The organism is Pseudomonas sp. DR208 (assembly GCF_019823005.1).
Lineage (GTDB): Bacteria > Pseudomonadota > Gammaproteobacteria > Pseudomonadales > Pseudomonadaceae > Aquipseudomonas > Aquipseudomonas extremorientalis.
Genome location: NZ_CP081944.1, coordinates 508,015 through 623,357, shown reverse-complemented (window position 1 = coordinate 623,357; position 115,343 = coordinate 508,015). Strand labels below are relative to the sequence as shown.

Annotated in this window: 92 protein-coding genes and 2 tRNA genes (2 of these 94 only partly in view); 35 read left to right on the top strand and 59 right to left on the bottom strand. The window is 60.1% G+C overall.

Translation table 11 applies throughout. The features are described from left to right. The 8 genes from hutH to hutC form a co-directional block, all read right to left on the bottom strand. Positions 1-1,255: the 5' portion of a histidine ammonia-lyase gene (hutH, locus tag K5K89_RS02735; protein ID WP_222540814.1), read on the bottom strand. Its footprint begins 257 nt before the window's first position; only the first 1,255 of its 1,512 coding nucleotides appear in the window; it begins with the start codon at positions 1,253-1,255; its stop codon lies beyond the left edge, outside the window. A 136-nt stretch (positions 1,256-1,391) separates the two neighbouring features. After that, the gene (locus K5K89_RS02730) at positions 1,392-2,216 is read right to left on the bottom strand and encodes a glycine betaine/L-proline ABC transporter ATP-binding protein (protein ID WP_071492406.1); all 825 of its coding nucleotides are present in this window, start codon (positions 2,214-2,216) and stop codon (positions 1,392-1,394) included. Beyond that, entirely contained in the window at positions 2,213-3,064 is an 852-nt protein-coding gene (locus K5K89_RS02725) for an ABC transporter permease (RefSeq protein WP_012721776.1), read from the bottom strand. The genes K5K89_RS02730 and K5K89_RS02725 overlap by 4 nt, the downstream gene beginning before the upstream one ends. Before the next feature lie 72 nt (positions 3,065-3,136). Beyond that, on the bottom strand, positions 3,137-4,102 hold the full coding sequence (locus K5K89_RS02720) for an ABC transporter substrate-binding protein (protein WP_071492407.1): 966 nt from the start codon (positions 4,100-4,102) through the stop codon (positions 3,137-3,139). Positions 4,103-4,171: 69 nt separating this feature from the next. Next, on the bottom strand, positions 4,172-5,617 hold the full coding sequence (locus K5K89_RS02715) for a purine-cytosine permease family protein (protein WP_222540813.1): 1,446 nt from the start codon (positions 5,615-5,617) through the stop codon (positions 4,172-4,174). Between the two features lie 42 nt (positions 5,618-5,659). After that, positions 5,660-7,363: a urocanate hydratase gene (gene hutU / locus K5K89_RS02710; RefSeq protein WP_409996301.1), complete on the bottom strand. Its 1,704-nt coding sequence runs from the start codon at positions 7,361-7,363 to the stop codon at positions 5,660-5,662. A gap of 322 nt (positions 7,364-7,685) precedes the next feature. Further along, positions 7,686-8,246: a HutD family protein gene (locus tag K5K89_RS02705; protein WP_071497069.1), complete on the bottom strand. Its 561-nt coding sequence runs from the start codon at positions 8,244-8,246 to the stop codon at positions 7,686-7,688. Continuing rightward, the gene (hutC, locus tag K5K89_RS02700) at positions 8,243-8,953 is read right to left on the bottom strand and encodes a histidine utilization repressor (RefSeq protein WP_173668614.1); all 711 of its coding nucleotides are present in this window, start codon (positions 8,951-8,953) and stop codon (positions 8,243-8,245) included. The genes K5K89_RS02705 and hutC overlap by 4 nt, the downstream gene beginning before the upstream one ends. Positions 8,954-9,100: 147 nt before the next feature. On the opposite strand from hutC, the gene K5K89_RS02695 reads away from it, so the two are divergent. Further along, complete coding sequence (locus tag K5K89_RS02695) at positions 9,101-10,465, top strand: formimidoylglutamate deiminase (RefSeq protein WP_222540812.1); 1,365 nt, start codon at positions 9,101-9,103, stop codon at positions 10,463-10,465. A 114-nt stretch (positions 10,466-10,579) separates the two neighbouring features. On the opposite strand, the gene K5K89_RS02690 is transcribed toward K5K89_RS02695, so the two are convergent. From K5K89_RS02690 to K5K89_RS02665, 6 genes are all read right to left on the bottom strand, one after another. After that, on the bottom strand, positions 10,580-11,149 hold the full coding sequence (locus tag K5K89_RS02690) for a lipocalin family protein (protein ID WP_058423714.1): 570 nt from the start codon (positions 11,147-11,149) through the stop codon (positions 10,580-10,582). Between the two features lie 30 nt (positions 11,150-11,179). Beyond that, on the bottom strand, positions 11,180-11,434 hold the full coding sequence (locus tag K5K89_RS02685; protein ID WP_033897714.1) for a lipoprotein: 255 nt from the start codon (positions 11,432-11,434) through the stop codon (positions 11,180-11,182). Positions 11,435-11,610: 176 nt separating this feature from the next. Continuing rightward, on the bottom strand, positions 11,611-12,621 hold the full coding sequence (locus K5K89_RS02680; RefSeq protein ID WP_003187818.1) for a class 1 fructose-bisphosphatase: 1,011 nt from the start codon (positions 12,619-12,621) through the stop codon (positions 11,611-11,613). Positions 12,622-12,730: 109 nt separating this feature from the next. After that, on the bottom strand, positions 12,731-14,086 hold the full coding sequence (locus K5K89_RS02675) for a DUF3999 domain-containing protein (protein ID WP_222541674.1): 1,356 nt from the start codon (positions 14,084-14,086) through the stop codon (positions 12,731-12,733). Next, on the bottom strand, positions 14,086-17,145 hold the full coding sequence (locus tag K5K89_RS02670) for a DUF2339 domain-containing protein (RefSeq protein ID WP_222540811.1): 3,060 nt from the start codon (positions 17,143-17,145) through the stop codon (positions 14,086-14,088). Before K5K89_RS02670 ends, K5K89_RS02675 begins: the two co-directional genes overlap by 1 nt. A 159-nt stretch (positions 17,146-17,304) precedes the next feature. Next, a complete protein-coding gene (locus tag K5K89_RS02665) occupies positions 17,305-19,755 on the bottom strand; it encodes a glycogen/starch/alpha-glucan phosphorylase (RefSeq protein WP_071492413.1) in 2,451 nt (816 codons plus the stop codon). A 228-nt stretch (positions 19,756-19,983) separates the two neighbouring features. Here K5K89_RS02665 and K5K89_RS02660 point away from each other — a divergent pair, with 228 nt between their 5' ends. After that, positions 19,984-20,418 carry a YkgJ family cysteine cluster protein gene (locus K5K89_RS02660; RefSeq protein ID WP_012721764.1) on the top strand — a complete coding sequence of 145 codons (435 nt, stop codon included), beginning with the start codon at positions 19,984-19,986 and terminating at the stop codon, positions 20,416-20,418. 193 nt (positions 20,419-20,611) lie between these two features. Here the strand turns inward: K5K89_RS02660 and typA are convergent, their stop codons facing one another. Together typA and thiI are read right to left on the bottom strand one after the other, a co-directional pair. Then, positions 20,612-22,432 (bottom strand): translational GTPase TypA, encoded by a 1,821-nt coding sequence (gene typA, locus K5K89_RS02655; protein ID WP_058423717.1) that lies wholly within the window; start codon positions 22,430-22,432, stop codon positions 20,612-20,614. Between the two features lie 139 nt (positions 22,433-22,571). Further along, positions 22,572-24,026, bottom strand: a complete 1,455-nt coding sequence (thiI, locus tag K5K89_RS02650; RefSeq protein WP_071492415.1) for a tRNA uracil 4-sulfurtransferase ThiI — start codon at positions 24,024-24,026, stop codon at positions 22,572-22,574. 334 nt (positions 24,027-24,360) lie between these two features. Between thiI and glnA the strand changes: the two genes are divergently transcribed. From glnA to ntrC, 4 genes are all read left to right on the top strand, one after another. Next, positions 24,361-25,767, top strand: a complete 1,407-nt coding sequence (gene glnA / locus K5K89_RS02645; RefSeq protein WP_017529544.1) for a glutamate--ammonia ligase — start codon at positions 24,361-24,363, stop codon at positions 25,765-25,767. Between the two features lie 190 nt (positions 25,768-25,957). After that, entirely contained in the window at positions 25,958-26,497 is a 540-nt protein-coding gene (locus K5K89_RS02640) for a chorismate mutase (RefSeq protein WP_222540810.1), read from the top strand. Positions 26,498-26,744: 247 nt separating this feature from the next. After that, on the top strand, positions 26,745-27,830 hold the full coding sequence (gene glnL / locus K5K89_RS02635; RefSeq protein ID WP_056860661.1) for a nitrogen regulation protein NR(II): 1,086 nt from the start codon (positions 26,745-26,747) through the stop codon (positions 27,828-27,830). Further along, positions 27,827-29,263 (top strand): nitrogen regulation protein NR(I), encoded by a 1,437-nt coding sequence (gene ntrC, locus K5K89_RS02630; protein ID WP_025859464.1) that lies wholly within the window; start codon positions 27,827-27,829, stop codon positions 29,261-29,263. Before glnL ends, ntrC begins: the two co-directional genes overlap by 4 nt. Positions 29,264-29,735: 472 nt before the next feature. Here the strand turns inward: ntrC and K5K89_RS02625 are convergent, their stop codons facing one another. Further along, positions 29,736-30,176 (bottom strand): hypothetical protein, encoded by a 441-nt coding sequence (locus K5K89_RS02625; protein WP_071492417.1) that lies wholly within the window; start codon positions 30,174-30,176, stop codon positions 29,736-29,738. Between K5K89_RS02625 and K5K89_RS02620 the strand changes: the two genes are divergently transcribed. After that, on the top strand, positions 30,175-30,630 hold the full coding sequence (locus tag K5K89_RS02620) for a tRNA (cytidine(34)-2'-O)-methyltransferase (protein ID WP_003171120.1): 456 nt from the start codon (positions 30,175-30,177) through the stop codon (positions 30,628-30,630). The two genes, K5K89_RS02625 and K5K89_RS02620, sit on opposite strands and share 2 nt — an antisense overlap. A gap of 125 nt (positions 30,631-30,755) precedes the next feature. On the opposite strand, the gene secB is transcribed toward K5K89_RS02620, so the two are convergent. Genes secB through K5K89_RS02605 form a run of 3 tightly spaced genes read right to left on the bottom strand, consistent with a single transcriptional unit; the run spans position 30,756 to position 31,946 of the window. Next, the gene (gene secB / locus K5K89_RS02615) at positions 30,756-31,235 is read right to left on the bottom strand and encodes a protein-export chaperone SecB (protein ID WP_010213875.1); all 480 of its coding nucleotides are present in this window, start codon (positions 31,233-31,235) and stop codon (positions 30,756-30,758) included. Positions 31,236-31,276: 41 nt separating this feature from the next. Further along, positions 31,277-31,531, bottom strand: coding sequence for a glutaredoxin 3 (grxC, locus tag K5K89_RS02610; RefSeq protein ID WP_033896917.1), 255 nt, complete (start codon positions 31,529-31,531; stop codon positions 31,277-31,279). A 1-nt stretch (position 31,532) separates the two neighbouring features. Then, on the bottom strand, positions 31,533-31,946 hold the full coding sequence (locus tag K5K89_RS02605; protein ID WP_010213877.1) for a rhodanese-like domain-containing protein: 414 nt from the start codon (positions 31,944-31,946) through the stop codon (positions 31,533-31,535). A gap of 151 nt (positions 31,947-32,097) precedes the next feature. On the opposite strand from K5K89_RS02605, the gene gpmI reads away from it, so the two are divergent. The 6 genes from gpmI to K5K89_RS02575 all read left to right on the top strand — a co-directional run bounded on the left by gpmI (position 32,098) and on the right by K5K89_RS02575 (position 40,298). Further along, positions 32,098-33,624, top strand: coding sequence for a 2,3-bisphosphoglycerate-independent phosphoglycerate mutase (gene gpmI / locus K5K89_RS02600; RefSeq protein ID WP_071492418.1), 1,527 nt, complete (start codon positions 32,098-32,100; stop codon positions 33,622-33,624). Between the two features lie 257 nt (positions 33,625-33,881). Beyond that, complete coding sequence (locus K5K89_RS02595) at positions 33,882-35,177, top strand: murein hydrolase activator EnvC family protein (RefSeq protein ID WP_222540809.1); 1,296 nt, start codon at positions 33,882-33,884, stop codon at positions 35,175-35,177. Between the two features lie 30 nt (positions 35,178-35,207). Continuing rightward, complete coding sequence (locus K5K89_RS02590) at positions 35,208-36,515, top strand: S41 family peptidase (RefSeq protein WP_071492420.1); 1,308 nt, start codon at positions 35,208-35,210, stop codon at positions 36,513-36,515. Between the two features lies 1 nt (position 36,516). Further along, the gene (locus K5K89_RS02585) at positions 36,517-37,287 is read left to right on the top strand and encodes a divergent polysaccharide deacetylase family protein (RefSeq protein ID WP_071492421.1); all 771 of its coding nucleotides are present in this window, start codon (positions 36,517-36,519) and stop codon (positions 37,285-37,287) included. Between the two features lie 70 nt (positions 37,288-37,357). After that, positions 37,358-38,944, top strand: coding sequence for a trypsin-like serine protease (locus tag K5K89_RS02580; RefSeq protein ID WP_222540808.1), 1,587 nt, complete (start codon positions 37,358-37,360; stop codon positions 38,942-38,944). A 58-nt stretch (positions 38,945-39,002) separates the two neighbouring features. Next, positions 39,003-40,298, top strand: coding sequence for a Vps62-related protein (locus tag K5K89_RS02575; RefSeq protein ID WP_222540807.1), 1,296 nt, complete (start codon positions 39,003-39,005; stop codon positions 40,296-40,298). Here the strand turns inward: K5K89_RS02575 and K5K89_RS02570 are convergent. From K5K89_RS02570 to K5K89_RS02540, 7 genes are all read right to left on the bottom strand, one after another. After that, on the bottom strand, positions 40,251-41,006 hold the full coding sequence (locus tag K5K89_RS02570; RefSeq protein WP_071492424.1) for a substrate-binding periplasmic protein: 756 nt from the start codon (positions 41,004-41,006) through the stop codon (positions 40,251-40,253). The two genes, K5K89_RS02575 and K5K89_RS02570, sit on opposite strands and share 48 nt — an antisense overlap. A 66-nt stretch (positions 41,007-41,072) precedes the next feature. Beyond that, positions 41,073-41,843 (bottom strand): imidazole glycerol phosphate synthase subunit HisF, encoded by a 771-nt coding sequence (gene hisF, locus K5K89_RS02565; protein ID WP_003171107.1) that lies wholly within the window; start codon positions 41,841-41,843, stop codon positions 41,073-41,075. A gap of 9 nt (positions 41,844-41,852) precedes the next feature. Continuing rightward, entirely contained in the window at positions 41,853-42,590 is a 738-nt protein-coding gene (gene hisA / locus K5K89_RS02560; RefSeq protein WP_093121475.1) for a 1-(5-phosphoribosyl)-5-[(5-phosphoribosylamino)methylideneamino]imidazole-4-carboxamide isomerase, read from the bottom strand. A gap of 39 nt (positions 42,591-42,629) precedes the next feature. Then, complete coding sequence (locus K5K89_RS02555) at positions 42,630-42,887, bottom strand: DUF2164 domain-containing protein (protein ID WP_071492426.1); 258 nt, start codon at positions 42,885-42,887, stop codon at positions 42,630-42,632. Further along, a complete protein-coding gene (hisH, locus tag K5K89_RS02550) occupies positions 42,887-43,525 on the bottom strand; it encodes an imidazole glycerol phosphate synthase subunit HisH (RefSeq protein WP_071492427.1) in 639 nt (212 codons plus the stop codon). Before hisH ends, K5K89_RS02555 begins: the two co-directional genes overlap by 1 nt. After that, entirely contained in the window at positions 43,525-44,118 is a 594-nt protein-coding gene (gene hisB / locus K5K89_RS02545) for an imidazoleglycerol-phosphate dehydratase HisB (RefSeq protein ID WP_017849940.1), read from the bottom strand. Before hisB ends, hisH begins: the two co-directional genes overlap by 1 nt. A gap of 250 nt (positions 44,119-44,368) precedes the next feature. Further along, positions 44,369-46,030 carry an OFA family MFS transporter gene (locus K5K89_RS02540; RefSeq protein WP_071492428.1) on the bottom strand — a complete coding sequence of 554 codons (1,662 nt, stop codon included), beginning with the start codon at positions 46,028-46,030 and terminating at the stop codon, positions 44,369-44,371. Positions 46,031-46,355: 325 nt separating this feature from the next. On the opposite strand from K5K89_RS02540, the gene K5K89_RS02535 reads away from it, so the two are divergent. The 4 genes from K5K89_RS02535 (at position 46,356) to K5K89_RS02520 (ending at position 50,078) form a co-directional block, all read left to right on the top strand. Next, on the top strand, positions 46,356-48,566 hold the full coding sequence (locus tag K5K89_RS02535) for an AsmA family protein (RefSeq protein ID WP_222540806.1): 2,211 nt from the start codon (positions 46,356-46,358) through the stop codon (positions 48,564-48,566). Continuing rightward, positions 48,563-49,630 (top strand): A/G-specific adenine glycosylase, encoded by a 1,068-nt coding sequence (mutY, locus tag K5K89_RS02530; protein WP_071492430.1) that lies wholly within the window; start codon positions 48,563-48,565, stop codon positions 49,628-49,630. Before K5K89_RS02535 ends, mutY begins: the two co-directional genes overlap by 4 nt. Continuing rightward, positions 49,627-49,899, top strand: a complete 273-nt coding sequence (locus K5K89_RS02525; protein WP_028615361.1) for an oxidative damage protection protein — start codon at positions 49,627-49,629, stop codon at positions 49,897-49,899. Before mutY ends, K5K89_RS02525 begins: the two co-directional genes overlap by 4 nt. 103 nt (positions 49,900-50,002) lie before the next feature. Next, positions 50,003-50,078, top strand: a tRNA-Phe gene (locus tag K5K89_RS02520). Positions 50,079-50,209: 131 nt separating this feature from the next. Here the strand turns inward: K5K89_RS02520 and K5K89_RS02515 are convergent. Both K5K89_RS02515 and K5K89_RS02510 read right to left on the bottom strand, forming a co-directional pair. Further along, complete coding sequence (locus K5K89_RS02515; RefSeq protein ID WP_222540805.1) at positions 50,210-51,802, bottom strand: ArnT family glycosyltransferase; 1,593 nt, start codon at positions 51,800-51,802, stop codon at positions 50,210-50,212. A gap of 87 nt (positions 51,803-51,889) precedes the next feature. Next, the gene (locus K5K89_RS02510; RefSeq protein ID WP_222540804.1) at positions 51,890-52,855 is read right to left on the bottom strand and encodes an arsenic resistance protein; all 966 of its coding nucleotides are present in this window, start codon (positions 52,853-52,855) and stop codon (positions 51,890-51,892) included. A gap of 178 nt (positions 52,856-53,033) precedes the next feature. Between K5K89_RS02510 and K5K89_RS02505 the strand changes: the two genes are divergently transcribed. Next, the gene (locus K5K89_RS02505; RefSeq protein ID WP_222540803.1) at positions 53,034-54,011 is read left to right on the top strand and encodes an alpha/beta fold hydrolase; all 978 of its coding nucleotides are present in this window, start codon (positions 53,034-53,036) and stop codon (positions 54,009-54,011) included. 12 nt (positions 54,012-54,023) lie between these two features. After that, the gene (locus K5K89_RS02500; RefSeq protein ID WP_071492434.1) at positions 54,024-54,437 is read left to right on the top strand and encodes a hypothetical protein; all 414 of its coding nucleotides are present in this window, start codon (positions 54,024-54,026) and stop codon (positions 54,435-54,437) included. A gap of 42 nt (positions 54,438-54,479) precedes the next feature. Here K5K89_RS02500 and gabP read toward each other — a convergent pair whose 3' ends face one another. Then, entirely contained in the window at positions 54,480-55,871 is a 1,392-nt protein-coding gene (gene gabP, locus K5K89_RS02495) for a GABA permease (RefSeq protein ID WP_071492435.1), read from the bottom strand. Positions 55,872-56,425: 554 nt separating this feature from the next. Here gabP and K5K89_RS02490 point away from each other — a divergent pair. From K5K89_RS02490 to K5K89_RS02470, 5 genes are all read left to right on the top strand, one after another. Then, entirely contained in the window at positions 56,426-57,199 is a 774-nt protein-coding gene (locus K5K89_RS02490) for an ABC transporter ATP-binding protein (RefSeq protein WP_012721734.1), read from the top strand. 13 nt (positions 57,200-57,212) lie between these two features. Further along, positions 57,213-57,965, top strand: a complete 753-nt coding sequence (locus K5K89_RS02485) for an ABC transporter substrate-binding protein (RefSeq protein ID WP_071492436.1) — start codon at positions 57,213-57,215, stop codon at positions 57,963-57,965. Positions 57,966-58,039: 74 nt separating this feature from the next. Further along, the gene (locus tag K5K89_RS02480) at positions 58,040-58,735 is read left to right on the top strand and encodes an ABC transporter permease (RefSeq protein ID WP_222540802.1); all 696 of its coding nucleotides are present in this window, start codon (positions 58,040-58,042) and stop codon (positions 58,733-58,735) included. 38 nt (positions 58,736-58,773) lie between these two features. Then, positions 58,774-59,463: an ABC transporter permease gene (locus K5K89_RS02475; RefSeq protein WP_071492538.1), complete on the top strand. Its 690-nt coding sequence runs from the start codon at positions 58,774-58,776 to the stop codon at positions 59,461-59,463. Beyond that, positions 59,444-60,631 (top strand): methyltransferase, encoded by a 1,188-nt coding sequence (locus K5K89_RS02470; RefSeq protein ID WP_222540801.1) that lies wholly within the window; start codon positions 59,444-59,446, stop codon positions 60,629-60,631. The genes K5K89_RS02475 and K5K89_RS02470 overlap by 20 nt, the downstream gene beginning before the upstream one ends. 241 nt (positions 60,632-60,872) lie before the next feature. Here K5K89_RS02470 and bcsQ (K5K89_RS02465) read toward each other — a convergent pair whose 3' ends face one another. From bcsQ (K5K89_RS02465) to bcsQ (K5K89_RS02420), 10 genes are all read right to left on the bottom strand, one after another. After that, positions 60,873-61,775: a cellulose biosynthesis protein BcsQ gene (gene bcsQ / locus K5K89_RS02465; RefSeq protein WP_071492438.1), complete on the bottom strand. Its 903-nt coding sequence runs from the start codon at positions 61,773-61,775 to the stop codon at positions 60,873-60,875. Positions 61,776-61,952: 177 nt separating this feature from the next. Beyond that, positions 61,953-63,077 carry an alginate O-acetyltransferase AlgX-related protein gene (locus tag K5K89_RS02460; RefSeq protein ID WP_071492439.1) on the bottom strand — a complete coding sequence of 375 codons (1,125 nt, stop codon included), beginning with the start codon at positions 63,075-63,077 and terminating at the stop codon, positions 61,953-61,955. Between the two features lie 12 nt (positions 63,078-63,089). Further along, positions 63,090-64,505, bottom strand: coding sequence for an MBOAT family O-acyltransferase (locus K5K89_RS02455; RefSeq protein WP_222540800.1), 1,416 nt, complete (start codon positions 64,503-64,505; stop codon positions 63,090-63,092). A 17-nt stretch (positions 64,506-64,522) separates the two neighbouring features. Beyond that, the gene (locus tag K5K89_RS02450) at positions 64,523-65,188 is read right to left on the bottom strand and encodes a cell division protein FtsQ (protein WP_222540799.1); all 666 of its coding nucleotides are present in this window, start codon (positions 65,186-65,188) and stop codon (positions 64,523-64,525) included. Then, positions 65,188-65,853, bottom strand: coding sequence for an SGNH/GDSL hydrolase family protein (locus tag K5K89_RS02445; protein ID WP_071492442.1), 666 nt, complete (start codon positions 65,851-65,853; stop codon positions 65,188-65,190). Before K5K89_RS02445 ends, K5K89_RS02450 begins: the two co-directional genes overlap by 1 nt. 17 nt (positions 65,854-65,870) lie before the next feature. Further along, on the bottom strand, positions 65,871-69,698 hold the full coding sequence (locus K5K89_RS02440) for a cellulose biosynthesis protein BcsC (RefSeq protein ID WP_222540798.1): 3,828 nt from the start codon (positions 69,696-69,698) through the stop codon (positions 65,871-65,873). Then, on the bottom strand, positions 69,680-70,876 hold the full coding sequence (gene bcsZ / locus K5K89_RS02435) for a cellulose synthase complex periplasmic endoglucanase BcsZ (RefSeq protein WP_222540797.1): 1,197 nt from the start codon (positions 70,874-70,876) through the stop codon (positions 69,680-69,682). The genes K5K89_RS02440 and bcsZ overlap by 19 nt, the downstream gene beginning before the upstream one ends. Continuing rightward, positions 70,873-73,140, bottom strand: a complete 2,268-nt coding sequence (gene bcsB, locus K5K89_RS02430; protein WP_092246230.1) for a cellulose biosynthesis cyclic di-GMP-binding regulatory protein BcsB — start codon at positions 73,138-73,140, stop codon at positions 70,873-70,875. The genes bcsZ and bcsB overlap by 4 nt, the downstream gene beginning before the upstream one ends. Then, positions 73,137-75,356, bottom strand: coding sequence for a UDP-forming cellulose synthase catalytic subunit (gene bcsA / locus K5K89_RS02425; protein ID WP_071492446.1), 2,220 nt, complete (start codon positions 75,354-75,356; stop codon positions 73,137-73,139). Before bcsA ends, bcsB begins: the two co-directional genes overlap by 4 nt. After that, complete coding sequence (gene bcsQ / locus K5K89_RS02420; protein WP_409996300.1) at positions 75,353-76,387, bottom strand: cellulose biosynthesis protein BcsQ; 1,035 nt, start codon at positions 76,385-76,387, stop codon at positions 75,353-75,355. The genes bcsA and bcsQ (K5K89_RS02420) overlap by 4 nt, the downstream gene beginning before the upstream one ends. 585 nt (positions 76,388-76,972) lie before the next feature. Between bcsQ (K5K89_RS02420) and K5K89_RS02415 the strand changes: the two genes are divergently transcribed. Beyond that, entirely contained in the window at positions 76,973-77,197 is a 225-nt protein-coding gene (locus K5K89_RS02415; protein WP_058426315.1) for a DUF2790 domain-containing protein, read from the top strand. 53 nt (positions 77,198-77,250) lie between these two features. Here the strand turns inward: K5K89_RS02415 and K5K89_RS02410 are convergent, their stop codons facing one another. Continuing rightward, positions 77,251-77,658 carry a hypothetical protein gene (locus tag K5K89_RS02410; protein ID WP_222540796.1) on the bottom strand — a complete coding sequence of 136 codons (408 nt, stop codon included), beginning with the start codon at positions 77,656-77,658 and terminating at the stop codon, positions 77,251-77,253. 184 nt (positions 77,659-77,842) lie between these two features. Between K5K89_RS02410 and K5K89_RS02405 the strand changes: the two genes are divergently transcribed. From K5K89_RS02405 to K5K89_RS02385, 5 genes are all read left to right on the top strand, one after another. Beyond that, positions 77,843-77,918: transfer RNA gene (locus K5K89_RS02405), tRNA-Thr, on the top strand. A gap of 172 nt (positions 77,919-78,090) precedes the next feature. Beyond that, complete coding sequence (locus K5K89_RS02400) at positions 78,091-79,413, top strand: tyrosine-type recombinase/integrase (protein WP_222540795.1); 1,323 nt, start codon at positions 78,091-78,093, stop codon at positions 79,411-79,413. 909 nt (positions 79,414-80,322) lie between these two features. Then, on the top strand, positions 80,323-81,300 hold the full coding sequence (locus K5K89_RS02395) for an integrase domain-containing protein (protein WP_222540794.1): 978 nt from the start codon (positions 80,323-80,325) through the stop codon (positions 81,298-81,300). Positions 81,301-81,741: 441 nt separating this feature from the next. Next, positions 81,742-82,833 (top strand): ATP-binding protein, encoded by a 1,092-nt coding sequence (locus K5K89_RS02390; RefSeq protein ID WP_222540793.1) that lies wholly within the window; start codon positions 81,742-81,744, stop codon positions 82,831-82,833. Beyond that, positions 82,834-83,574 carry a hypothetical protein gene (locus tag K5K89_RS02385; RefSeq protein WP_222540792.1) on the top strand — a complete coding sequence of 247 codons (741 nt, stop codon included), beginning with the start codon at positions 82,834-82,836 and terminating at the stop codon, positions 83,572-83,574. Positions 83,575-83,666: 92 nt separating this feature from the next. Here the strand turns inward: K5K89_RS02385 and K5K89_RS02380 are convergent, their stop codons facing one another. Genes K5K89_RS02380 through K5K89_RS02370 form a run of 3 tightly spaced genes read right to left on the bottom strand, consistent with a single transcriptional unit; the run spans position 83,667 to position 87,032 of the window. Continuing rightward, entirely contained in the window at positions 83,667-85,553 is a 1,887-nt protein-coding gene (locus tag K5K89_RS02380; protein WP_222540791.1) for a hypothetical protein, read from the bottom strand. Then, positions 85,537-86,046 carry an ABC-three component system middle component 2 gene (locus tag K5K89_RS02375; protein ID WP_177009286.1) on the bottom strand — a complete coding sequence of 170 codons (510 nt, stop codon included), beginning with the start codon at positions 86,044-86,046 and terminating at the stop codon, positions 85,537-85,539. The genes K5K89_RS02380 and K5K89_RS02375 overlap by 17 nt, the downstream gene beginning before the upstream one ends. Further along, entirely contained in the window at positions 86,034-87,032 is a 999-nt protein-coding gene (locus tag K5K89_RS02370) for an ABC-three component system protein (protein ID WP_177009287.1), read from the bottom strand. Before K5K89_RS02370 ends, K5K89_RS02375 begins: the two co-directional genes overlap by 13 nt. Positions 87,033-88,196: 1,164 nt before the next feature. Here K5K89_RS02370 and K5K89_RS02365 point away from each other — a divergent pair. Beyond that, positions 88,197-88,481 (top strand): DUF3077 domain-containing protein, encoded by a 285-nt coding sequence (locus tag K5K89_RS02365; protein WP_092248453.1) that lies wholly within the window; start codon positions 88,197-88,199, stop codon positions 88,479-88,481. A gap of 149 nt (positions 88,482-88,630) precedes the next feature. On the opposite strand, the gene pelG is transcribed toward K5K89_RS02365, so the two are convergent. The 9 genes from pelG to K5K89_RS02320 all read right to left on the bottom strand — a co-directional run bounded on the left by pelG (position 88,631) and on the right by K5K89_RS02320 (position 102,747). Beyond that, the gene (gene pelG / locus K5K89_RS02360; protein ID WP_222540790.1) at positions 88,631-90,001 is read right to left on the bottom strand and encodes an exopolysaccharide Pel transporter PelG; all 1,371 of its coding nucleotides are present in this window, start codon (positions 89,999-90,001) and stop codon (positions 88,631-88,633) included. Further along, a complete protein-coding gene (pelF, locus tag K5K89_RS02355) occupies positions 90,002-91,516 on the bottom strand; it encodes a GT4 family glycosyltransferase PelF (RefSeq protein ID WP_222540789.1) in 1,515 nt (504 codons plus the stop codon). Next, complete coding sequence (locus tag K5K89_RS02350) at positions 91,506-92,501, bottom strand: HEAT repeat domain-containing protein (protein WP_071492456.1); 996 nt, start codon at positions 92,499-92,501, stop codon at positions 91,506-91,508. The genes pelF and K5K89_RS02350 overlap by 11 nt, the downstream gene beginning before the upstream one ends. After that, positions 92,479-93,846 carry a PelD GGDEF domain-containing protein gene (locus tag K5K89_RS02345; RefSeq protein WP_071492457.1) on the bottom strand — a complete coding sequence of 456 codons (1,368 nt, stop codon included), beginning with the start codon at positions 93,844-93,846 and terminating at the stop codon, positions 92,479-92,481. The genes K5K89_RS02350 and K5K89_RS02345 overlap by 23 nt, the downstream gene beginning before the upstream one ends. Before the next feature lie 5 nt (positions 93,847-93,851). Then, a complete protein-coding gene (locus K5K89_RS02340) occupies positions 93,852-94,370 on the bottom strand; it encodes a penicillin-binding protein activator LpoB (RefSeq protein WP_071492458.1) in 519 nt (172 codons plus the stop codon). Positions 94,371-94,396: 26 nt separating this feature from the next. Continuing rightward, complete coding sequence (locus K5K89_RS02335) at positions 94,397-97,996, bottom strand: tetratricopeptide repeat protein (RefSeq protein WP_222540788.1); 3,600 nt, start codon at positions 97,994-97,996, stop codon at positions 94,397-94,399. After that, positions 97,974-100,787, bottom strand: a complete 2,814-nt coding sequence (locus K5K89_RS02330; RefSeq protein WP_222540787.1) for a bifunctional glycoside hydrolase 114/ polysaccharide deacetylase family protein — start codon at positions 100,785-100,787, stop codon at positions 97,974-97,976. Before K5K89_RS02330 ends, K5K89_RS02335 begins: the two co-directional genes overlap by 23 nt. 62 nt (positions 100,788-100,849) lie before the next feature. Then, positions 100,850-101,782, bottom strand: coding sequence for an NAD-dependent epimerase/dehydratase family protein (locus K5K89_RS02325; protein ID WP_222540786.1), 933 nt, complete (start codon positions 101,780-101,782; stop codon positions 100,850-100,852). Between the two features lie 470 nt (positions 101,783-102,252). Continuing rightward, on the bottom strand, positions 102,253-102,747 hold the full coding sequence (locus tag K5K89_RS02320; RefSeq protein WP_071492462.1) for a hypothetical protein: 495 nt from the start codon (positions 102,745-102,747) through the stop codon (positions 102,253-102,255). 122 nt (positions 102,748-102,869) lie between these two features. Between K5K89_RS02320 and K5K89_RS02315 the strand changes: the two genes are divergently transcribed. Beyond that, positions 102,870-103,757 carry an AraC family transcriptional regulator gene (locus K5K89_RS02315; RefSeq protein WP_222540785.1) on the top strand — a complete coding sequence of 296 codons (888 nt, stop codon included), beginning with the start codon at positions 102,870-102,872 and terminating at the stop codon, positions 103,755-103,757. A gap of 15 nt (positions 103,758-103,772) precedes the next feature. On the opposite strand, the gene K5K89_RS02310 is transcribed toward K5K89_RS02315, so the two are convergent. The 3 genes from K5K89_RS02310 to K5K89_RS02300 all read right to left on the bottom strand — a co-directional run bounded on the left by K5K89_RS02310 (position 103,773) and on the right by K5K89_RS02300 (position 106,204). Further along, on the bottom strand, positions 103,773-104,474 hold the full coding sequence (locus K5K89_RS02310; RefSeq protein ID WP_092248473.1) for an SDR family NAD(P)-dependent oxidoreductase: 702 nt from the start codon (positions 104,472-104,474) through the stop codon (positions 103,773-103,775). Between the two features lie 20 nt (positions 104,475-104,494). After that, the gene (locus tag K5K89_RS02305) at positions 104,495-104,698 is read right to left on the bottom strand and encodes a tautomerase family protein (RefSeq protein ID WP_222540784.1); all 204 of its coding nucleotides are present in this window, start codon (positions 104,696-104,698) and stop codon (positions 104,495-104,497) included. A gap of 204 nt (positions 104,699-104,902) precedes the next feature. Continuing rightward, positions 104,903-106,204 carry an OprD family porin gene (locus tag K5K89_RS02300; RefSeq protein ID WP_071492465.1) on the bottom strand — a complete coding sequence of 434 codons (1,302 nt, stop codon included), beginning with the start codon at positions 106,202-106,204 and terminating at the stop codon, positions 104,903-104,905. 412 nt (positions 106,205-106,616) lie between these two features. Between K5K89_RS02300 and K5K89_RS02295 the strand changes: the two genes are divergently transcribed. Beyond that, positions 106,617-108,704: a TonB-dependent receptor gene (locus K5K89_RS02295; RefSeq protein ID WP_093513565.1), complete on the top strand. Its 2,088-nt coding sequence runs from the start codon at positions 106,617-106,619 to the stop codon at positions 108,702-108,704. A 64-nt stretch (positions 108,705-108,768) separates the two neighbouring features. Here K5K89_RS02295 and K5K89_RS02290 read toward each other — a convergent pair whose 3' ends face one another. From K5K89_RS02290 to K5K89_RS02280, 3 genes are all read right to left on the bottom strand, one after another. Next, positions 108,769-108,984, bottom strand: coding sequence for a hypothetical protein (locus K5K89_RS02290; RefSeq protein WP_071492466.1), 216 nt, complete (start codon positions 108,982-108,984; stop codon positions 108,769-108,771). 233 nt (positions 108,985-109,217) lie between these two features. Continuing rightward, positions 109,218-110,324, bottom strand: coding sequence for an agmatine deiminase (aguA, locus tag K5K89_RS02285; RefSeq protein ID WP_071492467.1), 1,107 nt, complete (start codon positions 110,322-110,324; stop codon positions 109,218-109,220). 121 nt (positions 110,325-110,445) lie between these two features. Then, positions 110,446-113,346: an aminotransferase gene (locus K5K89_RS02280; RefSeq protein ID WP_222540783.1), complete on the bottom strand. Its 2,901-nt coding sequence runs from the start codon at positions 113,344-113,346 to the stop codon at positions 110,446-110,448. A 152-nt stretch (positions 113,347-113,498) separates the two neighbouring features. Between K5K89_RS02280 and rfbB the strand changes: the two genes are divergently transcribed. Continuing rightward, positions 113,499-114,581 (top strand): dTDP-glucose 4,6-dehydratase, encoded by a 1,083-nt coding sequence (gene rfbB / locus K5K89_RS02275; protein ID WP_222540782.1) that lies wholly within the window; start codon positions 113,499-113,501, stop codon positions 114,579-114,581. Continuing rightward, a protein-coding gene (gene rfbA / locus K5K89_RS02270) for a glucose-1-phosphate thymidylyltransferase RfbA (protein WP_222540781.1) crosses the window boundary here: on the top strand, positions 114,578-115,343 show its 5' portion. The gene runs 110 nt beyond the window's last position; 766 of the gene's 876 nt are visible here — the first part of the coding sequence; its start codon is at positions 114,578-114,580; its stop codon lies off the right edge, out of view. The genes rfbB and rfbA overlap by 4 nt, the downstream gene beginning before the upstream one ends.

The following is a 115,343-nucleotide window of genomic DNA, read 5'->3' as shown; positions in this document are numbered from 1 at the left end:
TCAGGTGGTCTTCCTGCAGGCCCGAGGTGACGAAGTTGTCGAGCACCGCCGGTTGCGCCAGTTGGCGGTTTTGCCCGCACAGGGAGGCGGCGACGTACTGCACGATCATCATCCCGGAGTTGACCCCGGGGTTGCTGACCAGGAACGCCGGCAAGCCGCTGACGTGCGGATTGATCAGGCGGTCCAGGCGACGTTCGGCCACCGAACCGATTTCGGCCATGGCGATCGCCAGCATGTCCGCCGCCAGCGCCACGGACTGGCCGTGCGGGTTGGCCTGGGACACCACGCGGTAGTGTTCCGGCGTGCCGAGCACCAGCGGGTTATCGGTGGCGCTGTTGAGTTCGGTCTCGATCTGACGGGTGGCGTGCTCCACCTGGTCGCGGGCCGCGCCGTGGATCTGCGGGATCGAACGAATGCTCAGGGCGTCCTGGGTACGGATACCTTTGCTGCTGGCGATCACTTCACTGCCATCGAGCAAGGCGCGCAGATGGGTCCCCACGTGCTGCATGCCCGGGTGCGGCTTGAGCGCGATGATTTCTTCATCGAAGGCATCGATCTGCCCACGCTGGGCTTCGAAACTCATGGCGCCGATCACGTCAGCCCATTGCAGCAAGTGATGGGCGTCAGCCAGGGCCAGGCAGCTCAGGCCGGTCATGCACGGCGTGCCGTTGACCAGGCACAGGCCGTCCTTGGCGCCGAGCACCACCGGCTGCAGACCTTCCGCGCTCAATGCCTCTTGAGCCGGAACGACCCGACCTTGGTAACTCACGTTACCCACGCCCAGCAAAGCCACACCAACATGGGCCATATGGGTCAGGTAACCCACCGAGCCCTGGGATGGCACTTGCGGCGTGATGCCGTGGTTGAGCAGCGCCAGCAGCGAATGCACCACCTGCGGATGCAGGCCGGATTTGCCGTGGCTGTAGTTGATGATGGCGGCGCAGATGATCGCGCGGGTCTGCTCGTCGCTCAGCACCGGGCCGACGCCACAGGCGTGGCTGAGCAAGGTGTTGCGCGACAGTTGGCTGAGTTGCTCGCCCTTGAGCGACACATTGCACAGCGCGCCCAGGCCGGTGTTCACCCCATAGGCGCGCTCACCGCTGGTGACGATGCGCTGCACAATGGCCTGGGCATTGTCGATGCGCGCCCAGGCCTGGCCCGAGAGTTCGAGCACGGCGCCGTGGCGGGCGACGGCGACCACGTCCTGCCAGCGCAGCGGGGTGTCGGCGATGGTGATTTTTGTTGCCTGGGGCATGTTCATACTCTCTTCAATTCTTGTGCAGCCTTACCGGCCTTATCGGGGGCAAGCCCCCTCCCACATTTGGAATGCATTCCCCTGTGGGAGGGGGCTTGCCCCCGATGAGGCCATCAGCCTCACCAACACATCCAGATCAGACCACCGCCGCCCGCCGCTGGACAAACCGATCCACATACTCATCCGCCGGCGAATGCAGGATCTCCCGAGGCGTGCCGACCTGGATCAGCTTGCCGTCCTTGAGGATCGCAATGCGGTTGCCAATACGCACGGCCTCGTCGAGGTCGTGGGTGATGAACACGATGGTCTTGTGCAGGGTCTTTTGCAGTTCCAGCAACTGGTCCTGCATCTCGGCGCGGATCAGCGGGTCGAGTGCGCTGAAGGCTTCGTCCATCAGGATGATGTCGGTGTCTGCCGCCAAGGCGCGGGCCAGGCCGACACGCTGGCGCATGCCGCCGGAGAGCTGGTGCGGGTATTTGTTTTCGTAGCCCTTGAGGCCCACGGTTTCGATCCACTGCAAGGCGCGCTCGGCGCAGACCTGCTTGGTTTCGCCACGCACCTTCAGGCCATAGGCGACGTTGTCGAGCACGCTCTTGTGGGGCAGCAGGCCGAAGCTCTGGAACACCATGCTGATCTTGTGCCGACGGAATTGGCGCAGGGCTTCCATGTCCAGTTGCAGGATGTCTTCGCCGTCCACCAGGATCGCGCCGCTGGTGGGGTCGATCAGGCGGTTGAAGTGACGCACCAGTGTGGACTTGCCGGAACCCGACAGCCCCATGATCACAAAGATCTCACCGGTGCCGATGCTCAGGGACAGGTCGTTCACACCGACCACGCAGCCGGTCTCGGCCAGCACCTGGTCCTTGGTCTTGCCCTGGCCGATCAACGACAGCGCATCCTTGGAACGCGCGCCGAAGATCTTGAAGACGTTTTTGACTTCGATTTTGCTGACAATAGTCATTTGCTCGCCTCATGCCGTGGACGACCATAGGCCTGGGTAATGCGGTCGATGACCACTGCGAGAATCACGATCGCCAGGCCGGCCTCAAGGCCACGCCCGACGTTGAGGGTCTGGATGCCGACGAGCACGTCTTCACCCAAGCCACGGGCGCCGATCATCGAGGCGATCACCACCATCGACAGCGCCATCATGGTGGTCTGGTTGATACCGGCCATGATGCTCGGCAATGCCAGCGGCAGTTGCACACCGAACAGTTGCTGCCAGCGGTTGGCACCGAAGGCGTTGATGGCTTCCATGACTTCACCGTCGACCTGGCGAATGCCCAGGTCGGTGAGGCGAATCAGCGGTGGCGCGGCGTAAATCACCGTGGCGAAAATCGCCGGGACCTTGCCCAGGCCGAACAGCATCAGCACCGGGATCAGGTACACGAAGCTCGGCATGGTCTGCATGATGTCGAGCAGCGGCATCAATACCGAACGCAGGCGATTGCTGCGCGCCGACAGGATGCCCAGCGGAATGCCGATCAGCACCGAGATCACCGTAGCGACCATCATCAGGGCCAGGGTCTGCATCAGCTTGTCCCACAGGCCAACCGCGCCCACCAGGAACAGCAGGCCGACGATCACCGCCGTGGTCACCACCTTGCGGGTCGCGTGCCAGGCGACGGCGCCGACGATGGCCAGCATCAGCCACCAGGGCGCTGCGCGCAGCAAGCCTTCCAGGTTGACGATGGCCCACAGCAGGGTGTCGGAGATGTGCCGGAACACATCGCCGTAGTTGGTGACCAGTGAGTCCACCCAACCGTTGACCCAGTCGGCGATGGAAAACGTAAAACTCTCAGGAAACATATCGTGCTCTCGATCCAGTGGGTTGTGGCCAGGCGCCCGGCTGGCCCTTCAGGGTAGCCGGGCACGCTTGACCTACAAGGCCGCGTCGATTTTCTTGGCTGCGTCGTCGCTCACCCAGGCGTGCCAGACTTCAGGATGTTCCTTGAGGAAAATTTTCGCCAGTTTTGGCGACTCAATTCGCTCCTTGGCCATGCGGCCCAGGTTCTGGTTCAGCAGGTCGATGGGCAGGTTGACCTTTTCCAGCACGGCCACCAATTCAGGGGCTTGCTCGTGGAAGGTCTTGGACAAGCCGACCTTGATGCTCACGCTTTTATCCACGCCGGGTTTTTCTTCCAGCTTGACCAGGTCGACCTGGCCCATCAGCGGCGTGGGCGACCAGTAGTAGAACAGGATCGGCTCGCCACGCTTGTAGCTCGACAGCACCGCCGCATCCAGCGCCGGGCCGGTGCCTGGGCGGAAGTTGGTGTAGGTGCTTTCCAGCCCATAGCTTTTCAGCATCTCGCTGTTGTCCAGCTCGCAGGTCCAGCCGGCCGGGCAGTTGTAGAAACGACCCTTGGAGGGCTCTTCCTGGTCCTTGAACACCGAGGCGTACTTGGCGAGGTCAGCGATGTTTTTCAGGTCCGGGGCCTTGGGTTCCAGCTTGCGCTTGGCGTCGCCTTCGATCACATAGCGCGGCACGTACCAGCCTTCGATAGCGCCCACTACAGGGGCACCGACGCCGACGACTTTGCCGGCCTTCTCGGCCTTGTTCCAGACCTCGCTGCGGCCGACCCACTCTTCGGCAAACACCTGGATGTCATTGCTGCTCAGGGCGTTTTCCATGGTGATGGAGTTGCCCGGCAGGCTGTCGGTTTTGCAGTCGTAGCCTTTTTCCAGCACGGTTTGCAGGATGTCGGTGAGCAACATGCCGCTCTCCCAGTTCAGCCCGGCGAATTTCACCGGTTTGCCGGATTCGCACCAACCGGCTGCCTGGGCGCCAGCGCTGGCCAGCAAGCCCGCAGAGAGCAAGGTAGCCATCAGGGTCTTATGCATTTTCATTGTTGTGACGCTCCCAATCTTGAAATGGATTACGGCAGTCAGTAGGCATCCTGCCCTGTCCACGTCCCATCAGGCCTGTGCAGCCAGCCCGTTTGTTGTGGGTATAGCGCCCTGCTCTGTTGGCAGGATCAGTTGATCGGGCACGGTGCCGTGCCATTTTTTCGCACACACGTAATACAGCGCTGCGGGCAGTACCAGGCCGATGATCCAGGAGATATCCACATCACCCAGCGCGGCCACCAAGGGACCTGTGTAGAACTTGGTGGAGATGAACGGCAACTGCACCAGCACGCCGAACACGTAGACGCTGATTCCTAGCAGGTTCCAGCGGCCATAGCGACCGTTCGGGTCGGCCAGCGCCGGTACGTCATAGCGCTCGCGGGTGATGCAGTAGTAGTCCACCAGGTTGATCGCGCTCCAGGGCGTGAAGAACGCCAGCAGGAACAGGATGAAGGACTTGAACGCCCCCAGGAACGAGTGCTGGCCGAGCAATGCGATCAGGGTCGCCGTGCCGACAATCGCCAGCACGAACATCAGGCGCTGCAGACGCGTGACCTCCAGGCGACCACGAAAGCCGCTGATGATGGTCGCGATGCACATGAAGCTGCCGTAGGAGTTCAGCGTCGAGATGGTGACCTTGCCGAACGCGATACTGAAGTACAGCAACGCAGCGGTAGCACCCGTGCCACTCAAGCCCACGATGTACGCCACTTCATGCCCGGCGAACTGACCGTTGGACATGGCCGCGGCAAACACGCCCAGCACCATGGCCACCTGCGCGCCCACCACCGAACCGGCGCCGGCGGCGAAAAAGGTTTTCACCGATGACGTCTTGCTTGGCAGGTAACGCGAGTAGTCCGCCACGTACGGGCCGAAGGCAATCTGCCAGGAGGCCGCGAGCGATACCGCCAGCAGGAAACTGCTCCAGCTGAAGTGGCGGATTTGCAGGAGTGCGCCCACATCGGTCTGGCTCACCAGCCGGCTGAACAGGTAGACAAAGGCGACCACGCCAATGACGCTGGCGACGCGGCCAATGAAATGGATCACCCGGTAGCCGAGCACCGTGACCAACACGATCACGCTGGCGAAAATCAGGATGCCCACGCTGTCGCTGACCCCGAACAACTGGCCCAGCGCCTGCCCCGAAAGCACGGTGCCAGTGGCGGTGAAACCCAGGTACATCAGGCACACCAGTACGATCGGAATCGCCGCGCCATACACACCGAACTGCACCCGGCTGGAGATCATCTGTGGCAGGCCCAGCTTGGGCCCTTGCGCCGCATGCAACGCCATGACCCCACCGCCGATCAGTTGGCCGATCAACAGACCGATCAACGACCAGAACACATCACCGCCCAGCACCACGGCCAGGGCTCCGGTGACAATCGCGGTGATCTGCAGGTTGGCGCCCATCCACAGGGTGAACTGGCTGAACAGACGACCGTGTCTTTCCGCTTCCGGGATGTAGTCGATCGAACGCCTTTCGATCAACGGGGTGGTGTCATTTGCAGCCATGTCGGTTCAACCTCTGATGGATTGTTTCAGGGTGGTGCTGGCTTACTTGATCATCGGCAGGTTCAAGCCCTGCTCCTTGGCGCAATCGATCGCGATCTGGTAACCGGCGTCTGCGTGGCGCATCACCCCGGTGGCTGGGTCGTTGTGCAGCACACGGGCGATCCGCTCAGCCGCTTCATCGGTACCGTCGCAGACGATGACCATGCCGGAGTGCTGGGAGAAGCCCATGCCCACACCACCACCGTGGTGCAGCGACACCCAGGTCGCGCCGCTCGCGGTGTTGAGCAGAGCGTTGAGCAGCGGCCAGTCGGATACGGCGTCGGAGCCGTCCTGCATGGCTTCGGTTTCGCGGTTCGGGCTTGCGACCGAGCCGGAATCGAGGTGGTCACGGCCGATCACCACCGGTGCCGACAACTCGCCGCTGCGCACCATTTCGTTGAACGCCAGGCCGAGCTTGGCGCGCTGGCCCAGGCCAACCCAGCAGATACGTGCCGGCAGGCCCTGGAAGCTGATGCGTTCGCGGGCCATGTCCAGCCAGTTGTGCAGGTGCGCGTCGTCCGGGATCAGCTCTTTGACTTTGGCGTCGGTCTTGTAGATGTCCTGCGGGTCACCGGACAGCGCCGCCCAGCGGAACGGGCCGATGCCACGGCAGAACAGCGGGCGGATATAGGCCGGGACGAAACCCGGGAAATCGAAGGCGTTTTCCACGCCCTCTTCCTGGGCCATCTGGCGGATGTTGTTGCCGTAGTCGAAAGTCGGGATGCCTTGCTTCTGGAATTCCAGCATGGCTTTGACGTGCACGGCCATCGACTGCTTGGCGGCCTTGATCACGGCGGCGGGCTCGGTCTTGGCGCGGGCGCGGTATTCGTCCCAGGTCCAGCCAGCGGGCAGGTAACCGTTGAGAGGGTCGTGGGCGCTGGTCTGGTCGGTGACCATGTCCGGGCGCACGCCACGCTTGACCAGTTCCGGCAGGATTTCGGCGGCGTTGCCCAGCAGGGCGATGGAGATAGCCTTGCCTTCCTTGGTGTATTTGGCGATGCGTGCCAGGGCGTCGTCGAGGTCGGTGGCCTGTTCGTCGACATAACGGCTGTTCAGGCGGAAATCGATGCTGACCTGCTGGCACTCGATGTTCAGCGAGCAGGCGCCAGCCAAAGTGGCCGCCAGCGGCTGGGCGCCGCCCATGCCGCCGAGGCCGGCAGTCAGTACCCAACGGCCTTTGAGGTCACTGTTGTAATGCTGGCGACCGGCTTCGACGAAGGTTTCGTAGGTGCCCTGGACGATGCCCTGGCTGCCGATGTAGATCCAGCTGCCGGCGGTCATCTGGCCGTACATGGCCAGGCCCTTGGCATCCAGTTCGTTGAAGTGCTCCCAGCTGGCCCAGTGCGGCACCAGATTGGAGTTGGCGATCAGTACACGCGGTGCGTTGCTGTGGGTCTTGAACACGCCGACCGGCTTGCCGGATTGCACCAACAGGGTTTCGTCGTCATTCAGGTGGGTGAGGCTCTCGACGATCTGGTCGTAGCACTCCCAGTTGCGTGCTGCGCGGCCAATACCGCCGTACACCACCAGTTCTTTCGGGTTCTCGGCCACTTGTGGGTCGAGGTTGTTCATCAGCATGCGCAGCGGCGCTTCAGTCAGCCAGCTTTTGGCGGTGAGCTTGTTACCGTGGGCGGCACGGATTTCGACGTCACGGTATTTTGTAGGCCTGGCTATAGAAAAATCGGTCACGACTGGACTCCTCGGCATGATGCGCGAACATGGATGGTGCGAAGGAGAGTCTTACGCACACATCTTTACTTGTACATACAAGCATATGCAATCAAGCGGCCAACTTTTTCGGCGAGGCGTTTGGTTTTTTTTGGAATGCGCGTGTGAGCCTTGAAAATCAAGGTGTCGAGGCGTGATGAAATTTCTTACGGGAGGCGTTAGTGGTTCGGCGGGGTTATCGCGAAAGCATGGTTTTGCGCCACGCTGGGGCATTCGGTAACAAAGTGGTGCGCGCCCAGGAAACAGCTATCAAGAACAGCGGGAAACAAATGTGGGAGGGGCTTGCCCCCTCCCACTTTTTTTAACCGCGTCGGGTCAGTTCGATAATGCAACTGCGGCCGCTGACGGTAAGGTCCAGCAGGCCGGTGTTACCGTCGATTTGCAGGCAGTCGTGATGGCCAAGCTTGTGGTCCAGCACCTTCACTTCATCAGCAACGCTGAACACCAGCACGGTCTGCGCAGTACTGAAGAACCGCTGCACACCGTCCACCCATTGCAGCCTCGCGTGGTAACGCTGTGGCGAGTAGATCAGGTTGAAGTCGCGGATCGGCCCGGTGATCAACCGGCATGCCACCTGGCTGTCACCCTTGAACGCAAAGGGTTGCAGCGGTAACAACCCGCGCTGCTCTTCGCCATCCACCGTCAGCACCATGCCGGCGCCCTGGATCACGGTGATGACACGCTGGTAACCGGCAAAGGTGGAAAAGCCACCCGATTCGGCGATATCCGCAATCGACAGGCGCCAGCCAAAGCCATCGAGGCCTGCGCCGGCGTCGCGGGTGATTTCTTCGGTGCTGCCACCGCCGTTTTTCCACGGCATGCGTACGTACTCGGCGGCGCGCCAGACTTTTACGCTACTCATTTGCTGAAGCGTCCTTCCAGGCTGTGACGGGAACCGGGGTGGATCAAACGCGCAGCAGTCACCGGCTGGCGCCCCGACCAGGTGCGTCGTCGGATCAACAGGCACGGCTCACTGGGTTCGATCTGCAGCAGTTTGCATTCGGCCGCATCGGCGAGGATGGCTTCGACCACATGCTCGCCTTCGGTCAGCGGTGCCACTTGGTTCAGGTAGGCGTAAGGCGTCTGCTGGGTGAAATCCTGTTGCAGGTATTCCGGCGCGACCAGGGCATTGACGAAACGGTCTTCGATTTGCACGGGAATATCGTTTTCGAAGTGCACGATCAGCGAGTGGAACACCCGCCCGCCTTCGCGCATTTCCAGGGCGACAGCGCGCTCGGAACCGGCGGCCTCTTCACCCAGGGTGATGACCTGGCAGGTATGCCGGTGACCGCGGGAGGCGATCTCATCGGCGATGTTGTGCACCTCGAACAGCGCCGACTGGCTCTTGGGCTCGGCGACGAACGTGCCGACGCCTTGCATGCGCACCAGCAACCCTTCGGCGGTGAGTTCGCGCAGGGCGCGGTTGATGGTCATGCGGCTGAAACCCAGCTGGCTGACCAACTCGCTCTCCGATGGCACGCGGTAATGGGGCGGCCAGTTGCCGTTGAGGATCTGCTGGCTGATCATCTGTTTGACGCGGGCATACAAGGGCGCCGGACTTTCGTCCATGTGGGCAGCCAGCGAAGAGTTGGCGGGCGGAGTCGGCACGGGGAATCCTTGCAGGGGAAAAAGATGCATAGATTGCCGGAGTTTACCGAGCAGGCAAACGTCTGTATATGTATATACAAATAAACACACGACCGGGGTGCCTTGATCATGTCCGCTTTCTTCGCCGAACGCGCGCTGCTGCCTGATGGATGGGCCAATGATGTACGTCTTGAAGTCAGCGCCGATGGCCTGCTGACCAACGTTGAGGCCAATGCCAGCGCAGAGGGGGCCGAACGGCTGAGAGGGCCGGTCTTGGCGGGTATGCCGAACTTGCATTCTCACGCATTCCAGCGTGCCATGGCCGGCTTGGCCGAGGTGGCCGGCAACCCGAATGACAGTTTCTGGACCTGGCGCGACCTGATGTACCGCATGGTCGGCAAGATCAACCCGGACCAACTCCAGGTCATCGCGCGCCAGCTGTATATCGAGATGCTCAAGGCCGGCTATACCTCGGTGGCCGAGTTTCACTACGTACACCATGACGTCAGCGGCCAGCCCTATGCCGATCGCACACAATTGTCGCGGCAGATCAGCCAGGCGGCGGCCAGCAGCGGGATTGGCCTGACGTTGTTGCCGGTGCTCTACACCCACTCTGGGTTTGGCGGCCAGGCGCCCAATGAAGGCCAGCGGCGCTTTATCAACAGCACTGAAAATTATCTGGAGCTGCAAGCGCGTCTGCAGCCAATTCTGGCCGCGCAACCCGCACAGCAACTGGGCCTGTGTTTTCACTCGCTACGCGCCGTTACACCGCAACAAATCAACGAAGTGCTGGCTGCCAGCGACAAGGCGTGCCCGGTGCATATCCACATTGCCGAGCAGCAGAAGGAAGTCGATGACTGCCTGGCCTGGAGCGGCAAACGCCCGCTGCAATGGCTGTATGACAATGTCGACGTCGATGAACGCTGGTGCCTGGTGCACGCCACCCATGCCGATACCGATGAGGTGATGCGCATGGCCAAGAGCCGGGCGATTGCCGGTTTGTGCCTGACCACCGAGGCCAACCTGGGTGATGGGATTTTCCCGGCGGTGGACTTTCTCGCCCAGGGCGGACGCCTGGGCATCGGCTCCGACAGCCATGTGTCACTGAGCGTGGTGGAAGAATTGCGCTGGCTGGAATACGGCCAGCGCCTGCGTGATCAACGGCGTAACCGCTTGTATCGCAGTGACCAGCCGATGGTTGGGCGCACGCTGTTCGATGCCGCGCTGGACGGTGGTGCCCAGGCGCTGGGGCAGCCAATTGGCCGATTGGAAGTGGGCAAGCGTGCGGATTGGATTGTGCTGGATGGTAATGATCCGTACCTGGCCACGGCGACCGAGGACGGGATTCTGAATCGCTGGTTGTTTGCCGGCGGTGATCGGCAGGTGCGGGATGTGCTGGTGAATGGAAAGTGGGTGGTGCGTGATGGGCGACATGCCGGCGAGGAAGACAGTAGCCTCGCATTCACGCAGGTTCTAAGGGACTTACTCGGTTAAAACGTGTGGGAGGGGGCTTGCCCCCGATTGCAGAGTGTCAGCCAGCAAATCAGATACTGACACACCGCTATCGGGGGCAAGCCCCCTCCCACATTGGATTGAGGAGTTCTCAGATTATTGCGAAGTCTTCGCCATCTGCTTGTCCGACGTACGCCAGATCAACCGCGTGGTGTCATACCCCTGCTGTCGCGCCCTGCTCAGCAGGTCTTCGCGGGTGTCCGCATTGACCGTTGGCGTGCGCGACAGGATCCACATGTAGCGCCGGCTCGGGCTGCCGACAATGGCGGTCTTGTAGTCATCGCTGACATACAGCACCCAGTAATCGCCCTTGGCGACGCCCGGCAGCAGCGAGGTGAACCAGTTGTTGAATTCCACCCAGAGCTTGTCGGTCTTGCCCGGCACTTGCGGGGTGGCGGTACCCTTGGCTTCCTCCCACTTCCATTCAGTCGTCAGGCAGCGGTTGAACACCGACATGTCGCCGTCCGGCAACAGGGTGTAGCGGGCTTCGGACTGCGCACAGTTGCGCTGGAAGTACATCGGCAATCGGGCCAACTCATACCAGGTGCCCTGGTAACGCTTGAGGTTGACGTTGCTCGCTGTCTTGGGTTGCAGATCATCGCCAGAATGGCTGGCACAGCCCGCCAAAAACAGGCTGGCACAAAGGAACAAAACAAAACGCATCATTCTTCTTCTCCCGCAGGCTTGCGCCCCGGTTTACTTCAGGCCTTGCCCGGAAAACATCAGAACCTTGTCACCGGCATATTGAACGCTGATAAAGCTGTTTTTATCGCCCCAGGTGCAACTGGACATGCCCAGTGCGCCGGAACAATCGGTCGGCTTGCCCAGCAACGACTCCACCTCAGCCTTGGCCATGCCAGCCGACAATTTTTGATAGTTTTCTTGGTTGACCTTGCTGCAAGCGGCCAACAGCACGCAAAAAGCCAGCAAAGCGAGACGGCGTAACGACATGGAAACACTCCTGGAGGGACGAAGCAGCGTGGGTATCTGCCAGAAGCTTAGAAGGGAAAAGAGGTGTCTGGTTCCCGATGAGCGAAAACAAAAAAGCCCCGAAAACGCTGAAACGTTTCGGGGCTTCTTCAACGGTGAACCGGCTCACAACAACACCAGTCACTTGTCGCCGCAGCTTACTTCTTGTGGTAAGCCGTCACGCGCTCGACTTCTTCCTTCGACCCCAGGAACACCGCCACACGCTGGTGCAGGCCTTCCGGCTGAATGTCGAGGATGCGCTGATGGCCGTCGGTGGACGCGCCGCCCGCCTGTTCAACCAGGAACGACATCGGGTTGGCTTCGTACATCAGGCGCAGTTTGCCCGGTTTGGACGGCTCGCGGCTGTCGCGTGGGTACATGAACAGGCCACCACGGGTCAGGATACGGTGCACGTCGGCGACCATCGCGGCCACCCAACGCATGTTGAAGTTTTTCTTCAACGGGCCTTCCTCACCTTCCATCAACTCGTTGACGTAGCGCTTCACCGGCTCTTCCCAGTGGCGCTGGTTGGACATGTTGATCGCAAATTCCTGGGTCGACGCAGGAATGGAGATGTCTTCGTGGGTCAGTACGAAGCTGCCCATTTCACGGTCCAGGGTGAAGCCCTTGACGCCATCACCCAGGGTCAGCACCAGCATGGTCTGCGGGCCGTAGATCGCGTAGCCGGCAGCGACCTGCTCGGTGCCTGGCTGCAGGAAGGCTTTTTCGTTCAGCGCTTCGTTCTGGCTCAGGTATTCATTCGGGCAACGCAGTACCGAGAAGATGGTGCCGACCGGTGCGTTGATATCGATGTTGGACGAACCGTCCAGTGGGTCGAACACCAACAGGTACGCGCCTTTCGGGTATTTGCCGGGGATCTGGTAGGCATTGTCCATTTCTTCGGACGCCATGCCGGCCAGGTGACCGCCCCATTCGTTGGCTTCGAGCAAGATTTCGTTGGACAGGACGTCGAGCTTCTTCTGCACTTCGCCCTGCACGTTTTCAGTGCCCATGCTGCCCAGGACACCACCCAGTGCGCCTTTGGAAACGGCGTGGCTGATTTCCTTGCAAGCACGCGCCACCACTTCGATAAGGAAGCGCAGATCGGCAGGCGTGTTGTTGCTGCGGGTCTGCTCGATCAAATAGCGACTCAAGGTAACGCGGGACATGTAAGGCTCCGGAGAATGGGGGGCTTGAAAACCCGCGCAGTTTAACGCGAGTCGGGGCGTATTTCCTCCTATCAGAGGATTTAAACCCAATAGAGTTCATGGACTTTATTTAACGTGCCGCCGGCGGCTTGCGCAGCAAACTGTAGGCCATGGCGCCCAGTGCCGCCACGCCGAGCAGCAGTACGGCCCAGAGCCCGAGCTTTTTCCAGTTCGTCCCGGGATCGGCAGCGGCTACCATCGCTACCGGTGTGACCGCGACTTCCCCTGCGACCTTGGCCTGCCCCAGCGTCTTGAAGCGCTCGGGTTTGTAGTCCGGGATCAAGGTCGACAGCGGCAAGCTCGCGGCCTTGGCGGACGCATTGCCCAGCGCCAGCGTAAACGGTGGCTCCCCCCGCGCCAGGAACACCAACTGCGTGGCACGCACTGCAAAGCGCAGCGCCGGCGCCTCGACGCCCAGGCCACCACCGCGCTCATCTACCTGCAATTTGAGCTCGGCCACCGTTTGCCCCGGCAATTGCAGTTCATCCTGCACCACGTCCTGGCCATTCTGGGTCAGGCGATACAACAGACCATTGCTCAACGGCTGCCAGGCCTGCTTGCTGTCCCTTCGACCGGATAACGTCACGGGCGCCAGCGTGTTGGGTTGCTTCAACGCGACGCGCAAGCGTTCGATGCTCACCCCCGCCGGCAACTGCCAACTGTATTCCCCGGGGCCAAGCCGCGTACCCGAGAGCGGCTGCGACCATACCAACGGCAGCGGCACGCTGCTGCGGGTAGCGCTCACCAGTTTGGCCGAGGTCAGCAGCGGCGCCGCCTGGCCCTGCCAGACCAGACGCAGGTAGCGCGCCGATTGCCCGGGCAAGTTCACGTCATGTTGCTCGACCCGTTCGTCGGCAAACGACAAGCGCGCCACCTGCCCATCGCCCCAGGCGTCCCAGTGCTGCAAGTCATCACTGGCCTCGATGCTGAAACGCTGGAAGCCCTCCTGTTCGCGGCTCCAGTCCAGGGTCAATTGCTGCAAGGGCGCCTTGATCGCGCTGGCGTCCAACACCCAGCCGCGCAGTACTTGCTTGCCGGGTTTGGGTGCAGTGGATGGGGTGATTTCCACCAAGGTGCCTGTGGTAGAGGCCTTCATCACCACGTCGGGCAACGCTGTTTGAGTGTCGGCGGCGTACAGCGGGAACCACTTCACGTCAGTGACGTTGCGACTCTCGGAGCGTTGCGCGGACTGGCGAGACAGCGCATAGGCCTGGGGTTCACCGGCGGCGTTAAACACTCGCACATCGCTGAGATCGGCCTGGCGTGCATTCAGTTGAACCGCCAACGGCAGGTCCAGGCGATACCAGGGGCCAGTGCCGCTCACGGCGAGCGGCACCTGGGTGGCGAAATCAGCCGGCCGCTCTTGAGCAAACGCCACCGAGCACAGCATCCATATCGTTAACCCACTCAGACTCAGCTTGCCTATCAAGAAGACGCTCCCTCAGTTTCAATACGTTTGGGCGGCAGCGGTGCAAAATAGCCCACCACCAGCAACAACCCGCCCACGCCGATAAACGACACGATCCGCGCCAGGCCGCCACGGTTACTCAATTCGACGAAGAACAGCTTGGCCACCACCACCGCAATCAGCGCCGCGCCGATCAGCCACACTTCACGACGATGGCGCAGGTGGCCGCCGATCATCAGGCCGAGGGCGATCAGGGTCCAGACAATCGACAGGCCGGCCTGTACCAGCATCGACTCCAGCAACGCATACCATTGAAACGGCACGTCGCCCCAATGGTGGGCCGTGCGCATCACCAGCGCGGTAAAGAAGGCGAACAGCGAAAGCCCCGCGACACCTTGGGCGATCGACTCGACACGCGGCCCCCGCTGCGGCGCGGCGCTGCGCGACCACAGGTAAATGCCCAGCAACGCGAACAGCAGGCCCAGGTCCAGCGGATTGAGCATGGGCAGATAGGGCAGCGGCTTGGCAGTGCCGTCACTGAAGATGTTCGCCAGCCAGAACCAACCGAGCATCAGCACCGCCAGCGGCAATGCGGCGAGCACGCGGTATTCCCTTGGGTACGCGGAAACAGGCCACGGCCAGCTGCGCGGCGCGGCGGCCAGCACCAGGTACAGGCTTGGCAGGATCGCCCAGCCCAGCCAGCGCCAGGCGTTGTATTCGCTCGAGAGCATCAGCAAGCCGTAGCGCAGTTCCAGCGCCAGTACGCCGATCAGCATCCAGCAGCCCAGTACATGAGCCGCACTTAAGACCTTTCCAGGCACCAGTGCCGCCAAACGTCGCAGCGAGATGAAATGCACCCCGAACACCGCCAGCCAGGCCAGCCAGCCGAACTGCGCGGCTGGGTGGTAATACTCGGTCCATGCGTCCCACAACACCAGGCCCGCCGCAGGCATCAGCAACGTGCTGGCGAGACCCAACGCCACCCAGCGCAAACGCAGCGCCAGTAACGTCCAGATCAGCCCGCTCAGCGCAGCCGCCAGCAGCAACAGTGCAGCGTGCAAAGGTGCAGGCGCCAAGCGCCACACTTCAATGATCACCGCCAGCGCCCACCACGCCACACCCCAGGCCAGCAGAGCTGAGGACAAACGGCCACGGGGCAAGCGCCAGGCGCCGGGCATTGCCGCCAAGGCAATGATCATCGGCGTCCAGGCATTGCTCACGGGGTCGAGGGCAAACAGCGCGCCCGAAAGGACTTGCACAGCAATGCCACAGCGCACTACCACCGGCGAGCCGATACGCTGGCCCACCCATAGGGTCGCAAGGCCCGCAACTGCCCAACTGACGATGCTGCCTTGGGTTGAAAACAACAGCGGCGCCAGCAGGTAGGCGCAACCCAGGCCGAGTATGGCGAGCCCTGGAGCGCCGAGACGCTCCCAACGCCGGCTCTCCTCCGGCGCGGCTTTGTGTAGTTGGTAAAAACTGAACAACAGTGCGGCGCCCAGCAACAACGCCCCTAATGGAGGGCCCAGCAGCAAGGTGTCCTGGCCATCGCGCAGTTCGCTGAGGAAGGCGAGCAACGAACCCAGTTGCAACAGCAAGGCGAACGCCCGCGCCACGGGGCGATGCTGGCGTAGGCCGAGCCAGAAGATCCCGGCGCCTTCGACAGCCCACGCCGCAGCGGTCCAGCGTGCATCGAGGCCCAAGGGAATGGCCAGGCTGGCGAAGATCACCCCCAGGGCCAGACAGGTTTCCGTCAGGAGCCCGGCGCGCCCACCACTGAATACACGGGCCAAGACCATGTAAATAATGCCCAGGCCCAGCGCACTGAACGCAGCGGCGAACTCAAGGTGTTGCACCAGCGCGAACTGCAAGCCAAAGCCCACCAGCGGCGGGCCGAACAACAAGGTGCCGTCGACATAGTCGCCCTTGCGCAATTGCGTACCCAGGCTGTCGCCCTCGCCCATCTCCAGCAACTTGCGCCAGGCATACAACAGGCCGATTGCCAGGTACATCGCGAAAAACAGGAGCAGGAACGGCTCGGTGCTCCACAACAGCTCCGGCGTGTAGGAACGCATACCCCAGGCGAAACCGATCCCGAAGGTGCCCACAAAGCCGATCACATTCAGCAGGCGCCAGGCCTTGAACCAGGCAATCGCGAGAATGCCGGCATTGAGCAACGCAAAGTAACTGAACAACGCCACATGGCTTCCGGCGCCGGTCGATACCAGGATCGGTGCCGCAAAACCGCCCAAAGCCGCCGCACAGGCGAGGCCGAGGGCATCCTGGGTGATCGCCAGGATCGCTGAAAATACCGTGACGGCGACCAGCAACCCCATTGCCGCGCCGGGATCGATCAGCAGATGCACACGCATCGCCGCAAACACCGTGAGGTACAACACCGCAATGCCCGCGCCCTGCAGCATCAACCCGTAGTTGCTGTTGCGCAGCCGCAGCCACCAGCCCAGGCCCAGCAGGCCCACCGCAGCCGCAGCCACACCGGCATAACGCAGCTCGATCGGCACCACCATGCCTTCGGTGGCGTAGCGCAGCAGGAACGCCAGGCCGAGAAAGAGCAGCACCACCCCGACGCGCAGCACCGTGTTGCCGCCAAACAGCCAATTGCGTGCACCGTTGAGGGCACGCTCGATAAGGTTGGGGCCACGCGGGATGGCAGGTTCTTTAGGGGACGACGACGCAGCCGGTGCCCACACATCATCCGGCAGCGGCTGGCTCGCTTCGGCGACCATGGTCACAGGTGTCAGCTCGGCAGGCAGCTCCCAGACCAGCTCAGGCGTTTGGGCGACGGGGGTGGGTTCTGCAACGGCGGGCTCGACAAACACGCTGCTGGTTGCAGGCGCAGGCACTTCCAGTTGCCGCAGGCGCTCACCCAGCGCTATCAGCGACTTCTGCGTGGTTTCCAACTGACGCGCCTGTTGGTCCACCTGGGAGGACAGCTTCGCCAGGCGGATCGCCTGGCCAATGCCCAGCCCCAACAGCGCACCGATGCCCGCATCGCTGAACGACTCATCGAGCGTCCAGCCGAGCACCAGGCCAATCAGCATGAAAATCCATTGCATGGTCGATATTCCCTAGGCAAACCGGCGCCCAGTATATCGATGCAGAACCAATGTGGGAGGGAGCTTGCGCCCGATAGCGGTGCACCAGTCGACATATCTGCAAACTGACAGGCTGCTATCGGGGGCAAGCCCCCTCCCACATTTTTGGATCAGCGATGTTTAGTCGAGGGCTTTCCAGATCTCGGTCGCGTACTCCCTGATCGTCCGGTCCGAGCTGAACCAGCCCATGCGCGCCGTATTCAGCACCGCCGAACGCCACCACGCCTTGGAATCATGCCAATGCGCCTCGACCCGCGCCTGGGCGTCCCAGTACGAATCGAAGTCGGCGCACACCAGGAATCGATCGTAGTCGATCAACCCATCGATCAACCCCACGTAGCGGCCCGGATCATCCGGCGAGAACACCCCGCCGCGGATCGCTTGCAGCACATCGTTCAACCGATGGGAGGCGGCGATGTCCGGCCCGGCGTTGAACTCCCCGGCGTGTTTGCGGGCTTCCACTTGCTGCGCGCTGAGGCCAAAGATAAACATGTGCTCGGCCCCCACGCGCTCATGCATTTCAACGTTGGCGCCGTCCATGGTGCCGATGGTCAGCGCACCATTGAGGCCGAACTTCATGTTGCTGGTGCCCGAGGCTTCGAAGCCGGCGGTAGAGATCTGCTCCGACAAGTCCGCCGCCGGAATGATGCTTTCCGCCAGGCTGACGTTGTAGTTAGGCAGGAACACCACCTTGAGCAGGCCGCGCACGGTCGGGTCGTTGTTGACGGTGCGCGCGATGTCGTTGGTCAGCTTGATGATTAACTTGGCCTGGTGGTAACTGGCCGCCGCCTTGCCCGCGAAGATCTTCACGCGCGGCACCCAGTCGGTGCCCGGTTCGGCACGGATCGCCTGATACAGCGCCACGGTGTGCAGCAGGTTGAGCAGTTGGCGCTTGTACTCGTGGATACGCTTGACCTGCACGTCGAACATCGCCGCCGGGTTCACTGCAATGCCCAGGCGCTCGTGGATGATGTCGGCCAGTGCACGCTTACTGTGTAAACGTTGCTCGGCAAACGTCTTGCGGAATGTCTGTTTCTCGGCAAAGGGTTCAAGCTCCAGCAGTCGCTCTTCGGGCTTGTCGAGAATGTCCGGACCGAGCGCCTCCACCAGCATGGACGTGAGCTTGGGGTTGGCCTGGTACAACCAGCGACGGAAGGTAATGCCGTTGGTCTTGTTGTTGATGCGCTCCGGGTACAGCTTGTGCAGTTCGGAGAACACGGTGCTGCGCATCAGTTGTGTGTGCAGGCCGGACACGCCGTTGACGCTGTGGGAACCGAGGAATGCCAGGTTGCCCATGCGCACACGGCGGCCGTTGTCTTCTTCGATCAGTGAGACGGCGCGCAGCACATCGAAATCGTGGATACCTTTGGCGCGCAGCGAATCGATGTGCTGGGCGTTGATCAGGTAGATGATCTGCATGTGCCGGGGCAGCATGCGTTCCATCAGGCCCACAGGCCAGGTTTCCAAGGCTTCGGGCAACAGCGTGTGGTTGGTGTAGGAAAGGGTTTCAACGGTGACGTCCCAAGCTGCTTCCCACGGAATATCGTGCAAATCCACCAACTGCCGCATCAACTCGGCCACGGCAATGGACGGGTGCGTGTCGTTGAGCTGGATCGCCGCGTGTTCGCCCAGGCTCAGCACCGAGCCGTGCATGTTCTTGTGACGGCGCAGCAGGTCCTGCAATGAAGCGGAGACAAAGAAGTATTCCTGACGCAGGCGCAGTTCCTGCCCCGCTTCGGTGCTGTCGGCTGGGTAAAGTACGCGGGAGATGCTTTCAGCCCGGGCCACTTCGGCAACAGCGCCCAAGTGGTCACCGGCGTTGAAGCGCTCCAGGTGCAAGTCTTCCACCGCACGGGCACGCCACAGGCGCAGGGTGTTGACGCTGGCGCCACGCCAGCCGACCACCGGAGTGTCGTAGGCCACGGCCCGGACGGTTTCGTTGGGCGACCACACCTGAATCATCTTGCCGGAGGCATCCGCCAGGGTTTCGACGCTGCCGCCAAAGCCGATCGGGTAAATCACTTCGGCCCGCTCGAACTCCCACGGGTTGCCGAAATCCAGCCAACGCTCGGTCTGCTCCTGCTGCCAGCCATCGACAATCGCCTGGCGGAATAAGCCGTGCTCATAACGAATGCCATAACCATGGCCGGCAATGCCCAGGGTCGACATGCTTTCCATGAAGCACGCCGCCAGGCGGCCCAAGCCACCGTTGCCGAGCGCCGCGTCAGGCTCCAGCAGGCGAATGCGCTCCAGGTCGACGCCCAGCTCGGACAACGCTTCGCGCGCAATCTCCAGCACGCCAAGGTTGCTCAGGCTGTCGTAGAGCAGGCGGCCGATGAGGAATTCCAGGGAAAGGTAATAAACGCGTTTCTGGCCTTTGCGGTAGATACGCCGCGTATGGTCCATCCAGTGGTCGACCATCTGGTCGCGGGCGGCCAGGGCAATGGCTTCGAACCAGTCGTGGTCGAAGGCGTGATCCGGGTCCTTGCCCACCGCGTAGGTGAGTTTGGTCAAGACGGCATCGCGGAATGCGGCTACCTCTGCTTCTCGTGCAAGTGGTTCCTGAGACATCAATTGCGACCTCGGGCGAGATAGAAGGAGTTGCTAGAGCCTAGACGGTCTGACAGGCGGTAGACGCGCTGGTTCGGCAGTTTTTTAACGCATTCACCGTTGTGTGAATTAGATGCAGGGGTCGTGCCCGATCTGCCTTTGAGCTGAAACCCAGAAAATATTGTTCAAAAAATCACCAATCCCGGTATGATCGCGCGCCCGGATACAGCCCCACCTTTTGGAACCCTGATGAAGCCTCAATTGATCGCCGCCGCGGAACTCGACCGTCTTGAAACGTGGCAGAAATATTCCGCGCATATGTGCGGTGGTTGCGTGTCCAGCTGCTGCACGCTGCCGGTCGAAGTGAAGATCAAGGACCTGATCCGCATTGGCATCGTCGATGAATTCGAGCGTGGCGACCCGCCGAAGAACATCGCCAAGCGCTTGCAGAAGGAAGGCATCGTCGAGCGCTTCAATTCCAAATCCGAGATTTTTACCCTGCAGCGCATGAGCAACAACGATTGCCTGTACCTGGATCGTAAGACGCGCTTCTGCACTATTTATGACAAGCGCCCGGATACCTGCCGCAACCACCCGAAGATCGGGCCGCGTCCGGGATATTGCGCGTACAAGCCGAAGGAAGTGGTGCGCGAGACCACGTTCAAGACCCTCGACAAGTTCTGATCAGGGTTTTGCGGGGCTTTCAAGGGCCCTATCGGGGGCAAGCCCCCTCCCACACTTGAAAGTGTTCACAGTTCAAAATGTGGGAGGGGGCTTGCCCCCGATAGGGTCGGCACAGTCACCACAAAACCTGCAGGCATAAAAAAACGCCCCCGGCCTTTCGACCGGGGGCGTTTTTCATTCAGCCTGAGTTAACTCAGTTCTTGGCTTTCTTGGCAGCGCGGGTACGCTCGCCTTCGTCCAGGATCTTCTTACGCAGGCGGATCGACTTAGGCGTGACTTCACACAGCTCGTCGTCCTGGATGAATTCCAGGGCCTGTTCCAGGGTGAAGCGAACAGGTGGAACCAGGGCGATGGTTTCGTCTTTACCCGAAGCACGCATGTTGTCGAGCTTCTTGCCTTTGGTTGGGTTGACGCCCATGTCGTTGTCACGGCTGTTCAGACCGACGATCTGACCGTTGTAGATCTCTTGACCGTGTTCAACGAACAGCTTGCCACGCGCCTGGAGGGTTTCCAGGGAGTAGGTCAGTGCCTTGCCGGTTTCTACCGAGACCAGAACACCGTTCTGACGGCCGGACATGTCGCCGGACTTCATGGTGTCGTAGCGATCGAAGATCGAGGTCAGGATGCCAGCACCGTTGGTCAGGGTCAGGAACTGGTTACGGAAACCGATCAGACCGCGAGCAGGGATGTTGTATTCCAGACGCACACGGCCTTTGCCATCCGGCACCATGTTGGTCAGGTCGCCTTTACGCAGGCCCATCTCTTCCATGACCTTGCCCTGGGATTCTTCAGGGGTGTCGATGGTGACGTTTTCGAACGGTTCCTGCTTCACGCCGTCAACTTGACGGATGATCACTTCAGGACGACCAACGCCCATTTCGAAGCCTTCGCGACGCATGGTTTCGATCAGTACCGAGAGGTGCAGCTCACCACGGCCGGAAACCTTGAACTTGTCAGCCGAGTCGCCTTCTTCAACGCGCAGGGCAACGTTGTACAGCAGCTCTTTGTCCAGACGCTCCTTGATGTTACGGGAGGTCACGAACTTGCCTTCTTTACCGCAGAAAGGCGAGTCGTTTACCTGGAAGGTCATGGAAACGGTTGGCTCGTCAACGGTCAGAGGCTTCATCGCTTCTACCGCGTCCGGGTGGCACAGGGTATCGGAGATGAACAGCGAGTCCATACCGCTGATGCACACGATGTCGCCAGCTGCAGCTTCTTCAACGTCGATGCGGTGCAGGCCGTGGTGGCCCATCAGCTTCAGGATACGACCGTTGCGCTTCTTGCCGTCGGCGCCGATAGCGACAACCGGGGTGTTCGGCTTGACGCGACCACGGGCGATACGGCCAACGCCGATAACACCCAGGAAGCTGTTGTAGTCCAGTGCCGAGATCTGCATCTGGAACGGACCGTCACGGTCAACAGCCGGCGCAGGTACGTTGTCGACGATCGACTGGTACAGCGGGGTCATGTCTTCAGCCATGTCGGTGTGGTCCAGACCGGCAATACCGTTCAGGGCCGAGGCGTAGACGACTTTGAAGTCCAGCTGTTCTTCGGTGGCACCCAGGTTGTCGAACAGGTCGAAGATCTGGTCCAGAACCCAGTCCGGACGCGCGCCTGGACGGTCAACCTTGTTGATGCACACGATCGGACGCAGGCCGGCTTCGAAGGCCTTCTTGGTCACGAAACGGGTTTGCGGCATAGGGCCGTCTTGAGCGTCAACCAGCAGCAGAACGGAGTCCACCATCGACATTACGCGTTCTACTTCGCCGCCGAAGTCGGCGTGGCCCGGGGTGTCCACGATGTTGATGTGGTAGCCGTTCCAGTTGATGGCGGTGTTTTTCGCCAGGATGGTAATACCGCGCTCTTTTTCCTGGTCGTTGGAGTCCATCACGCGCTCGTCGTTGAGCTCGTTGCGCTCCAGGGTGCCGGACTGACGCAGGAGTTTGTCTACCAGGGTGGTTTTACCATGGTCAACGTGAGCAATGATGGCGATGTTACGTAGATTTTCGATCACTTGTGTATCTCGATCAGAGGATTCGGTGTGCTGACAGGTCGTGGCAGCGATTAACAGTAGAGTCAGGCCTTGCCGTTACAGCTTGACGGCAGAGTCGGGGGGCCGGTGACGCAGGCCACAGGCAAACAGCCCCGGGCTCTTAGCTCGGTCGATAAACGCGCACATTGGCATGCCCCTCACTGAGCAAATGGTGGGCATGCAGGCGACTCATCACGCCTTTGTCGCAATACAGCAGGTACTGACGGCTGTTATCCAGTTCCTTGAAACGCGCGTTCAATGCATAGAACGGCAGCGTTTGTACGTCGATGCCGGCGATTTCCAGCGGCTCATCCTCAGCGGCATCCGGGTGACGGATGTCGATGACGATCTGGCCGGCCAGGGCTTCGCTGACTTCTTCGATCTTGATGTCCTGGCCCAGCTCGTCGATGACGCGATCGATCGGGACCAGTTTGGCGTTCTCGAGCGCACGCTCCAGAATCGCCATGTCGAATTCTTTCTCTTCATGTTCCACGCGGTGACGCTTGGCGTGGGTCTTGGGGTTCACCGAGATGACCCCGCAGTACTCGGGCATGTGCTTGGCAAAATCGGCGGTGCCGATCTGCTCTGCCAGGTCGATGATGTCCTGCTTGTGGCTGGCGATCAGTGGGCGCAGTACCAGCTTCTCGGTAACACAATCGATGATCGACAGGTTCGGCAGCGTCTGGCTCGATACCTGGGAGATCGCTTCACCGGTGACCAACGCGTCGATTTGCAACTGGTCGGCGATCCGCGAGGCCGCGCGCAACATCATACGCTTCAATACCACGCCCATATGACTGTTATCGACTTTGCCGAGAATTTCGCCCAGCACTTCCTCGAACGGTACGCTCACAAATAGCACGCGTTGGGAGCTGCCGTACTTCTTCCAGATAAAGTGCGCAACTTCCATCACGCCCAATTCGTGTGCACGCCCGCCCAGATTAAAGAAGCAGAAATGGCTCATCAGGCCGCGACGCATGATCTGGTAGGCCGCCACCGTGGAATCGAAACCGCCGGACATCAGTACCAGGGTCTGTTCCAGAGCGCCCAGCGGGTAGCCGCCGATGCTGTTGTGCTGGCTGTGGATCACAAACAACCGTTGGTCGCGAATTTCCATGCGCACTTCAATTTGCGGTGCTTTCAGGGAAATTCCGGCAGCGCCGCACTCGCGACGCAGCTTGCTGCCGACATATTTCTCGACGTCCATGGAGCTGAAGCTGTGCTTGCCGGCACGCTTGCAGCGCACCGAAAAGATCTTGCCGGTAAGCGAGTCGCCGTAGTGCTGTTTGCACTTCTCGGTGATGTCGTCGAAGTCGCCCAGCGGGTACTCATCCACCTGCAGGAAGTGCGCGATGCCCGGCATGCAGCTCAGGCGCTCGGTCATGTCCTTCAAGGCTTTGGGCTCGGTGACACGGGTTTCCAGCTCGAGATTGTCCCACACGCCGTTCACCACCACAGCCGGGTCCAGATCGCGGAGCACGGCACGGATGTTCTTGGCCAACTGACGGATGAAACGCGTCCGTACCGGTCGGCTTTTGATGGTGATCTCGGGGAAGACTTTAACGATTAATTTCATGGAAACAGCGCGCGCCGGGCCTGCTGAAAAAGGGGGGCGCGGATTATAGCGGAAATCGCTCAAGGTTTAACCAGTTAATATGCACAGCAGGCGCAACGCACTAAATAGGTGCGCTTGCGCGCCTTTGCGCTACATTGAGGTGCGCTATTTTCGGGCTTTTGTCGTAATGCACCGTTATAGGGGCGTTTTTGGAACAGAAAACCCATGTTGGCGCACTGGCATGCAATTTGCTCTCTTGTGAGGCAGGTTGCCATGGCGGAGTATCCGCGCCGGCATCACCCACATTCTAAGGGCTAACTCCACTACCCCAGCCCGAAGCCACCCGGAGGACACTATGTCGAAGTCGGTTCAACTCATCAAAGATCATGACGTTAAATGGATTGATCTGCGCTTCACGGACACCAAAGGCACTCAGCACCACGTGACCATGCCGGCTCGCGACGCGCTGGATGATGCTTTCTTCGAAGAAGGCAAAATGTTCGACGGTTCCTCCATCGCTGGCTGGAAAGGCATCGAAGCTTCCGACATGATCCTGATGCCGGACGACAGCACTGCCGTTCTCGACCCGTTCACCGAAGACCCAACCCTGATCATCGTCTGTGACGTGATCGAGCCTTCGACCATGCAAGGCTACGACCGCGACCCACGTGCGATCGCCAAGCGTGCCGAGGAATACCTGAAGTCCACCGGTATCGGCGACACCGTATTCGTAGGCCCGGAGCCAGAATTCTTCATCTTTGATTCGGTCAAGTTCAAGTCCGACATTTCCGGCTCCATGTTCAAGATCTTCTCCGAACAAGGCTCCTGGATGTCCGACCAGGATGTAGAAGGCGGCAACAAAGGCCACCGTCCAGGCGTCAAGGGAGGCTACTTCCCGGTTCCGCCATTCGACCACGACCACGAAATCCGTACCTCCATGTGCAACGCCATGGAAGAAATGGGCCTGGTCATCGAAGTGCACCACCACGAAGTGGCCACTGCCGGCCAGAACGAAATCGGTGTGAAGTTCAACACCCTGGTCGCCAAGGCTGACGAAGTACAGACCCTGAAGTACTGCGTACACAACGTGGCTGATGCCTACGGCCGTACCGCGACCTTCATGCCTAAGCCACTGTACGGCGATAACGGTTCGGGTATGCACGTTCACCTGTCCATCGCCAAAGAAGGCAAGAACACCTTCGCTGGCGAAGGTTACGCCGGCCTGTCCGACACTGCCCTGTACTTCATCGGCGGTATCATCAAGCACGGTAAGGCCCTGAACGGCTTCACCAACCCGTCGACCAACTCCTACAAGCGTCTGGTCCCAGGTTTCGAAGCTCCGGTAATGCTGGCCTACTCCGCTCGCAACCGTTCCGCCTCGATCCGTATTCCTTACGTGTCCAGCCCACGTGCTCGCCGTATCGAAGCGCGCTTCCCGGATCCGGCAGCCAACCCATACCTGGCCTTCGCGGCGCTGGTCATGGCCGGTCTGGACGGTATCCAGAACAAGATCCACCCTGGCGACGCCGCCGACAAAAACTTGTACGACCTGCCGCCTGAAGAGGCCAAAGAGATCCCACAAGTGTGCGGCAGCCTGAAAGAAGCCCTGGAAGAGCTGGACAAGGGCCGTGCGTTCCTGACCAAAGGTGGCGTATTCAGCGACGACTTCATCGATGCCTACATCGAGCTGAAAAGCGAAGAAGAAATCAAGGTTCGCACCTTCGTACACCCACTGGAATACGAGCTGTACTACAGCTGCTGATCCGGTAGCGCTGCTTAACGTGGCGTGACGAAAAAGACCTCCTTCGGGAGGTCTTTTTTTTGCCTGGGGTTTAGCTGGCCGGCGGATTCTCGCGTAACTATAAGGTAGCCTCTGACTGACGCTGCTGTAGACCTGCAAACCCAATCAAAAAGGTGGGAAGGGGCTTGCCCCTCCCACAAGGAGATCTTCATTGAAACATAGACTTGTGTTCGCCCTGTTGTTCGCAAGTGCCAGTGCCAGTGCCGCGCCGCCCTCCCTGGAGCCGCTGCTCAACAGCATCGCCGAACGCCTGGAGATCGCCGACCAGGTCGCCCTGAGCAAATGGGACAGCAAAAAGCCGGTAGAAGATAAAAAGCGCGAACAAGAGGTGATCGCCAGCGTCGTCGCCCAGGCGCCAAGCTACAAGCTGGCCCCGGCCGCCGCCGAACAGTTCTTTTCGGCGCAGATCGAGGCGAACAAGCTGGTGCAGTACACCCACCTCTCCGACTGGCAGTTCCAGGGCAAGGCGCCCGACGACCCGCGTCCGGACCTGGTGAAGCAAATCCGCCCGCAGCTGGACGAGTTGCAAAAGCGTCTGTTGCAGCAACTTTCCGACTTCACCCCGCAGCGCACTGACCCGCAGTGTCCGCAGTGGTTGGCCGAGGCCGTGCATGAGCCGCTGAACGATCCGTTGCGTCAACTGGCAATGATCCGCGCCACCGCCGAGTTGTGTATCACCCCCGCCTCTTGATTTTTGCCTTTCTGAACACACCCCAGCAAATCGCACTATATTGGTGCGATAGGCTGCACCCTTCCCACTTGCCCAGCCCATTTTGGTTCGAAACTTCCCGTGCAAGCTGGCAGAACGCCACAGTTTCGCGCCTGAAACACCCATTTCAGGGCTTTCACGCTTCTTTTCGGAGCCTTGGTTTGGTTTTTGCATTTTCCATGTATCAGCGTGTGCCTCAAGCCCGCGCCTTGCTCCAAAAGAGGTCCTGATGACCATCAGCGATGCACTGCACCGTTTGCTACTCGACAACCTGACCACCGCGACCATCCTGCTCAATGACGACTTGCGTCTTGAGTACATGAATCCGGCGGCGGAGATGCTCCTGGCCATCAGCGGCCAGCGCAGCCATGGGCAGTTCATCAGCGAATTGTTCACCGAGTCGGCCGAAGCCCTGAGTTCGTTGCGCCAGGCGGTGGAGCAGGCACACCCGTTCACCAAACGTGAAGCGATGCTCACCGCCCTCACCGGCCAGACGCTGACCGTCGACTATGCCGTGACCCCCATCCTGAGCAACGGCGCGACGTTGCTGCTGCTGGAAGTACACCCGCGCGATCGCCTGCTGCGCATCACCAAGGAGGAAGCGCAGCTGTCCAAGCAGGAAACCAGCAAGATGCTGGTGCGCGGCCTGGCCCATGAGATCAAGAACCCACTGGGCGGCATTCGCGGTGCGGCGCAGTTGCTGGCCCGTGAGCTGCCGGAGGAACACCTCAAGGACTACACCAACGTCATCATCGAGGAGGCCGATCGCCTGCGTAACCTGGTGGACCGCATGCTCGGCTCCAACAAGTTGCCGTCACTGGCGATGACCAATGTGCACGAAGTGCTCGAGCGCGTCTGCCAGTTGGTGGAAGCCGAAAGCCAGGGCTGCATCACCTTGGTGCGTGACTACGATCCGAGCATTCCTGACGTTCTGATCGACCGCGAACAGATGATCCAGGCAGTGCTCAACATCGTGCGCAATGCCATGCAGGCCATCAGCAGTCAGAATGAGCTGCGCCTGGGTCGCATCAGCCTGCGCACCCGCGCCCTGCGCCAGTTCACCATCGGCCACGTGCGCCATCGCCTGGTGACCAAGGTCGAAATCATCGACAACGGCCCGGGCATTCCTGCGGAACTCCAGGAAACCATTTTCTTTCCCATGGTCAGCGGCCGCCCGGACGGTACCGGGCTGGGCCTGGCCATCACCCAGAACATCATCAGCCAGCACCAGGGTCTGATCGAATGTGAAAGCCATCCCGGCCACACCACGTTCTCGATCTTTCTGCCTCTGGAACAAGGAGCCCCATCGACATGAGCCGTAGTGAAACTGTCTGGATCGTCGATGACGACCGTTCTATCCGCTGGGTCCTCGAGAAAGCCTTGCAACAGGAAGGCATGACCACCCAGAGCTTCGACAGCGCCGACGGGGTGATGAGCCGCCTGGCGCGCCAGCAGCCCGATGTGATCATCTCCGACATCCGCATGCCCGGCGCCAGTGGCCTGGACTTGCTGGCGCGGATTCGCGAGCAGCACCCGCGCCTGCCAGTGATCATCATGACCGCGCACTCAGACCTGGACAGCGCTGTCGCGTCCTACCAGGGCGGTGCCTTTGAGTACCTGCCCAAGCCGTTCGACGTGGACGAGGCGGTGGCACTGGTCAAGCGCGCCAATCAGCACGCCCAGGAACAGCAGAACCAGGAAGCCCCACCGGCCCTGACCCGCACCCCGGAAATCATCGGCGAAGCGCCGGCGATGCAGGAAGTGTTTCGCGCCATCGGGCGCTTGAGCCACTCCAACATCACCGTGCTGATCAACGGCGAATCCGGCACCGGTAAAGAGCTTGTCGCTCATGCACTGCACCGCCACAGCCCACGGGCCGCCTCGCCGTTCATCGCGCTGAACATGGCGGCGATTCCCAAGGACTTGATGGAATCCGAGCTGTTCGGCCATGAAAAAGGCGCGTTCACCGGCGCGGCCAACCTGCGGCGCGGGCGTTTTGAACAGGCTGACGGCGGTACCTTGTTCCTCGATGAAATCGGCGACATGCCGGCCGATACCCAGACCCGCCTGCTGCGGGTACTGGCTGACGGTGAGTTCTATCGCGTTGGTGGGCACACGCCGGTCAAGGTCGACGTACGCATCATTGCGGCAACCCACCAGAACCTGGAAACCCTGGTACACGCCGGCAAATTCCGTGAGGACTTGTTCCATCGCCTCAACGTGATCCGTATCCACATTCCACGCATGTCGGACCGTCGCGAAGACATCCCGACCCTCGCCCGTCACTTCCTCAGCCGCGCCGCCCAGGAACTGGCCGTCGAGCCGAAGCTGCTGAAAAGCGAGACCGAGGAGTACCTGAAGAACCTGCCGTGGCCGGGCAACGTGCGCCAGCTGGAGAACACCTGCCGCTGGATCACCGTGATGGCGTCCGGGCGCGAAGTGCATATCAGCGACCTGCCACCGGAGCTGCTGAGCCTGCCGCAAGACTCTGCGCCAGTAACCAACTGGGAACAGGCGCTGCGCCAGTGGGCCGACCAGGCCCTGGCACGCGGCCAGTCGAGCCTGCTGGACAGCGCCGTGCCGGCGTTTGAGCGGATCATGATCGAGACCGCCTTGAAACACACCGCCGGTCGCCGTCGCGATGCCGCCGTGTTGCTGGGCTGGGGCCGCAATACCCTGACGCGCAAGATCAAGGAACTGGGGATGAAGGTCGACGGGGGGGATGATGACGAGGGGGATGAAGCCTGAATCTCGGATCCACTCAAGACCCAATGTGGGAGAGGGCTTGCCCCCTCCCACATTTGGACCTCTACAAGGCTCCAGCACCGTGCACCGCTTCAATGCACCATGAACCGGCATCGGGCATGGATCTGGTAGCGAAAGCCAGAGCCTCACTCAATAAAACCCGCGAACCGAAAACACCAAAGCCCCGTATTCCGGGGCTTTGCGCTTTCTTGAGAAATTTTTTGGCCCACATTGCGAATTTTGGCACGCGCCCTGCAACAACCCTGTTACTACCCAGTTTCGGGGACCTTGGTACAGGCAGGCCGAGAATCCCCTCTTTACACCCGGGGTGCTTGATGCGAATCGCGTCGCGCTCCACACCGCTTTGGGGAACCTCGGTACAGGCAGGCCGGGGATTCCCTCTTTAACACCGAAGCTTTGCAAGCTTCACCCCGTTTTGGGAGCCCTGGTACAGGCAGGCCGGGAACTCCCTCTTTTATTCCTCCTGGAGATGGATCTCCAGCCGCCAACGGCCATCGGCCTTCTCGCCCTTCCACTCCCCACGCAACGGTCGCGCCGCCACCAGGTTCAGCAGCAGGCCGCCATCGGTCTTGCGTACGCGCCAGTTCACGTCCTTGTCATTGACCTTGAGCCGTCCACTCGCGGCCTTGCCCTGGGCGTCGAACAACAGCGCCACAGTGCCGTCGACGTGCTCGCCGTGCAACTTGGGTTCGCCGTTGAACCACACCACCACGCCGTCCCTCGCGGTCTCGACCTGTTGCAGTTCGACCGGCTCCGGGGTGGTCAGGCGACCGATCATCAGGCCGACCATCATGCCGACAATCGCCAAAGAGCCCATGACCCTCGGCATAAGCTTCGGCCTCGGGTCCTCTTCGAGGGTAGAATGCAGCGCATCTTTGCCTTCGGAGCCGTGCATGTTTCACGTCATCCTTTTTCAACCAGAAATTCCGCCGAATACCGGCAACGTTATCAGGCTGTGCGCCAACAGTGGCTGCCACCTGCATTTGATCGAACCGCTGGGCTTCGACATGGACGACAAGCGCCTGCGCCGTGCCGGGCTGGATTACCACGAGTACGCCACGCTCAAACGCCACGCCGACCTGGCCAGTTGCCTGGAAAGCCTGGGCCACCCACGGCTGTTCGCGTTCACCACCAAGGGGTCGCGGCCGTTCCATGATGCCAGCTTTGCCGAGGGCGATGCGTTCCTGTTCGGCCCGGAAAGCCGGGGCCTGCCGGCCGAGGTGCTCGACGCCCTGCCCGACGGCCATCGCCTGCGTTTGCCGATGCGCGAGGGCTGCCGCAGCCTGAACCTGTCCAACACCGTGGCCGTCGCCGTCTACGAAGGCTGGCGCCAGCTCGGCTTCAAATAACACACATAACAAATGTGGGAGGGGGCTTGCCCCCGATGACGGAGTGTCAGTCGACATCTATGTGACTGATCCACCGCTATCGGGGCAAGCCCCCTCCCACATGGGGTCCTGCACCGGGTTCGAGATTACTGAACCGTCGACGAACCTTCCTGTTGCATGCGCTGCAGCTCTTGCGCGTACAGGGCATCGAAGTTCACCGGAGCCAGCATCAGCGCAGGGAACGAGCCACGGGTGACCAGGCTGTCCAGGGTCTCACGGGCATACGGGAACAGGATGTTCGGGCAGAACGCGCCCAGGGTGTGGCTCATGGACGCTTCGTCCAGGCCCTGGATCAGGAAGATACCGGCCTGTTGCACTTCAGCGATGAAGGCCACTTCTTCGCCATTCTTGACGGTTACGGACAGGGTCAGCACGACTTCGTGGAAGTCGCCTTCCAGTGCCTTCTGGCGGGTGTTCAGGTCCAGCGCAACGCTTGGGGTCCATTCCTGACGGAAGATGGCCGGGCTTTTCGGCGCTTCGAACGACAGGTCACGCACGTAGATGCGCTGCAGCGAGAACTGTGGCGCTTGGGCTTCTGCAGCTTCGGTGTTCTGTTGGTCAGTCATCGCAGATCCTTGTGATCTTGAGGTCTTTTAGGGTTTAGGAGTCAGACGAGCAGCAGCGCATCCAGTTTACCGGCGCGCTCCAGGGCGAACAGGTCGTCGCAGCCACCGATGTGCCTGGCGCCGATCCAGATCTGCGGCACGGACGTGCGCCCCGCCTTCTGGGCCATTTCGGCGCGCACTTGCGGTTTGCCGTCGACCTTGATTTCTTCGAAGGCAACACCCTTCTTCTCAAGCAGGGCCTTGGCCCGCATGCAGTAAGGGCACCAATCGCTGGAATACACGACAACCTGGCTCATATCACTTCACCAGCGGCAGGTTATCGGCGCGCCAGCTGCTGATGCCACCGGACAATTTGGCGGCGGTGAAACCGGTCTTGAGCATTTCGCGGGCGTGGGTGCCGGCGTGCTGGCCTTGGGCGTCGACCAGGATGATGGTCTTGGCCTTGTGCTTTTCCAGCTCGGCCAGGCGCGCGATCAGCTTGTCCTGAGGAATGTTCAGGGCGCCGACGATGTGACCGGTGGCGAAATCCTTGGCCGGACGAATGTCCACGACAACGGCCTCATCCTTGTTGACCAGCGCGGTCAGCTCCGCCGTGCTCAGGCTGCGGCCACCGCGGCTCAATTCATGAGCGATCAGCAGCGCCAGCAGGATGACGAAGGCACCCACGAGCAGGTAGTGGGCAGTGGCAAATGCAATCAGGTGATCAACCATCAAGGAGGTTCCAGGGCGTTAAAATGGCGGTAAGTATACACAGCCGCCAGGGGGGGCCAACCCCCGTAAAGCGGTGACGTGGTCGGAACTTCGCTTTAAACTGCCACTCCCTTTTCAATTGTCTTCCTTTATTACCGCCGCGAGAGGATCTATGACTACTACGCCTAAACCTTTGGTCCTGATAATTCTCGATGGCTTCGGACACAGTGAAAGCCACCACGACAACGCGGTATACGCGGCCAACAAGCCTGTCCTCGACCGCCTGACCGCCACCGTACCCAACGGCCTCATCTCCGGCTCGGGCATGGACGTGGGCCTGCCGGACGGCCAGATGGGCAACTCGGAAGTCGGCCACATGAACCTCGGCGCCGGACGAGTGGTGTATCAAGACTTCACACGCGTGACCAAAGCGATCCGCGATGGCGAGTTCTTCGAGAACCCGACGATTTGCGCGGCGGTAGATAAAGCAGTGGCTGCCGGCAAGGCCGTGCACTTCATGGGCCTGCTGTCCGATGGCGGCGTCCACAGCCACCAGGACCACCTGGTCGCCATGGCCGAACTGGCCTTCAAGCGCGGCGCCGACAAGATCTACCTGCATGCCTTCCTCGACGGCCGCGACACCCCGCCGAAAAGCGCGCAATCGTCCATCGAACTGCTCGACACCACCTTCGCCGCCCTGGGCAAGGGCCGCATCGCCAGCCTGGTGGGCCGTTACTTCGCCATGGACCGTGACAACCGCTGGGACCGCGTCTCCCAGGCTTACAACCTGATCGTCGACGGCCAGGCCGAATTCAACGCCGCCACCGCCCAGGAAGGCCTGGAAGCCGCCTACGCCCGTGGCGAAAGCGACGAGTTCGTCAAAGCCACCACCATCGGCGAGCCAGTGAAGGTCGAAGACGGCGACGCCGTGGTGTTCATGAACTTCCGCGCCGACCGCGCCCGTGAGCTCAGCCGTGTGTTTGTCGAAGACGGCTTCAAGGAATTCGAGCGCGCCCGCCAGCCAAAAGTGCAGTACGTGGGCCTGACCCAATACGCCGCCAGCATCCCGGCCCCCGCCGCCTTTGCCCCGGGCAGCCTGGACAACGTGCTGGGCGATTACCTGGCAAAAAATGGCAAGACCCAGCTACGCATTGCCGAAACCGAAAAATACGCCCACGTAACCTTCTTCTTCTCCGGTGGTCGCGAAGAGCCGTTCCCGGGTGAAGAGCGCATCCTGATCCCATCACCAAAGGTCGCCACCTACGACCTGCAGCCGGAGATGAGCGCGCCGGAAGTCACCGACAAGATCGTCGACGCCATTGACCACCAGCGTTACGACGTGATCGTAGTCAACTACGCCAACGGCGACATGGTGGGCCACAGCGGCAACCTGGAAGCTGCGACCAAGGCCGTGGAATGCCTGGACCTGTGCGTCGGCCGTATCGTCGACGCCCTGGAAAAAGTGGGCGGCGAAGCGCTGATCACGGCCGATCACGGCAACTGCGAGCAGATGTCCGACGAATCCACCGGCCAGGCCCACACTGCTCACACGACCGAACCGGTGCCGTTCATCTACGTCGGCAAGCGTGATTTCAAGGTGCGTAGCGGTGGCGTGCTGGCGGATGTGGCGCCGACCATGTTGATGCTGATGGGGCTGGAGAAGCCGGTGGAGATGACCGGGACTTCGATTCTGATTTGATTTCAACCACACCGCGCAACAGTGTGGGAGGGGGCTTGCCCCCGATAGCAGTGGATCAGCCAGCACCTATTGAGCTGACACACTGCAATCGGGGGGCAAGCCCCCTTCCACATTGTTTTCCGCTGTTTGGAACATGTCTTTTTGCCATACCACTGCCACTCGGCACCTATCTTGCGCTACAGCCCGAATTGGGCGTTTTTTTTGCCGCGCTTGGCGGGCATACTAGGCCGTCCATTTCCCTGGTGTCGCCCGCCTCTATGCTTCGCGCCTTGATTACCCTTGCTCTTGTCTGCCTGCTCCAACCGGCGTTTGCCGACGAGCGCGCACAAACCCAACAACAGTTGGACGCTACGCGTCAGGACATTACCGAGCTGAAGAAACTGCTCGGCAAGCTCCAGGAAGAGAAATCCGGAGTGCAGAAAGACCTGCGCGGTACGGAAACCGAGATGGGCAAGCTGGAGAAGCAGGTCCAGGAGCTACAAAAAGAATTAAAGAAGAGCGAGTCGGAACTGGAGCGACTCGACGCTGAGAAAAAAAAACTCCAGAGCGCACGCGTTGAACAGCAACGCCTGATCGCGATCCAGGCCCGTGCCGCCTACCAGAACGGCCGCCAGGAATACCTCAAGCTGCTGCTCAACCAGCAGAACCCCGAGAAATTCGCGCGCACCCTCACCTACTACGACTACCTGAGCAAGGCCCGGCTGGAGCAACTTAAAAGCTTCAACGAAACCCTGCGCCAGTTGGTCAACGTCGAACAGGAGATCGCCAACCAGCAGTCGCAGCTGGAAGACCAGAAAAGCGCCCTCAACGACCAGCGCGACGAGCTGGACAAGGTTCGCAAGGAGCGCCAACTGGCCCTGGCCAAGCTCAATGAGGATGTGAAGGCCCGCGACGCCAAGCTCCAGGCCCGCGAGCAGGACCAGGCCGACTTGGCCAAAGTGCTTAAAACCATCGAGGAAACCCTGGCACGCCAGGCACGCGAGGCCGAAGAAGCGCGGCAGAAAGCGCTGATCGCCCAGCAGGAAGCCGAAAAAAAGCGCCAGCGTGAGGCCGAGCTGGCCGCCACTACGGATGCGCCGGCACCGCGTAAACCGGCGCATTCAGCGCCTGGCCCGCTGGTTTCCAGCGCCGGCGAGTCGTTCGGTGGGCCTTTTGCTTCGGCCCGCGGCAAACTTCCATGGCCAGTTGATGGTCGATTACTGGCACGCTTCGGGGAAACCCGTGGCGATGACACCCGCGCCAAGTGGGATGGGGTGATGATCAGCGCCTCCGCCGGCAGCCAGGTCCACGCCGTTCATGGCGGGCGCGTGGTGTTTGCCGATTGGCTGCGGGGCGCCGGTTTGCTGGTGATTCTCGACCACGGCAATGGCTATTTGAGCCTTTACGGCCACAATCAGACATTACTCAAGTCGGCAGGTGATGTTGTAAAAGCCGGTGAATCCATCTCCACTGTGGGTAACAGTGGTGGCCAGGACACTCCGGCGCTGTACTTCGCTATTCGTCAGCAGGGTCGCCCGAGCGATCCCGCACAATGGTGCCGCTCCCAAGGATAGGGGCGCATCTACATTAGGAGTTCGTTCGACATGCTGCATTTGTCCCGCCTCACTTCGCTGGCCCTGACGATCGCCCTGGTGATCGGCGCGCCCCTGGCTTTCGCCGACCAGGCTGCCCCGGCCAGCACGGCCGCGACCACCAAGGCGCCGCTGCCGCTGGACGAGCTGCGCACCTTTGCCGAGGTCATGGACCGGATCAAGGCCGCTTATGTCGAACCTGTAGACGACAAGACCCTGCTGGAAAATGCCATCAAGGGCATGCTCAGCAACCTCGACCCGCACTCCGCCTACCTGGGACCGGAAGATTTTGCCGAGCTGCAGGAAAGCACCAGCGGCGAATTCGGCGGCCTGGGCATCGAAGTCGGCTCCGAAGACGGCAACATCAAGGTGGTCTCGCCGATCGACGACACCCCGGCGTCCAAGGCCGGCATCCAGGCCGGCGACTTCATCGTCAAGATCAACGGCCAGCCGACCCGTGGCCAGACCATGACTGAAGCCGTCGACAAGATGCGCGGCAAGATCGGCCAGAAAATCACCCTGACCCTGGTACGCGACGGCGGCAACCCGTTCGACGTGACGCTGACCCGGGCGACCATTGTGGTCAAGAGCGTGAAGAGCCAGCTGCTGGAGTCGGGCTACGGCTACATCCGCATCACCCAATTCCAGGTCAAGACCGGCGACGAAGTGGCCAAGGCCCTGGCCAAGCTGCGCAAGGACAACGGCAAGAAGCTCAGCGGTATCGTGCTCGACCTGCGCAACAACCCGGGCGGCGTGCTGCAGTCGGCAGTGGAAGTGGTCGACCACTTCATCACCAAGGGCCTGATCGTGTACACCAAGGGCCGCATTGCCAACTCCGAACTGCGCTTCTCGGCAACGGGCAACGACCTCAGCGAAAACGTCCCGTTGGCCGTGCTGATCAACGGCGGCAGCGCCTCGGCGTCGGAGATCGTCGCCGGCGCCCTGCAAGACCAGAAGCGCGGCGTGCTGATGGGTACCACCAGTTTCGGCAAAGGCTCGGTGCAAACCGTGTTGCCGCTGAACAACGAACGTGCGCTGAAGATCACCACGGCGCTGTACTACACGCCAAATGGTCGCTCGATCCAGGCCCAGGGCATCGTGCCGGACATCGAGGTGCGCAAAGCCAAGATCACCAACGAGATCGACAGCGAGTACTACAAAGAAGCGGACCTGCAAGGCCACCTGGGCAATGGCAACGGCGGCGCCGACCAGCCCACCGGCAGCGGCAAGAAAGCCAAGCCGATGCCACAGGACGATGACTACCAACTGGCCCAGGCGCTGAGCCTGCTCAAGGGCTTGAGCATTACGCGCAGCCGTTGATATGCGTTTTGCCCTGATCATCGCCGTGCTGTGCAGCCTGGCCGGAGTCGCCCATGCGACCCCGGCCAACGAGCCCAACAAAGCCTACCTGACCCTTATCATCGACGACCTCGGGCAAAATCTGCCCAGGGATCGTCGCGTGCTGGCCCTGCCCGGGCCGGTGACCACGGCGATCATGCCCGACACGCCCCACGCCGCCGAATTCGCCCGCGAAGCCCACAAGGCCGGCAAGATCGTGATCCTGCACATGCCCATGGACCCGGCCACCGGCCCGTTCGCCTGGCACCCGGAGCTGCCCATCGAGGAACTCGGCAGGCGCCTGGACGCTGCCTTCAAGGCAGTGCCCTACACCGCGGGCATCAACAACCACATGGGCAGCCGCATGACCGCGCAGCCCGAGGCCATGGCCTGGTTGATGGGCGAGCTGCAACGGCGCAACAAATTCTTTGTCGACAGCCGCACCAGCGCCAAGACAGTCGCCGCCGCCGAGGCGCAGAAGATCGGCCTGGCCAGCGTCTCGCGGGACGTGTTCCTGGACGACGAACGCACCGAAGCGGCAATCACCACACAGTTGCAGACCGCAATCAAACTGGCGCACAAACAGGGTTCGGCGGTGATGATCGGCCATCCTTATCCACAGACCCTGGCGGTGCTGGAGCGCGAGCTGCCCAAGCTCAAGGCCCAGGGCGTGGAGTGGATCGATATCAAGTTGATGATCAGCGTGCGCAGTAACCAGGCAATGGCCGGCCATGGCAAGAATGGCAAGTACTAGATAGCTACCGTACTGCCCAGCTGACATTCCTGAATAGTCGAGCCTTGCGCTCACTCTTTCAGGACATGCCATGAACACGCTCCACCACTTGATTTCGGGGCTGCTGCTCTGCAGCCTTTCCAACCTGCTTATCGCGGCACCAAGGGACTATGGTGAAGGCCTTGCCAACGCCAGCCCGCCCAGAATGCTCGCCAATGCGCAGCATCAGCACGCCCATTGGACTGGCGTCGGTCGCATCCGCAATGAAGCCCAGGCCCTCTGCACCGCCTCCCTACTGGACACCCGCGACGACGCAGGCAAGTCCGGCCCGGCCTATGTGCTCACCAGCAGCCACTGCCTTCATCGCCATAACGGCGGGGTACAAAAAGACCTGGATATCAAAGGCAACATCAGCTTCAACTACTTCGACGACACGCTGGAGAGCCTCAAGACCTTTCCGTTGAAAACCCTGAAATGGAGCAGTAGCCAGGGAGTGGACCTGGCGATCGTCGAGCTGAAAGCTTCGCTTGCCGATTTGCTGAAGGCAGGCATCGCCCCTTTGAAACTGGCCGAAGCGGTCCCCGCCGACGGGGTCGATATCCTCGCGCTGGCTGCACCGGAATGGGACACCCTGCATCTCTCCGCCTGCGCGCAGCAAGCCTCGCGCGAACTGGTGGAACAGCCGTTCGTGTGGCGGGTGACCATGAAAAACCAATGCCAGGGTATCGGCCGCGGCGGCTTCGGCGGGCCACTGCTGGAGCGGGCGACTAATACGCTCTTCGGCATTCTTAGCACCAGCACCTCAGGCCAGACCGAAGAACGCAAATGCCAAAGGGACGCGCCCTGCGAGGTCAACAACGGTATGCCCACCTGGCACCCCGAAACGAACTACGGCAGCCCGGTGACGTTCCTCAACCGGTGCTTTGTCGAAGGCGTTCTGAAAGCCGACAGTGAACACTGCGAACTCTTCCCGACCACCACCATTTCCTTTCAGCACCCGGACCCCATCCAGCAATACTTCGTCAAGCGACCCGACGGCACACACAAGGATATCGTGCCGCGCTGGAACCTTTCCTTCACGACCAACACTGCGCTCTATCGCTACAAAACCACTCGGCGCGCCATTGATTGCGAAAAACCGGAGCTTTACAGCACCCCGATCAAGGCGCAGGACGCGTACGTGAATGACGCCATCGGACCGGAAACCGGTATGCACATGCTGTGTATCGTCGGCTTGGATTCCGAGGAACAACAGGCGACCAACGGCATGATGAAAAATGCCCTGACCTTGGCGGTGGAACTGGCCGAACCCGGGCCGGCACGCACGCCGAACTTGAGCATCAGCCTGGATAAACAGGGGCTGGCGGCCTACACCGTGATCTGGAAGCTCGCGCCGCCATTCATGCATCGCTACTCCTACAAGTTCGGCCCGGTCACCACGACCGACTGCCTCAGGCCAGTCGATTACCTGGCCTTTCCGCCCCCTCCCGTGGAGGAGGAGGAGGAGGACGAACCTATCGAGATATTTTCCACGCTCAATGACTCCCCCAGCACGCGAACAGAGCAGTACGCACGGCTGATCACCGTTCGGGACAAACCCTACAAGATCTGCACCTACGCCTACGACCAGGCTGACCAACCCTCAACACTGCGCGTGGACTTGCTCAAGCCCCGCTGACCGGTCCGGCTCGACCACATCGAGAGACAGAACCATTCCATCCACAAGGAGTACCCCCATGGAACCCATCCAAGTCAAAGACCTGCTGATCAACTTCACCTCGGAGTTCACCCCACTCTGGAACGACCAAGGCTCGGGAGCCAAAAAGTCGGCTAGCCTTTGGCGCCCGAGCACCAGTGCCGATCACTTGATCTCGTTCTCCTCATTGGGAGACGTCGCTCACCCGAGCCATGACAATTTGAATCATCGCAAGACCGTGGTTGTTGTCAGCGAAGCCAACAAAACCAACGGCACCGCACTTCGCCAACCGAAAGACTTCATAGAAGTCTGGAACAGTCGCGGCACAGGCGCCAACGCTGATATTTCGATCTGGCAGCCGGTCCCGCCTGATGGCTATGTGGCCCTGGGTACCGTATGCGGCGTGGGCTATCAACGGCCTTCGCTGCACACCGTGCGCTGTGTGCGGGCTGACCTGACCGTGCCGGCTTACGTTGCCGATCAGATCTGGAATGACAAAGGCAGCCGCGGCCAAATCGACTTCAGTGCCTGGGACGTCATGCCGCCGACCGCTCATCCGGGCGAGGCTTACCTGGCACCAGGGACATTTTTCGGGGTGCGGGGCTATGCAAAGCCGGAAGCGCCCGGGTTAGCGCATGCCTTGCATATCCCCCTGACCGAGGTGGCAGGGCGCGAGCTCCCGGCCCCGCCCGCACCGTCTGCGGACGGGCAACCTTCAACCCTGGACGCCGAAGAGTCCTTGCATGTCTGCCAACTCCCCTGGTTTCTAGTCTCCGACCCGGAGCTGCCAGCCGACGAGCAACCCTCGCGGTCCCCCTTCTACAGGCTGCAAAGACGCGACAAGTACGTACTGGTCGATGTGGCGCGCAACCCAACGACCACCAGCCAGACCTTCAAATGGACGATTACCAAAGGCTCGCCCGGTTTCGCAGCCAACTTTCTCAAGTGGGCCACGGGTGTCGACATGACCGAGGCATGGACAGGCCATTCTCTCAGAACCAACCCGAAAAGCTCGGTAAGGCTGGGCAGTGCATTCACTCACTCGAGCGTTTCGTCCAAAGGCTGGACCGCCCCGCAAACCACCGACATCGCTGCATATGTCCCGGCCCACAAGACCGTGGCAGCCTATGTGGTCGAAAGCGAGTACACATTGCTGCGCAGGGATGCCAGCCCCCTGGCAACATCAGTGACCTACACCAATACCGAGCAGGTGTATTTCAGTGAGGCAAATACCACCGATTCCGTAGAGGCCGAGCGCCCGCAGCCCGTTCCCGCAAAGGAGCCGCCACTAGAGGTAACGCCCCATGATGTCAGCCACGACCCCCTCGTCTCGTAACTGATCCAACGCCGCTTGAAGCCTGCTCACTACTTCATCCGGCACCTGCTTGTTGAGCGCCAGGTACAGTTCGGCGCTGTTGAAACGCAGGATTGTCTTGAGCCCGGAGACCCCGATCTGGCGCGCCAGATAACGCCCGGCGGGGTCGCCGGTGGCCCACAGGTCGATCTGGCCATCCAGCAGCTTTTGCGCGTTGTCCTGGTCGCGCAGCACGACGACCGGGTTGAGTCCCTGCTTCTCCAGGGTCTCGGCGATGGCATCGCCCTTGTAGGCACCGATCCTGTAGCGGCGCGCGTGCTCCAGGTCGTTCAGCTGGATCTTGCTGTCGGCCTTGGCCAGCAGCACCCAATCGTCCGGACCGATGGGGCCGACCCATTTGAACAGCGCCTCACGGTCCGGCAGGCGCGCCATCACGAACACGCCGTAGCCTGGCTTCTCCAGGGCGAGCTTGTAGATGCGCTCCCAGGGGAAACGCAGGGTGAGATTGTAGGAAATGCCCGCACGCTTGAAGGTTTCGCGCACGATGTCCACGGCGATGCCTTCGATGTTCTCGTCCTTGGCGAAGTTCTTGCCGTTTTTCGCCATGTTGTAGGGCGGGAAGTTTTCCGTCAGCAACACCAGGGAGGCGTCGGACGGTTCCTCGGCGCTGGCCGGAACGGTCAACAGGAGGGACGTACTGGCAAGGGCGAGCAGCAGGTGCTTGAACATGAAAGTTACCGGAATCCATGGCAAGCGCAGAGAGTGCCTCTGGCCTGCCATGGTGTCCAGCAGCGTTTAGCGAACGACGATACCGCGCGCCGCCATGTAGGCCTTGGCCTCGGGAACGGTGTATTCGCCAAAGTGGAAAATACTCGCCGCCAGTACCGCGCTGGCGTGGCCTTCGATCACGCCGTCGGCCAGGTGCTGCAGGTTGCCGACGCCGCCGGAAGCGATCACCGGGATGCCCAACGCATCGCTGATGGCCCGGGTCACGCCCAGGTCGAAGCCGTTTTTCATGCCGTCCTGGTCCATGCTGGTCAGCAGGATTTCACCGGCACCCAGGCCTTCCATCTTCATCGCCCACTCCACCGCGTCCAGACCGGTCGGCTTGCGACCGCCGTGGGTGAAGATCTCCCAGCGCGGGGTTTCGCCCGGGCCGGAGACTTTCTTGGCGTCGATGGCGACCACGATACATTGCGAGCCGAAGTGCTGTGCGGCCTCGCCCACGAACTCCGGGTTGAACACCGCCGCCGTGTTGATCGAGACCTTGTCCGCGCCGGCGTTGAGCAGGTTGCGGATGTCTTGCACAGTGCGCACGCCACCGCCCACGGTCAGCGGGATGAAGACCTGGCTGGCCATGCGCTCGACGGTATGCAACGTGGTATCGCGGCCGTCGACACTGGCGGTGATGTCGAGAAAGGTAATCTCGTCGGCACCTTGCTCATCGTAGCGACGGGCAATTTCCACCGGGTCACCGGCGTCGCGGATGTTCTCGAACTTGACGCCCTTGACCACGCGACCGTTGTCGACGTCCAGGCAAGGGATGATGCGTTTGGCCAGCGCCATGGTCAGTCCTCAGCCGTTGTAGGCATCGCAGTAAGCCTGGGCTTCAGCGACGTCCAGGGTCCCTTCGTAGATCGCACGGCCGGTGATGGCGCCGATGATGCCGGGCGCCTTGGCGTCCAGCAGCGACTTGATGTCGCCCAGGTTGTGGATGCCGCCGGAAGCGATCACCGGGATCTTCGTGGCGGCCGCCAGCGCAGCGGTGAATGGCACGTTGCAGCCCTGCATCATGCCGTCTTTGGCGATGTCGGTATAAACGATGGCGGAGACGCCGTCGGCTTCGAACTGCCTGGCCAGGTCTATCACCTGCACCGTGCTGATTTCAGCCCAGCCGTCGGTGGCGACGAAACCGTCCTTGGCGTCCAGGCCCACGATCAGTTTGCCCGGGAACGCGCGGCAGGCTTCGGCGACGAACGCCGGGTCTTTCACCGCCTTGGTCCCGATGATCACGTAGCTCACGCCGGCCTTGACGTAGTGCTCGATGGTTTCCAGGGAGCGGATACCGCCACCGATCTGGATCGGCAGGTTCGGGTAACGCTTGGCAATGGCGGTGACCACTTCACCGTTCACCGGCTGGCCTTCGAAGGCGCCGTTCAAGTCCACCAGATGCAGACGACGGCAGCCCCCTTCCACCCATTTGGCGGCCATGCTCACCGGGTCATCGGAGAACACGGTGGAGTCTTCCATGCGGCCTTGGCGCAGACGTACGCAGGCACCGTCCTTGAGATCGATAGCGGGGATAATCAGCATCTGGCAAACCTTATTCGATATTCAGCAATGCTTGGGAAATCAGGGTTTCTCAAGCGACCACAGGTCGCTTTCGATGCTTTCGAACCTTTCTTTAAGGAGCGTCTGCGCGTCGAAAATCGCCCTGTTGTAATAGTGCGGAGCCACTTCGGTGGTGAACAGTTCGAGGATCTCGGCGACCTCGAACGACCCCAGCTTGAGCTCGAAGCGATCTTCCATGAAACGCTTGATCTTGAGGGTAGCCTCACTCTCCTGTTCAGGCGTGAGGTTCAAGACCGGCTGCTTCGGCTTCCTGGCCATTACCAGCGCCCGTCCCAGGCGGCGAAGTTCTGCAGCAATTGCAGGCCATGGGTATGGCTCTTCTCCGGGTGGAACTGCACGGCAAACCGCGAGCCTTCGGCCAGCGCAGCGGCGAAGTCGACGCCGTAGTGCCCGCCACCCACCACCTGGCCTGGCTTACCGGCAGCAATGTAGTAGCTGTGCACGAAGTAGAAGCGCGCCATGTCCGGAATGTCGTGCCACAGCGGGTGATCCACCGCCTGGCTGACTTCGTTCCAGCCCATGTGCGGGACTTTCAGGTGAGCGCCGTCTTCATGCAGGTCTTTGCCGAAGAACTTCACTTGCCCAGGGAACAGGCCGATGCAGTCGACGCCCTCATTCTCTTCACTGCGGTCGAGCAAGGCTTGCATGCCCACGCAGATGCCGAGGAAGGGACGGTCCTGGCTGACTTCGCGCACCAGGCTGTCAAAGCCCAGGCGGCGAATCTCGGCCATGCAATCGCGAATCGCGCCGACGCCGGGAAACACCACGCGATCGGCTTCGCGAATCACGTTGGCATCGCTGGTGATCAGTACCTTGCCGGCCCCTACGTGCTCGAGGGCCTTGGCCACCGAGTGCAGGTTACCCATGCCGTAATCGATAACCGCGACCGTCTGCATTACAGGACGCCCTTGGTCGATGGCATTTGCCCGGCCATGCGCTCATCCAGCTCCACAGCCATGCGCAGGGCGCGGCCGAAAGCCTTGAACACGGTTTCGATCTGGTGGTGGGTGTTGGTGCCGCGCAGGTTGTCGATGTGCAGGCTGACAAGCGCGTGGTTGACGAACCCCTGGAAGAACTCCTGGAACAGGTCGACGTCGAAGCCGCCCACGGTGGCGCGGGTGTAGGGCACGTGCATCTGCAGGCCTGGACGGCCGGAGAAGTCGATGACCACACGCGACAGCGCTTCGTCCAGCGGGACATAGGCATGGCCGTAGCGACGGATGCCTTTCTTGTCGCCGATGGCCTTGGCAAACGCCTGGCCGAGGGTGATACCGACGTCTTCCACCGTGTGGTGGTCGTCGATATGCAGGTCGCCCTTGCTGACGATATCCAGGTCGATCAGCCCGTGACGGGCGATCTGGTCCAGCATGTGCTCAAGAAAAGGTACACCGATATCAAATCGGGCCTTTCCGGTGCCATCCAGGTTGATCGAGGCTTTGATCTGGGTTTCCAGAGTGTCGCGCTCGACGGACGCCTTACGTTCGGCCATCACCAGCTCCGCAAAATCATTGGGCGAAAAAGGCAGCCATTATAGGGGCGCGGGCGCCAAACAGAAACATCGGAGGGGATAAGACTGATGGAGTGTCGGGGATAGACATGTGCATACATGTGAGAACCAGCTTTTGTGGAGCTGGCTTGCCTGCGATGCAGGCACCTCGGCGTTTCAGTTGCACCGAGGTGATGCCATCGCGGGCAAGCCCGGCTCCCACAGGAACCGCGCCCACAAAATTTTTGCGGTGTTAGTGGAACAGGACTGCGGTCTTCTGCAGGGTCACCCACACACCCCACGCCAACGGAATACCCACCACCAGCCAGGCAGCGATCGCCAATGGCACGGTGCCCGGGGCTGCTTTCCACTCCAGGGAAGTGGTGGCATCCGCGCCTTTGTCATGGCCCAGCGCCTGTTCGGCGGCCAGTTCGGCGTCGGTCATGAAGTACTTGTCCGCCACCGGGCGGACCAGCAGGTTGCAGATGAAGCCCAGCACCAGCAGGCCAGCGAGGATGTACAAGGTGATGTCATAGGCAGCAGCGCGTTCAACGCCGATGCTCAGTTGATACTCGCGCAGGTAGTTCACCAACACCGGGCCCAACACGCCAGCCGCCGCCCAGGCGGTCAACAGGCGACCGTGGATCGCGCCGACCATTTGCGTACCGAACAGGTCGGCCAGGTAGGCCGGGACGGTCGCAAAACCACCGCCATACATCGACAGGATGATGCAGAACGCCGCCACGAACAGCGCCACGTTGCCCAGGTGCCCCAGGTTCGGGATCAGCGCGTACAGGGCAAAGCCCAGGGCGAAGAACACGAAGTAGGTGTTTTTACGGCCCAGGTAGTCGGAGAACGACGCCCAGAAGAACCGGCCACCGATGTTGAACAGGCTCAACAGGCCAGTGAAGCCCGCCGCAATGGCGGCGATGGAGGCCAGTTGACCGGCGTCCAGCTGGCCGAATGGCACATCCACACCCAGCAACTTGCCGCCGAACACTTCCTGCAGCAGGGGCGAAGCCATGCCGAGGATGCCGATACCGGCGGACACGTTCAGGCACAGCACCAGCCATACCAGGCGGAATTGCGGGGTTTTCCACGCCACGTTCACGTGTACGTGACGGTGGGTGATCATTGCATTGCTGGCTTTTTTCGCCGGCGCGGTCCAGCCTTCAGGCTTCCAGCCGGTCGGCGGGACGCGGTAGGACAAGGCGCCACCGATCATGAACACGAAGTAGATCGCGGCCATCACCAGGAAGCTCTGCCACACGCCCACGCTGGTGGGCGTAGCAAAGTGACCCATCAATGCCGCTGCCAACGGGGCACCCACCATCGCGCCACCGCCGAAGCCCATGATCGCCATGCCGGTGGCCATCCCGCGCTTGTCCGGGAACCACTTGATCAGGGTCGACACGGGCGAGATATAGCCCAGGCCCAGGCCGATACCGCCAATGACCCCGGAGCCGATCCACATCAGCCAGATCTGGTGGGTATAGATCCCCAACGCCGAAATCAACAGGCCGCCACACCAGCACAGCGCCGAAACAACGCCCGCCTTGCGTGGCCCGGCATGTTCCAGCCAGCCGCCCCAGATCGCTGCCGAGCAGCCCAGGAAGATGAAGAACAGCGTGTAGATCCAGCCCAGCATGGAGATGGGCCAGTCGCATTGGGACGAAAAGACTTGAGCGATAAAGCTCATGTCCGGCGCGCAGGCGACCGGTTTGGTGATACCCAGCGCTTTGGACAGTGGCAGCCAGAACACCGAGAAGCCGTAGGCCATGCCGATGCACAGGTGGATGGCCAAGGCGGCCGGCGGAACCAGCCAGCGGTTGAAGCCGGGCTTGGCGATAATGCGTTCCTTGGACAGGAACGCAGGCTGCGCGGCAGATGAAGCTGCCGCAGTGCTAGTGCTCATTGGTGTTTCCCCCAGTTGTTAGTATGTGTCCGTCAGGCGCTCTCTCCCTCGGCCTTGCACGCAAAGCGTGGCCGTTTTGTTGAGTGAAGCTCCGTTTTAGGCGCGACGTTAAGTCGCAGAAGGCGGACGAACATGCAGAGATTAGCATCTGTGGATGACAGAAAAACCAAACTGCCATCACCTTTTTCAGGAAATCTGCTTTGTTTGACGTCAAAAACCCGTTTCCCGGCCCCTGGATACAATGTAACGATCGGGGCACTGACGCAGGCCGTCGGGCGTTATACTCTGCGGCTAAATTTTGAAATCGACATACAAGGACTCGCCCATGAAAGCGTTCGGCAAAATCCTGGGTCTGGTACTTCTCGGGCTGTTGCTGATCATTGTGGCCCTGGGCTTCGCCCTGACCCACCTCTTCGATCCCAACGACTATAAAGATGAGATCCGCCAGATTGCCCGCGACAAGGCCCACATCGAGCTGACGCTCAATGGCGATATCGGCTGGAGCCTGTTCCCCTGGCTCGGGCTGGAACTGCACGAAGCCAGCGTGGCGACCCTGACCAACCCGACCAAACCGTTCGCCGACTTGCAGATGCTCGGCCTGTCGGTACGGGTTTTACCGCTGCTGCGTCGTGAAGTGCAGATGAGCGATGTGCGTGTCGAAGGCCTCAACCTGCGCCTGAACCGCGACAAACAAGGCCATGGCGATTGGGAAGACATCGGCAAGAACGCCAATGAGCCGAGCGCCAGCGCACCCGCTGCCGCGGAACAGGCCGCCGAGCCCGAGCCGGAGAAACCCTCGAAACCTATCCGGCTGGACATCGACAGCCTGACCATCAACAACGCCCGCATCGAATACAACGACGAGCAGACCGGCAAGCAGTTCAGCGCCGAAAGCATCCAGCTGAGCGCCGGCGCCGTGCACGAAGGCGCCAGTATTCCGGTGAAGCTCACTGCCTTCTTCGGCACCAACCAGCCGGTGATGCGCGTCAAGACCGAACTCAACGGCAACCTGCGCATCCAGCGCGCCCTCAAGCGTTATCAGCTGGAAGACATGAAGATCACCGGCGAAGCCACGGGCGAACCGCTGCAAGGCAAGACCGTGACCTTCTCCACCCAGGGCCAACTGCTGGTGGACCAGGCGGCCAATATCGCCGAATGGACCAACCTGAAGCTCTCGGCCAACCAGTTGCGCGCCTTGGGCGAGCTTAAGGTCAACGACCTGGACAAGACCCCGCAGCTCAGCGGCGCCCTGTCCATCGCCCAGTTCGACCTGGCCAAGTTCCTCGACAGCGTCGGCCACCCCCTGCCACCGATGGCCGAGGGCAGCCTGAGCAAGGTCGAACTGGTCAGTCGCCTCAAGGGCACCCCGACCAGCCTGGCGCTGGAAGACCTGAACCTGAAACTCGACGGCAGCACCTTCACCGGTCGCCTGGCGGTGGACGATTTCGCCAAACAGTCGCTGCGTGCGCAGCTCAAGGGCGATACATTCAACGCCGACAACTACCTGCCGGCAAAGTCCGAGTCCGCCAAAGGTGCAAGCGCCGCACGCCAGGCCGAGGTGCAGAACAGCGAAGCCGGTGCCATGGCCGCCGGCGGCACCACGCCATTGCCCGACGCCCCGACCAAGGGCGCCTGGAGCACCGACAAGCTGCTGCCATTGACGCGCCTGCGCACGCTGGACGTGGATGCCGACCTCGCCTTCGGTCAACTGACCCTGAGCAAATTGCCGATCCAGAATGCGGCGCTCAAAGCGTCCGGCCTCGACGGCCAACTCAAGCTCGACACCTTGAGCGGCGGTCTCTACAACGGCACCTTCCAGGCCAACGGCAGCCTCGATGTGCGTCAGGATATTCCGGTGCTGGCGTTGCAGAGCCGGATCAAGCAGGTGCCGGTCGAGCGCATCCTGCAGGCCCAGGGGCAGAACCCGCCGGTAAAAGGCCAGATCACCCTGGACAGTAACCTCACAGGCCGCGGCAACAGCCAGAAAGCCCTGATCGACAGCCTCAACGGCACCGCCAGTTTCGTGATCAACAACGGCGTGCTGCTCAACGCCAACCTTGAGCAACAACTGTGCACCGGCATTGCCCTGCTCAACCGCAAGACGCTGAGCAGCACGCCGCCAGGCAAGGACACGCCGTTCCAGGAGCTGAAAGGCAACCTGACCTTGCGTAACGGTGTGGCCAGCAACCCTGACCTGAAAGTGCGCATCCCGGGCCTGACCGTCAACGGTAACGGTGATGTGGACTTGCGCGTGCTGGGCATGGACTACCGCGTCGGCATCATTGTCGAGGGTGACCAGCGTGAAACGCCGGACCCTGCCTGCCAGGTCGGCTCCAACTTCCAGGGCATCGAAGTGCCGCTGCGCTGCCGTGGCCCGCTGGAGCTGGGCGCCAAGGCCTGCCGCCTGGACAAGGACGGCTTGACCCAGGTCGCCATCAAGGCGGCCGGCAACAAGCTCAGCGACAAGCTGGAAGAGAAGCTCGACAAGGTGAACCCGCAGTTGAAAGATGCATTGAAGGGCCTGTTCAAGCGATGAGAAACGAGCAGTTTTCAGAGGCCGTGCTCAATTGGTACGACCGCCACGGTCGCCATGACCTGCCCTGGCAACAGGGCATCACGCCTTATCGGGTGTGGGTCTCGGAGATCATGCTGCAGCAGACCCAGGTCAGCACGGTGCTCAATTACTTCGACCGCTTCATGGCGTCATTGCCAACGGTCGAAGCCTTGGCCGCCGCGCCGGAAGATGAAGTGCTGCACCTGTGGACCGGCCTGGGTTACTACACCCGGGCGCGCAACCTGCAAAAGACCGCGAAGATTGTCGTGGCCGAGTACGGTGGCGAGTTTCCCAGGGATGTCGAAAAGCTCACCGAGCTGCCCGGTATCGGCCTGTCCACCGCCGGCGCGATTGCCAGCCTGAGCATGGGCCTGCGTGCGCCAATCCTCGACGGCAACGTCAAGCGCGTGCTGGCGCGGTTTACCGCACAGGAGGGCTACCCCGGCGAACCCAAGGTGGCCAAGCAGCTGTGGGCCACCGCAGAGCGCTTCACGCCCCAGACCCGCGTCAACGCCTACACCCAGGCGATGATGGACATGGGCGCCACCCTCTGCACCCGCAGCAAGCCCAGCTGCCTGCTGTGCCCGCTGGAAAAACATTGCGAAGCCCACATGCTCGGCCTGGAGACGCGCTATCCGATCCCCAAGCCGCGCAAGACCATCCCGCAAAAGCGCACGCTGATGCCGATGCTGGCGAATGCCGAGGGCGCGATCCTGCTTTACCGTCGTCCTTCCACCGGGCTGTGGGGCGGCCTGTGGAGTTTGCCGGAGCTGGATGACCTGCAAGACCTGGAACATCTGGCCCACCAGCATGCGCTGGAACTGGGCAACCAACAGGCGCTGCCGGGGTTGATCCACACCTTCAGCCACTTCCAGCTCGCCATCGAACCCTGGCTGATCCAGGTCGAGGAAACCGCCCATCACGTGGCCGAGGCCGACTGGCTCTGGTATAACCTCGCCACCCCGCCGCGCCTGGGCCTTGCCGCCCCGGTAAAAAAACTGCTGAAACGCGCGGCCGACGTATTGAATGCAGGAGTGTCGTCATGACCCGCACCATCATGTGCCGCAAGTACAAAGAAGAATTGCCCGGCCTGGAACGCCCTCCGTATCCAGGCGCCAAGGGCCAGGACATTTTCGAACATGTCTCGGCCAAAGCCTGGGGCGACTGGTTGAAACACCAGACCCTGCTGATCAACGAAAAACGCCTGAACATGATGAACGCCGAAGATCGCAAATACCTGGCGGGCGAGATGGACAAGTTCTTTTCCGGCGAGGAATACGCCAAGGCCGACGGCTACGTGCCGCCTGCTCAATAATTGATCAAAAACCGGGGCCGGCACGTAAGCGACGGTAATAATTAAATATTTTTCGAAAACTTGCTTGACGACCCCCTGAAAAACCCGTTTAATGCGCCCCGTTGCCCAGATAGCTCAGTCGGTAGAGCAGGGGATTGAAAATCCCCGTGTCGGCGGTTCGATTCCGTCTCTGGGCACCACTATTCAGTTTCAAGTGGTGCAAACGTCATTTGAAACACACAAAAACCCGCCTAGTGCGGGTTTTTTGTTGTCTGTCGTTTATTGCGTTGTCCAGGGGCGGCCTACGCCACCCCGAAACGAACGACCTCTATTACTTCAACAAGAACACCATCAGCGGATTGTCGTTCAGCCGCCCTTCAAACCTTGGCGTCTGCTTCTCCAGAGGCGTTCCTTGCAGCAACGTGGTTTCCTTGCGCGACACAATTGCCCAGGCGGGTCGAGGCAAAGTTCCCAGTCGCTCAATTTCGCTGCCTTCGATAAAGATCGGCTGCTCATCATGGTCCAGGTTCATCATGTAGCGCACCGCCCAAGTGTCTCGGCCGAGATTGATAAACACCAGCGGTCCCGGTTGCGCGGCACGCAACGCCTCCACCTGGCCGACAAACTTCCGAGTATCGAACTGCATATCCTTGGAGGGCTCCACCACAGTGACCAACACCACCCACTGCGCCATCAACGCGATCAGGCTGAGCCACACCAACCGCCCTCCGCGATGCCAGGCGATCAGCGCCGCCACCTGCAGCACCACCAGCCCGCCAATCAGCAACGGCAGTGAAACAGCCGGCCAGTAACCGTGCTTCTGCCAGCCATGCCGACACACAAAGATCGCAACCACGCACAACGCCGGCAGCGCGACGACAAGCGCTTCGTAGCAGCGGCGCACGCCCGTGAGCCAGCCTTGCGCCTGGAGCAGCCCATAGGCCGCGACAGCCGCGAACATCGGCACCATGGGCAGGATGTAATAAGCGCGCTTGAAGTGCGGTATCGACAGCCCGAGCAAGATCATCAAGCCGCAGGCACCCAGCCGCGCAACCAGTTGCATGTCGCCCTCAAACCGCTCGGGCCAGCGATGACGCAGGGCAATCATCGTGGCCAGCGCCAATGGCACCACCGGGAAATAGCGGTACAGACTCAACTGGAAATAGAAGTAGAACGGCTCGCCAGTTTCATCCAGGCGTCCGCCGACCTGCATCTTGAACACCTCATCGGCAAACGCGTCTCCCCCACTGATGCGCGCCAGCTTCACCAGCAGCCACCAACAGGCTGCCAGCAGCACCACGCCGACGATGCCGTGAATCAGCACCTGTTTCACACGCTCGCCAGGCTTGGCCAGTGCCCAATACACACACACCACACCACAGACTTCGATCAACCCCAATGGCCCGCGTATCGCAAAACCCAGGACAAACAGCGGGAACACCGCAAGCCGCCTCCAGCGTCCGCCGCTGTGCAGCAGGTAGAAACTGCCTACACAGAGCAACGCCACCATCTGGTCCAGGCATACCGAGCGGGACTTTTCGAGCAGTTGGGTGGTGAGCAGCGTCAGCAGCACCGTGAGCAGTGCCCACGGCCGGCTCGCAGGCACCAGCAAGCGATAGACCACCGCGACTACGCCAGCAGAAGCCAGGGCGGTCGGCAGGATATTCGCCAGATGGTTGGGCGCACCGAACAGCCTGGCAAATACATAACTGAAGAAGGTCGCGGTGCCGGGATAATCCGCGTAGGGCAGGCCATAGGTGGTCGGGAAAAAGCTCACGCCATGGCGAAACATCTCTTGCAGGAACAGCGCCCATCGGCCATCAAACCCTTGGGGCTGTTGATCCCAGATGCCCAGGGTGAACAACAATAGAGCGAAGAGGAAAATCCCTGAGGATTCCAGGCGAAAACGGTTGCGGTGATCCATCGGTTGACCTGTCAGGTAAGGGGCGCCGACTTATGGTGCCGACCGCCCTGCTGAATAGCGCCTGAACAGACTGGAAGATTTGTGCGTCTACCGACCTGCGGGCCACACCCACTTCGGGATCAGCCGCACATAAATCAACTCCCCGACCAGTTCGACCAGGGTTTGCAGGATCACCGCCGTCGCCGCCAACCCGCGCACATCCTCGGGAAGGGCCAGCGCCAAGGGCAGCACCACCAACGAATTGCGCGTCGATGCGCTGAATGTTACCGCACGTGCCGTTGCGGCCGGGAGCGCAAACAGCCGCGACGCCAGCGCACCCATCAACGGCGCCAACAGCAGAAAGCCGATATACACCGGAATCACCGGCAACAGCAGGTTGATATCCCGCACCACGGAAGTGATTTGCGAACCGATCACCACAAACAACACCAGCGCCATCGCCGGCACGGGCAGCCACGCCCAGGCGCTGCTCCACGCGTTGACGACAGATGATCGCCGCGCCAGGGAAGTCGTGAGCACTGCCAGAATCATCGGCATCACAATCAACGACAGGAATGCTTCGACAAATGGTCCCACCTCCACCACGACCTCAGACTGCGGCCCCAGCATCAACCCCAAGTACAACGGCAACAGCGCCAACTGCAGCAGCAACAGCACCGGCGTCGCCGCCAGCATCAGCCGCGAATCGCCCTTGCCGATATGCGTAAACACCACCACGTAGTCGATGCAAGGCGTCAGCAACACCAGCAACGCCCCCACCAGCAACGCCGGGCGCCCGACCAGGCTTTGGGTCAGCGCCCACACCAGCAAGGGCACCAGGATGAAGTTGACCAGCAGCAATGCCGACAGGAAGCGCTTGTTACCCAAGCCTTGACGCAGGTCCAGAAACGGTATTTGCAGGAACATCGCGTACATCAGCACGGCGATGGCGGGGGTGACCAGTGCGCTGAGATCGTGGGCGAATGAAAGGGGAAGCAGACCGAAAACGACGGCCAGAAACACAGTGACGAGGTAGATCGGAATCTGGTTGTGTTCGAGGGCATCGCGGGTCATAAGATGGTCTAGTCGAATCGAAAGAGTGCAAGGTTATGCATCTACCGGCTCCAGGTCGAGCGACGCAAGCAGGCGATCCAATCCGTCATTTGATAAACCACCAAATGACAGCGCAAGTGCTGGCAAACTGAGCAATTGTTTCTAAAAAAACAAGAAACCGATCGAGGTCGAGAAACCAATGAATTTGAACGACGCCTCTTTACAATTGCCTCCAGCCCCGTCTGCACGCGATCACAGCGAACCCTTCAAGGAACCCGCCGCCGACGGCCATATCCTGGGCGGCTTCGCTTGGCGCCATATCAGGACCGACCCCGCACGCCCGGTGGTGATCATCAACGCCGCCACCTCCGTACGCTGCCGCCACTACGCTCGCTTCGCCGACTACCTGTTCGCCAACGGCTTCGATGTCCTCACCTACGACTACCGTGGCATCGGCGAATCCCGCAACGGCTCGCTGCGCCACTTCAAGGCCTCGTGGTCGGATTGGGGCGTGCTGGATTTCGAGGCGATGCTCACGCGTGCGCAACGGGAGTTCCCAGGGCAGCCGATTGACGTAGTCGGCCACAGCTTTGGCGGTTGCGCGGCAGGGCTCGCGGCGTCGGGTGCTGCTATTCGACGGATCGTCACGGTGGGCGCACAGTTCGCCTACTGGCGCGATTACGCACCGAGCGGACGCTGGCGCATGTTTGCCAAATGGCATGTGGTAATGCCGCTGCTGACGGCACTGTGCGGATACTTCCCCGGCAAGCGCCTGGGCTGGCTGGAAGATACGCCAGCCGGCGTAGTGCGCGACTGGAGCATGCCGACGCCCCGATATGAAACACGCCCCAGCGGTCGAGCGCTGGGCAACCTGCCCTTCAGCCGCGTGAAGGCGCAGATACTGGCGATCAGCATCACGGATGACCCCTTCGGCACCGTGGCGGCCATCGAGCGGTTGCTGGGTTATTTTGACGGCAGCGAGCGTACGCACCTGCGCATAACGCCGGAAGATATCGGCGAAAACCAGGTCGGGCACTTCGCCTTTTTCCGCAGCGAATATCAGGACCGTTTATGGCCGATTGCATTGGCGTGGCTTCAAAACGGTCAATTGGCCGCAGATACCCTTGGGATTTCCCCCAACCTGCGCTTCAATACTCCCCCCGATCCAGAACCCTAGGACGCCAACCCCATGGCCTCGCCGAACAAGCAGCAAAAACGCGCCCACCGGGCCAAGGCCAAGGCCAAGCAGAACCGCACCCAGCGCGCCGTCGCGACCAAACCGGATGCGTTTGCCGGCGATGACAGCCGCATTGACTTGGAGTCGGTGGATTTGACGGAGATGTTTGTCGAGATGCGCACTGCAGGCGAAACCAGCCAGCAGGCGTTGTGCACGGCATTCCTGGCGCACCCGTTGTTGGCGCTGGTGCTGGAGCAGGAAGGTGAAGAGCAGGCCACCGATTTCATCCTGGCGGCGCTGATCGAGTATCGACAGTGGGCGACGGATACCGATGATGAGGCGGCTGCATTGGCGTGGATCGAGTCGCCGCAGTTCCAGGCCGATTACGTCGCGGCGTCTCAGGCGCTGATCACCCCGGAAGCCTGACGCAAAAACAAAGTGGGAGGGGCTTGCCCCTCCCACATTGGGTCAGTTAAGTACCGCAGCCCCCACTCGCTGCGCCTTGCGGCGACTCGCCACCAGCAGGCCCGCCGCCACTACCAGCAAGCTCAGCACACCGGTCGCAATGATCTCGACCCGATGCGCTTCCTGGAACAGCATGATGGTCAACGTCCCCACGATGAACACCATCACCGCGTAGGTCAGGCCAGGGAACAGCCACATCTTGAAGACAATCTTCTCGCCCGCCGCCGTGCGCTTCTGGCGCATGCGCAGTTGCGATACTGCGATCACCAGGTACACCAGCAGCGCGATGGCGCCGGAGCTGGCCAGCAGGAACTCGAACACCGCCGCCGGGGCCACGTAGTTGGCGAAGACCGCCAGGAACGCCGCACCGGTGGACAACAACACCGCCCAGTAGGGCGTGCCGCTCTTGTTGGTACGCTTGGCCACGGCCGGTGCATCACCGCGACGGCCCAGGGAGAACAGCATGCGCGAAGCGGTATACAGCGCCGAGTTCAAGCAACTGGTCACGGCCACCAGTACCACCAGGTCGACGATCAGCTTGGCATTCGGGATACCCATGCGTTCCAGCACGGTCTGGTAGGAACCCACGGCCGCGAGGGTCGGATCGTTCCAAGGCACCAGGGACACCACGATGAAGATCGACAGCAGGTAGAACAAACCAATCCGCCAGATCACCGAGTTGGTGGCCTTGGTGATTTGCTGGCCTGGGTTCTTCGATTCAGCGGCGGCGATGGTGACGATCTCGGTCCCCATGAACGAGAACATGGTGGTCAGGATCGCAGCCAGTACGGCGCCCATGCCGTTTGGCATAAAGCCCTGGGTATCGAACAGATGGGAAACACCGCTGACCTGGCTGGTCGGCAGGAAACCGAAAATCGCGGCCAGGCCAAGGATCACAAAGCCTACGATCGCCACGACCTTGATCAACGCGAACCAGAACTCGAACTCGCCGTAGTTCTTCACGCTGAACAGGTTGGTCGCCGTCAGCAGCAGGGTGATGATCAGGGTAAAGGCCCAGATAGCCACATCCGGGAACCAGGCATGCAGGATGGTCGCGGCGGCGTTGGCTTCCAACGGAATCACCAAGACCCAGAACCACCAGTACAACCAGCCGATGGTGAAGCCGGCCCAATGGCCAATCGCACGGTCGGCATAAGTGGAGAACGAACCGGTGTCCGGCGACGCCACGGCCATTTCGGCCAGCATGCGCATCACCAATACCACCAGCGTGCCCGCTGCGGCATACGCCAGCAGTACGGCCGGGCCGGCGGCAGCAATCGCGTGGCCGGAGCCTACAAACAGACCGGCACCGATGACGCCGGCAATCGACAGCATGGTGACGTGACGCGGTTTGAGCCCCTGTTCGAGGTCATTGGAGCTTTGCGTACTACTCATTGACACACCTTTGCGAGGAATTGCGAAAACGGTCCACCCGGCCCGGGATCTTTCTCGTGAAAAGAAACCAACAGGGCGTTCTTTATTTTTTACGCAAGATTTGCGCCAAAATGTTACAGAGCCACGATTGACGCGGGCTGTAGGACGATTCAACAACCACCGCAAGTCATTGAGAACAATGGCATTCCGCTATAGCGTTACCGTGCGACTCACATTCAAGACGAATAAACGCACCATAAACACACACAAAAAGTACGTGACGCTCCATAAAAGGGCTGATAAGCACCGTTTGCCCGGTTAACCCTTCCAACACCCGGCCAAAGCTGGCACCATCGCGCCCTTTTTTACGCAAAGCCTGCGGTTTTCCGGGTTCAAACGGTTGTTCGGTTGTTGATGGCGCGACACGCTGCTGTGCCGATGCGACACCCCGCCGCACACCATCGGTTTACCGTCGGCCGCGCTGTTGGCTGCCATCAGGACGCTATGCTAGCTTGGCGCCTCGCCAGGAAGGCGGCCCAACAGCAGGATTGCAACGAACACAATGAGGACCCCACATGGCCGAGGCCACGCCCGCGCTTGAAATCCGCAACTTGCATAAACGCTATGGTGAGCTGGAGGTACTCAAAGGTATCTCGCTGACCGCTCGCGACGGCGATGTGATCTCGATCCTGGGTTCCTCCGGTTCCGGCAAGTCCACCTTCCTGCGCTGCATCAACCTGCTGGAAAACCCGCACCAGGGCCAGATCCTGGTGGCCGGCGAAGAACTCAAGCTCAAGGCCGCGAAAAACGGCGAACTGATGGCCGCCGACGGCAAGCAGATCAACCGCCTGCGCAGCGAAATCGGTTTTGTGTTTCAAAACTTTAACCTGTGGCCGCACATGAGCATCCTCGACAACATCATCGAGGCCCCGCGCCGCGTGCTCGGCCAAAGCAAGGCCGAAGCCATCGAAGTCGCCGAAGCGCTGCTGGACAAGGTCGGCATTGCCGACAAGCGCCACGCCTACCCCGCGCAATTGTCCGGCGGCCAGCAACAACGGGCCGCCATCGCGCGCACCCTGGCGATGCAGCCCAAGGTCATCCTGTTCGACGAGCCCACTTCCGCGCTTGACCCGGAAATGGTTCAGGAAGTACTTAATGTGATCCGCGCGCTGGCCGAAGAAGGCCGCACCATGCTGCTGGTCACCCATGAAATGGGCTTCGCCCGTCAGGTGTCCAGTGAAGTGGTGTTCCTCCACCAGGGCCTGGTCGAAGAGCAAGGATCGCCACAGCAGGTGTTTGAAAACCCGCTTTCGGCGCGCTGCAAACAATTCATGTCCAGCAACCGCTAACGGAGCAACATGCATGCAGAACTATAAAAAATTCCTTCTGGCCGCGGCCGTCTCGATGGCGTTCAGCGCCACGGCCATGGCAGAAACCTTGAAAATGGGGATTGAAGCGGCCTACCCGCCGTTCAACAACAAAGACGCGAGCGGCAACGTGGTCGGCTTCGACAAAGACATCGGCGACGCCCTTTGCGCCAAGATGAAAGTCGAGAAGTGCGAAGTGTATGTGTCCGACTGGGACGGCATCATCCCGGCCCTGAACGCCAAGAAGTTCGACTTCCTGGTGTCCTCGCTGTCGATCACCGACGAGCGCAAGCAGGCCGTCGACTTCACCGACCCGTACTACTCCAACAAGCTGCAATTCATCGCGCCTAAAGCCACCGCCGACTTCAAGACTGACGCGGCGTACCTGAAAGGCAAGGTCATCGGTGCACAACGCGCGACGCTGGCCGGTACCTACCTGGAAGACAAGCTGCCTGAAACCGAAGCCAAGCTGTACGACACCCAGGAAAACGCCTACCTCGACCTGACCTCCGGTCGCCTGGATGGCATCCTCGCCGACAAGTACGTGCAGTACGAATGGCTCAAGAGCAAAGACGGTTCGGCCTACGAGTTCAAGGGCGACCCGGTTGTAGAAAGCGACAAGATCGGTATCGCCGTACGCAAGGGCGACCCACTGCGCGAGCGCCTGAACAAAGCCCTGGCAGAGATCAAGGCAGACGGCACCTACAAGAAGATCAACGACAAGTACTTCCCTTTCAGCATCGAATGATCTGAACGGTATGCCCGACGCGCTCACCTGAGCGCGTCGGCTTTTTGCAATGCCTGCCGCGATATGAAAACACCATGAATTTCGATCTCTACGGATTCGGCCCGGCGCTTGCCGCCGGCGCGCTGATGACCGTCAAACTGGCGCTCACGGCCCTGTGCCTGGGGTTGGTGCTCGGCCTTGCCGGGGCCTTGGCCAAGACTTCGCCGTACAAGCCGCTGCAATGGGTGGGCGGTGCGTATTCGACCATCGTGCGTGGCATTCCCGAATTGCTGTGGGTGCTGCTGATTTACTTCGGCACGGTCAACCTGATGCGTGCCCTCGGTGAGTTCTTCGGCAACCCCGACCTTTCCCTGAGTGCCTTCGCCGCCGGGGTCATTGCCCTGGGCCTGTGCTTTGGCGCCTACGCGACCGAAGTGTTCCGTGGCGCGATCCTCGCCATTCCCAAGGGCCACCGTGAAGCGGGTGTAGCCTTGGGGCTGTCGAAGTTCCGGATCTTCACCCGGCTGATCATGCCGCAGATGTGGCGCATCGCCCTGCCGGGCCTGGGCAACCTGTTCATGATCCTGATGAAGGACACCGCCCTCGTATCGGTGATCGGCCTGGAAGAAATCATGCGCCATGCGCAGATCGGCGTGACTGTCACCAAGCAGCCCTTCACCTTCTTCATGGTCGCCGCCTTCATGTACCTGGGCCTCACCGTGCTGGCCATGACCGGCATGCACTTCCTGGAAAAACGCGCCGCCTGCGGCTTTGCAAGGAGCACCCAATGAGCGGCGACTACAGCTGGCTGGCGCATTTCGACCTGGGCCTGAACTGGGCCGTGATCATCAAGTGGCTGCCCAAGTTGGCCCAGGGCGCCATCATGACCCTGGAGCTGGTGGCCATTGCGGTGATCGCCGGCCTGTTGCTGGCGATCCCGCTGGGCATCGCCCGTTCCTCGCGCCGCTGGTACGTCAGCGCCCTGCCCTACGCCTATATTTTCTTCTTTCGTGGCACGCCGCTCCTGGTGCAGTTGTTCCTGGTGTACTACGGCCTGGCGCAGTTCGATTCAGTGCGCGCGAGCTTCATGTGGCCCTACCTGCGCGATCCGTTCTGGTGCGCCACCGCCACCATGACCCTGCACACCGCCGCCTATATCGCCGAGATCCTGCGCGGCGCCATCCAGGCCATCCCGCCCGGCGAGATCGAAGCGGCGCGAGCCCTGGGCATGTCCAGGCCGAAGACGCTGTTCTACATCATCCTGCCGCGCGCCTCGCGCATCGGCCTGCCGGCGTACAGCAACGAAGTGATCCTGATGCTCAAGGCCAGCGCCCTGGCCAGTACCGTTACCCTGCTGGAATTGACCGGCATGGCACGGACCATCATTGCCCGTACCTACTTGCCGGTAGAGATTTTCTTCGCTGCGGGCCTGTTCTACCTGTTGATGGCCTACGTGCTGGTACGCGCCTTCAAACTGCTGGAACGCTGGCTGCGCGTCGATGCCTGCCAAGGACGTTGAGGCACGCTTCCAGGCGCTGGATGCGTTCCTGATCGAGCACCAAGGGCTGTGGAAACCACGGCCCTTTACTCATCTGCACTTGCCCTGGGAAACCCAGCACCCCGAACTCGCCCAGTGGCTGCGGCAACGCTCGCTGGACGATGCCGAAACCTGTCACAACCACCCCCATGACCTGCCGGCACCGGCGCCTTTTGCGCAGCTCGCCGCGCACGCTCGCGCGCTCAGTGCTGTGGATAAGTTACCGACGCAGCCCCTGGCTCCCGCCCGCCATCGCCTGAATGTCGATGTTCCAGGTCGCAAGTGGGAACAGATTGAAGCCTTCGGCAGTACGCTGCAGTTTGCGCAAGCCCCCACCCACTGGCTGGACTGGTGTTCAGGCAAGGGCCACCTGGGTCGCCGGCTGTTGCAAGCCGATCAGGCCCTGACCTGCCTGGAATACGACCCGGCACTGATCGCGGCAGGCCAGGCCTTGAGCGATCACCATGGCCTGCCCGCCACTCATCGTTTGCAAGACGTGATGGCCGATGTGGCGATCCACGCCGAACACACCCCCGTCGCCCTGCACGCCTGTGGCGACCTGCATGTGCGCCTGCTGCAACTGGCCAGCGCGGTCGGCTGCAAGCAGCTGGCGCTGGCGCCATGCTGCTACAACCGCATCACTGCCGACACCTACCAGCCACTGTCCAACGCAGGCCGTGCTTCAACCCTGCAACTGTCCATCGATGACCTCGGCCTGCCGCTGAGCGAAACCGTCACCGCTGGCAAACGCGTGCGCTTGCAACGCGATACGTCCATGGCACGGCGCCTGGGTTTCGACCAACTGCAACGCGAACTGCGCGGCCTCGACGAATACCTGCCCACACCGTCCCTGCCTGCCCGTTGGCTGGACAAGTCCTTCGCCGATTACTGCCGGGAGCTGGCGAACCTCAAAGGGTTATCCACAGGTGAACAGGATTGGGCGGCACTGGAGGCCCACGGCTGGCGCCGCCTGGCTGAGGTGAGAAACCTGGAATTGGTGCGTGGTCTGTTTCGGCGCCCGCTTGAGGTTTGGCTGGTGCTGGATCGGGCGTTGTTTCTCGGTGAGAACGGCTACAAGGTCGACGTAGGCACCTTCTGCGATCCTGCACTGACGCCGCGCAACTTGATGGTGCTTGCCGAGCGCGATTAGAGGGCAAAATTGTCGCAGCGCAGCCTGTGGATAACTCTGTTGATGGATTCTTTACGGAGCCTGTAGGCATCTGCGCTACAGGCCAAAAGCCGTACTGGTCATTTTTTGTTCACAAAATAAAATGCACGCAAAACAGGCAGTTGCAGCGTGATGAGAAACGCTCCACAAAATGGCTGTTGGGTGACAGGTGCATCCAACCGATTGTGCATAAGCATCTGGGGTCAGGCGTATAACCAGCGCTTTATGCTCGGGTGTTTGGCGCCTTCAACAGTTGGCAAAGATCGTTGATATCGTCACCCGCCAGGCCCTTCTCTGCGCTTTCCACCGGGTCGTCACCAAAAGCCAGCGCTTCATGGATCCGCATGTCGCGATGCACTTGCAGCGCCTCTTTCCCCAGCCTCTGGGTAAAGGCCTCGATCATGTCCAGGCAGAAAGCATTCCTTTCATCCACTTGGTTGATAACCACGTGCACGCGAGGCGCGTGTTCACTTTCAAGGTGCGGGGCAAGCAGTGCATCCAGATGGTCGAGGGTGCCCAGGCATGCAGCGTCTGCCTGCACAATGACCAGCACGACATCGGCGACACTCAGCGCTTGATGGAAGTAGATGTTGTTACCGGCAGGTGTGTCGATGATCACTGTCTGTCGCGCACTCAAGTCGAGGGCTGCCAGGTGTTGAGCCAGCCAGCGCGGCTCCTGCTTGAGCCAGCGCTCCAGGCTTTCCTGCTGTGGGATGTCGATTTCACCAAAGGGGATTACCTGGCAGCCGGCGAAGCTGAGCTGTTGAAGCGGGTTCCATGGCCCATGTTCCAGGCTGGTACGCCCGATGCCCGGCAACGCCGGACTCACGCCGAAGTGAAGATGCAAGGCGTTCTGCGGGTCCAGGTCCAGGGCCACGACGGACTCGCCCTGACGCTGCAGACCACTGCTCAAGGCAGTGGCCAGGGTACTGCGGCCGACGCCGCCATTGATCGACACCAGCGCCACCACTTTTGGCTTGAGGGGCACGGTGTCTGCGTCCTGGCTGACGGCACCATCATCCGCGCGGGGAATACTGCCGAAGAAATGCATCCGCGCCTCCCTGCCGCGCTCATCCTGGCAGATGTCCTTGCCGAGCAAGGCTAAAAGACCATTGGTAATGCTCATAGCTGACCCCTCATCACGGCGAAGCCCAAAGACGTGAAAAGGTCAGCTGATACGACTGCTTACCGCAGGTCTTTTTGTGGTCGCCCTAGTGCAAGCCAGTCTGCTTCAGGCACGCAAAAGTGTCATTATTTTGATGAGGAAGCTGTCTATTTTTTAGACAAACGGCAAATAGTCAAATTACTGACCAACCGTGATCGCATCGTAGGGCGTTTGCAGGTCCCGCTCCGGAATCTCCCAAATCAATAACTTGGGCGGTGTTTGCTTGAAGGCCGGGCTTTCGAAATAGGCCTTGGCCGCCCCCGAGAACTCGCCCCCGTCCTTGCTGAAATTGCCGACCGGCGCATTCAGGGCTTTTTGCAGGAAGCCGACGAAGTTGGAGTTGCGCGAAAACGAGGTGCCGATCAGCGCCACATTGGGCAGGCCAGCGTCGCCAAACAGGTCGTCGGCATTGCTGGTCGCGCCGCCGGTTTCATGGGCGCTGCTGGCCGCGACCCACTCCCCCGGCGGCTGCAACGTGGGCGGCAACCAATCCAGACCGGCCAGGCGCACCAGGTCTCCCGGGCGTACGGCGAGCGGCGCCTGGGTGATATCGAACGTCTGCTCCGGCGTGGCCTTGATGCCCCGCTGCTGGATGCGCTGCGCGAGCGCCTGTGCGCCGGCGTTGGAACCGATTTCGCTCCAGTGGGTATCGGTACGCAGGTAGGCTTCGGCGCCCAGGGGTTTCAAAGTGTCAGTCAGGTCCAGCGCGGAAACGCCGGCAGCTTGCAGCCGTTTGGTCCAGTCCTGAATGCGGCCGTCGAGCACCGCCGGGCGGTACAGGCCACAGCGTTCGGCAGCGGCGATGCGGCTCTTGTCCGGCACCACCACCACTTGCAGGTCGATGCCTTTTTGACCCAGTTGTTTTTGCAGGTCGATCACCGCCTGGGCCTTGGTCTGGGCATTGGCCTCGGCATGCCGGTTGATGCGCAGTTCATCACTGATAAACAGCCAGCCCGGGCAACCTCGCCGTACCCGCGGCCCGGTGTCACCGAACGCCAGCCAGCTGCCGCCGCGCTCCAGGTTGGCGGCCTGGATTGCCATCGGTGCCTTGGCCAGTTCCTTGGCAAAACGGTGGGTCAGGTCGCCGTGCAGCAGCATGTCGCTGTCGACCTTGGCCGGCACATAGCTGATCGGTCCCTTCACCATCAGCCAGGCGCATGACAACAGCCCCGCCGCCAGGAAGGGCACCAGCACCCAGGCCGCCAGGGGGCTGGTGCGAACGGCCAGTTCACTCGGAGGCGTCGGCGCGGTAGGAGCAGGCATGATCGGGCGTCCTTAGAACTGAAAGTACAGAAACGGTACGGCGTCACGGCTGGCGATCAGCGCGAACGACAACACAAACCCGGCCACCGGCCACAGCGAAGCCGCCAGCACAAACCACGGTTGGGTGCCGAAGCGCTGTTCACAACGCACCTGCCAGATTGGCGCGATGATGCAGACCAGGCCCAACAGCGCGGCCATGCCATGGGCCGGGCGCATGGCCACGGCCATCGCGTCACCCAAGGCCATGCCATGCAGGCCGAACTGGCCGGCGTACATGGTCAGTGCCGAGTGGAAGTCCGGCGCACGGAACAAGGTCCAGGCCAGGCACACAAACAGCAAGGTCAGGACGTGCGACAACACCGGCGGAATGCTCGGCATGCTCGATCGCGACCAGGCGCGGTCGACACACAGCGCCACGCCATGGGCCGAACCCCACAACAGGTAGTTCCAGCTGTCGCCGCCGTGCCACAACCCGGCAATCGCCATGGTCAGGAACAGGTTGCGATAGGTGCGCCACACGCCGTCGCGGTTCCCGCCCAGGGCGATGTACAGGTAGTCGCGCAACCAGCTGGACAACGACAAGTGCCAGCGCCGCCAGAAATCCTGGATGCTGCTGGCCAGGTACGGCCGATTGAAGTTTTCCGGGAAGTGGAAGCCCAGCATCAGGCCCAGGCCGATGGCCATGGCGCTGTAGCCGGCGAAGTCGAAGAACAGTTGCAGCGAATACGCCAGGCAACCGATCCAGGCGTCCACCAGGCTCGGGTGTTCCAGGTGGAAGGCGATGTCCACCAGCGGCGACAGGGTGTCGGCCACCAGCACTTTCATGCCCATGCCGATCATGAAGCGCCGCGCGCCCAGGGAGAAATTCGCCCAGTTGAAATACCGCTGGTTCAGCTCGCGGCGAACCCAGTCGTAACGGATAATCGGGCCGGCAATCGAGTGCCCGAACATCGAGATATAGGTGGCGTAGTTGATGAAGCTGCGCTCCACCGGCACCGTATGACGGTGCACATCCACCAGGTAGGAAATCGCCTGCAACACGATGAACGACAAGCCGGCCGGCAAGGCCACACGCTGCCAGTCCAGCGGCATCGCGCCGTACCAGGTGATCACCTCGCTCACCGTGCCGGCGACGATGTTGGCGTACTTGTACCAACACAGCACCGCCGTGTTGAATACGATCAATGCGATCAACAGGCGCACCCGGCCTTTGCCGTCCTCACGGGAGCGGTCCACCAGCAAGCCGCCGACCCATGCCACCACGGTCAACACCATGTGCAGGAACAGGAACAACGGGCTCAACCAGCCGTAGAACAGCCAGCTGCCGATCAGCAGGATGACGTTGCGCCAGCTCGGACGAGCCAGCGCGTAGATCAACAGGAAGGCCGGCAGGAACAACGTGAGGAATTCGAGTGAGGCAAAGACCATGGTGGTGTCGGGCCCGATCAGTTAGCGAGTGCGTCAGAGGCGAACAGCAACTTCGAGCCTTTATCTGAAGGAACGGCCAATACGCTGTAGCGCTCGCCCGCCTTGAGCGTGAACGTCAGCGGCTGACCGACCGGCGCGCCGGCGCATTTGAGCTGCACCGACAGTTCCACCGGGTTGATCATGCGCCGCTGCACCGCACCTTCAGCGACCTTCTTGAACAACTCGGCCTTTTGCGCCACGGCTTCCAGGCTGGCGTCGGCGCAGCTGGCGTCGGCGTTGATGAAGGCCAGGGAGGCCTTGAGCGCATTGAAGTCGTCCGGCACTTCGCGCACCACCAGCTGGCGCGTAGCGCCCTTGGCGTCGACCAATGCGACCACTGTGGCGAACTCACCCGGCGCGACGTTCACCGAGAAATCCGCGTTTTTGCCGCCGCTGCTCAAGACGCCCTTGATCGGCTTGTCGCCGCCGACCACCGGCAGGAACGCCGACACGGCTGTGTCGCCGCTCAGGACCAAGCTGGCCTTGGAACCGTCCGCCACCAGCTTCAATTCGCCCGGGCTGCCGTTGGCAAAACGCAGGAACGCTGCGTCTTGCTCCGGGCCGGTCGGATACAGCGGGATGTCGGCACTGTAGGCGCTGACGCTGGCAAGCAAGGTCGCCAGGCCCAGGGTCATTCGCTTCATTATTTGCTTCCTTTACCGTAGGCCGATGGCGGCAGGTTACCCAAGGCTGTCCCGATCGCCTTGGCCCACTTCTGGTAGCCGTCGATGGTGAAGTGCTGGCCGTCGGTGGTGATCCACTCGCCCGGCTTGGAGAAGGTCAGCGAGTCGATGTAAGTGCACGGCGCCACGTTGCTGGCCAGGAACGACGACATCAGCTTGGTGCGGGTGTCGTCCTTCTTGTACTGCGAACCGACCTTGCCCCATGGCGGGCCGACCCACACGCACTTGGTGCCGGTGGCGGCGATTTCCTTGGTCAGCGAGGTCACGCTTTTCCAGGCCCAGGCTTTGGGGAACACCGGGTTGGTGTAGGAGCCCATGGTGTCGCCGATGATCAACACAACCACGTCGGGCTTGTCCTTGGCGATCAGGTCTTTGATCGGCGTGGTGCTCATGGCGTTCTTGCCATAGATCACAGCCTTGCCGGTGGGCATGCGCTCGCCGCCGCACTCGACTTTTTTCGGCACCACCCAATCCGCCGCGCCGGCACCGCACGCACCGATGGAGTGAACCACCGCGCCTTGCTGGGTGAGGTTGTCTTGCAGCGGGTTGAGCAACGAATCGGGAAAGCTCATATGACTTTCGCCCAATACCAGCATGGTCAGGCCGGCAATCGCAGAAACAGGCATGAATGACTCCGATTTAATCAGTTGGAATAAGGGGAACGGTAAGGGCTGACCGGCAAGGGCATCGGCCCGCTCAGGTCTTCGAACAAGTAGCGCAGGTAAGCATTACCGGCGTACTGGCGGTAGTCCTGGGCGTTGTCGACACCGATCTCGCCACCCAGGTAGAAGCGCGAGCTGAGGCGATATTCGGCGGCGGCATTGAAGCTGTAGCCGATACCGGTTTTATCCGAGCTTTTGTACTCCTGGGTACCCAGGTCTTTGCGGCCCGGGAAAAAGTCCGCGCTATCTTGGCCGATATACTGCACACCCACCGAACTTTTTACCTGGTAGCTGAAGCGATCAAAGCTCTGCGCCCACCGGATCGGCACGCCCAGTGAGAAGAAACGCTGCGGGCTGAAGTAGCCGCCGTTGCCATAGGTGTAGAAGTCCTGGTTCTCCTTGAAGCTCAGCGCCGAGGCACTGACACCCAGGGTCAGCGTGTCCTGCGGGTTATTGCGCAGGTACCAGTAGATGCCGCTGCCCAGCTCCATGCGGGTGTTGTCGTCAACGTGGTTACCCATCAGTTGGTGCAGGGAGCCGTAACCGTAGACGCCCAGCTTCTGGTTGTCGTAGCTCAACTCACCCCGCCCGCCGTTGGCGGTCACACCGCCCCATTTATAGCCATCACCGTCTTTGGAACCGGCGAAAGACGTGACGCTGTCGGTGACCGGGCGCCGCGAGATATTCGCGCCATAACGGAAATTCGAATTGGCCTCAAACGGACGCGACACGCTCACCCCACCGACGATGGTGTTGTAGAGGAAGCCCAGTGGGCTGACGCCGACGTCGGCCTTGAGGCCTTCATCCGGGTTCTCGAAAGCCACGGCCAAGCCCACACCGGTCGCGTTCTGGGTGCGGGGTGAGGTGGCTTTGCCGCCGCCAAAGCGTGATGCAGCGTCATCGCTGACACTGCCGGCACTCAAATGCACCGGCGTCACTCGCAGCGCCACAGTGTTATCGCCGACCGGCATGCGCGCTTCAAACGGCGCTTCGATATCGGTGAGTTTGCTCAAGCCTTTTTCGCCGTTGTTGCTGCGCGCGCTCAAGCCTTGCACCACATAACCGGTACGGTCGCGCAGGATGGTGTCCAGCGCACGACGCGCCGGGCTCAGCTCGGGGCTGTCGATGGAGGCGATTTTCGACGGCGGAACAAACGGATCGCTCAGGTCGTTGGACGTTGCACTCGCAAATGCGTTGGAGGTCACGCTGTTGGTCGGCGCATCGATCGGTGGTGGCACCGCACCGGCGATGGTCAGGTCGGTGACCTGGCGACGCTGGCCGGGCAAGCCCACGAACGGGTTCGACGACTTGGCTTCGGTGCCGGCCTGGGCCACCTGGGTCCTGGCCTTCATCGCGTTCTCGATCACCAGGGCCTTGCGCAGCAGTTCAGCGGCTTCGCTGTTTTTGCCCAGGCCTTGGTAGACACCAGCCGCCGAGGTGAGGATCTCCGGGTTACCCGGCTCCAGCGCCAACGCCTTGTCAGTGGCGCGTTGTGCCAGGTCACGGTCGCGACCTTTCAGGGCGATGTTCGCCAGGCCCAGTTGCAGCCGTGCATTGTCGGGGTTCTGCTGGATCAACGGCGCATACAGCTCCATGGCCTTTTTGCCGTTGCCGCTGTCGGCATACATGCGCGCCAGGGCGCCGACACCCAAGGCATCGTTCGGGCGCTGGGCCAGGGCCGGTGACAGCATGTCGTAGGCGGCCACCAGGTCGTTTTTCTCACGCAGGGCGTCGGCCTGCTTGACCCGGTACAGGTAGATCAAATCATCGTAGCGCTGGCGCCCGGTCTCGGTCAGCGGCTGGCCTTGCACTTCGCGCAGGATCTCACCCGCCGCGCTGTATTTGTTGGCCTTGAGCAGCACGTTGGCGTACAGCAGCTTCTGGTCGACCGTCGGGTTGGGATTGTTCTCCACCACCTTCTGCATCATGTCCAGGCCGTACTGCGCAGCGCCCACTTCCACATAGGCGGCGGCCAGCACGGCCACGCGCTCGGGTTTCTTGCGGGTCAGCGGTTCGGAACGCCCCAGCAACGCCAGGGCTTCCGGGCGCTGGCCACGGCGGGCGGTCTCGATGGCGATGTCGGTCTGCTGGTGCAGCGCGATATCGGTCGCCAGTTCGTTCATGTCGGCGGTGCGCTGCGCCGTGGGGATGCGTCCCAAGGTCGCTTCGGCCTGCTTCCATTCGCTCAATTCCGCCGACAGCAGGGTGCTGGTGTACAGCGCGTCCGGCTGGTTGGGTTGGGTCTTGAGCAAACCGTCAATCAAGGCACGGGCGGCGCGGATCTGGCCGTCACGCAGGTACATGCGTGCCAGGGCAAAGCGCGTCCAGGGGTTTTCCGGGTCAGCGTCGAGCGCCTGGCGGTAAGCGGCTTGCGCACCTTTCAAATCGCCACGTTGCTCGGCCAGCTTGCCGACCTGAGTCGCCCGCAGCGCATTGATTTTCACGCTCGGCGCGAACTTGGCGCGCTGGGCCGGCGACACCGAGTCGATCAGCTTCAAGGCCTCATCCGGCTGGCCCGACTGGGACAACACGTTGATCAATCCGCTCAAGGCATCCGGGTCGCCAGGGTGACGGGCCAGCACCTTGCGGTAGCCGGCTTCGGCTTCCTCGAACTGATTGTCCTGGGCCTGGAAGCCCGCCAATGCGACAGCCGCGCCGGGCTGGCCCGGGTTCAGGCGCTCGGCCTGAGCCACCAGGTCGCGGGCCTGGGCGCTGCGACCGGCGCGCTGAGCGTCACGGCTCTGGCTGATCAGGTTCCAGTAGCGCACATCGTTCAAGGCCGACTGCCAGGCCGCACCACCGGGCAAGCGCGTGGCTTGAACCAGGTAGTTTTCCGCTTCGCCGTAGCGTTCCTGCTGCTGACGCAACACGCCCATGCCGCCGAGGGCATCGACGTCGTTGGATTTTTGCGCAAGGCGCGCTGCCAGCAGGGGCTCGGCGGTTTTCAGGTCGCCATCGTCCAGGGCCTTGAAGGCCTTGGTCATCTGCGGATCACGCTGCCAGGCACCACCGCCTTTGCCTTGGGCGATGCCTTTTTCCATGATGGCGCGGATCTCGGTGTCATCCGGGTGCGCGGTCAGGAATTGCTGGAACAACGCCACCTGGTCCGGCTTCGGCGGGCCGAGCCAAATCAGCGCAAAGCGCCAGGTTTCATCGGCGTTGCCGCCCACGTCGTTGTTCGGTGCCAGCTTGGCCAGCGCCCGGATGCCGTCCGGCCGCGTGGCGGGGTTACGCGCCAGGTGCTTGGCCAGGAACAGCGCAACGATCGGGTCGTTCGGCCGCTCACGGGACAAACGCTGCAAGCCGGCGATGGCTTCGTTGGTGCCCTTGGCGGTGAAACCCAGGGTGTTGTAGTACTCACGGGCGATCAGGCCTTGGGGCTGGCGACCCTGGAAAATCTGGCGGTACAGGGCCACGGCCTTTTCGCGCTCGTCCTCGGGTTCACCCAACTCGCGGGCCTGCTCCAGCAACCTGGCGTTGTCCGGCACCGCCACGGTGATGTCCTGCTCCAGTTGCAACGCCTGGCGCGGCACCGGGCTCAGCGCCTGCAAGCGGGCCAGGTACTTCCGGGCTTCGGCCGGGCGGTTCTGCTGCACCTGGATCAAACCGATGCCGTACAACGCGTCCGGTTGCTCCGGGGCCAGGTTCAAGAGTTTCTGCCAGGTTTCCAGGGCGCGCTCGGGGTTCTTTTTCGACTGCCAGTAGTAGCCCTGCTCGATCAGCAAGGACTGTGGGTCGCTGGTTTCAGCGAGGCTGGCAGTGGAAGCCAGGGCAGCGAGAATCGCAATGGCTAGCGTGTGACGGCGCATGCTGCCTCCCAGGAAAGTTTGACCGTACCGTCTTGTTCAAACCGGTACTTCTGATCGGCGAAGCCCTGGCCGAACAGGCTGAGCATGTAGTCGTAGTAGATCGGCTGCGCACTGTCGGGTGCCGAGGGCGCCAGGGCTTTATTGAGCGCGTCGTCGACCTTGGCTTTTTGCAATTGCGCCAGGGCGGTTTCGCCGCGGGCCTGGAAGAAGGCCAAGGTAGCGGCCGAGAAGCCCATCGGCGTATAGCCGTTGTTTTTCTCGGCTTCGCCGGTCAGTACGTGGATTTTTTCCGGCGGGAAGCCGGTGACCGACGCCGCCGTCGCACGGGAAATACCCCCCAGCGACTTGAGCATCGCCGCTGCCAAAGGATCGCCCTTGGCGGTCATGCCGGCCCACATATACGTGCGGATTGCATCGTAGCTGCCCAGGTCATCGGAGAACGGATCGACCACGAACACCCCGGTGTTGGCGCTGGTGGCGCGGTACCCGACCCAGTTGGCCGCAAGGCCATGGGGGTTGCTGGCGCTGTCGGCAAGCATCCGCGCATTGCTTTCGGCGACTTCGTTCCAGCCGCCGTTCGGCCGTTCTTTCTGGAAGCGACGCAGTTGCGCAAGCACCTGGTAGCTCGGGTTGAAACGCCACAAGCCACCCGGATGCACATAGCCGACAGGCCCCGGCAACAGCATCTTGCCCAGGCCCGGCACACGCACGATCAGGTTGCGTTCGACGTTGGCCAACAACAGCTGTGCGTCGGCGCGGTACTGCGGTGCATTCCACACGCGGGCCGCTTCGAGCAAGGCGTAGGCCATCCACAAGTCCGCGTCGCTGGCGGAGTTCTGGTCGATCACGCCCCAGGTGTTATCGGCTTTTTTACCCCACAACCAACCCGGCAGATTCTGGCCGATGTCGGAGCCCGACATGTTGGCCTTGGTCCAGGTCCACAGCTTGTCGAAGCTCGCACGATCGTTGCCGACCAGGGCGAAGAACATCGCATAGGACTGCCCTTCCGAACTGCTCTCGGTGGGCTTCATGGACGAGTTCAGCACCCGGCCGTCGTCCTGCACGAAGCGCTTGGCGTAGTTCTGCCACAGCGGCCAGTCACAGGTCTGCGCCTGGGCGCCGCCGGCGAACATCATCGCGCCCAGTGTCGCCAGGGCCATACACTTGAGCAGGCTCATGCCAACCGCCGTTTTGCACGTGCGCGCAGCGACAGGTAGACCAGGCTGGTCACCACGGCCAGGCCGAGGAAGGTGATCAACAGCATCCAGCCCAGGTTCTGTGACAGTTGCCACTGCATGAGTTTGAAGTAGTTGAGCTTGCCGACGTAGTACTGCTCGTCACCGACCAGCGAGCTGATGGTTGTGCCCTGCACCACGGCCAGGCTGCCCTGGATCGAGTCTTTGTAGTCGTCACCGCCGATCAGCGCCGAGGTGGCTTCCAGCAGGCCCTGCGGCTGGTTGCTGGCGATCAGCACCACGCTGCGGCCCGATTTGAGCGGCGATTGGAAACCGGCCAGCCAGGTGCTGTTGCTCAGGCCCTTGAACGTAATGCCGGTGTTGGCCGGATGCTGGTTGGCCGCCGGGTCGGGGCTGATCCAGCTGCGCACATAACGCGGCAGGTCGGACAGCAGGAAGTGGTGCTGCTCGCCATCACTGGTCGCCGGCAGGTATTGCTGCCACTGCTTGAGCAACGGCTGGTTGGCGGCGGTGGCAAGTACCAGCAGGTCTTTGTCGGCAACACTCTGCACGTCCTTGGCCTGCACCACTTTGACGGCGGTGGCCGGGTAGCCGGTGGCTTCGCCGAAGCGACCGAGCACGGTCAGGTAGGCGGTCAACTCGTCGGTGCCGTAGTTGTCGGGCATGACCACGGCGGATTCCGACAGGTCGGCCAAACGGGTGAACGGGAAGCCAGAGTCGTTGAACACGCCCAGGTTAGGCATGGCAATGTAGTGCTGGTAGCCGGTGACGTCGAGGGTCGAATCCGGGTCGATGGAACCGCGCATGTTGTCGACGATGATGTCGCGGCATTCGCCTTCCTTGATGTAGTCGTACATGAAGCGCAGCTGCAGCTTGGATTTGGGCGATGCCGAGCTGATCGGCAACAGCGTGGTCACTTCACGCGGCAGGCTTTCGTCTTTCTTCAACTGGTCGAGCAGGGTCTGGCCGCCGCCCAGGTTGGCCACCGACGGCAACGCCACGGACTTCATGAACTGGTCATTCAGGCCGATCAACAGGGAGGAGTTGGTTGACACTTGCTGCGGCGTGTAGCGGTATTTGACCTTGAGCGGCACGCCCTCTTCACGCCAGTTGAACAGGTCCGGCGGCAGGCGCATGTCGACGCTGATGGCGCCCGGGTTGTAGCCCGACACGCTGAGTTTCTGCTGTTCGATCAGCTCGCCCAGGCGTACCGGGCGGTTGCTTGGCAGCCAGTTCGGCGCATCGTACGGGCGGCGCGGTGCCAGGGTGTCGAGCTTGGTGATGACCACGCTGTTACCGGCCAGCACCGGGTTGCCCAGCACCACCGCGTTGGCGGCGCGCTTGAGCTCTTCGCCGTCACGCCCGGTGACGATCAGCAGCTTGCCGTTGGCGTCGTTGGGGTTGGCGATGAGGGTCAGGGTCGGGCCGGTCGGCTTGGCGATGGCCACACCGTGCACGTCCATCGCGTCGGCGGTTTGCACCAGCACGATGGCGTTGCCTTTGGCCGGCAGCTCGCCGAGGGTGGTCGGGAAGGTCGCGCCCCGGTAGCTGGCGAGGCCGCCGATCCACGACGACAAGGCGCCAGCGGCTTCCAGTGCGGCGCTGTCCGGCGCGGTGGCAAACACGAACGGCAGGCTCACCTGGCGAGCGTCGCGCTTATCGAAGAACGGCAGCGGCAGCACCGCCAGGTCGTCTTTGAGCACGATCGGCTCGACCTGCACTTTCAGCTCGCTGCTGTTGCTGATCTTGGCCCACAGGCTGCTGTGCAACGGGTCTTCGCAGGACATGGTGTAGTGGCCGATGAACTGCAGGCTCAGGCGGTTGAACTCGGTGATCAACTTCGGCGGGATCTGCACCAGTTGCTCTTGCGGGGTGCCCGCGCCTTCTTTGGGCAGCGCCAGGCTGGCGGCGACTTCGCCGTTGACCAGCACGTTGATCTGCGACAGGTCCGCCAGCAGCGCCGGCGAGTAGCTGTACTTGAGCAGCAGTTGCGCGCCCTTCACCACTTCATCGGCACGGATATCGAAGTTGACGCTGTCGGACGACTCCACGCCTTGCAGGTTCATGGTGTCGCGACGGCCCAACTGCTTGAGCGTCAGGCTGTAGCCGTTATCGGTGCTTTGTACCGGCACGGTGGCAGCCGCTTGCTCGGCAGCTTGCGCCAGGGTGTTGAGGCCCATCAGCGAGGCGATCATCAGCGCGAGTGCACGGCGCGGATGAGGGCGAGCGAATATCTTCGAGGTCATGGCTTGTCCATCAGCGTATCTAACGGTTTTGTGGGGGTGCGGCTCAAGGCCAGACGCAGTTCGTGCAGGGTGGCGCGGCCGAGGGTGAACAGGCCGCCGATGCCGATGGCGCCGACTTCGCGCAGGGCCGCCAACGGTGTGTCCGGCTGGCCGGCCCCCCAACTCGCGGCCCAGGTATCGGCACGGGAGAAGGTCAGGCGTACCAGTTCGCTTTGCTGGCGCAGGCTGAGGGGTTCGAACTGGGCGCCGATCTGCGCGCCCTTGCTGAACACCACGCGCGCATCGAACAGGCTGTCCTGGCCGTTGCGCGACAGCACCAGTTGCACGCGTTCGCCCCGGGTGATCGAGTGCCCATCGCTGAGCATCAGGCCGAAGCCGTTTTGCGAGAAGTCCTGGGTAGTGCCGTCCAGCACACGGCCGTCGGCACAAATGATGCTCACCGGCAGCTTGGCGCTGACCCGTGGCTCGGAACGTACCTGACGCGCTTCCGAGGCCACGGCCACGGCGGCACTGGTGATGATCAGGTTGTAGAGGGTCCAGGTCAGGTTGATCGCCACCGTCACGGCTGTGGACGCATCGCCCCAGACCAACTGGTGGATACCGAAGCCCAGGCCGACCAGGTTCACCGCCAACAACACCAGGTACGGGCGGGCAAGTTTCCAGTCGAAAAACTGCTTGTCGATGATGCCGCCCTTGTCGGTGACGTTGAAGCCACCCGCCTTGGGGTTGACCAGCGCGACCAGCACCGGCGGCAGGATGTACCAGGCCAGTACGGTCTCGTACACCTCGTTCCAGAACGAGTGACGGAAACGCCCCTGGATCCGTGAGTTGGTCAGGCTGGAGTGCACCAGGTGCGGCAGCACGTAGGCGACGATCATCAGCGCCGAGGCGTGGAAAATCTCGGCGCCGAAAATCAGGTAGGCCAGTGGCGCGGTGAGGAACACCAGGCGCGGCAACCCATAAAAGAAGTGCAGCATGGCGTTGGCGTAGCAGATGCGCTGGCCCCACTTCAGGCCTTTGCCCAGCAGTGGGTTGTCGGTGCGGAAAATCTGCGCCATGCCCCGCGCCCAGCGAATCCGCTGGTTGATGTGGCGCGACAGGCTTTCGGTAGCCAGGCCCGCGGCCTGCGGGATAGCCAGGTAAGCGGTGTTGTAGCCCAGGCGGTTGAGCTTGAGCGCGGTGTGGGCGTCTTCGGTCACCGTCTCGATGGCCACGCCGCCGATTTCCAGCAGCGGCTCACGGCGGATGACGGCGCAGGAGCCGCAGAAGAACGTGGCGTTCCACAAGTCGTTGCCGTCCTGCACCAGGCCGTAGAACAGCTCACCCTCGTTGGGCACGGCGCGAAAGGTATCGAGGTTCTTTTCGAACGGGTCCGGCGAAAAGAAGAAGTGCGGCGTTTGCAGCATCGCCAGCTTCGGGTCCTTGAGGAACCAGCCCAGGCTCACTTGCAGGAAGGAACGCGTCGGCACGTGGTCGGCGTCGAACAGCGCGATGTATTCGCCGTCGGTGACTTTCAACGCTTCGTTGAGGTTACCGGCCTTGGCGTGGAAGTTGTTGTCGCGGCGGATGTAGTTCACCCCGACCTTGCGGCAGAAGTCGCGGAAGTCGTCGCGGCGGCCGTCATCGAGCACGTGGACGCGCAGCTTGTCCTTGGGCCAGTCCATCGCCTGGGCGGCGAAGATGGTCAGTTTTACGATGCTCAGCGCTTCGTTATAGGTGGGGATGAACACGTCGACCGTCGGCCACTCCTCCGGCTCGGTCTTGAGCCATACCGGCGTGCGGCGCAGCGGCCAGGCGGTTTGCACGTAGCCGAAGATCAGTACGACCAGGGCGTAGAACTCGGCCGCGACCAGGCCGTAGCCGAAGAACATGTCGAGCCAGGTTTCAAAGCCGAGGGTGGAGGTGAGGCGCCAGAACATGTAGCGCAACGACGCCACCAGCGACAGCACCACCAGCGCGAGGATCGCCAGGCGCCCCGGGATCTTGCGCAGCACCAGCACCGCGAGGAAGCACACGCCGGCGAACAGGCATTGGCTGTAGAGATCGAGCGGCGCGCTGATAATGCCCAGCAACAGCAGCGCGCCGAGCACGCAACTGGCGACAACCAGCACCGTACGCAGCGCCGCAGGCCACCGATTGAAGCGCGCGATGGCGTCATTGAGGCGCTGTTCGGCGCGCCCTTCGACGAAGGGCGTGGAGGACGTAGTGTCGGTCATGGAAGGTCCGAGTCGATGTGTTCGAGCAAGGTGCGGCACAGGGCGTGGACGTCCTGGCTGCCGATACTGTTGACGGTTGGGTCGAGGGGGTCACGCCCGTAGGCCTGGGCTTCGCTGAACGCGGGGTCACGGTGGACAGTCCCCAACAACGCAGCGCCCAGACGGGTCTTGAACACCTCGGCCATGTCCAGGCTGAAGCGGTGGGCACCGTCCAGCTGGTTGATCACGTAGAAGCGTTGTGGCGGTTTGGCGCGCTTGAGGTGCGGCGCCAGCAGGCTGTCCATCTGGTCGAGTGTGCTGAACGAGGCCACGTCTGGCTGTACCACCACCAGCACAGCGTCGGCGACCGACAGGGCCTGGCTGAGGTAGACGCTGTTGCCGGCGGGGACGTCGATGATCACGGTGTCCTGGCCGCTCAACCTGAGGCCGGACAATCGCTTGCTGAGCCACTCGCTGTCCTGGCCCAGCCAGCGATTGAGGCTGTGCTGTTGCTCGTGGTCAGTGGCACCGAATGCCACCAGCCGGCAACCGGCAAAACCGCGCTCGGGCAGGGCGGCCCAGCTTTCGTTGAGCAGGCTGGTGGCGCCGACGCCGGGCATGTCCAGGCCCAGGCACAGGTGGTGGCGCAGGGCGTTTTGCGGGTCCAGGTCCAGGGCCAGCGCCGGGCGGCCCTGGCGCTGCAGACCGCTGGCAATCGCGGCGGCCAGGGTACTGCGGCCAACGCCACCCTTGACCGAGACCAACACCACGACTTTAGGGCTGGATTGCTCGGAGTACACCTGGCCGTCCCGCCCTTCCACCACTTCGGGCGGCTGCAGGTGGTCGGCTTCACCTTGGCTCAGTTCCTCCAGCAGGCGCAGCAGCGGCGCGGAGGGTGCTTCGATCACAGGTGGAGCGTGAGTGACTGCGGGGGCTTCCAGGACCTCTATTTCGTCCTCGATGAACTCATGGACAAAGTCGATCTCGCGATAGCCGCTCGGGTTGGCACCCAGCTTGTTGAATAGCTTTGAAATATCATCTGCCCGACTCACTCACTGCCCCCCCACCTGATTTGCGCTTTAAAAGGCGATAAAAAGGCCAGCAATGAGCTGACCTCGTATTTTTCTAGTTATGTGGTGTCGGGCGCATTCTGTGATATCACATTGATGGTGTCAGTATTTTGATGATTTTAGTTCAAATTTATCCGACGAACGGCTTAACGCCATTTTTATGACTATTTTGTGCAGAAAAAGCCATTCGTTGTAAGAACATGAACTTGCATCATTATTTCGCAAAAAAAGTTGGCCGAGTGGACAGAAACGGCACAAAACTGACATACGCTTCAACAGATTTTCAATTGCCCTACATTGTCTCGGAAATTTGCCTACAAGGAACCGCGATAAAACTGACGGTTTATATCGCGGCACAGAATACGGAAACCTCACCTGTATTCAAGGGAAAACCGGCTGAGCGGTCGATCCAAATGGTCCATAAAGCCACCGCCCGTGTATCGCTGTGTATGCAGTCACGGCCTCGCTACACAACGAAGCAAAACCCGCGCCGCATGACACAGTGCAGATACCTCCAGGGCGCTCAATAAGCCCACACCCACTTGTTGAACCCGGAGGATACCTACCATGAACTGGAACACCTTGATCGCCGTCAGCCTGCTGGCTTTTGCCGTCAACGCCCACGCCGACGTACAGCCCAAGCTGGATATCCAGCGCGTGCTGACCACTGTCGAAGACACAAACGGAGCGTGTGGGATCGTGAATGCGCACATGACCTACCTGGATTCCCACGGGCAGCAACAGGTATTGGACTACAAGAAGTTCGCAGATAACTGCGCAGAAGGCAGTTGAGGCTTGCGCGAACCGGGCACCTGAGTGCCCGGTTTCGGAGCGTTTCTGAAGGCTTAGCGCACACGACGCTCGGTGAACGCGTAGTCATCCTGGCAATCGCTGGTCGGATCCGACGCCACACTCACGTAATGCACCGTGTCTGCGTCCAGCAGCTTATAGGTGTACACATCCGGCGAACGCACGCCGTCGGTACGCAACTCATTCCTGCCATTGGCCGCCGACCACGAACCCTGCTCGGTCTGGATCACCTTGGTCTGCTGCGCATCGCGGTAGAAGGTAATCACAAAACGACCGTCGGGCTTGAGGGTATTGGTCCACGACAGGAACTGACATTTACCGGCCTCGGTGCGCAGACCTTTCCAGGTGCCCACCAGCGCCGGGTCGTTGGCGGGTTTGTTGGACGAACACGCAGCGAGCGCGGCAGTGAGGAGGATGAGGGACAGCGAGAGAGTCCGTTTCACGTGGGGCTTACTTGGGTTTGGAGAAGATTTTTGCCGGGGTAGACCCAACGGTGGCAAGGGAGAAATCCTACACTCGCCAGCTGGAAAAAGGGGCGAGCGTGGAAAAAGCATGGGTTCTGCAAAAATAGTCAGAATTCAGGGGTTTACAGAACCTTGCCAATCGCTATAATCGTCGCCCTAACACGCCGGTATAGCTCAGTTGGTAGAGCAACTGACTTGTAATCAGTAGGTCCCGGGTTCGACTCCTGGTGCCGGCACCATACAAGGTTCCAGAGAAGGCTTTCAAAATCTCTGGAACCCCCGAAAAACCCGCCTTCTGGCGGGTTTTTTCGTTTTGGCGTTCCATCGGTTTCCGTCAGAAACTGGTGGATTCCAACCGTTTTAAGGGTAGAGTTTGGGATACAGGTCACTTCGATAAAAGGGAGTACCCTTATGTCGCGCACCACAGCTCCGCTCTCCGACGCAGCTTGCCGCTTGGCAAAACCTACAGACCGCGCCTACAAGCTTTTCGACGGCGATGGCCTCTATCTCCTAGTCCAACCCAATGGCCGCAAAGGCTGGCGGCTCCGTTACGTCAAACCTGACGGACGCGAAGGACTGACCTCGTTCGGCAACTACCCCGTCATTGGCCTCGCCGATGCGCGCCGCAAGCGCTTGGAAGTTAAGCGAATGCTGGCGGATGGCATTGACCCCATAGAGACCAAGCACCAAGCCAAGGCGGAAGCCGTGATCAAAGGCAGAACCTTTGAAAGCGTTGCGCTGGACTGGCACACGGAAATGTCGGCCAAGTGGGCACCAGGCCACTCCAAGACTGTAATGAGTCGCCTCAAAACCCACGTGTTCCCGCTGATCGGCGCCCGCGCCATTGTCGACCTCGACACCCATGACCTCATGCAGCCCTTGGAAGCGATCAAGAAGCGCGGAACGATCGACGTTGCTTTAAGGGTACAAAACTACCTGCAGAGCATCATGCGCGAGGCAAAGCGCCTCCGGCTTATCACCATAAACCCTGCTTACGATCTCGAAGGCTCGATCAAAGCCCCACGGGTGGTACATCGCCCCGCTCTACCTTTATCGCGACTGCCGGAACTGCAGGAGCGGATCGACACCTATAAAGGCCGGGCACTTACCCGCCTGACAGTGATGCTGTCGCTGCATGTGTTTGTACGCTCCAGCGAGCTGCGTTTCGCACGCTGGAGCGAGTTCGACCTCAAGCGCGGCACCTGGGAAATCCCAGACACTCGGCCAGCGCTGGAGGGAGTACCCTTTTCCACAAGGGGTACGAAGATGGCCGGGGATATCCATTTAGTACCCTTATCGCCGCAAGCAGTGGCGCTACTCGAAAAAATCCATGCACTCACAGGCAAATTCGCATTGGTCTTCGCAGGGGATGCCAAACCCTGGAAGCCCATGTCCGAAAATACCGTGAACAACGCGCTTCGGACGATGGGATACGACACCAAAACCGATATCTGCGGGCATGGATTTCGTTCGATGGCCTGCAGCGCACTGATCGAGTCAGGATTGTGGTCGGAGACAGCCATTGAACGGCAGATGAGCCACAAGGAGCGCAACAACGTCCGCGCCGCTTACATCCACAAGGCCGAGTTCATCGAGGAGCGCAGGCTGATCATGAACTGGTGGAGCCGGTACCTGGAGACCAACCGGCAGGAGCATGTCACTCCACACGAATTCGCGAACCAGACAGGAGCGAACGTCACTCGCCTAAAAGCAAAACGTGGCGCAACCGAGTAAGCGCTCGGTCCTCATATCTCAGTGATCCGCTTGTCCACGCGGGTCCATCCAAACAGGGCTGCAAAGCCGCCCTGTTTGGATGGACCTCACTTAAAAAATCTAAAGCCCACGCAACTGTCTGTGGAAAACCACAGATTTCCACCGGTGGATAATTTCATCCACAGCCGCAGAACTCCCAAAAATTCGAGCCTTGACCCGAATTATCCACAGGCGTAGAAAGATCGGGCAAAGCGCTGTCGTTGACAGCAACCCCAGGTAGCCAGAACCTTTAAGGCTACGCCACACCGTGGTGGTTCTCCCAAAGTGCGATTAGCGTCCGGCGGCTCGCACGGTCACTCACCGAGTGATGGATGCCTACTTCAGATCATTGCCATTGCGGCAAATACATCCCCTACCAGCTGCCCTGCAGCAACCTATCCGTGTGGCCATTTCCTTGCGCCAACCTGCGCCCGTCTCTTTCTCCCGGAAAGAGACGGGCGCTCCTATCGCTGCTGCAGCCCAACTCGTACAAGGCTTTGCGGCATTCCCCCTCGTGACAATCGGCGTGACAAACACCGAAGTCACCAGCAACAGCGATGCAGATGATGGTGCCGCAGCCCAGGGAATGGACTGCACCTGACTGACAGTCAGGCATGCCCCGGTCATAGCATCACTGCCTTCACCCGACTCAGGTTCTCGCGGCATTGGTCTCGTCAGCCAGTGCAGCCCCCACCCGCCCACTTCCTCGGAAGTGTTCAGGAGGCCAGATCATGAGATGCCCAAGCTCCCGGTCGTAAAGAGCCGCCAGTCCCGCGTCAGTGGACAACCCTCACAGGCCGCAGGGGCCTTGATCCCTGATAACACTCAACATTCTTGGCGGGATGACGTGGGGAAGGTTTCAAAGATTTTGGCTTCGAGAGGAGTTTGATCATGGCATTGGTAGGCAGACGGGATGGGCGAAATTTTGGATATGGCCGGCAGTTGAGCTATGCCGGGACACAAGCATTGCTTGATCTTTTTGGCGGCGGCCATTACGGCACGGTCAAAGCGCACAGTGATCGCTGGCAGGCGTTTGTACGCTGGTGTCGCTCGGAGGATGGTCCTGGGTTTAACGATGCGCGAAAAATTGATCGGCAGACCTTGCTGAACTACGCGATACATCTGCGTCACCGAGTTGAACAAGGCGAGCTCGCCATCGCCACCGCGCAAAACCGACTGTCCAGCGTGAACCGAACGATGGCGGCACTTCGCGGTGATCGGTATGTGAAAGTGCCGAGCCCGAGCAAGGCACTGGGAATGCAGCGCACTACGGTCCGTACAACAGCCCCGCAAGGCCAAGAACGCGAACAAGTAATGCGGATCTTCAACGCGCTTTGCGAGCAGCATCCACGCGCCGCAGCGATTGTGCACCTGGCACGAGCCACTGGGATGCGCTTGCGCGAGGCCATTTTGGCCGACCTTCCGCGCTTAAAACGTGAAGCCGAACAATACGGCAAGATCAACATCCAGGACGGCACCAAAGGTGGCCGCTGCGGTGCAACAGCACCTCGCTGGATCATGGTGGACGAGCATATCCGAGATGCGATCAGGTTCGCAGACTTGGTTTCACCCAATGATAGCCGCAACCTGCTTGCGCCAACCGAAAGCTATCTCGACTTCCAACAGCAAGTCGTCCGCCCCGCAAGAGACATCCTCCATCAGCAATGCCTCAAAGGCTTCCACGAGTTACGGGCAGCGTATGCGTGCGATCGCTATAAACAAATCACACATCACCGGGCACCGATCTCCGGAGGCAGGTGCTACCAGTTCAACCGACAGGTCGATCAAGAGGCTCGAGCACAAATCAGCTACGAACTTGGACACGGACGCATCGACGTGGTATCGGCTTACATCGGTGGCCAAGTATGAGCAAATCATTCAACATCGAAATTTTCCTAACCGGGGTGCTTACCGGATCGAATGCGACTCGCCAGCGCCATGTACGTCAGGCAAAGCTTATCCATGAAGCAATCTCGAAGCGCTGGCATCTTGACAACCCATGGAACTGGAAGCGAAAACATTTGTTGTGGTTTATTGAGCACCACAAAAAAAACAAAGCGGAGGTAACACGATATCGGTATAAGTTAACAATAAACCTGATAGCGAAACGACTTGGAAAAAACTGGTGCTTTTTAACAGAACTATCTCCACCTACGGTCAATGCAGAGCTCCACATTAGAAATATTCAACACGTGAATCGTTAGCACAAACCAAACAACGAGAACCAATTAGAGATAAGCAGAGCGGACTCCAGACACAACCAGTACTCACCTACAAAACTATCGCAAACCTCGAAAAAGGAAGAGCTTGGTGAACCCAATAAAATTCACAAAAATCAGAATCGATAACATTGAGATATTATTTAAAGAAGGTGCGAACTACATAATAGGAAATAGCGACACAGGAAAAACCACGATATTCAACTGCATGAGATATGTCCTTGGCTTAACCAAAGAGCTGAAACACAAAAACATCAATCAAGTTGAGATCTCAATAAGCGTCAAAAATCAAGCCATGACCTTCTCCCGGGAGAATGATAGCCCGGCATTAACCATCTCAACTAATGATAAAGTTGAACGATACAGGGCACTTTCCCCAGAGCTAAATAATTTTTTCAATGCGATCTTAGAGCCAAACTTTCTATACGAAAGCGCCTTAGAGTCATCGTTAAAAATATTAGACTTTTGCTTCCTGCCCGAGGCTTTCCAGATTAACAGAAAAGCCAACTGGGATGCCGTCCGCTTAATTTGTGGATTTAATATTTCAATGCTCGCAAGTGTAGAAAAAGACATCACCACACTTGGCAGTGAAGTTCTAAAAAACAGACAGATAGAAAATGCAGTAAATGCATTTACAAAGAAACTAATTGAAGATAGCAAAAACCAAAACACAAGCGACCTTGAATTAATAATTGGAAATACAAAACAAAACTTCTTCGAAGAGCACAGAAGCAAAGAAGACCTCTTATTCAACGTCACCATGAAACTCGAAGAATTTAAAACAAAATCAAACAGCCAACTAACTAAAAAACTTTCTGAGTTTGAGCACTCCTACTTAAATCTTATGAGTTTGGCGGATATCAACGATCAAGATTTCTCAACAATAGAACAATTAATCATAGAAAGAAAAAGTTCGCATGGAATGGAACGCATATCAAAACTAATACTCAGCCTAGCCATTGCACACGTATCAGGCGACAACCAGAAAACCTATAACCATCCGATGTTTCTAATTAATGACCACACCAGTTCGGGGATTTTTCCAAGCCTTAACCATACAATACGACCTACGATTGCCGAGGCAATATCACGAACTCCAGAACTACAATATATAGAATTCACAAACAATGAAAATATCTCCCTGTCAGACGTAGTTATTGATCTAAACAAGGAGGGCTTTTAAATGCCTTCAATCACATCCAGGATGTCACCAGGAGAAAAGTTCACGTTAGTTATCTCGGTACTAAGTTTCATCGTCGGTTTTTTTGGACTTGCTTTAAGCGAAAGCGTATCAAATCTTTATAGTGATGCTAAAATTTTCGCAACCAAAGATTCCAGCAACTTAAACTCACTAACCGGTCAAGAAGGCTACATAGGAGTCATCACCATTTCCAACCGCGGCATTAGCGCCTCGGAAAAAATGAAACTGGTAATTTCATTTGACTCTACCCCTCCTAAATATGAGGTCACGAGCGATGAAGAAATCAGTAAGTCAGAAACGAACGGAAACGATATAAAAATCTTCTTAGATAGGCTATCGAAGGACGCAAAAATAAAATTTACGATGTACTCCAAACTTCCTATCTCTTACAGAATCCAGTATATCGATAACAAAGGGAAGGGCCCCATCGAACTGGAAGATCACCCCAAACAAGACAATATAAAAGAAATAATACTTCTTCTAGTAACAATAATTTCGATATTGGTCATATTTTACATATTTAGACGACACGCAGAAACTTTAGTAACCGAAAAAATAAATTCGCACTACATCGAATTACAAAGCAAAATTAGTGAGTTGCGCGATGAAATTGGAAATATCGAAATATTGATTAGCGAACCTTCAAATAGTAGCGCACCAATTACTGAAGAGACATCAAAGGGCTTTACTCAACGACTGGCTGATTTTATGTTAAAAACCTAACACCAAAACACATTATAAAAATACTCGGCTGGCAACTAATTTTACCAGTAGTCAGCCGAGATCATTACGATAAAAAATAAGAACTGTACAACTTATGTCTGAGGCAGCATAGGAAATAGCCCATAACGACCGCCACCTGAACTACCATAGAAAACTTCTACTTTAGCAATATCCTCTATACCATATGGAGGATCAATATTTTCCAAAATTATAAATTGGCCCAAATCGCTTATTCTAGAAAGATGCTCGAAGAAATTTGCCTTTACAGATGTCTTAGCCAGTTTAATCTCGTCATCACTTAACTCTCCACGACTTGGGTTCTTCAGAGGATCCCGATAGGTTAACAACGGCGAATCCAGAATCACAAATCCTGGGTGTGGAAGATTATGCTCCCTGCAATACAGTAAAAGCGCAACCTTGAAAGCGGCATGCGTGATTGCACGAACCCCCTTTCCGTTATCCACTCGCAATTTGCCATCAATTATTATTTCGTATTTATCTTTATCGAAGCTAACCAAGTGCTCGCCAGGAAAACCCCACTCTTTCAACACTAGGGAGATAACCTTACAAAACTCATGAACGACATCACCAGGAACCGAAAGATTGGGACGATCCGCTTTAGTAGGCGCTTTAAGTGCTTCAAACTCCTTTATTTTTAGAAGGTAACTACTCTTCTGATCTAACAATGAAACCCCTCTCATAACTTGGTCTTTTTTAGTGAGGATTTCATTAAGTGACAATTGATGCTCGCCCATCTCAGGTAATTGGACGGCTAGAATTCTCTCTATTTCTATAATTCGTTCTTCAACTGTAGGGATACCTTCTTCTATCCTATACAACTCAACACGAAGAGCCCCGATAGTCGACTCGAGTTCAGATTGCAATGTTTTTATTTTCTGAATTTCTATCAATGCCGATTGCTGTTCATTTTTCACTTGCTGCAATTGGGTCTTCATACTTTGCGCTTCGGGAGGAGCACCACAAACAGAACACTCTACTTCCTCTAGCGTCAACAGAAAACTGGCTTCTTCAATAGAAGTCAGCCTAGCTATATCTGAATCATAAATACTGTTCAGCTGATAAAATCTCTGCAGGTGCAGGCGGATATCCTCTGCCCGCTCTGAAGACTGAGATAATGTTTGCGACAGAGTTCTTTTTTCTGAAAGCAACTCTGTTGATAGTGACCTATACGATTGCATCTGAAGCTTGATTTTGTCTAAACTAGCATCAAGCCTGTCTTTCTGAGCATATAAGTCAGAAACATCTGGATAATCAGCATCTAGCCGCGACTCAATATCTTTCAGCAGACTTTGTATTACTTCAATTTTCGTCGACCTCGACGCATTGAATCGTGTCGAATCAAGGACAGGGATAATTGATTTATCATCAGCACCGGTTAATAATGCTCTAAAGACGCTACGCTCCTTCGGCCTTGTTACCGGTCCAAGATCAGTCTCCACAGGTGATCGCTCAGCTTGAATGCTCGTTTCGTCCACTAGGACATATGGCATAAGCTCTCGAAAACTCAAGTTCTCCTTTTCTCCAGATTGGTTTTTTGCCAGCTGTTTACCGGAAAGCTCCAGATACTCCAAAAGAAAACCAGGAAGGCTCTCCTTATTTCTACTTCTCTGAGTAGGTTGGAGAACTTTACAGGTTTCCGGAAGCTGCGAAAAATCATGCAGTCCGTCGAAAAACTTATAAGCACCACCTGATAACGAACGTAGTATTGTGTACTTTCCTACACCACGTAACTCTATTCCCATCAAGATTGTATCGTAATCACTTCTCTCCGGAAGATCAGGTAAGCTATCCCCTCCTCCAAGCATGAAATCTATTGCTTTTAACGCAAACGACTTTCCTGTGTTGGAAGCTCCGTAAACGAGATTCAGGCCTGCTCCAAAACTAAGCCTCACTGGCACAACTTGAACACCGACAAATTCCAGACTTTTGATTATTATTCCTTTATAGTCCATTGTCATCTAACTCCATGAAAAGGTCGCTCTGAAACTCAACTGCCCAATTACCTATCTTTGAATTTATTATATCTCTTAAGTCAACCTTAGATAAGTTCGCCACCGTATCAGCAAGCCATTGCGCCCTATCTTTAAGATTTTTTGAATATTCCGAGGACAGTAACTGCACCAGCGGATAAGCACTCTCTGTAGCTTGGTAACATATCCCGCTAGTCGATGGAACGACTGCGATCAGTCCAAACTTCTGCATTAAATTCAAACCATTTTGAACGAGTTCCCGACGCACTAGGATTTCCCCGCTCCGTTGCGGAAGTTTAGGATGGATACTCGGAGGGCCGCCTACATCAGCACTATGGACAACCAAGTGATCAAACCAAACCAACTCATTTATATCATGAGCAGATGGGTAGGTTGCATTCAAAATAACTAATGATCTAACCCCTGTTTCAATCGGGCTATTAAATAGAGAACGTGCGCCGGAGTCATTCAACTTATCCATTTGAATTTCCCATCATTTACGAAGTGGTGGCAAATACCTTGCTTCACTGGCACTCTCGCGTATTTTGCAGTGGCCCCTGAAGTTTGGGTCGCAGCCGCCTGAGTCATCACAGATTGGATTTTTTCCATTCCACTCTTATGTGGTGACTCAAAAACATCTACGACACCGTGAAAAACGTCCTCTTCAAAACTATCAATAACAGTGGGGTCGGTATTATCTCGATAGTAACGCTTAAATGCGTCCGCATCGAAAAACCGTTCTCGCTGTAGCGTTAGGTTTTTTTGATACTGAGGATAAAGCTCTAAATCTTCATGATTATTGAAAACCACACATTCCTTTTCAGCGTATGCGCCGACAAGCTGCTTTATATACTCAGATTCAGACTCTAAAATAGCTATTGGCACAATTCCTTTAGGTGAACTCCCAGGATCAGCGCCAAAATATTTATAAAGAACTTTTTTTGCTGCCGGATCTGAAAGCATATCCTCTAGTGCTATACGCGTAACATTCGAGTAATTGAACCTCTCCAAAACATCCAGCAAATCATCCGTCAGCGGAATATCTCCATTCTCAATTATCTTATACCGACAGAATTTATCCCATTCATCAATCAGCTTGGACTTCAATTTGCTAGGATTAAATATCAATGTTTCTAAGTTTCTGTTCAAGCCTTTGGGGGCCACGAAGAAATACTTCGTTGGCGGGGTGAAGTCTCCCTGCCATGAGTAATATAAAATTTTTCCAAGTTCGCAAATTGCAGTATCCGTTGGAAGGCGCTTCCCATACTGCTTGCATTGATAGTTTTCCCAGGCTCCTTCATGCTTCTCAGGTGTCAAAAACCCTACAACATCCCTGCCAAGGTCCTTTGCTCCTGAAAACCGACATACTTCCACATAAGTTTCCAACTTATTTGAAACCCAGTCTCTTACAAAGAGCTCTAACTCTGTATCATCCAATGTGAGTACAGCACGAGTATAATTCTCCATTTCTCACACCCAACTTCCAGACTGTCGAATCTATATATACCCCCTCAACATTTCACCAGTCGAGGCCATGTATACAGCGCATTGTTCAAATTTTAGCCAACAAAGGCAAAATGATACTACGGCCGAAGTATTTGTTCCAACGCTCCTTACTCATTGGGAGGGTGAAAGAAATTTCTGACACTCGTAATTTTCGCCCCCACTCAGCGTCTGCCAGACTCTAATCAACCTTAAGGGTAGAATTAGGGATAATGTGTTATGCAAAATTTTTTATCTGTTTGATTTAATTAGACAAAATAAACAGTTCGACTCCTGGTGCCGCACCATATCTCGAAGCCCCACAACGCAGGGCTTTGTGGTTTCTGGGGCCTGGAAAACACTGAAAATCTACACTGCGGTTTTCGGGAAAACGTCCACAAAACGCCCAAACTCAAAAAAACACAGCCCGCATTACCCCCAAACCTCCCTTCTTTTTGTTTGCCCCGTCAGTTAGCTAACGGCCGGCCTTCATCGCAACCTCCAACAAATCCCCTGCCTCACAAAAACCATCTGAACCTATAGTCCCTTCGAAAAGCGATCCTACGGTGGTGACATCCAATCTCCCGCTGTCAGCCAACTGATGGAAACGGACAACCTGTTTAGCTTCATTCGGCGCCCCCCCCACCAACACCACACGGACCCTCTCCCCCCACAGGTCCCCATGCTCAGTAGAAAAAAACAGACCTCCCCTGAGCGCTGAACGCCTTCCTCTGTACCCCCCCCCGATCTCTACGTTTATTCCAAATTATGAACTGGCAATAATTATGACCCAGCCATAAAAACAATAATTTCAGTAGCAACCTACACACCCTAATGAAGGCCTGAAAATCATCCCATCAATATTCCTGATTGCTCCCCACGTCCCACCACGCTACCCTCCGTTCCATCGCTGCCAATTCAGCGATCGGGCCTGAGAACCCCGCAAGATGCAGGCGCACCAAGCGCCCCCAAAACCCGATTTGCAGGCGTTTTTTTTTCGCCCACCATTTCGTGCAATGGCGGCTGTGCGTGGGAGACCTTCGGGTCTGCCGGGTTCCTGTATCTCCGGTTTCTCAGCCTGCGCACAGCTGCCACCCATTCGCCTGAGAACGAACGTGGTAGCTCTCACCAGATATGGGAGTTTTACCAATGACCGCTACAAGTCCGTCTGCGTTAACCACCCTCGGCGTCACCCCCTTCTCCTTTCACTCCGACCAACCTCTGTTCCGCGTCAATAGCGGTGTTTCCCTGCATGAAGCCTTGCACCACGTTTCCGACCTGCTCCATGTCGCCAAGCTGCTCGCAGAAGAGGCGGCGATGACGCGGGAGACGGACCGTTATGCCTGGGCTTCGCATTATTTGCAGGAGATGAGCAAGGCGGTGATTGATGATGTGGTGAAGGTGTTGGAGTCACCCGGCAATAGCGCGCAGTAGACCTCACTGAAAAGGCCTGTCCTCGCCATGGTGCAGTCCAACTTGTGGCGAGGTTCGTTATCGCTCTCTATAAAGCCCCATTCAGCCCCCAACAAAAAAGGCACTTGCCGCGAACGCCAAGTGCCTTTCTCACACCACCTGCAACCCCATCACCGCGCCAACATAAACGTCTCATACTCCAGGTCTTCCAGCGCCGACGACAACCGCGCCAGCCCCAGCAGTACGCACACCAGCAACGACAACGTAAACCCGTAGCCGAAGAAACTGGGCCCCAGGTGCATGCTGAGCAGGGTCAGGGCTGCGTTGAGTACGGCAAACAGTACGCACAGTTCCAGGACCACGCGGCGTTTGTCGAGGTAGAAGAACACGTTGAGCAACGCCATGAAGACCACCTGGATGCTCACGCCGATCAAGTCGATGTAGAACAGTGGCAGGTAGTAGCTGGAGATGCCGATCCATTCCAGCAGGCGCGGGGCGAAGAGGAACAGCAGCACCACGGTCAGGCCTTGGACTTTGCAGATTTCCAGCAGGCCCTGGCGGATGGAGAGGGTCATCTCGGTTTTCAGCGAGCCGATGTGCTGCAAGGTCTCGCCATCGCGGATGGCACGGAACAAGCGGTCGTACCACTCGGCAAAGTCGGTCTCGATACGCACCAGGAACACGGCCATGCCGGGGATGATCGCCAAGTAAGCGATGAAGATCGGCATGTCGTACAGGATCGAGGCGCGCAGCGGGCCTATGACTTCGTTGGAAGTGCCTGGGTTGAACCAGAACAGGATTTTGTCCACCCAGATGCCGAAGTTGTAGAAGAACCCGGTCACCAGCAGGCTGAGGAACACGTTGCGACGATTGAGAAAATCAAACGCAATCATTTTCTCGGCACGGTACTCGCGCAGGATGTCGTACAGGTACAGGAACAACAGGCTGCCGTGCCCGATCAACAGCGCCAGCAACAGGCCGGACATCTTCAGGAAGCTCAGCAGGTAGGCGCACGCGACCATCAGCGAGTAACCCACCACCATCACCAGCAGGATGCGGTTGTATTTCTTCATCCCCGAGAGAAAGATGATCACCAGCCACAGGTTGCACAGCACCACGAAGTTCGACAGCACCAGCACGCGGTAGACCAGCGGTTGATCGAACAGCAGCGCCAGCACGATAACCCCCAGCACCCCGGCACCGACCGTCACCATCAACAATATGCCCAGCAGGTTGGGCAGGATCTGCTCGTAGTTGTGCTCGAACAACTGGTCGGACACGAAGCGGGTGAAGAACAACTGCAGGCCACCGGTCAGGATCAATGAGCTGGCCATCAGGTACGTCACCGTGACCAGAAACTGCCCCACCAATGAGTTGGGCAACAGCAGGCCCAGGCTGATGATGCCCACCAGCATTACGCTGATGATCGACAGCACCCACGGGCCGGAGCTGATCAGGCCTGCATACACATAGGCGTGCAAGGTGGCGGTGTATGAGTCGCGCGAGAGGATCTTGCGCAGTTCGAAGCCAATACCGGCCATTTAACTATTCTCCATGGCGGCCTGGTACAGGTCGCGGTAGCGCTGCAGCATCAGGGCTTCGGTGTAGTAACGGTTGACCCGCAGCAAGCCGGCGGCCTGTGCAGCCTGCCAGCGCTCGGGGCTGCGCAGCAGTTCCAGGATCGCGGCGGACGTCGCCTGTGGGTCGGCAATCGCCACCACCTTGCCCGCCACGCCCAGGTCGCGGTCTTCGGCGCTGCCGCCTTCGATCAGTTCGCGGCATGAGCCGACGTCGCTGCTGACGACCGGCGTACCGGCAGCCCAGGCTTCGAGGATCACCAAGGGTTGTGCTTCGCTGATCGAGGTCAGCACCATCAGGCCAAGCTTGGGCAAGATGTCCTGGATGCGCTGGAAACCCAGGAAGTGCACTTTGCCTTCAAGCCCCAGGCTCGCCATCAGGCTGCGGCATTCGCTCACGTATTCCGGGTCTTCTTCCTCGGGGCCGACAATCCAGCCTTCGGCATGCGGCATGGCGCTGATCACGCCGCGCATGGCACGCAGGAACGTTTTCACGTCCTTGATCGGCACCACGCGCCCGATCAACCCGACCACCGGTGCAATGCCCGGCTCACGGGTTTCCATGGCGCGGGCCCACTGCGACAGGTCGATGCCATTGGCGATCAACGCCGTGCGGCTCGGATCGGCACCGTCCTTGATCTGACGCTGACGGTTGCCGTCATACAAGGCAATGATCTTGTCGGCGCTGTTGTAGGCCAGTTGGCCGATCCGTTCGAAGTAGCGCACCCACAGGGTCCGGATATACCCCGAGCCTCCGTCGAGGCTGCGGTTGAGCGCCTGCCCGGAGGTTTCGGCAATCCAGGTGGCCTGGGCCAGATCGATCTTGCGCTCCTTGGTATAGATACCGTGTTCGCTCAGCAGGTAAGTGCATTTCCAGCGATGCTTGAGGATGCAGCCCAGCAGCCCGGCGTAACCGGTGGAAATCGAGTGCAGCACCCGCGCGGGCGGCATCTTGCGCGAGGCCTCGGCGAGCATCAGCAACGGCGACTGCAACGAACGCAGGGTCCAGAAATAGTTGACGAAAGACGGGTCGGCGCAGTGCTGGCGGTAGCCTTCGCTGAGGGTTTCCCAACTGGCACGGCTGCGCAGTACATCATCCAGGGTCATATGGCCCTCGGCGATGCAATTGAGCAGGCGCTCACCCAGCTCCCGCTCGGGCGGGTCCGGGTGGTGCAAAAAGCGATACAGGTCGGCCAACTGCTGCGGGTCGGCATCGCGCGGCGTGCCACGGGTATCGGCGGGGTGCGTCGCGTCTTCGAGGAACACCTCTTCGATGTGCACCACGTTCACCGGCACTTCATAACGCCGCGAGGTGTACGCCGAGCGCTGACCACCGATGAACATCACCGAAAAAGTCAGCTCCGGCAGGCCGAGGATCATCTGGTGAATCCAGCTCGATACGCCGCCGCGCACGTAAGGCCAGGTGCCTTCCAGCAGCAGGCAGATGTCGGCCTTCGGGGTGGCTTCCTTATGATTCATTCCAGCTCCTCACCAACTCAGCAAAGGGTGGCCGCTGACGGGTTTCTTCCGGCAGCCTGGCGAGCAGCCCGGGGATTTCGTGATAGCGACCCGCTTCAAACGCCAGCTCGGCATGGAAAGGCAGTAACTGAGCCTCACCCAGACCGTTTCGCTCAGCCTCGTGCAAGAGGGCCTCGGCTCGCTCGTTTTCACCGCGCTCCAGGGCAATACGGCCGGCCAGCAGCAACAGCTCACCGCCCTCACCGGCCGCCAGACCTTGCTCGGCATGCTCGCTGGCCTGGTTCAGCACGTGTTCGAGCACACTGCCTTGGGCCAGGCCGAGGTAGGCCAATTCCCAATACCATCGCGCCAGCATGCTGTGCACCGGGCCGGCAGTTCGGGGGCTGACGCCGGCCAACTGTTCCAACGCCATCTGAATGTGCAGGTTGATGTCACTTTCCTGCTTGTCGAGCATCGAGTACGCCAGGAGACGCACGTCATCACTGGGGTCACCCAAGGCCAGCTTGAGGATGGGTACCGCGTCCTTGCCAGGCATGCGGCGAGTCGCCAGCAAAGCGGCCAGACGCTGATCGGGATCGGGCGCGTGGCGCAGCACGTCCTGCAAACCGCCATCGGCGAAAATCGGCGTGCGTGTCTGGGCCTGCGCACGGAACGGCAGGCTTGGGATCCCCACCGATCGCCACGCCTGCTGGTCGCGTTTACGCGGCAGGTACAGCGCCGGGAAGATCGACGCAACCACGCCCAGGGTGCCGATCACCGGCACAAAGAACGCCAGGCTGAAAATGAACAGTGGGCTCCACGGCAAAGGCGCCCGGTAGCGCGCCGGCAACAGCAACCATACGGCGCCGCACAGCATCAGGCAGGCCAAGCCATGGCTGAAGGTGAACACCAGCAGTTGGTGCATCTGCGGCGCATCGAGCCACAGACTGGCCCAACTGCCCGCCTCCAGCAGCACGGCGCCGCTAAACAGCCACTTGCTGATCATTCAGGCCACACTCGTTGTAAAGGAAGTTACGCAGCCCGTTGCGATCACAGCCAGGCTCCAGGTTGAAAGGCATGGCCCGCACACCCAGGCTGTCCAGGTCCGTGTCGATACCAAAGTGCTCGTGCAACAGCATGCCAATCCGCGCCAGGTAGCCTTCGGTACCTTCCGGGCTGGTCAACGGCAACAGCACCAGCAGCAGGCGATGTTCGCGGTTGTTGCGCACCGCCAGGTGCAAGTCCAGGCCACGTTGGCTGCGCTCCATCAGACGCGACAGTTCCTCGTTGGCGCGCGTCATCTCGAACGCGAACAACCCGGCGGGCAATGTGTGCTGTTCCACGTCCACCAACGACCGCTTGAGCTGCAACGAAAACTGCTGGGCGTGCGCATCGGGCAGGCTCAGCACTTGCGGATCGCGGCGCAACAGGTCGGCAATGTGGCCGGCCAGCAGCGACAAGAGGCTCAAGGTGCGGTCCTGGAACGCAAAGAACGGCATTTGCCGAACCGCCAGGATCGCCAGCAAGCGGCCTTCGGCATCGATCAACGGGATGCAGGCCTGCAGCGCGGAAAACTGCGCGGCGTTACCGGCGTCGATCAGTTCCTGGCGTACGCTCACCAGTTCGCCGCGCTCCAGGCATAGCCGGATCAAACCGTCATCGGTTTCCAGCGGCCCCATCACGCCGATCATCGCCAAGGCCTGGGGCAGTAGATTTTTCTCGCTGTCGTCGACGCGGTACAAACCTGCCACGCGCAATGCACCGTATTGGCCGAGCATCGCCACGATCGGCTCAGCCAGCTCGCTCAATGCGTCGCCTTCGACCGGCATGCCGCGCAGTTTTTCACGCAGGCCCAGCAACGAGCTGCGCAGGCTCTGGTCACTGCCGGCCACGCGCTGCTCCAGCAGGTCATGGGACACCCGCAGGATCTGGTGGGCACGGGTGAATTCGTCGAGGCGGTACTGACGGTATTCGTTAGCCATCTGCAGACGCTCCAGGCGGCGCACCCACAGGTCGCGAACCTCACCCACCAGCATCCCGCACACCAGCACACCGACGATGAACGAGGGCTCAAGCTGGGTATAACCTGCATGCCCGGTGTAGCGCAGGGCAAACAGCGCCGCCACCAGCAGCACGGCGCTGAACAGGCCGCGCACAAAACCGTAACGCACACCCAACAGCAGTGGCGCCAGGATTGGCCAGGGGAAACCACCGTGCATTTGCAACGGGTCTTCGGGAGTCAGCCAGAAGCCGAGGCCAATGGCCAAGCCCGTTACCAGGAGTGTTTCCAGCCAAGACACCGGCCCGCTGGCGCGAGGCGCCAGGCTGTAATCCATGTGTGGAGAATTCATTACGTTCACTCGAATCGAAGGGCGCCAACCAGTTTGTCGATTACCGTCTGAGCATTGCCCGCCAGGCTTTCACGGGACCAACCGGCGCGCGCGCCGCTTTTGCTCCAGAGCACACGACCACTGTTGGCGTCCAGCACACGCAGGCTGATGCCTACCGCCGGCTCGCCATCCAGGCCGTTCTTGTACTGCCACTCTTCGACGCTGCCGGCGATGACGTAATCGAGCTTTTGCTCACGTGCCCATTCCAGGGCACCGGTCAGGCGCTCGTTGTCGTCCATCAGCGCCTGCTCACCCTGGGTGCTGGTCGGATAAACACGCGGTTGCAGGCCATGGCTGCTGAGTACGCTGAGCAGGATCTGCTCGCTGCGCTCACCGGCTTGCGGGGTCTGCGAATAGTTGATCATCGGCACGATGCCCCACTGCGCGTTACGCGGCAGGTCAGGGCTGTTTTCACTGGTGAAGCTGGAGCAGCCGGCGACGAACAGCACTGTCAGGGCCAGGCTCAGGTTACGAATTGCTTGCATAGGTTTTTCTCCCGTAGATTCTGTAATCAGCGCCCGAAACGCACGCCGTAGCTCATGCCCAGTGTGCCGCCGGACTTGCCATCCCCGCCTTGTGGCGCAGATTGGTAGCCGAAGGTGAGGGCCAGTTCGTCGTCACCCAGCACTTCGAAACCAATGCCCGTGTTGACGCCGTAGTTGAAGGTTTGGTCGGTCCACTGCCAACCCGCCGTCATGTCCACCAGCCAGGTGTATTGCGGCTTGCTGCGCACCAGCGCACCGGGGATGCCGCGACGCCATGACGTACCGACATAGAGTTGGCCGTAGCGGCTTTGCAGGAGGTCGCCCGACGGGATGGTCTGCAACTCGATCGGGTCACCCGGCTCAGGCGGCGCGACATCAGGCACTCGAATCGGGCCTTTGAAGTCGCTGGAGAGGTAATCCAGGTTGCGATCCTTCACATTGTTCTTCTGGTAATCCACACCACTGCGCACCGTCCAGTTAGGCCCGGCGAATTCCAGCGTGTGGTTAAGCTCCAGCTTCAGCGCATGACCGCTGCCCAACGAGTCGCCGGCACGGGTCGAGAACGAGCGCTGCGCCACTTCCCAGCTCAACTGATCCCGCGCAGTCAGGCCGTGACGGCCGCCGACCCAGGCGCGGTCCTGCTGGCCGAAAGCACGCATCAGGCCGCTGTCGTCGCTCTTGCGATGCCAGTCCAGGCCGGTCTCGATCTGGTGGCTGTTGCCCAACTGCCACAGGCGCGACAGGCCCAGGCCGTTACGGTCGTCGTCCTTGCGTTGGCTGGTGTCGGCGAACAGCTTCCAGCTGCCGTTTTCCACCGCGCGCACCAAGGTCAGGGCCGCGTTGCTCTCGTCGCCGATGCGCGAAGAGATGACGTCGTCGCCTTTATAGTTGCCGTGTTCCATCTCGACATCGGCGTACCAGTTGTCACCCAGGTTGTGGGCGATTTCCAGGCGCGGCGAGTCAAACGACAAGCCACCGAAATCCTGTTTCTGATACGACAGCAATGCGCCTTGCGGGGTGGCTTCGTGGATCTCCACCGCCTGGCGACGCAGTTGCTCGTTCACCGAATCCGGCTGGTCGTCGCCCAGTGCGGACAGGCTGGTGTCCAGTGCCTCGTTGGTACGCCCCAAACGGCTGAGCGCCTGTGCGCGCTGCGCCGGGTTCAGGTCGCTGCTGGCCAACAGGGTTTCGACCTGGGCTTTATTGCGGCTGCGCAAGGCCTCCTGGATCTGCTCGTAACGGTCGACCTTGAGCCCTTGGGTGCGCGCCCAGGCCAGCCAGTCGTCTTTCTGCGCTTGCTGGTTGGTCGCATCCAGGCGGGCCAGCAGGCGTTCGAACCACAGCTGTTTCATCGACGGCGAACCGTCTTTCCACTTCAGCAATTCTTGCTGGGCCTTCTGCGGCGAGTAGCTGCTCGACATCAAGCGCAGCCAGATCGCATAGCGTTGGGACGAGGGTTGCAGGTTGTCGGCCTCGGGGCTGCGCAGCAACTTCAAGCGCAGGCGCTGGGCGGCGTCCTGGTAGCCGGATGTGTCCAGTGCATCGGCATACGCGGCCTGCACCAGCCAGTCGTTCGGGCTGAGCTTGAGGTACATGCGATACCAGGCCAACGCCTCGGCATCGTGCCCCAACAGCTGGCTGGCGCTGGCGAACGGCAGCCAGAGCAGGCGGTCTGCCCGTGCATAGGCACGCCATTTGGCCAGCAGGGGTTTGAGTTTTGCCGTGTCGGCCTGGTCGACATACAGCCAGGTCAAACGCTCGCGGAACAGGTTGTCATCGGGGTAGCGCGACAAGCCCAGCAGATAGAGACGCTCGGCCTCGGAGGGATCGCCCTGCTCCACCGCCAAGGCACCGCGTACCGCCAGGACCTGGGCTTGCTCGTAGGCCTGCGGGTATTGCCTGGCGTCTTCCAGCAGGGTAACGACCTGATCCCACTCGTGCAGCTCCTGGGCCAGTTGCAGCGCCTCGACCAACCGTTGCGGATCCTGGGCGCGGTGCCAGCTGTCGACCATCAACTTCAAGGCACGCTGCGGGTCCCGGGTGCGATACAGGGTGATCAACTGGCTCTCGTCGCCACTGGTCAGCTTGCCGTTGAGGGACAGCAGTTTTTCCAGGGAGACGCGCAAGTCTTCGTCGCGCTCCAGGTCCCAGGCGAGCGCCGCACGGGTACGCCAGTATTCCGGGTCATCGATGGAGGAGTCGTCCGACTTGACCACTTCCCAGGCCGCCGGCTCATCAAACAGCTTCATTTGCGTGCTGGCCCAATCGACCAATTCGGCGGTGGTCAGCGTGTAGCGTTTTGCATAGTCCTTGTAGAGTTTGCCTTTGGCCGCGAACTGCCCGGTGTTTTCCAGGTTGTGCAGCAAGCGTGTCCAGGCCAGGCGATGGGCCGGGTACTTGCGCAGGTAGGTGCGCAGCCATGCCTCGGCTTCAGCCGGTGTACCACGGGACTCATGAGCGTAGATCAACGCATCCAGCTCGATGTCCGTGAGCGCACGCTGATGCATGATGTCGGCGAGCAACGGGATCGAGCGGGCGAAGTCGAATTGCAGGCTGGCAAGGCGCCAGGCGTGCTCGCGGGTTTTCGGGTCCTCCTTGAGTTTGAGCAAGCGAATCCAGTAATCCAGCGCGGCTTCGTTATCACCGCGCCACTCACCGAGCTTGGCCATTTGCCCCAGCAACTCGGTGTCATCCGGGTAATCGATGACCAGCTCCTGACCGGTTTCCCACGCACCCGCCAGATCATTGATAGACAGGCGCACCTGGAATTCTTTGACCAGGATTTTGCGGTTGCCAGGCTCCAGGTCATGCCACTGCCGGAGCACGCGCTGGGCCAGGTCGAACTGCCTGGTCGCAACGGCGATATCCACGCCTTGCTCCAGCCACGCCACGTCGGTCTGCGGGTTCGTCAGCCGGGGCAGCTCGTCAGCCAGCACTTGCGCGGCCTGCTCGTCACGGCCGGCCGAGAGCAGGCTGTTGAACGCAAGTTGCGCGTACTCCCGTCGTTCGGCCGGTAGTTGGGCGTCACGCTCGAGTTGCAGATAGATGTCTGCCGCGTGCGCAGGCTGCTCACCCGCCAAGTACCACTGCGCGGCGAATTTGAGCGCCTCGGTGCGCTGCGCCGGGTCACGCCCTGCGATCTCTTCGAACACACTGGCGGCAAACGCCGGCGCCTGCAGGGTCAACGCCAGCTTCGCCAGGCTTTGCAGTTGGGCCACCGGCAGCTTGCGATGATCGAAGCTTTGCAGACGCTCGACCAACGCATGCTGCGCAATCAGGTCGTTGCCACTGGCTGCGATCAGCGCGTCCAGCTCCAGGCGATAGTAGGCCTGGATCTCCGGCTGCGGCTTGGGCCAGGCGTCCACGTGTTGGCGCGCCTTGGTGTAGTCACCCAGGCGAATCAGCAAGTCGACCAATTGCAAACGCAAATGGTCGTCATCCGGGTGCGCCGTCAGCAACAGCTCGGCATAGTTGGCCGACACGGCGTCGGGTTCGCGCCCGTCGGGCTGGAACACTTCTTCACGCTGGAAGGTTGCCCACAGCAGGCCGCCCACGGCGACAGCGACCACCGCCAGTGCCCATGGGTTGAGCAGGCGGCTGCTTTTAGTTGCAGAGGAGTTGACCATTACTCACCTGCTTCATGGGAAGTTGAAAAGTCCAAAGGCCAGCCGAGGCCTTGCCTGCGAATCGTTGCCCATCGACTTCCACGCGGCAGGCGGTTGCCGAGCGTACGGTGAAGGTCAGGTCGAACTGACCGGCGAAGGAAAAGCTCACGCGCCGATCGTCCAGGTAACGCCAATCGAGCAACGGCACGTTGGCCTCCTCCAGCGCAGGGCGGGGATCTCTGTCCGCACGCAATGCGAGCAATGCCTTGTCGCTGCTCAGGGCCACATAGCGCCCTTGCGGCAAGTCACGTACACCCGCGACACCTTGGGATTTGAGCAAGTCCGGCCAGCCCATTTGTGCATCCAGGCGCACGGTACGCAGAGCGTCCATCCCGCGAATCTGCCAGGCGCCGTCCGCAGTTCGGGCCAGGCTCGACTGGTAAAGACCATGCAGACGGTCGACGTAGTCGCTCATCCATAACGACATCGGCTGTTGCTCGCGCAAGTAGCCGTAGATCTCGTGCATGGCCTTGATCGAGGCTTGCTTGGTGCTGGAATAGAAGTGGTAGTAGAGGTGCAGCCCGCGCAGGCGACGCGGACTGTCGGTCAGTTCGAACGTCTCGATCAACTCACGGAAGCCGTAGTACGGGCCTTTCCACAGGTTGGTGTAGAGGTTTTCGTTGATGATCGGCGCGTAGTACTGCAACCCCCCAGGCGTCGGCCGCAGCAACGGGTTCAACCCGGTCAGGGACGGGTTGGCCTTGGTCATGATGGTTTCGGCGCCGTTGACGTTTTTCAAGCCCGCGTCATAGGCCAGCTTGATGGTGCTGGCGGATGGCAGCGCATCGCCTGGCCAGAACACCATCTTCACCGGCTTCTGTGGCGTAGTCAGGTTCTGATTGATGTAATCGCGCGAGCCAAAAATCTCCCGACGAAAATCGATTTTTTCGTAGCCGGCGATTTTCATGTTCAAACCGTATTCGGGGTTGAAATTTTCGCGCTTCTCGGCCTTATCCGGCTGCATGAAAAACGGGTGGCTGTAGGTGTGCGTGGCCACTTCGACTTTAGGGTTGGCGAAGATCTCGCGGGCAATCGGCTCCAGCTCGCGGGCCAGGAAGGGGAACGCGCCACGCGGCGAGATCTCGCCCTCGATGATCGACACCGACGTCAGGAACGGGTTGGGCTTGATGTAGTCGTCCAGGGTATGACGACCTGCATAGGGAGTGCCGCGCACTTCGGCGCGGGAGGGAAATCCGTCGCCATCGATATGCACGGTCGCGATGCGCCGGCCATTTTCGGTGGTGGTGTCCGGCCGAGGTTGCGCCGGTAGACGCAGACTGGCCTGAAGGAACGCGAAAGGGTCGAGAATCCAGCGGCTACGCTCGTTGTTGATTTCGAGCAGGTAAGGCGCCAGCGCAAGTCCCCCCCATTTACCGACCACCACCGGGTTGAAAACGGCGCCATTGGCACCGCTCAAGGACAACGCCGGGGTTGGGCCGTTGGGCAATACGAAGACCGCTGCCAGGTCACGGGAGCGAGGCACCACCGGTGCCTCGAATGCGCCCAGCAGGGCCTTGTCCTGGTGGGTGATGGTCAACACCTGAGTGGCGGGCGGCGCATCCAGCTTGAGGCCCAGGCGCTTGAGCAACAACTTGTCTTCAACCGGCAGACCACTGAAAAACACCACTGGTACCTGCTCGTCCAGACGGGCATTGATAAAGCGATTGAACGCCGATGCATCCTGCGGCGGGCCGCTGGTCATCCAGGTGACCACGCCCGCGTACAAGCCACTGAAACCGTAGAGCGGCAGGTCACTGTCGGCGGGCAGGTAATCGACTCGGTAACCGAGGTACTCCAACAAACCACCCAGGTTGCTATGGCCAGCGGCATCTTCCAGTGCACCTTCACGCGGGTCGTAGATCATCGCGATACGGCGCGGCTGGACCTCGATGCTGCTGATGCCCAGGGTGTTGAGGTCCGGGGTACTGATGTAGGGAATGAACCCCTCATCGCGCAGACGCTTGGCGAGCGTGCGCGCCTCCTCACGACGCTCGGGTGGCAAGTAGTCGATGGCCACCAGCGGCACGCCCTTGGCGCGCAGCGGTTGCAGGTGGGTTTCGAGCCACTGGCGATCAGACTCGGACACCGGGCGATAGCGTTTGGTGGAAGCATCCCAACCGGCATGGATCGACTCGACCGCCACGGCGGCGGCAACGCCGTCCAGCTCAGGCAACACTTCGAAACCACGGTTGAAGAACAGCTTCAGGTTCGGCTGACGCTTGTGCAGCTCACGCAGCAAGCTGGCCAGGCCGACGCGCTGGTTCTCGCGCGAAGCCTCGGGCATCAGTTGGAAACTGTCGAGGGTGTCGAGGAACAGACCCGCATAGCCTTGCGCTTCCAGAGCCTTGGCACGTCCGAACAGATGCTCGCGCCAGACCGGCGACGTGAGATCCATCACCTGGCTGTTCCAGGCGTGATTGCGCACAGGGGAAACCGCGTTGCTCAACCCGGCTTTCTCGACCTCAGCCTTATTGCCGTCAAACTCACCGATGGACAGGTAGGCAAACGGCTGGCTGCCCAACGCCCGCAAGGTTTTCACATCGCCAGGGGTCATGTGGCCCGGTTCGACCACGGCCCAGTCGAACTGCGCCAGTTCCGGCAGCGGTGGTTGCTCGGCGTACCAGAAAGCCACGCTGTTCGGTTGAGCCAAGGCAGCAGCGTGCACAGTCGGCCCGCCGACGAATAAGGCAAAAGCAGCCAACAGCCGCTCAGCGATCGCGCGGATACGCGTCCTGCGGAAAACGATTTCCATAATTCACTCTTGAAGATGACTGAGCCAATACTGCGTAGACGTCGGGCGAAGTGACCGACGAACTACAAGCTGCGCAACAGCTGCGCCAAACCCTGGCCAATGGAGGTCGGTTGCGGGAGTGCAAAGCGCTCCAACAGACGGGCGTTATTCGCGCGCGAATGACGGATGTCGCCTTGACGTGAAGCTTGGTACGTCACGTTCAATGCAGTACCGGTGGCACGGCCCAGCTCAGCGATCAGGTCGTTGAGACTGGTCGAACGGCTGAGCCCTACGTTGATGGCTTCAGGTGCCGGTTCGCGGGTCTCCACCGCCTGGACGAGGATGCTCACCAGGTCCTGCACGTAGACGAAGTCGCGGGTTTGCTCACCGTCACCAAAGACGGTAATCGGCTTACCTGCCAGCGCACGCTCGGTGAAGATGCTGATCACGCCGGAGTACGGCGAAGACGGATCCTGGCGTGGGCCGAAGATATTGAAAAAGCGGAAGATCACTGGCTCCAGGCCGTGCTCGCGACGGTAGAAGTCCAGGTAGTACTCACTGGCCAACTTGTCGCTGGCATAAGGCGTCAGTGGCGACTTGGGCGTGTCTTCGGCGATGGCCGTGCCTTCGCCGTTGTTGCCGTAGGTGGCCGCGCTGGAGGCAAACACCACACGTGTCACACCGGCCTTGAGCATGCTTTGGCACACGTTGAGAGTGCCGACAAAATTGGCCTGGTGAGTGGCGACAGGATCGTCTACCGAGGCCTGCACCGACGCAACCGCAGCCAGATGCACGACTGCACTGCAATCAACCATGGCTTGCTCGACCACGGCGCTGTCGGCGACATCGCCAATCAGCAGTTCCAGATCAGGATTACCGGCGGGCAGGTTAGCCACCTTACCGGTCGACAAGTTGTCCAATACGCGAATCTTGTAGCCTTTGCCCAGCAACGCATCTACCAGATGTGAACCAATAAAACCTGCACCACCGGTGACCAGAATTCGTCCTACAGCCATGAAGTTTACTTCCTAGAGACTCGAGCGCAGGCACCGACAAACGAGCCTGCTAATTAAAGGTGACAGTGTTTTAGGGCTACCCTGACCAACGTCGCCTGGCCATCCGAGTCCAAGCCGCCTTATCCCTGAATCTTGAAGAACCACAGCATGGGACGAATGCGCGTTACCAATGTCACTTTAATGGCTTAGAGCCATCAACATCGCGGGAATCATGGTGGATCCAAAAGAGACTGTCAACAAATTGTCTAAGATGCCGCCAGACGGCAAACCCGAGTCAAAATTGCCACTTATTTGACGCTACTAATAGGGCGCAGTCTTTTTTTCACCCTTCCAGGTATCACGTCTACTGCACCCATATTCGTGGCCCAGGCTGTGTGGTCGAGACGACTTGCGTGACGATTGCTGGCTCCTACTTCATGGGCGGCTACACGCTGTTGGGCGATTAAAGCTGGCAGTTCCTGCCCGGTTTTTCAGCGTTGGGCAGTGCTGAGGCGCGATTGCCTGCGCAGGTACACCATTTGCGCCGTCACGCCGATCACCAGCGCCAGCGCAATGCCCGCCTGCGCGCCCAGCAGCACCGGCGATTTCAGGTCAGTGACGAAGGGGTGGCCATCGGGAACGCGGCGCAACGTCTCGGACACGGTGGGCACCATCAGGAAAAAAGCCGTCAGGCTCAGCAAGATCGTCTCCACATACACCCGGGCTCGCCCCAGCCAGGCCACGCGCCCTACCCCATAGCCCGCCAACAGCAGCGCAATCGTAATGATGCCGATGGCGTTGCTGACGGGCTGATGCGCGACCAGGAACACGGTGAGGCCACCGATCATCATCGACACGAAATACAACAACCCCGGCACTGACCGAGGCACGATACGGCCATGCCGGATAAACATGTAGGCGGCCAGTGGAATGGCCGGCAGGCTGCCGAGGGTGTGCAGCCAGCCGAGAGCGGAGATTCCGAACATAGTGGGGTTCCCATGTGGTTGGATGATGTGCAAAAACGGTCAGCGCGGGAAAGGCTCATCCCGATGGCGCCGGCGCGCTATGATCTCGGCGGTCAGCTTAGTGAGGGCGGGGTCGAACCGACATGATGAATCCCTTGGAAAACTTGATCATTCATCCGCAATTGCAGCTGGCAGGGCTGGCCAAGGGCGACCTGCTGTCCCAGGTACTGGCGCAGATCCGCCTGACGGGTGATCGGGTTCATTCCTGCACGCTGACGGAGGCACAGCCCCTCACGCTGGATGAAAAAAGCGCGCACATCTGCGTGCTCCAGCACGGCCGGTTGCATCTCTACGTTGCTGATCAGCCTCCCGTAGCGCTGGAGCAAGGCGATGTGATCCTGCTGCCCCACGATCCAACGGGCATCACGCTGACCGCCCTGAATGGGCCGGCAACCGTAGTCATCTGCCGCTTCTGGTTCGACGCGAGCAGTTTCCAGGCCATGCTGTTCGCCCTGCCTCGGCTGATCCACATCCAGCAAGCCGACGCCGCCGCATGGGCGGAAGGCATTCTGCATTTCATGTTGCTCGAAGCCCACGACACGCAACCGGGCGGGGCATTAATGATTTCGCGCCTGATCGACCTGGTGGTGATTCGCATCCTGCGCACCTGGGTGCACCAGGGCGCCGCTTCCGGATGGTTGGGTGGGTTGTCGGACGCGCGTATCGCCCGCGTGCTGAAAGCCATTCACGAAACACCGGGCAGGCAATGGCGCATCGACAACCTGGCTGAGGTGGCGGGCATGTCGCGGTCGAATTTCTGCGAACGGTTCAGCGCCCTGGTCGGTCGCTCGCCGCTTCGGTATCAGAATGAATGGCGGTTGACCCTGGCGAAAACCATGCTGGCCAAACAGGACGGCCGCATCGGAGAAGTGGGTTTTGCAATTGGCTATGAATCCGAAGCGGCGTTCAGTCGCGCCTATAAAGCTTTTTTCGGCCGCTCGCCTCGGGATGACAACGCCCGGCCGGGCTAGGCCGGGACGTGTGTATCAGTGCCCGGCGCTTTGCCCACCGTCGACATGCAGAATCTCGCCGGTCACAAAACCGGCAGTTTCCAGGTAGACAATTGCCTGGGCGATGTCACTCACTTCCCCCATGTGCCCGACCGGGTGCAATTGCCCGAGCGCCGCGTGGGTTTCTTCGCCGTGCATCGGCGTCTTGATGATGCCCGGGCTCACTGCGTTCACACGGATTCCACGCTTGGCGTATTCAATCGCCAACGATTTGGTTGCCGAATTCAAGCCGCCTTTGGTGAGGTTGGCGAGTACCGACGGCACGCCATCAATGGCGTGGTCAGCCAGGCTGGTGGTGACGTTGACGATGTGGCCGGCGTGGTTCTTTTCCATCTCGGCAATCGCGAGTTGAGTGATGTAGAAGAAGCCATGGAGGTTCACCGCAAGCACGTTGGCGTAGTCCGCCTGGGTGTAGGCGGTGAAAGGTTTGGCGATGAAGATGCCAGCGTTGTTGATCAGGCTGTCGATACGCCCGAAGGTGGCCAGGGTGTCGCGGATGATGCGCTGGGCCGTGGCCGGATCGGCGATGTCGCCGGCGACGGTGAGGATGTCGGGGTCGGTGGACGGCTGGATCGAGCGCGAGGTGGCGACCACGCGGTAGTCGAGGGCACGATAGGCCTGGACGACCGCGGCGCCGATACCTTGGGAGGCGCCGGTGATGATGACGACTTTTTTCATGAGGGTGCTCCGGTAGGGATTCAGGCTTGGGATTTGCGGTATTCGGTGGTGGTGATGCCGGCGTAGCCCCAGTTATCGGTGTCGACTTCTTCGATGACAATATGGGTCAGGTCCGGGCGTTTGTGCAGGACGCGTTTGAGGGTTTCGGTAAATTCGGCGATGACCTGGGCTTTTTGCTCGGGGGTAACGCCGTCACGGGTGATGCGCAGGCTGACAAAGGGCATAGCGAGGACTCCAGTGGCCGACCATCGGGGTGATGGGCGAGCCGTGGGGCCAATTTAGGCTTGCGCTGGAAGGGGATAAAGGTGGGCCCGGTTACTTCATTGGTGATCCGATGTAACAAGTCCGCCTTGCATAGACGGGCATAAAAAAACCCCGAACCAGTCGGGGTTTTTTTCGCCTGACACTCAGGCGCGACGCAGGATCAATTAGAAAACGTTGATCGGATAGTCGGCGAACAGACGGATTTCGTTACCGCCTACGTTGTAGTTGCTGGCGTTGTTGGAAACGCGCAACCAGGACGCACGCGCACGCAGGCTCAGGTCTTTGGCCGGGCCGCTCTGGACCACGTACTTGAACTGGTTCCAGATTTCACGCTCGGTGCCGTCGCCGCGGTTGGTACCGTCGTCGATGTTGGTACCCCGTACGTAGGCAACGTTGTAGGTCAGGCCCGGCACGCCGAAGGTGGCGAAATCGATGCCGTAGCCCACTTGCCACGAACGCTCGTCCTTGCCGTTGAAGTCGGACCAGTAGGAGTTGGCCAGCAGGATGGTGTTGCCACCGTCGCCGATGCCGCCAGCATTGCGGTAGCCGCCGTACAGGTAGCCGGTGTCGCCGGTGCTGCGCTGGTGAGCCACGGTGAAGCTGTGCGGGCCAACGGCCCAGGTCGCGCCCAGGCTCCAGATTTTGTTGTCGCGAGCATCTTCACTGCCTTGGTTTTCCAGGGCGAAGCTCTTGTCCAGCTTGGTTTTGTAGCCGTTGAAGTCAAAAGTCAGGGACTGCTTCTCTGGCAGGGCCAGCACGTAGTTGACGTTGACGTATTGCTTCTTCAGCACGTCCTGCATGTCGGAGGCATACAGCGCGGCGGACAGGCTTTCGGTGAATTTGTAGCTACCGCCGATGTAGTCGATGCTTTTCAGGCGACCGCTGTCGGTGCCTTCCATGCTCTTGCGCGCTTCTTTGGTGAAGTGACCCGCGTCCAGTTGCAGACCGGCGATCTCTTTGGAAACGATCGAGGTACCGGTGTAGGTTTCCGACAACAGACGGGAGTTGTCGTACTGCAGCACAGGCACGGCCGGGAACTGATCACCGTACTTGAGCACGGTGTTGGAAACGCGGAACTTGACGGCAGCGCCGCCCTTGGCCAGGTCGTGGGGTGCCGAGCCAGGGTTGTCGGCAGTGCCATTACCCGGTTTGAAGAAGTCGATACCGCCCGCGCCGGCGCGACCTTTGCCACCGTCCAGGCGGATAGCGTATTGGCCGATCACGTCCACACCCACACCGACGGTGCCCTGGGTGAAACCGGACTCCAGCTTGCCGATGAAGCCTTGGCCCCACTCGGCTTTGTCTTGCTTGCCGTTTTTGTAGTCGCGGCTGATGTAGGCGTTACGTGCGGCGATGTTCAGGTGGCTGTCTTCGATAAAACCCTTGGACTGGTCCTGGTCGTTTGCCATTGCTGTCGATGCGCTCAAAATCCCCAGAGCGATCAGACTCATCCGTTGCTTCAACATTTTCTTGTATTCCTTATTCCTGGTTGAGTACGCGCTGTGACACCAGGCTCCGTAATGCTTTTTCTGGTGTCGACTGAATCCGGAAAAAAGAAGGCCCGCGGACGACTGAACATGCCGCGGGCCTTTTTTATTGGATGAGTCATGGCGGTTAGCCACAGGCGTTGGGCGCAATCCTAGTCGCGCCCGGAACTATGTGTCAATTTCGCGAATCGTCTGTATTTAGGCGAAATAATTCTAAGCCAGGGCCTACAGCCACATCGAAAGCGACAAAAAACCGCATCCGAAACGACAAAAAACACATCTCGTAACACATTTCAAAGCCGATACGTTTGGCAATGGATAACGCGCGCAAATGCAAAGCATTATCATTAACGCGCTGTTTTTCTCCCAAACCACTCGGATACATTTCTTAATGCCTGCCCCTCGCCTGACGCCCATCACCCTTGGGCTTTCCGTTCTGCTGTCTGCCGGTTTTGCCTGCGCGGCCACCACGTTGCCCGAAACCTCGATCAGCGCCGAAGCTGACGAAGACGACCCACGCGTCAAGGAAACCAGCACCGCCACCCGCACCGCCACGCCGGTGCGTTATGTGCCCCAGGCCATCGACTCGGTAAAGACCGAAAGCCTGCGCGCCTACGGCACCAATGACCTGGGCCAGGCGTTGAGCGGCATTCCCAACGTCAGCAGCGGCGCCGATACGCGCTTCGACAGCCTACGCATCCGGGGTTTCGACGCGAGCAATGACTTCTACCTGGATGGCATCCGCGATGACAGCCAGTACGTGCGCGACCTGCATAACATCGAGCGCATCGAAGTGCTCAAGGGGCCGGCAGCCGTACTCTACGGGCGAGGCGGTCAGGGAGGGATCGTCAACCGTGTGAGCAAACTGCCTGGCGCCGGCCACAAGTCGAGTATCGAGGCCCAAGGCGGCAGCAACGATTTGCGCAGTCTGTATGCCGACCTCAGCACCGACCCCACCGATGACATCAGCCTGCGCCTGAACATGGGCAACCAGGACAACAACAGCTGGCGCGATGGCGTCAGCGGCAATCGCCAGCTGTTTGCACCGTCCATGAGCTGGCAGCTCACGCCGGACCTGAATTGGCTGGTGCAATACGAATACAGCCGCTACAACCGCACGCCGGACCGTGGCGTTCCCGGGGTCAACGGCCGGCCGGCGGATGTGAGCCGCAGCACCACTTACTTCGACAGCCGCGACTACATCGACGACAAATCCCAGTCCCTGCGCTCCAGGCTGGCCTATGAGCTCAACGACAACTGGCAACTGCGCCAGACCCTGGGCGTATTCAAGCTCGACAGCGATTTCGACAACACCTACCAGACCGCCTACGTGCCTGCGACCAACAGCGTGACACGCCAGCGCTGGCAGCAAGACCTGACCACGCGGAACCTCTTCAACAACGTCGAACTGGAAGGCGGCTTCAGCACCTTCGGCCTGGAGCATCGTTTGCTCACCGGCCTCGAGCTGGGCAGCCAGCGCCGCGATCCCAAGCTCTACACCGCCACCGCCGTCAGCCGTGGTGGCCAGGCCGTGCCGAGCCTGGACCTCAACCAGCCCAACCGCCACCTGAGCCATAACGGGCGGATGAGCGTGTCGAGCAACAACCACACCGAAGTGGAAAGTCGTGCGGTTTATGTACAAGACCAGCTGCGCCTGAATGATCAATGGCAGCTCCTGGCCGGCCTGCGCTACGACCGTTTCGAAGTGGACACCAAGAACAAAATCCTCAACACCCAACAGGCCGTCGACAGCCACAGCACCAGCCCGCGCTTTGGCGTGGTCTGGACGCCGCTGGAACATCACTCGTTCTATGCCTCGTGGAGCAAGACGTTCTCCCCGGCCGGTGGCGGCCTGATCGGCATCACCCCGAATGCCGCCGGCAGCGTCAACGACCTGAGCCCCGAGCTGACCAAACAGAAGGAAATCGGGGTCAAGAGCGATTGGCTCGACGACCGCCTGAGCACCACCCTGGCGGTGTACGAACTGGAGCTCTACAACCGCCGCACCAGCGACCCGCTGGACCGCACCATCACCCTGCTCAGCGGCTTGCAACGCTCACGCGGCGTGGAGCTGACCGCCACCGGCAAGATCGTCGGCAATTGGTACGTTCGCGGGGGAATCGGCCTGCAGGACGCCACGGTCGTGAAGGACAACAACGGCTTTGAAGGCAAGCGCGTCAGTGATGTGGCCAAGCGCAACGGCAGCCTGTTCATCACCTGGAAACCCGAGATGGGCTGGTACGCCGAAACCGGTTTGACGCTGGTGGGGGATCGTTACGCCGACAGTCTCAACACCGTGGTGCTGCCGGGTTATGGCCGTTGGGATGCCTTGGCGGGGTTCCGCCAGAAAGAATGGGACGTGAGGGCGGCGCTGAACAATATCGCGGACAACACCTACTATGCGTCGGCGACCAGCGTGGCGCAGATCCAGCCGGGAGAACCGCGCAGCGTGGTGGTGACTGGGACCTACAGTTTCTGAATCGAATACATCCAAAGGGTGTAGGAAGGGGCTTGCCCCCTCCCACATTTGTGCTCGGTGTTACTCAGTTTTTCAGCAGGTCGCACAACACGTGCACTTCATCCTCGCTGAACAGCCCCGCCGGGTAGCGTTCATTCATCACGCTGCGCAAGTCAGGCTGGCGCCTGATCCGTCGCGAGCCGTTTTCCTTCAACCAGAGCGCCAGTGCGGGAATCGCGTCGCCGCTGACCCGCAAGGGGTGGGCCGCACGCGTGTACATCAGGTTGATATCGGCATTCATTTCAGCGCTCTCTCCTACTGCGTGAGCGGCTAACTTACTCAAGGTTTATGACAGAACTGCGCAGTCATCACCTTGGGCCACTGTGACAGCACCGATACAAGAGCTATGCCAATGTCTCGTGTTTATAGGCATTGGGACACAAAAAAGCCCGCGACCTTGCTGGGCCGCGGGCTTGCTGTGGGCACCGGAACCGGTTGCGCCCGGCTATCGCCTCGATGCTGTTACAACTGCACTCACTCTTTGTGCGGTGCCGGCTGTTGCTGTGTCAGACAGTGGATATTACCGCCACCCAGTAACAGTTCGCGGCCCGGCACCATCACCACTTCGTGCTGCGGGAAAAGGTCCTGCAGGATCGCCTTGGCCTGGCTGTCCAGCGGGTCGTCGAAGCTTGGGGCGATGATGCCACCGTTGACGATCAGGAAGTTCACGTAGGAACCGGCCAAACGCACCGACGGATTCCGCTCCTGGGAGCCGTCAACCGGGTCGACACCGGCGCATTCTTCCTCGGTGGCGTACAGCGGCCCGGGAATCGGCATTTTATGCACTATGAACGAGCGACCCTGGGCGTCGGTGCTGCTTTGCAGCACGTCCATTGCGGCGTGGCAGCGCGCGTAGTTGGGGTCTTGTTCGTCATCGGTCCAGGCCAGCAACACTTCGCCCGGGCGCACGTAACAGCAGAAGTTATCCACATGGCCGTCGGTTTCGTCGTTGAACAGGCCATCGGGCAACCAGATGATCTTATCCACAGCCAGGTTGGCGCTCAGTACCGCTTCGATCTCGGCCCGGCCCAGGTGCGGGTTGCGATTGCGGTTGAGCAGGCATTCTTCGGTGGTGATCAGGGTGCCTTCGCCGTCGACATGGATCGAACCGCCTTCCAGTACAAAACCTTCGGTGCGGTAGCGCGGTGCGCGTTCGATCTCGAGGATCTTGCCGCCAACCTGGGAATCGCGGTTCCACGGCGCATACAGGCCACCGTCAAAACCGCCCCAGGCGTTGAAGTCCCAGTTCACGCCGCGCACTTCGCCGCTGTTGTTGATCACGAAGGTCGGGCCGGTGTCGCGCACCCAGGCGTCATCGCTGGACATCTCCACCACGCGGATATTCGGCACATCCAGGCGTGCGCGGGCGTTTTCGTACTGGCCGGCAGATACGGCAACGGTCACCGGTTCAAAGCGTGCGATCGCCTTGGCCACCGCCACATGGGCAGCCTGCGCCGGCTTGCCGCCCAGGCGCCAGTTGTCCGGGCGCTCGGGCCAGATCATCCAGGTTTGCGTCTGTGGCGCCCATTCGGCAGGCATGTAGAAGCCATCGGCGCGAGGGGTGCTGTGCAGGGTGGTCATGGCGATCAGGACTCCGAATGGGGTAAAGGCCGACTTTATAACGGATAAAAATCGGCTTTAAAAGCGACAAAAGATCATAGCTGATGAGTATGACAGTAGTTAACCGATAACAATCGATTAATCACACCTGCTCATCCAGCACCTTCGACAGCATGTCGACAAAGAAGTCCACGCTGCGCCTCGACGTGACCATCGGCGGCTTGATCTTGAGAATGTTCAGATAGTCGCCGGTAGGCTGCATGAAAATGCCCAACTCCCGCAGGCGATCACACAGCAAAGTGGTTTCTTCGGTGGCGGGCTCCAGGGTTTGCCGGTTACGTACCAATTCCAGGCCGAGGTAAAATCCGGAACCGTGGACGGCGCCAACCAACGGATGGCGCTCGATCAGAGCTTCCAGGCGTGCCTTGAAATGCGCGCCAACCACCTGGGCGTTTTCCCACAGTTTTTCTTCTTCCATCACATCCAACACGGCCATGCCGATGCGGCAACTGACCGGGCTGCCCCCCGACGACGAGAAGAAGTAGCCCTCAGCCTCCAGCGCCTCGGCGATTTCACGCCGGGTGATGACCGCACCCAGGGGCTGGCCGTTGCCCATACCCTTGGCCATGGTGATGATATCGGGCACCACACCTTGCTCTTCAAAGCCCCAGAAGAAATGCCCCATGCGGCCGTAACCCACCTGCACCTCATCGGCGATGCACACGCCGCCCTGGGCACGGACAAGTGCATACACCCGCTGCAAATAGCCCGGCGGCAACGAGATGCCACCGGCATTGCCGTACACCGGCTCACAGATGAAACCGGCCAGTTGGCGTTGGCTCGCGGCGATTTTCGCCAGGTTGTGCTCCACACTTCGTACGTAATCGGGCGCACTGTCCTGCCCGCGGAACTCGCCGCGATAGGTATTCGGTGCGGTCACCGGGTGCACCCAATCCGGGCGGCTGCTCAAGGCCTGGGGGTTGTCGGCAATCGAGGTGGACACCGCATCCGCCGCCACCGACCAGCCGTGGTACGCCTCCAGCACGCTGAGCATGTCGCGCCCGCCGCTGTAGGCCCAGGCCAGGCGTATCGCCAGGTCATTGGCCTCGGTGCCGCTGTTGACCAGGAACACCCGGTCCATGCCCTCTGGTGCCAGCGCGAGCAAGCGCTCGGAAAACTCGGCAATCGCCGCGTAGTGAAACCGCGAGTTGGTGTTGAGCAACGACCACTGCCGCGCCGCCACCGCCGCCATGCGCGGGTGGCCATGGCCAAGCACCGCCACGTTGTTGAGCATGTCCAGGTAGGAACGACCCTGCATGTCGATCAGGTGGTTGCGCCAGCCACGCTCGATGCGCGGCGGATCGACGTAATAGTGCTTTTGCGAACGGGCGAAACTGGCGTCGCGGCGGGCCAGCAGGGCCTCGGGGTCCAGCTCGGGCTCGGCGTCGCAAGCCAGCCCCAGCAGCGCAGCCGGCGATGGGCAAAGCGCTTGCCACGCCGCTGCCCGGGACGGTGCGCAGAATAGCGGTGCGGGCAAGTCAACACGGCAAAGCTGCACTGTCAGCGGGCCCTCGACCTCACCGATCACCTGGCCCTTGAGCACCGCAGCCCCCGGCTGCAGCAGCGGCTTTACACCCCATAGCCGCACGGTCGTTTCGCTGTTATGCACATGAAGTTCATCATTGGCTCCTCGTCGTACCACACCGGCAAACGGCGCTTCGACGGAAGTCCCCGATGGCACGTGCAGCTCAACGTGCAACGCAAACGTCTCCGGCTCGGTCGCACTGTCGGGCCGGGTACGCGACAAACGGTATTGCCCATAGCGGCTCGCCGCCAGCCCATGTACCGCTGCCGCATCCTGCAACAGGCGTTGATCGATACCAGCTTGCTCCCAGTTGCCCGCCTCGAAATGCGGGCTGAGCACACCCAGATCGATCAGCGCAAACTCGCGGCCTACCAACCCCGGCAACAAGGGCGCAAAGCCTTGGCTGACGATAGGTGCGGGTGCCTGGCCAACACAGCTGAGAATCGCCGCCTCCATCAGCTCAAACGGCACCGAGGTCGCTACATGGAAGATTTCCCACTCATGCTCGGCGTTTTTCAGCAGGTAGCTGTTATGCGGATCCAGCCGTTGTTGCTGCTCGCTGCTCAAGACCAGCACCGCCGCCCGGGCGACGATCAGCGGCCATAGCGCCTGTAATTCTGCGGGTTGCAAGGGCGTCACCGCATGACAAGCCTGGATTGCCGGCAAAATCGCAAAGGGATCGCCCTCGGCATGGTGCAGCAGGGCGGCGCAGGTCACCGACAGGTCGGCAATGCGCCAGGTGTGCACCAGATCGCCGAAATCGATCACGCCCTGAAATTGCCAGTGGCGTTGCGCATCACGCTGCCACACCACATTGTCGTCGGTGATATCCATGTGCACGGCTTGCCACGGCAGGTGGTCGGCCAGGGAGCGCATACGGTTGCGGACCTGCTCAGCCACTTGCTCCAGTGCTTCGCGGTGGGGCAAATCTTCCAGGGTGGCCAGCAGATGCTTGATCAATTCCAGGGCATGGCGCGGGTCCCATTGCAACGTACGCTCCAGGCCCGGATGTTCGAACGACGCCAGCGCCTGGCTCATCCGACCGCACAGGTCGCCGAAGCCTGCGATCACCCTGTGCCCCAAATGCACCTGATGGGTCAACGGTTGGCCGTCGATGTAATCCAGCACCCGCACATGCAGGTTTTGGCCGTCGAGGGTCAGGGTCAGCAGTTCTTCACCGGTCAGAGCCTTGATGACCTTGGGTGCGCGCACGGCCTGCAGGGTGTTGAGCGCCGCGTGCTGGGCCTGAAGCTCAACGGCAGCGTAGTCGCCCCGGCAGATTTTCAGAACGAACCGGCCACGGGCACTGTCGACTTTGTAGTTGAGATCCTGCTGGCTGCCCAATGACTGCAAGGTGCCCGTGAGGCCGTAATGCTGCTCGAGCAGTTGTGCCGCCTGATCGGGGCTCACTTGCGGGCAAGGTAGACTGGCGCGATGGATCAGGGTGGCGAGCAGCATGGGGGGTGGCCTCGGTTTTTTAGGGGTGTATATCGCCATTGTTCAGGGGGCTTACGCAACCCCCTGCGCAAACCACGCTTGCACCGCCCGGCGGCACAACTCAAGCTATGCTCCATTCACTTAATGTCCGTCTAAGGAAAAGGCCCTCCGACATGCGCATTCTCATCACCGGTGGCGCCGGTTTTATTGGCTCCGCCTTGATCCGCCACCTGATTCAGCACACCGAGCACGAAGTGCTCAACCTGGACAAACTCACGTATGCCGGCAACCTGGAATCGCTGACCAGCATCGCGTCCAACAGCCGCTACGAGTTCGTCCAGGCCGATATTGTCGACCAGGCCACTGTCAGTGCCGTACTGAAGCGCTTCGAGCCCCAGGCGATCATGCACCTGGCGGCCGAGTCCCATGTAGACCGCTCGATCGATGGCCCGTCGGACTTCATTCAGACCAATATCGTAGGCACCTACAGCTTGCTGGAAGCCACCCGCGCCTATTGGCAGACGCTCGACGAGCCCGCCAAGCGTGCGTTCCGCTTCCATCACATCTCCACCGATGAGGTGTACGGCGACCTGCATGGCGTGGACGACCTGTTCACTGAAACCACACCCTATGCACCCAGCTCACCGTATTCGGCCAGCAAGGCGGCGTCCGATCACCTGGTCCGCGCCTGGCAGCGCACCTACGGCTTGCCGGTGCTGCTGACCAACTGCTCGAACAACTACGGGCCATTCCACTTCCCCGAGAAGCTGATCCCGCTGGTGATACTCAATGCCCTCGCAGGCAAGCCGCTGCCCGTCTACGGTGATGGTTTGCAGGTGCGCGACTGGCTGTTCGTCGAAGACCACGCCCGCGCATTGCTCAAAGTGGTCACCGAAGGTGTGGTCGGCGAGACCTACAACATCGGCGGCCACAATGAGCAGAAGAATATCGACGTGGTGCGCGGCATCTGCGCCCTGCTTGAAGAGTTGGCGCCACAGCGCCCGGCCGGCGTCACGCAATTTGTCGATCTGATCACCTTCGTCAAGGATCGCCCAGGCCACGATCAGCGCTATGCGATCGATGCCAGCAAGATCGAACGCGAACTCGGCTGGGCGCCGGAAGAAACCTTTGAAACTGGACTGCGCAAAACCGTGCAGTGGTACCTCAATAACTTGGAATGGTGCCGCAGGGTCCAGGACGGCAGTTATCAGGGTGAACGTTTGGGCAACACCGACTTTAAGGATCTGATCGCATGATGAAGGGAATCGTATTGGCCGGCGGTTCCGGCACGCGTTTGCACCCCATTACCCTGGGTGTGTCCAAGCAACTGCTGCCGGTCTATGACAAGCCGATGATCTACTACCCGATCTCGGTGCTGATGCTGGCAGGTATCAAGGATATTATGGTGATTTCCACACCAGTGGACTTGCCGCAATATCGCAACCTGCTGGGTGATGGCAGCCAGTTCGGCGTGCGTTTCAGTTATGCAGAGCAGCCGTCTCCCGATGGCCTGGCTCAGGCATTCCTCATTGGTGAGGAGTTTATCGGCGAAGACTCAGTCTGCCTGATTCTGGGCGACAACATCTTCCACGGCCAGCATTTTGGTGACCAATTGCGCACCGCAGCCGAGCGCGCTTCAGGGGCCACGGTATTCGGCTACTGGGTCAAGGACCCGGAGCGTTTCGGCGTGATCGACTTCGACAAAGAGGGCCGCGCCCTGTCCATCGAAGAAAAACCGACCAAGCCAAAATCGTCCTATGCGGTTACCGGCCTGTATTTCTACGATAACGACGTGATCAAGATCGCCAAGGCGGTCAAACCTTCACCTCGTGGGGAGCTGGAGATTACCGACGTCAACAATGCGTACCTTAAGCGTGGCGACCTGCATGTGGAGCGTTTCGGCCGCGGCTTTGCCTGGCTTGACACCGGCACCCACGACAGCCTGCTCGAAGCCTCCACCTATGTGCAGACCATCGAGCATCGCCAAGGCTTGAAGGTAGCCTGCCTAGAAGAAATCG

What these genes read in the sequence shown, in the direction of transcription:
- K5K89_RS02730 (WP_071492406.1), bottom strand. Translation starts at nt 2,216, where the DNA reads ATGACTATTGTCAGCAAAATCGAAGTCAAAAACGTCTTCAAGATCTTC.
- K5K89_RS02725 (WP_012721776.1), bottom strand. Translation starts at nt 3,064, where the DNA reads ATGTTTCCTGAGAGTTTTACGTTTTCCATCGCCGACTGGGTCAACGGT.
- K5K89_RS02720 (WP_071492407.1), bottom strand. Translation starts at nt 4,102, where the DNA reads ATGAAAATGCATAAGACCCTGATGGCTACCTTGCTCTCTGCGGGCTTG.
- K5K89_RS02715 (WP_222540813.1), bottom strand. Translation starts at nt 5,617, where the DNA reads ATGGCTGCAAATGACACCACCCCGTTGATCGAAAGGCGTTCGATCGAC.
- hutU (WP_409996301.1), bottom strand. Translation starts at nt 7,363, where the DNA reads ATGCCGAGGAGTCCAGTCGTGACCGATTTTTCTATAGCCAGGCCTACA.
- K5K89_RS02705 (WP_071497069.1), bottom strand. Translation starts at nt 8,246, where the DNA reads ATGAGTAGCGTAAAAGTCTGGCGCGCCGCCGAGTACGTACGCATGCCG.
- hutC (WP_173668614.1), bottom strand. Translation starts at nt 8,953, where the DNA reads ATGGACGAAAGTCCGGCGCCCTTGTATGCCCGCGTCAAACAGATGATC.
- K5K89_RS02695 (WP_222540812.1), top strand. Translation starts at nt 9,101, where the DNA reads ATGTCCGCTTTCTTCGCCGAACGCGCGCTGCTGCCTGATGGATGGGCC.
- K5K89_RS02690 (WP_058423714.1), bottom strand. Translation starts at nt 11,149, where the DNA reads ATGATGCGTTTTGTTTTGTTCCTTTGTGCCAGCCTGTTTTTGGCGGGC.
- K5K89_RS02685 (WP_033897714.1), bottom strand. Translation starts at nt 11,434, where the DNA reads ATGTCGTTACGCCGTCTCGCTTTGCTGGCTTTTTGCGTGCTGTTGGCC.
- K5K89_RS02680 (WP_003187818.1), bottom strand. Translation starts at nt 12,621, where the DNA reads ATGTCCCGCGTTACCTTGAGTCGCTATTTGATCGAGCAGACCCGCAGC.
- K5K89_RS02670 (WP_222540811.1), bottom strand. Translation starts at nt 17,145, where the DNA reads ATGCAATGGATTTTCATGCTGATTGGCCTGGTGCTCGGCTGGACGCTC.
- K5K89_RS02665 (WP_071492413.1), bottom strand. Translation starts at nt 19,755, where the DNA reads ATGTCTCAGGAACCACTTGCACGAGAAGCAGAGGTAGCCGCATTCCGC.
- K5K89_RS02660 (WP_012721764.1), top strand. Translation starts at nt 19,984, where the DNA reads ATGAAGCCTCAATTGATCGCCGCCGCGGAACTCGACCGTCTTGAAACG.
- thiI (WP_071492415.1), bottom strand. Translation starts at nt 24,026, where the DNA reads ATGAAATTAATCGTTAAAGTCTTCCCCGAGATCACCATCAAAAGCCGA.
- glnA (WP_017529544.1), top strand. Translation starts at nt 24,361, where the DNA reads ATGTCGAAGTCGGTTCAACTCATCAAAGATCATGACGTTAAATGGATT.
- glnL (WP_056860661.1), top strand. Translation starts at nt 26,745, where the DNA reads ATGACCATCAGCGATGCACTGCACCGTTTGCTACTCGACAACCTGACC.
- ntrC (WP_025859464.1), top strand. Translation starts at nt 27,827, where the DNA reads ATGAGCCGTAGTGAAACTGTCTGGATCGTCGATGACGACCGTTCTATC.
- K5K89_RS02620 (WP_003171120.1), top strand. Translation starts at nt 30,175, where the DNA reads ATGTTTCACGTCATCCTTTTTCAACCAGAAATTCCGCCGAATACCGGC.
- K5K89_RS02625 (WP_071492417.1), bottom strand. Translation starts at nt 30,176, where the DNA reads ATGCACGGCTCCGAAGGCAAAGATGCGCTGCATTCTACCCTCGAAGAG.
- secB (WP_010213875.1), bottom strand. Translation starts at nt 31,235, where the DNA reads ATGACTGACCAACAGAACACCGAAGCTGCAGAAGCCCAAGCGCCACAG.
- grxC (WP_033896917.1), bottom strand. Translation starts at nt 31,531, where the DNA reads ATGAGCCAGGTTGTCGTGTATTCCAGCGATTGGTGCCCTTACTGCATG.
- K5K89_RS02605 (WP_010213877.1), bottom strand. Translation starts at nt 31,946, where the DNA reads ATGGTTGATCACCTGATTGCATTTGCCACTGCCCACTACCTGCTCGTG.
- gpmI (WP_071492418.1), top strand. Translation starts at nt 32,098, where the DNA reads ATGACTACTACGCCTAAACCTTTGGTCCTGATAATTCTCGATGGCTTC.
- K5K89_RS02595 (WP_222540809.1), top strand. Translation starts at nt 33,882, where the DNA reads ATGCTTCGCGCCTTGATTACCCTTGCTCTTGTCTGCCTGCTCCAACCG.
- K5K89_RS02590 (WP_071492420.1), top strand. Translation starts at nt 35,208, where the DNA reads ATGCTGCATTTGTCCCGCCTCACTTCGCTGGCCCTGACGATCGCCCTG.
- K5K89_RS02585 (WP_071492421.1), top strand. Translation starts at nt 36,517, where the DNA reads ATGCGTTTTGCCCTGATCATCGCCGTGCTGTGCAGCCTGGCCGGAGTC.
- K5K89_RS02580 (WP_222540808.1), top strand. Translation starts at nt 37,358, where the DNA reads ATGAACACGCTCCACCACTTGATTTCGGGGCTGCTGCTCTGCAGCCTT.
- K5K89_RS02575 (WP_222540807.1), top strand. Translation starts at nt 39,003, where the DNA reads ATGGAACCCATCCAAGTCAAAGACCTGCTGATCAACTTCACCTCGGAG.
- K5K89_RS02570 (WP_071492424.1), bottom strand. Translation starts at nt 41,006, where the DNA reads ATGTTCAAGCACCTGCTGCTCGCCCTTGCCAGTACGTCCCTCCTGTTG.
- hisF (WP_003171107.1), bottom strand. Translation starts at nt 41,843, where the DNA reads ATGGCGCTGGCCAAACGCATCATCCCTTGCCTGGACGTCGACAACGGT.
- hisA (WP_093121475.1), bottom strand. Translation starts at nt 42,590, where the DNA reads ATGCTGATTATCCCCGCTATCGATCTCAAGGACGGTGCCTGCGTACGT.
- K5K89_RS02555 (WP_071492426.1), bottom strand. Translation starts at nt 42,887, where the DNA reads ATGGCCAGGAAGCCGAAGCAGCCGGTCTTGAACCTCACGCCTGAACAG.
- hisH (WP_071492427.1), bottom strand. Translation starts at nt 43,525, where the DNA reads ATGCAGACGGTCGCGGTTATCGATTACGGCATGGGTAACCTGCACTCG.
- hisB (WP_017849940.1), bottom strand. Translation starts at nt 44,118, where the DNA reads ATGGCCGAACGTAAGGCGTCCGTCGAGCGCGACACTCTGGAAACCCAG.
- K5K89_RS02540 (WP_071492428.1), bottom strand. Translation starts at nt 46,030, where the DNA reads ATGAGCACTAGCACTGCGGCAGCTTCATCTGCCGCGCAGCCTGCGTTC.
- K5K89_RS02535 (WP_222540806.1), top strand. Translation starts at nt 46,356, where the DNA reads ATGAAAGCGTTCGGCAAAATCCTGGGTCTGGTACTTCTCGGGCTGTTG.
- mutY (WP_071492430.1), top strand. Translation starts at nt 48,563, where the DNA reads ATGAGAAACGAGCAGTTTTCAGAGGCCGTGCTCAATTGGTACGACCGC.
- K5K89_RS02525 (WP_028615361.1), top strand. Translation starts at nt 49,627, where the DNA reads ATGACCCGCACCATCATGTGCCGCAAGTACAAAGAAGAATTGCCCGGC.
- K5K89_RS02515 (WP_222540805.1), bottom strand. Translation starts at nt 51,802, where the DNA reads ATGGATCACCGCAACCGTTTTCGCCTGGAATCCTCAGGGATTTTCCTC.
- K5K89_RS02510 (WP_222540804.1), bottom strand. Translation starts at nt 52,855, where the DNA reads ATGACCCGCGATGCCCTCGAACACAACCAGATTCCGATCTACCTCGTC.
- K5K89_RS02505 (WP_222540803.1), top strand. Translation starts at nt 53,034, where the DNA reads ATGAATTTGAACGACGCCTCTTTACAATTGCCTCCAGCCCCGTCTGCA.
- K5K89_RS02500 (WP_071492434.1), top strand. Translation starts at nt 54,024, where the DNA reads ATGGCCTCGCCGAACAAGCAGCAAAAACGCGCCCACCGGGCCAAGGCC.
- gabP (WP_071492435.1), bottom strand. Translation starts at nt 55,871, where the DNA reads ATGAGTAGTACGCAAAGCTCCAATGACCTCGAACAGGGGCTCAAACCG.
- K5K89_RS02490 (WP_012721734.1), top strand. Translation starts at nt 56,426, where the DNA reads ATGGCCGAGGCCACGCCCGCGCTTGAAATCCGCAACTTGCATAAACGC.
- K5K89_RS02485 (WP_071492436.1), top strand. Translation starts at nt 57,213, where the DNA reads ATGCAGAACTATAAAAAATTCCTTCTGGCCGCGGCCGTCTCGATGGCG.
- K5K89_RS02480 (WP_222540802.1), top strand. Translation starts at nt 58,040, where the DNA reads ATGAATTTCGATCTCTACGGATTCGGCCCGGCGCTTGCCGCCGGCGCG.
- K5K89_RS02470 (WP_222540801.1), top strand. Translation starts at nt 59,444, where the DNA reads ATGCCTGCCAAGGACGTTGAGGCACGCTTCCAGGCGCTGGATGCGTTC.
- bcsQ (WP_071492438.1), bottom strand. Translation starts at nt 61,775, where the DNA reads ATGAGCATTACCAATGGTCTTTTAGCCTTGCTCGGCAAGGACATCTGC.
- K5K89_RS02460 (WP_071492439.1), bottom strand. Translation starts at nt 63,077, where the DNA reads ATGCCTGCTCCTACCGCGCCGACGCCTCCGAGTGAACTGGCCGTTCGC.
- K5K89_RS02455 (WP_222540800.1), bottom strand. Translation starts at nt 64,505, where the DNA reads ATGGTCTTTGCCTCACTCGAATTCCTCACGTTGTTCCTGCCGGCCTTC.
- K5K89_RS02450 (WP_222540799.1), bottom strand. Translation starts at nt 65,188, where the DNA reads ATGAAGCGAATGACCCTGGGCCTGGCGACCTTGCTTGCCAGCGTCAGC.
- K5K89_RS02445 (WP_071492442.1), bottom strand. Translation starts at nt 65,853, where the DNA reads ATGCCTGTTTCTGCGATTGCCGGCCTGACCATGCTGGTATTGGGCGAA.
- K5K89_RS02440 (WP_222540798.1), bottom strand. Translation starts at nt 69,698, where the DNA reads ATGCGCCGTCACACGCTAGCCATTGCGATTCTCGCTGCCCTGGCTTCC.
- bcsZ (WP_222540797.1), bottom strand. Translation starts at nt 70,876, where the DNA reads ATGAGCCTGCTCAAGTGTATGGCCCTGGCGACACTGGGCGCGATGATG.
- bcsB (WP_092246230.1), bottom strand. Translation starts at nt 73,140, where the DNA reads ATGACCTCGAAGATATTCGCTCGCCCTCATCCGCGCCGTGCACTCGCG.
- bcsA (WP_071492446.1), bottom strand. Translation starts at nt 75,356, where the DNA reads ATGACCGACACTACGTCCTCCACGCCCTTCGTCGAAGGGCGCGCCGAA.
- K5K89_RS02415 (WP_058426315.1), top strand. Translation starts at nt 76,973, where the DNA reads ATGAACTGGAACACCTTGATCGCCGTCAGCCTGCTGGCTTTTGCCGTC.
- K5K89_RS02400 (WP_222540795.1), top strand. Translation starts at nt 78,091, where the DNA reads ATGTCGCGCACCACAGCTCCGCTCTCCGACGCAGCTTGCCGCTTGGCA.
- K5K89_RS02395 (WP_222540794.1), top strand. Translation starts at nt 80,323, where the DNA reads ATGGCATTGGTAGGCAGACGGGATGGGCGAAATTTTGGATATGGCCGG.
- K5K89_RS02385 (WP_222540792.1), top strand. Translation starts at nt 82,834, where the DNA reads ATGCCTTCAATCACATCCAGGATGTCACCAGGAGAAAAGTTCACGTTA.
- K5K89_RS02380 (WP_222540791.1), bottom strand. Translation starts at nt 85,553, where the DNA reads ATGACAATGGACTATAAAGGAATAATAATCAAAAGTCTGGAATTTGTC.
- K5K89_RS02375 (WP_177009286.1), bottom strand. Translation starts at nt 86,046, where the DNA reads ATGGATAAGTTGAATGACTCCGGCGCACGTTCTCTATTTAATAGCCCG.
- K5K89_RS02370 (WP_177009287.1), bottom strand. Translation starts at nt 87,032, where the DNA reads ATGGAGAATTATACTCGTGCTGTACTCACATTGGATGATACAGAGTTA.
- K5K89_RS02365 (WP_092248453.1), top strand. Translation starts at nt 88,197, where the DNA reads ATGACCGCTACAAGTCCGTCTGCGTTAACCACCCTCGGCGTCACCCCC.
- pelG (WP_222540790.1), bottom strand. Translation starts at nt 90,001, where the DNA reads ATGGCCGGTATTGGCTTCGAACTGCGCAAGATCCTCTCGCGCGACTCA.
- pelF (WP_222540789.1), bottom strand. Translation starts at nt 91,516, where the DNA reads ATGAATCATAAGGAAGCCACCCCGAAGGCCGACATCTGCCTGCTGCTG.
- K5K89_RS02350 (WP_071492456.1), bottom strand. Translation starts at nt 92,501, where the DNA reads ATGATCAGCAAGTGGCTGTTTAGCGGCGCCGTGCTGCTGGAGGCGGGC.
- K5K89_RS02345 (WP_071492457.1), bottom strand. Translation starts at nt 93,846, where the DNA reads ATGAATTCTCCACACATGGATTACAGCCTGGCGCCTCGCGCCAGCGGG.
- K5K89_RS02340 (WP_071492458.1), bottom strand. Translation starts at nt 94,370, where the DNA reads ATGCAAGCAATTCGTAACCTGAGCCTGGCCCTGACAGTGCTGTTCGTC.
- K5K89_RS02335 (WP_222540788.1), bottom strand. Translation starts at nt 97,996, where the DNA reads ATGGTCAACTCCTCTGCAACTAAAAGCAGCCGCCTGCTCAACCCATGG.
- K5K89_RS02330 (WP_222540787.1), bottom strand. Translation starts at nt 100,787, where the DNA reads ATGGAAATCGTTTTCCGCAGGACGCGTATCCGCGCGATCGCTGAGCGG.
- K5K89_RS02325 (WP_222540786.1), bottom strand. Translation starts at nt 101,782, where the DNA reads ATGGCTGTAGGACGAATTCTGGTCACCGGTGGTGCAGGTTTTATTGGT.
- K5K89_RS02320 (WP_071492462.1), bottom strand. Translation starts at nt 102,747, where the DNA reads ATGTTCGGAATCTCCGCTCTCGGCTGGCTGCACACCCTCGGCAGCCTG.
- K5K89_RS02315 (WP_222540785.1), top strand. Translation starts at nt 102,870, where the DNA reads ATGATGAATCCCTTGGAAAACTTGATCATTCATCCGCAATTGCAGCTG.
- K5K89_RS02310 (WP_092248473.1), bottom strand. Translation starts at nt 104,474, where the DNA reads ATGAAAAAAGTCGTCATCATCACCGGCGCCTCCCAAGGTATCGGCGCC.
- K5K89_RS02305 (WP_222540784.1), bottom strand. Translation starts at nt 104,698, where the DNA reads ATGCCCTTTGTCAGCCTGCGCATCACCCGTGACGGCGTTACCCCCGAG.
- K5K89_RS02300 (WP_071492465.1), bottom strand. Translation starts at nt 106,204, where the DNA reads ATGTTGAAGCAACGGATGAGTCTGATCGCTCTGGGGATTTTGAGCGCA.
- K5K89_RS02295 (WP_093513565.1), top strand. Translation starts at nt 106,617, where the DNA reads ATGCCTGCCCCTCGCCTGACGCCCATCACCCTTGGGCTTTCCGTTCTG.
- K5K89_RS02290 (WP_071492466.1), bottom strand. Translation starts at nt 108,984, where the DNA reads ATGAATGCCGATATCAACCTGATGTACACGCGTGCGGCCCACCCCTTG.
- aguA (WP_071492467.1), bottom strand. Translation starts at nt 110,324, where the DNA reads ATGACCACCCTGCACAGCACCCCTCGCGCCGATGGCTTCTACATGCCT.
- K5K89_RS02280 (WP_222540783.1), bottom strand. Translation starts at nt 113,346, where the DNA reads ATGCTGCTCGCCACCCTGATCCATCGCGCCAGTCTACCTTGCCCGCAA.
- rfbB (WP_222540782.1), top strand. Translation starts at nt 113,499, where the DNA reads ATGCGCATTCTCATCACCGGTGGCGCCGGTTTTATTGGCTCCGCCTTG.